The organism is Clostridium algidicarnis DSM 15099, from assembly GCF_002934235.1.
Classification (GTDB): domain Bacteria; phylum Bacillota; class Clostridia; order Clostridiales; family Clostridiaceae; genus Clostridium_L; species Clostridium_L algidicarnis.
Window position 1 is genome coordinate 1 of record NZ_PTIS01000006.1, and the last position, 115,343, is coordinate 115,343.

The 115,343-nt window shown below is 31.5% G+C and carries 127 protein-coding genes, 3 tRNA genes, 1 rRNA gene and 1 other annotated feature (1 of these 132 running past the window's edge); of the genes, 124 read left to right on the forward strand and 7 right to left on the reverse strand.

Annotation, left to right across the window (positions count from 1 at the left end; all coding sequences use genetic code 11):
- Window positions 1-182 precede the first annotated feature (182 nt).
- From rrf to BD821_RS05595, 3 genes are all read left to right on the forward strand, one after another.
- A 5S ribosomal RNA gene (gene rrf / locus BD821_RS05585) occupies window positions 183-299 on the forward strand.
- A gap of 9 nt (window positions 300-308) precedes the next feature.
- A tRNA-Phe gene (locus BD821_RS05590) sits at window positions 309-384 on the forward strand.
- Between the two features lie 6 nt (window positions 385-390).
- Window positions 391-465: transfer RNA gene (locus BD821_RS05595), tRNA-Cys, on the forward strand.
- Between the two features lie 73 nt (window positions 466-538).
- On the opposite strand, the gene BD821_RS05600 is transcribed toward BD821_RS05595, so the two are convergent.
- A complete protein-coding gene (locus tag BD821_RS05600; RefSeq protein WP_104409682.1) occupies window positions 539-1,453 on the reverse strand; it encodes a S66 peptidase family protein in 915 nt (304 codons plus the stop codon).
- A 320-nt stretch (window positions 1,454-1,773) separates the two neighbouring features.
- On the opposite strand from BD821_RS05600, the gene BD821_RS05605 reads away from it, so the two are divergent.
- The 9 genes from BD821_RS05605 to BD821_RS05645 all read left to right on the forward strand — a co-directional run bounded on the left by BD821_RS05605 (window position 1,774) and on the right by BD821_RS05645 (window position 7,863).
- Complete coding sequence (locus tag BD821_RS05605) at window positions 1,774-2,280, forward strand: hypothetical protein (protein WP_029451469.1); 507 nt, start codon at window positions 1,774-1,776, stop codon at window positions 2,278-2,280.
- Between the two features lie 402 nt (window positions 2,281-2,682).
- Complete coding sequence (locus tag BD821_RS05610) at window positions 2,683-2,895, forward strand: sigma factor G inhibitor Gin (protein ID WP_029451468.1); 213 nt, start codon at window positions 2,683-2,685, stop codon at window positions 2,893-2,895.
- Window positions 2,896-2,931: 36 nt separating this feature from the next.
- Window positions 2,932-4,362: an aminotransferase class I/II-fold pyridoxal phosphate-dependent enzyme gene (locus tag BD821_RS05615; protein WP_104409683.1), complete on the forward strand. Its 1,431-nt coding sequence runs from the start codon at window positions 2,932-2,934 to the stop codon at window positions 4,360-4,362.
- A gap of 60 nt (window positions 4,363-4,422) precedes the next feature.
- The gene (locus tag BD821_RS05620) at window positions 4,423-5,031 is read left to right on the forward strand and encodes a nucleoside/nucleotide kinase family protein (protein ID WP_104409684.1); all 609 of its coding nucleotides are present in this window, start codon (window positions 4,423-4,425) and stop codon (window positions 5,029-5,031) included.
- Between the two features lie 100 nt (window positions 5,032-5,131).
- On the forward strand, window positions 5,132-5,461 hold the full coding sequence (locus BD821_RS05625) for a cyclic-di-AMP receptor (protein WP_029451465.1): 330 nt from the start codon (window positions 5,132-5,134) through the stop codon (window positions 5,459-5,461).
- A gap of 16 nt (window positions 5,462-5,477) precedes the next feature.
- Window positions 5,478-6,410, forward strand: a complete 933-nt coding sequence (locus tag BD821_RS05630; protein ID WP_029451464.1) for a DNA polymerase III subunit delta' — start codon at window positions 5,478-5,480, stop codon at window positions 6,408-6,410.
- 1 nt (window position 6,411) lies between these two features.
- Window positions 6,412-7,317 (forward strand): PSP1 domain-containing protein, encoded by a 906-nt coding sequence (locus BD821_RS05635; protein WP_029451462.1) that lies wholly within the window; start codon window positions 6,412-6,414, stop codon window positions 7,315-7,317.
- A gap of 16 nt (window positions 7,318-7,333) precedes the next feature.
- Complete coding sequence (locus BD821_RS05640; RefSeq protein ID WP_029451460.1) at window positions 7,334-7,540, forward strand: heavy-metal-associated domain-containing protein; 207 nt, start codon at window positions 7,334-7,336, stop codon at window positions 7,538-7,540.
- Window positions 7,541-7,692: 152 nt separating this feature from the next.
- On the forward strand, window positions 7,693-7,863 hold the full coding sequence (locus BD821_RS05645; protein WP_029451459.1) for a DUF362 domain-containing protein: 171 nt from the start codon (window positions 7,693-7,695) through the stop codon (window positions 7,861-7,863).
- Window positions 7,864-7,916: 53 nt separating this feature from the next.
- Here the strand turns inward: BD821_RS05645 and BD821_RS05650 are convergent, their stop codons facing one another.
- Window positions 7,917-8,564 (reverse strand): MBL fold metallo-hydrolase, encoded by a 648-nt coding sequence (locus BD821_RS05650; RefSeq protein ID WP_104409685.1) that lies wholly within the window; start codon window positions 8,562-8,564, stop codon window positions 7,917-7,919.
- A gap of 257 nt (window positions 8,565-8,821) precedes the next feature.
- Between BD821_RS05650 and BD821_RS05655 the strand changes: the two genes are divergently transcribed.
- From BD821_RS05655 to disA, 9 genes are all read left to right on the forward strand, one after another.
- Entirely contained in the window at window positions 8,822-9,280 is a 459-nt protein-coding gene (locus BD821_RS05655) for a CtsR family transcriptional regulator (RefSeq protein WP_029451457.1), read from the forward strand.
- Window positions 9,281-9,334: 54 nt separating this feature from the next.
- On the forward strand, window positions 9,335-9,850 hold the full coding sequence (locus BD821_RS05660; RefSeq protein WP_029451455.1) for a UvrB/UvrC motif-containing protein: 516 nt from the start codon (window positions 9,335-9,337) through the stop codon (window positions 9,848-9,850).
- Window positions 9,851-9,860: 10 nt separating this feature from the next.
- Complete coding sequence (locus BD821_RS05665; RefSeq protein WP_104409686.1) at window positions 9,861-10,889, forward strand: protein arginine kinase; 1,029 nt, start codon at window positions 9,861-9,863, stop codon at window positions 10,887-10,889.
- A 41-nt stretch (window positions 10,890-10,930) separates the two neighbouring features.
- Entirely contained in the window at window positions 10,931-13,366 is a 2,436-nt protein-coding gene (locus BD821_RS05670) for an ATP-dependent Clp protease ATP-binding subunit (protein ID WP_104409687.1), read from the forward strand.
- A gap of 183 nt (window positions 13,367-13,549) precedes the next feature.
- Window positions 13,550-16,474: an insulinase family protein gene (locus BD821_RS05675; protein WP_104409688.1), complete on the forward strand. Its 2,925-nt coding sequence runs from the start codon at window positions 13,550-13,552 to the stop codon at window positions 16,472-16,474.
- A 140-nt stretch (window positions 16,475-16,614) separates the two neighbouring features.
- Window positions 16,615-17,340: a GntR family transcriptional regulator gene (locus BD821_RS05680; RefSeq protein WP_029451450.1), complete on the forward strand. Its 726-nt coding sequence runs from the start codon at window positions 16,615-16,617 to the stop codon at window positions 17,338-17,340.
- Window positions 17,337-18,068, forward strand: a complete 732-nt coding sequence (gene nagB / locus BD821_RS05685) for a glucosamine-6-phosphate deaminase (protein ID WP_104409689.1) — start codon at window positions 17,337-17,339, stop codon at window positions 18,066-18,068. Before BD821_RS05680 ends, nagB begins: the two co-directional genes overlap by 4 nt.
- A gap of 275 nt (window positions 18,069-18,343) precedes the next feature.
- A complete protein-coding gene (radA, locus tag BD821_RS05690; protein ID WP_029451447.1) occupies window positions 18,344-19,708 on the forward strand; it encodes a DNA repair protein RadA in 1,365 nt (454 codons plus the stop codon).
- A 54-nt stretch (window positions 19,709-19,762) separates the two neighbouring features.
- Window positions 19,763-20,827 carry a DNA integrity scanning diadenylate cyclase DisA gene (gene disA, locus BD821_RS05695; RefSeq protein WP_029451444.1) on the forward strand — a complete coding sequence of 355 codons (1,065 nt, stop codon included), beginning with the start codon at window positions 19,763-19,765 and terminating at the stop codon, window positions 20,825-20,827.
- Window positions 20,828-20,858: 31 nt separating this feature from the next.
- Here disA and BD821_RS05700 read toward each other — a convergent pair whose 3' ends face one another.
- Window positions 20,859-21,257, reverse strand: coding sequence for a nucleoside triphosphate pyrophosphohydrolase family protein (locus BD821_RS05700; RefSeq protein ID WP_104409690.1), 399 nt, complete (start codon window positions 21,255-21,257; stop codon window positions 20,859-20,861).
- 337 nt (window positions 21,258-21,594) lie between these two features.
- Between BD821_RS05700 and BD821_RS05705 the strand changes: the two genes are divergently transcribed.
- From BD821_RS05705 to cwlD, 65 genes are all read left to right on the forward strand, one after another.
- The gene (locus BD821_RS05705) at window positions 21,595-22,701 is read left to right on the forward strand and encodes a PIN/TRAM domain-containing protein (protein ID WP_029451442.1); all 1,107 of its coding nucleotides are present in this window, start codon (window positions 21,595-21,597) and stop codon (window positions 22,699-22,701) included.
- A 126-nt stretch (window positions 22,702-22,827) separates the two neighbouring features.
- Window positions 22,828-23,514 (forward strand): 2-C-methyl-D-erythritol 4-phosphate cytidylyltransferase, encoded by a 687-nt coding sequence (gene ispD, locus BD821_RS05710; RefSeq protein ID WP_029451441.1) that lies wholly within the window; start codon window positions 22,828-22,830, stop codon window positions 23,512-23,514.
- A gap of 238 nt (window positions 23,515-23,752) precedes the next feature.
- On the forward strand, window positions 23,753-25,153 hold the full coding sequence (gene cysS / locus BD821_RS05715) for a cysteine--tRNA ligase (RefSeq protein WP_104409691.1): 1,401 nt from the start codon (window positions 23,753-23,755) through the stop codon (window positions 25,151-25,153).
- Window positions 25,154-25,225: 72 nt separating this feature from the next.
- Entirely contained in the window at window positions 25,226-27,010 is a 1,785-nt protein-coding gene (locus BD821_RS05720) for a penicillin-binding transpeptidase domain-containing protein (protein WP_104409692.1), read from the forward strand.
- A 192-nt stretch (window positions 27,011-27,202) separates the two neighbouring features.
- Window positions 27,203-27,796, forward strand: a complete 594-nt coding sequence (rpsD, locus tag BD821_RS05725) for a 30S ribosomal protein S4 (protein WP_104409693.1) — start codon at window positions 27,203-27,205, stop codon at window positions 27,794-27,796.
- Between the two features lie 246 nt (window positions 27,797-28,042).
- Entirely contained in the window at window positions 28,043-28,459 is a 417-nt protein-coding gene (locus tag BD821_RS05730) for a Mini-ribonuclease 3 (protein ID WP_104409694.1), read from the forward strand.
- Window positions 28,460-28,479: 20 nt separating this feature from the next.
- Window positions 28,480-29,268, forward strand: a complete 789-nt coding sequence (rlmB, locus tag BD821_RS05735; protein ID WP_104409695.1) for a 23S rRNA (guanosine(2251)-2'-O)-methyltransferase RlmB — start codon at window positions 28,480-28,482, stop codon at window positions 29,266-29,268.
- Between the two features lie 2 nt (window positions 29,269-29,270).
- The gene (locus BD821_RS05740) at window positions 29,271-29,780 is read left to right on the forward strand and encodes an NYN domain-containing protein (protein WP_029451435.1); all 510 of its coding nucleotides are present in this window, start codon (window positions 29,271-29,273) and stop codon (window positions 29,778-29,780) included.
- Between the two features lie 71 nt (window positions 29,781-29,851).
- Entirely contained in the window at window positions 29,852-30,493 is a 642-nt protein-coding gene (gene sigH / locus BD821_RS05745) for an RNA polymerase sporulation sigma factor SigH (protein ID WP_029451434.1), read from the forward strand.
- A 150-nt stretch (window positions 30,494-30,643) separates the two neighbouring features.
- Window positions 30,644-30,719, forward strand: a tRNA-Thr gene (locus tag BD821_RS05750).
- Window positions 30,720-30,790: 71 nt separating this feature from the next.
- Window positions 30,791-31,984 (forward strand): elongation factor Tu, encoded by a 1,194-nt coding sequence (gene tuf, locus BD821_RS05755; protein WP_104409696.1) that lies wholly within the window; start codon window positions 30,791-30,793, stop codon window positions 31,982-31,984.
- A gap of 176 nt (window positions 31,985-32,160) precedes the next feature.
- A complete protein-coding gene (rpmG, locus tag BD821_RS05760; RefSeq protein ID WP_084170488.1) occupies window positions 32,161-32,310 on the forward strand; it encodes a 50S ribosomal protein L33 in 150 nt (49 codons plus the stop codon).
- Between the two features lie 29 nt (window positions 32,311-32,339).
- Window positions 32,340-32,576 carry a preprotein translocase subunit SecE gene (gene secE / locus BD821_RS05765; RefSeq protein WP_104409697.1) on the forward strand — a complete coding sequence of 79 codons (237 nt, stop codon included), beginning with the start codon at window positions 32,340-32,342 and terminating at the stop codon, window positions 32,574-32,576.
- 38 nt (window positions 32,577-32,614) lie between these two features.
- Window positions 32,615-33,136 (forward strand): transcription termination/antitermination protein NusG, encoded by a 522-nt coding sequence (gene nusG, locus BD821_RS05770; RefSeq protein ID WP_029451432.1) that lies wholly within the window; start codon window positions 32,615-32,617, stop codon window positions 33,134-33,136.
- A gap of 73 nt (window positions 33,137-33,209) precedes the next feature.
- A complete protein-coding gene (rplK, locus tag BD821_RS05775; RefSeq protein WP_104409698.1) occupies window positions 33,210-33,635 on the forward strand; it encodes a 50S ribosomal protein L11 in 426 nt (141 codons plus the stop codon).
- A gap of 64 nt (window positions 33,636-33,699) precedes the next feature.
- Complete coding sequence (gene rplA / locus BD821_RS05780) at window positions 33,700-34,389, forward strand: 50S ribosomal protein L1 (RefSeq protein ID WP_084170591.1); 690 nt, start codon at window positions 33,700-33,702, stop codon at window positions 34,387-34,389.
- 42 nt (window positions 34,390-34,431) lie between these two features.
- Window positions 34,432-34,562: a sequence feature (ribosomal protein L10 leader region), on the forward strand.
- Between the two features lie 33 nt (window positions 34,563-34,595).
- Complete coding sequence (gene rplJ, locus BD821_RS05785) at window positions 34,596-35,099, forward strand: 50S ribosomal protein L10 (RefSeq protein WP_104409699.1); 504 nt, start codon at window positions 34,596-34,598, stop codon at window positions 35,097-35,099.
- Between the two features lie 55 nt (window positions 35,100-35,154).
- Window positions 35,155-35,517 carry a 50S ribosomal protein L7/L12 gene (rplL, locus tag BD821_RS05790; RefSeq protein ID WP_029451425.1) on the forward strand — a complete coding sequence of 121 codons (363 nt, stop codon included), beginning with the start codon at window positions 35,155-35,157 and terminating at the stop codon, window positions 35,515-35,517.
- Window positions 35,518-35,824: 307 nt separating this feature from the next.
- Window positions 35,825-39,583, forward strand: coding sequence for a DNA-directed RNA polymerase subunit beta (gene rpoB / locus BD821_RS05795; RefSeq protein WP_104409700.1), 3,759 nt, complete (start codon window positions 35,825-35,827; stop codon window positions 39,581-39,583).
- A gap of 20 nt (window positions 39,584-39,603) precedes the next feature.
- Window positions 39,604-43,140, forward strand: a complete 3,537-nt coding sequence (gene rpoC / locus BD821_RS05800) for a DNA-directed RNA polymerase subunit beta' (protein ID WP_104409701.1) — start codon at window positions 39,604-39,606, stop codon at window positions 43,138-43,140.
- A 164-nt stretch (window positions 43,141-43,304) separates the two neighbouring features.
- Entirely contained in the window at window positions 43,305-43,547 is a 243-nt protein-coding gene (locus BD821_RS05805) for a ribosomal L7Ae/L30e/S12e/Gadd45 family protein (RefSeq protein ID WP_104409702.1), read from the forward strand.
- 68 nt (window positions 43,548-43,615) lie between these two features.
- Window positions 43,616-43,993 (forward strand): 30S ribosomal protein S12, encoded by a 378-nt coding sequence (gene rpsL, locus BD821_RS05810; protein ID WP_104409703.1) that lies wholly within the window; start codon window positions 43,616-43,618, stop codon window positions 43,991-43,993.
- 143 nt (window positions 43,994-44,136) lie between these two features.
- Window positions 44,137-44,607, forward strand: a complete 471-nt coding sequence (gene rpsG / locus BD821_RS05815) for a 30S ribosomal protein S7 (protein ID WP_029451419.1) — start codon at window positions 44,137-44,139, stop codon at window positions 44,605-44,607.
- Window positions 44,608-44,696: 89 nt separating this feature from the next.
- Window positions 44,697-46,760, forward strand: a complete 2,064-nt coding sequence (gene fusA, locus BD821_RS05820) for an elongation factor G (protein WP_104409704.1) — start codon at window positions 44,697-44,699, stop codon at window positions 46,758-46,760.
- Window positions 46,761-46,801: 41 nt separating this feature from the next.
- On the forward strand, window positions 46,802-47,995 hold the full coding sequence (gene tuf / locus BD821_RS05825; protein ID WP_104409705.1) for an elongation factor Tu: 1,194 nt from the start codon (window positions 46,802-46,804) through the stop codon (window positions 47,993-47,995).
- A 492-nt stretch (window positions 47,996-48,487) separates the two neighbouring features.
- Complete coding sequence (gene rpsJ, locus BD821_RS05830) at window positions 48,488-48,796, forward strand: 30S ribosomal protein S10 (protein WP_029451415.1); 309 nt, start codon at window positions 48,488-48,490, stop codon at window positions 48,794-48,796.
- Window positions 48,797-48,893: 97 nt separating this feature from the next.
- A complete protein-coding gene (rplC, locus tag BD821_RS05835) occupies window positions 48,894-49,523 on the forward strand; it encodes a 50S ribosomal protein L3 (protein WP_029451414.1) in 630 nt (209 codons plus the stop codon).
- Window positions 49,524-49,549: 26 nt separating this feature from the next.
- On the forward strand, window positions 49,550-50,170 hold the full coding sequence (rplD, locus tag BD821_RS05840; RefSeq protein ID WP_029451413.1) for a 50S ribosomal protein L4: 621 nt from the start codon (window positions 49,550-49,552) through the stop codon (window positions 50,168-50,170).
- Window positions 50,170-50,466 carry a 50S ribosomal protein L23 gene (gene rplW / locus BD821_RS05845; protein WP_029451412.1) on the forward strand — a complete coding sequence of 99 codons (297 nt, stop codon included), beginning with the start codon at window positions 50,170-50,172 and terminating at the stop codon, window positions 50,464-50,466. Before rplD ends, rplW begins: the two co-directional genes overlap by 1 nt.
- A gap of 55 nt (window positions 50,467-50,521) precedes the next feature.
- Window positions 50,522-51,355, forward strand: a complete 834-nt coding sequence (gene rplB / locus BD821_RS05850) for a 50S ribosomal protein L2 (RefSeq protein WP_104409706.1) — start codon at window positions 50,522-50,524, stop codon at window positions 51,353-51,355.
- A gap of 62 nt (window positions 51,356-51,417) precedes the next feature.
- A complete protein-coding gene (gene rpsS, locus BD821_RS05855; RefSeq protein WP_029451409.1) occupies window positions 51,418-51,699 on the forward strand; it encodes a 30S ribosomal protein S19 in 282 nt (93 codons plus the stop codon).
- Between the two features lie 24 nt (window positions 51,700-51,723).
- The gene (rplV, locus tag BD821_RS05860; protein ID WP_029451408.1) at window positions 51,724-52,059 is read left to right on the forward strand and encodes a 50S ribosomal protein L22; all 336 of its coding nucleotides are present in this window, start codon (window positions 51,724-51,726) and stop codon (window positions 52,057-52,059) included.
- Window positions 52,060-52,076: 17 nt separating this feature from the next.
- Window positions 52,077-52,733 (forward strand): 30S ribosomal protein S3, encoded by a 657-nt coding sequence (rpsC, locus tag BD821_RS05865; RefSeq protein WP_029451407.1) that lies wholly within the window; start codon window positions 52,077-52,079, stop codon window positions 52,731-52,733.
- A 17-nt stretch (window positions 52,734-52,750) separates the two neighbouring features.
- Window positions 52,751-53,194: a 50S ribosomal protein L16 gene (gene rplP, locus BD821_RS05870; protein WP_104409707.1), complete on the forward strand. Its 444-nt coding sequence runs from the start codon at window positions 52,751-52,753 to the stop codon at window positions 53,192-53,194.
- Window positions 53,184-53,396: a 50S ribosomal protein L29 gene (gene rpmC / locus BD821_RS05875; protein WP_029451405.1), complete on the forward strand. Its 213-nt coding sequence runs from the start codon at window positions 53,184-53,186 to the stop codon at window positions 53,394-53,396. Before rplP ends, rpmC begins: the two co-directional genes overlap by 11 nt.
- A gap of 21 nt (window positions 53,397-53,417) precedes the next feature.
- Complete coding sequence (rpsQ, locus tag BD821_RS05880; RefSeq protein ID WP_029451404.1) at window positions 53,418-53,672, forward strand: 30S ribosomal protein S17; 255 nt, start codon at window positions 53,418-53,420, stop codon at window positions 53,670-53,672.
- Between the two features lie 27 nt (window positions 53,673-53,699).
- Window positions 53,700-54,068 (forward strand): 50S ribosomal protein L14, encoded by a 369-nt coding sequence (rplN, locus tag BD821_RS05885; RefSeq protein WP_029451402.1) that lies wholly within the window; start codon window positions 53,700-53,702, stop codon window positions 54,066-54,068.
- Between the two features lie 20 nt (window positions 54,069-54,088).
- A complete protein-coding gene (gene rplX / locus BD821_RS05890; RefSeq protein ID WP_104409708.1) occupies window positions 54,089-54,403 on the forward strand; it encodes a 50S ribosomal protein L24 in 315 nt (104 codons plus the stop codon).
- Between the two features lie 22 nt (window positions 54,404-54,425).
- Window positions 54,426-54,968, forward strand: a complete 543-nt coding sequence (gene rplE, locus BD821_RS05895; RefSeq protein ID WP_029451400.1) for a 50S ribosomal protein L5 — start codon at window positions 54,426-54,428, stop codon at window positions 54,966-54,968.
- Between the two features lie 16 nt (window positions 54,969-54,984).
- Entirely contained in the window at window positions 54,985-55,170 is a 186-nt protein-coding gene (locus BD821_RS05900) for a type Z 30S ribosomal protein S14 (RefSeq protein ID WP_029451399.1), read from the forward strand.
- Window positions 55,171-55,200: 30 nt separating this feature from the next.
- Window positions 55,201-55,602 (forward strand): 30S ribosomal protein S8, encoded by a 402-nt coding sequence (gene rpsH / locus BD821_RS05905; RefSeq protein WP_084170487.1) that lies wholly within the window; start codon window positions 55,201-55,203, stop codon window positions 55,600-55,602.
- A gap of 69 nt (window positions 55,603-55,671) precedes the next feature.
- The gene (rplF, locus tag BD821_RS05910) at window positions 55,672-56,214 is read left to right on the forward strand and encodes a 50S ribosomal protein L6 (RefSeq protein ID WP_029451397.1); all 543 of its coding nucleotides are present in this window, start codon (window positions 55,672-55,674) and stop codon (window positions 56,212-56,214) included.
- Between the two features lie 19 nt (window positions 56,215-56,233).
- Window positions 56,234-56,596: a 50S ribosomal protein L18 gene (gene rplR, locus BD821_RS05915; RefSeq protein ID WP_029451396.1), complete on the forward strand. Its 363-nt coding sequence runs from the start codon at window positions 56,234-56,236 to the stop codon at window positions 56,594-56,596.
- Between the two features lie 17 nt (window positions 56,597-56,613).
- Window positions 56,614-57,111, forward strand: a complete 498-nt coding sequence (rpsE, locus tag BD821_RS05920; protein WP_029451394.1) for a 30S ribosomal protein S5 — start codon at window positions 56,614-56,616, stop codon at window positions 57,109-57,111.
- A gap of 11 nt (window positions 57,112-57,122) precedes the next feature.
- Complete coding sequence (rpmD, locus tag BD821_RS05925; protein WP_029451393.1) at window positions 57,123-57,302, forward strand: 50S ribosomal protein L30; 180 nt, start codon at window positions 57,123-57,125, stop codon at window positions 57,300-57,302.
- Window positions 57,303-57,326: 24 nt separating this feature from the next.
- Window positions 57,327-57,767 carry a 50S ribosomal protein L15 gene (gene rplO / locus BD821_RS05930; RefSeq protein ID WP_029451392.1) on the forward strand — a complete coding sequence of 147 codons (441 nt, stop codon included), beginning with the start codon at window positions 57,327-57,329 and terminating at the stop codon, window positions 57,765-57,767.
- Window positions 57,768-57,769: 2 nt separating this feature from the next.
- Window positions 57,770-59,050, forward strand: coding sequence for a preprotein translocase subunit SecY (secY, locus tag BD821_RS05935; RefSeq protein ID WP_029451391.1), 1,281 nt, complete (start codon window positions 57,770-57,772; stop codon window positions 59,048-59,050).
- A 20-nt stretch (window positions 59,051-59,070) separates the two neighbouring features.
- Window positions 59,071-59,733, forward strand: coding sequence for an adenylate kinase (locus tag BD821_RS05940; protein WP_029451390.1), 663 nt, complete (start codon window positions 59,071-59,073; stop codon window positions 59,731-59,733).
- Entirely contained in the window at window positions 59,720-60,469 is a 750-nt protein-coding gene (map, locus tag BD821_RS05945; protein WP_104409709.1) for a type I methionyl aminopeptidase, read from the forward strand. Before BD821_RS05940 ends, map begins: the two co-directional genes overlap by 14 nt.
- A 77-nt stretch (window positions 60,470-60,546) precedes the next feature.
- A complete protein-coding gene (locus tag BD821_RS05950) occupies window positions 60,547-60,837 on the forward strand; it encodes a KOW domain-containing RNA-binding protein (protein ID WP_226104648.1) in 291 nt (96 codons plus the stop codon).
- Window positions 60,838-60,844: 7 nt separating this feature from the next.
- A complete protein-coding gene (infA, locus tag BD821_RS05955) occupies window positions 60,845-61,063 on the forward strand; it encodes a translation initiation factor IF-1 (protein ID WP_029451387.1) in 219 nt (72 codons plus the stop codon).
- Window positions 61,064-61,078: 15 nt separating this feature from the next.
- A complete protein-coding gene (gene rpmJ, locus BD821_RS05960; protein WP_025434559.1) occupies window positions 61,079-61,192 on the forward strand; it encodes a 50S ribosomal protein L36 in 114 nt (37 codons plus the stop codon).
- Between the two features lie 177 nt (window positions 61,193-61,369).
- A complete protein-coding gene (gene rpsM / locus BD821_RS05965) occupies window positions 61,370-61,738 on the forward strand; it encodes a 30S ribosomal protein S13 (RefSeq protein WP_029451386.1) in 369 nt (122 codons plus the stop codon).
- Window positions 61,739-61,753: 15 nt separating this feature from the next.
- Entirely contained in the window at window positions 61,754-62,149 is a 396-nt protein-coding gene (gene rpsK / locus BD821_RS05970) for a 30S ribosomal protein S11 (RefSeq protein ID WP_029451385.1), read from the forward strand.
- A gap of 24 nt (window positions 62,150-62,173) precedes the next feature.
- Complete coding sequence (gene rpsD / locus BD821_RS05975) at window positions 62,174-62,794, forward strand: 30S ribosomal protein S4 (protein ID WP_029451384.1); 621 nt, start codon at window positions 62,174-62,176, stop codon at window positions 62,792-62,794.
- 109 nt (window positions 62,795-62,903) lie between these two features.
- Window positions 62,904-63,851: a DNA-directed RNA polymerase subunit alpha gene (locus BD821_RS05980; protein WP_029451383.1), complete on the forward strand. Its 948-nt coding sequence runs from the start codon at window positions 62,904-62,906 to the stop codon at window positions 63,849-63,851.
- 12 nt (window positions 63,852-63,863) lie between these two features.
- The gene (gene rplQ, locus BD821_RS05985; RefSeq protein WP_029451381.1) at window positions 63,864-64,205 is read left to right on the forward strand and encodes a 50S ribosomal protein L17; all 342 of its coding nucleotides are present in this window, start codon (window positions 63,864-63,866) and stop codon (window positions 64,203-64,205) included.
- A 182-nt stretch (window positions 64,206-64,387) separates the two neighbouring features.
- Window positions 64,388-65,233 carry an energy-coupling factor transporter ATPase gene (locus BD821_RS05990; protein WP_029451380.1) on the forward strand — a complete coding sequence of 282 codons (846 nt, stop codon included), beginning with the start codon at window positions 64,388-64,390 and terminating at the stop codon, window positions 65,231-65,233.
- Window positions 65,218-66,087, forward strand: coding sequence for an energy-coupling factor transporter ATPase (locus BD821_RS05995; RefSeq protein WP_104409710.1), 870 nt, complete (start codon window positions 65,218-65,220; stop codon window positions 66,085-66,087). The genes BD821_RS05990 and BD821_RS05995 overlap by 16 nt, the downstream gene beginning before the upstream one ends.
- Window positions 66,088-66,099: 12 nt before the next feature.
- Window positions 66,100-66,900, forward strand: a complete 801-nt coding sequence (locus BD821_RS06000) for an energy-coupling factor transporter transmembrane component T family protein (protein ID WP_029451378.1) — start codon at window positions 66,100-66,102, stop codon at window positions 66,898-66,900.
- 12 nt (window positions 66,901-66,912) lie between these two features.
- A complete protein-coding gene (gene truA / locus BD821_RS06005) occupies window positions 66,913-67,647 on the forward strand; it encodes a tRNA pseudouridine(38-40) synthase TruA (protein ID WP_104409711.1) in 735 nt (244 codons plus the stop codon).
- Between the two features lie 158 nt (window positions 67,648-67,805).
- Entirely contained in the window at window positions 67,806-68,240 is a 435-nt protein-coding gene (rplM, locus tag BD821_RS06010; RefSeq protein WP_029451374.1) for a 50S ribosomal protein L13, read from the forward strand.
- Between the two features lie 26 nt (window positions 68,241-68,266).
- Complete coding sequence (gene rpsI, locus BD821_RS06015) at window positions 68,267-68,659, forward strand: 30S ribosomal protein S9 (protein WP_029451373.1); 393 nt, start codon at window positions 68,267-68,269, stop codon at window positions 68,657-68,659.
- Window positions 68,660-69,069: 410 nt separating this feature from the next.
- Entirely contained in the window at window positions 69,070-70,677 is a 1,608-nt protein-coding gene (locus BD821_RS06020; protein ID WP_423236757.1) for a Na/Pi cotransporter family protein, read from the forward strand.
- 205 nt (window positions 70,678-70,882) lie between these two features.
- Complete coding sequence (gene cwlD / locus BD821_RS06025) at window positions 70,883-71,536, forward strand: N-acetylmuramoyl-L-alanine amidase CwlD (protein WP_104409752.1); 654 nt, start codon at window positions 70,883-70,885, stop codon at window positions 71,534-71,536.
- A 204-nt stretch (window positions 71,537-71,740) separates the two neighbouring features.
- Here cwlD and BD821_RS06030 read toward each other — a convergent pair whose 3' ends face one another.
- Window positions 71,741-72,520: a DUF3048 C-terminal domain-containing protein gene (locus BD821_RS06030; RefSeq protein ID WP_104409713.1), complete on the reverse strand. Its 780-nt coding sequence runs from the start codon at window positions 72,518-72,520 to the stop codon at window positions 71,741-71,743.
- A 350-nt stretch (window positions 72,521-72,870) separates the two neighbouring features.
- Between BD821_RS06030 and BD821_RS06035 the strand changes: the two genes are divergently transcribed.
- The 14 genes from BD821_RS06035 to BD821_RS06100 all read left to right on the forward strand — a co-directional run bounded on the left by BD821_RS06035 (window position 72,871) and on the right by BD821_RS06100 (window position 86,644).
- Window positions 72,871-73,830, forward strand: a complete 960-nt coding sequence (locus BD821_RS06035) for a GntR family transcriptional regulator (protein ID WP_319001041.1) — start codon at window positions 72,871-72,873, stop codon at window positions 73,828-73,830.
- A gap of 111 nt (window positions 73,831-73,941) precedes the next feature.
- The gene (gene glmS / locus BD821_RS06040; RefSeq protein WP_029451367.1) at window positions 73,942-74,361 is read left to right on the forward strand and encodes a methylaspartate mutase subunit S; all 420 of its coding nucleotides are present in this window, start codon (window positions 73,942-73,944) and stop codon (window positions 74,359-74,361) included.
- A gap of 22 nt (window positions 74,362-74,383) precedes the next feature.
- Window positions 74,384-75,883 (forward strand): methylaspartate mutase accessory protein GlmL, encoded by a 1,500-nt coding sequence (glmL, locus tag BD821_RS06045; RefSeq protein ID WP_104409714.1) that lies wholly within the window; start codon window positions 74,384-74,386, stop codon window positions 75,881-75,883.
- A gap of 47 nt (window positions 75,884-75,930) precedes the next feature.
- Window positions 75,931-77,388: a methylaspartate mutase subunit E gene (locus tag BD821_RS06050; RefSeq protein WP_104409715.1), complete on the forward strand. Its 1,458-nt coding sequence runs from the start codon at window positions 75,931-75,933 to the stop codon at window positions 77,386-77,388.
- A gap of 103 nt (window positions 77,389-77,491) precedes the next feature.
- Window positions 77,492-78,736: a methylaspartate ammonia-lyase gene (locus BD821_RS06055; protein WP_029451364.1), complete on the forward strand. Its 1,245-nt coding sequence runs from the start codon at window positions 77,492-77,494 to the stop codon at window positions 78,734-78,736.
- Between the two features lie 264 nt (window positions 78,737-79,000).
- On the forward strand, window positions 79,001-79,843 hold the full coding sequence (locus BD821_RS06060; protein WP_104409716.1) for a fumarate hydratase: 843 nt from the start codon (window positions 79,001-79,003) through the stop codon (window positions 79,841-79,843).
- A gap of 12 nt (window positions 79,844-79,855) precedes the next feature.
- A complete protein-coding gene (locus tag BD821_RS06065; protein ID WP_029451362.1) occupies window positions 79,856-80,413 on the forward strand; it encodes a Fe-S-containing hydro-lyase in 558 nt (185 codons plus the stop codon).
- Between the two features lie 175 nt (window positions 80,414-80,588).
- The gene (gene citD / locus BD821_RS06070) at window positions 80,589-80,858 is read left to right on the forward strand and encodes a citrate lyase acyl carrier protein (RefSeq protein ID WP_104409717.1); all 270 of its coding nucleotides are present in this window, start codon (window positions 80,589-80,591) and stop codon (window positions 80,856-80,858) included.
- Between the two features lie 41 nt (window positions 80,859-80,899).
- Complete coding sequence (locus tag BD821_RS06075) at window positions 80,900-81,772, forward strand: HpcH/HpaI aldolase/citrate lyase family protein (protein WP_104409718.1); 873 nt, start codon at window positions 80,900-80,902, stop codon at window positions 81,770-81,772.
- A gap of 41 nt (window positions 81,773-81,813) precedes the next feature.
- A complete protein-coding gene (citF, locus tag BD821_RS06080) occupies window positions 81,814-83,355 on the forward strand; it encodes a citrate lyase subunit alpha (protein ID WP_104409719.1) in 1,542 nt (513 codons plus the stop codon).
- A 171-nt stretch (window positions 83,356-83,526) separates the two neighbouring features.
- Entirely contained in the window at window positions 83,527-84,552 is a 1,026-nt protein-coding gene (citC, locus tag BD821_RS06085) for a [citrate (pro-3S)-lyase] ligase (RefSeq protein WP_104409720.1), read from the forward strand.
- A gap of 20 nt (window positions 84,553-84,572) precedes the next feature.
- On the forward strand, window positions 84,573-85,091 hold the full coding sequence (gene citX, locus BD821_RS06090) for a citrate lyase holo-[acyl-carrier protein] synthase (protein ID WP_029451355.1): 519 nt from the start codon (window positions 84,573-84,575) through the stop codon (window positions 85,089-85,091).
- Window positions 85,081-85,977: a triphosphoribosyl-dephospho-CoA synthase CitG gene (citG, locus tag BD821_RS06095; RefSeq protein WP_104409721.1), complete on the forward strand. Its 897-nt coding sequence runs from the start codon at window positions 85,081-85,083 to the stop codon at window positions 85,975-85,977. Before citX ends, citG begins: the two co-directional genes overlap by 11 nt.
- Window positions 85,970-86,644 (forward strand): tetratricopeptide repeat protein, encoded by a 675-nt coding sequence (locus BD821_RS06100; protein WP_242971466.1) that lies wholly within the window; start codon window positions 85,970-85,972, stop codon window positions 86,642-86,644. Before citG ends, BD821_RS06100 begins: the two co-directional genes overlap by 8 nt.
- A 224-nt stretch (window positions 86,645-86,868) precedes the next feature.
- Here BD821_RS06100 and BD821_RS06105 read toward each other — a convergent pair whose 3' ends face one another.
- Window positions 86,869-88,857, reverse strand: coding sequence for a sigma 54-interacting transcriptional regulator (locus BD821_RS06105; protein WP_104409723.1), 1,989 nt, complete (start codon window positions 88,855-88,857; stop codon window positions 86,869-86,871).
- A 735-nt stretch (window positions 88,858-89,592) separates the two neighbouring features.
- Here BD821_RS06105 and ptsP point away from each other — a divergent pair.
- The 7 genes from ptsP (at window position 89,593) to BD821_RS06140 (ending at window position 97,789) form a co-directional block, all read left to right on the forward strand.
- Window positions 89,593-91,209: a phosphoenolpyruvate--protein phosphotransferase gene (gene ptsP, locus BD821_RS06110; protein ID WP_104409724.1), complete on the forward strand. Its 1,617-nt coding sequence runs from the start codon at window positions 89,593-89,595 to the stop codon at window positions 91,207-91,209.
- Window positions 91,210-91,361: 152 nt separating this feature from the next.
- Window positions 91,362-91,919, forward strand: a complete 558-nt coding sequence (locus BD821_RS06115) for an RNA polymerase sigma factor (RefSeq protein WP_104409725.1) — start codon at window positions 91,362-91,364, stop codon at window positions 91,917-91,919.
- Window positions 91,920-91,926: 7 nt separating this feature from the next.
- Complete coding sequence (locus BD821_RS06120) at window positions 91,927-93,360, forward strand: DUF4652 domain-containing protein (RefSeq protein ID WP_104409726.1); 1,434 nt, start codon at window positions 91,927-91,929, stop codon at window positions 93,358-93,360.
- A 363-nt stretch (window positions 93,361-93,723) separates the two neighbouring features.
- On the forward strand, window positions 93,724-95,049 hold the full coding sequence (locus BD821_RS06125; RefSeq protein ID WP_104409727.1) for a tetratricopeptide repeat protein: 1,326 nt from the start codon (window positions 93,724-93,726) through the stop codon (window positions 95,047-95,049).
- A 59-nt stretch (window positions 95,050-95,108) separates the two neighbouring features.
- Window positions 95,109-96,281, forward strand: a complete 1,173-nt coding sequence (iadA, locus tag BD821_RS06130) for a beta-aspartyl-peptidase (protein ID WP_104409728.1) — start codon at window positions 95,109-95,111, stop codon at window positions 96,279-96,281.
- A gap of 133 nt (window positions 96,282-96,414) precedes the next feature.
- The gene (gene trxA / locus BD821_RS06135) at window positions 96,415-96,729 is read left to right on the forward strand and encodes a thioredoxin (protein ID WP_104409729.1); all 315 of its coding nucleotides are present in this window, start codon (window positions 96,415-96,417) and stop codon (window positions 96,727-96,729) included.
- A gap of 199 nt (window positions 96,730-96,928) precedes the next feature.
- A complete protein-coding gene (locus BD821_RS06140) occupies window positions 96,929-97,789 on the forward strand; it encodes an NAD(P)/FAD-dependent oxidoreductase (RefSeq protein WP_207719917.1) in 861 nt (286 codons plus the stop codon).
- A gap of 60 nt (window positions 97,790-97,849) precedes the next feature.
- Here BD821_RS06140 and BD821_RS06145 read toward each other — a convergent pair whose 3' ends face one another.
- Both BD821_RS06145 and BD821_RS06150 read right to left on the reverse strand, forming a co-directional pair.
- Complete coding sequence (locus tag BD821_RS06145; RefSeq protein WP_226104654.1) at window positions 97,850-98,476, reverse strand: cell wall hydrolase; 627 nt, start codon at window positions 98,474-98,476, stop codon at window positions 97,850-97,852.
- A 59-nt stretch (window positions 98,477-98,535) separates the two neighbouring features.
- Complete coding sequence (locus tag BD821_RS06150; protein WP_104409731.1) at window positions 98,536-99,618, reverse strand: hypothetical protein; 1,083 nt, start codon at window positions 99,616-99,618, stop codon at window positions 98,536-98,538.
- Window positions 99,619-99,895: 277 nt separating this feature from the next.
- On the opposite strand from BD821_RS06150, the gene cdaA reads away from it, so the two are divergent.
- The 17 genes from cdaA to glmM form a co-directional block, all read left to right on the forward strand.
- Window positions 99,896-100,747, forward strand: coding sequence for a diadenylate cyclase CdaA (gene cdaA, locus BD821_RS06155; protein WP_029451337.1), 852 nt, complete (start codon window positions 99,896-99,898; stop codon window positions 100,745-100,747).
- On the forward strand, window positions 100,714-101,940 hold the full coding sequence (locus BD821_RS06160; protein WP_104409732.1) for a CdaR family protein: 1,227 nt from the start codon (window positions 100,714-100,716) through the stop codon (window positions 101,938-101,940). Before cdaA ends, BD821_RS06160 begins: the two co-directional genes overlap by 34 nt.
- Window positions 101,941-102,103: 163 nt before the next feature.
- Entirely contained in the window at window positions 102,104-103,705 is a 1,602-nt protein-coding gene (locus BD821_RS06165) for an NAD(P)/FAD-dependent oxidoreductase (protein ID WP_104409733.1), read from the forward strand.
- Between the two features lie 145 nt (window positions 103,706-103,850).
- Window positions 103,851-104,942, forward strand: coding sequence for a butyrate kinase (buk, locus tag BD821_RS06170; RefSeq protein WP_104409734.1), 1,092 nt, complete (start codon window positions 103,851-103,853; stop codon window positions 104,940-104,942).
- Window positions 104,935-105,840 carry a phosphate butyryltransferase gene (ptb, locus tag BD821_RS06175; RefSeq protein WP_104409735.1) on the forward strand — a complete coding sequence of 302 codons (906 nt, stop codon included), beginning with the start codon at window positions 104,935-104,937 and terminating at the stop codon, window positions 105,838-105,840. The genes buk (BD821_RS06170) and ptb overlap by 8 nt, the downstream gene beginning before the upstream one ends.
- A 151-nt stretch (window positions 105,841-105,991) precedes the next feature.
- On the forward strand, window positions 105,992-107,065 hold the full coding sequence (gene buk, locus BD821_RS06180; RefSeq protein ID WP_104409736.1) for a butyrate kinase: 1,074 nt from the start codon (window positions 105,992-105,994) through the stop codon (window positions 107,063-107,065).
- A 228-nt stretch (window positions 107,066-107,293) separates the two neighbouring features.
- Window positions 107,294-107,956 (forward strand): P-loop NTPase, encoded by a 663-nt coding sequence (locus BD821_RS06185; RefSeq protein ID WP_104409737.1) that lies wholly within the window; start codon window positions 107,294-107,296, stop codon window positions 107,954-107,956.
- Between the two features lie 48 nt (window positions 107,957-108,004).
- Window positions 108,005-108,214 carry a 4Fe-4S dicluster domain-containing protein gene (locus BD821_RS06190; RefSeq protein ID WP_029451329.1) on the forward strand — a complete coding sequence of 70 codons (210 nt, stop codon included), beginning with the start codon at window positions 108,005-108,007 and terminating at the stop codon, window positions 108,212-108,214.
- Between the two features lie 17 nt (window positions 108,215-108,231).
- Window positions 108,232-109,302 carry a 3-methyl-2-oxobutanoate dehydrogenase subunit VorB gene (locus BD821_RS06195; RefSeq protein WP_104409738.1) on the forward strand — a complete coding sequence of 357 codons (1,071 nt, stop codon included), beginning with the start codon at window positions 108,232-108,234 and terminating at the stop codon, window positions 109,300-109,302.
- A complete protein-coding gene (locus BD821_RS06200; protein WP_104409739.1) occupies window positions 109,302-110,054 on the forward strand; it encodes a thiamine pyrophosphate-dependent enzyme in 753 nt (250 codons plus the stop codon). Before BD821_RS06195 ends, BD821_RS06200 begins: the two co-directional genes overlap by 1 nt.
- 1 nt (window position 110,055) lies before the next feature.
- Window positions 110,056-110,586 carry a 2-oxoacid:acceptor oxidoreductase family protein gene (locus tag BD821_RS06205; RefSeq protein WP_029451325.1) on the forward strand — a complete coding sequence of 177 codons (531 nt, stop codon included), beginning with the start codon at window positions 110,056-110,058 and terminating at the stop codon, window positions 110,584-110,586.
- A 168-nt stretch (window positions 110,587-110,754) separates the two neighbouring features.
- The gene (locus tag BD821_RS06210; RefSeq protein ID WP_104409740.1) at window positions 110,755-111,390 is read left to right on the forward strand and encodes a YhbD family protein; all 636 of its coding nucleotides are present in this window, start codon (window positions 110,755-110,757) and stop codon (window positions 111,388-111,390) included.
- Window positions 111,391-111,432: 42 nt separating this feature from the next.
- On the forward strand, window positions 111,433-112,248 hold the full coding sequence (locus tag BD821_RS06215) for a polymer-forming cytoskeletal protein (RefSeq protein ID WP_104409741.1): 816 nt from the start codon (window positions 111,433-111,435) through the stop codon (window positions 112,246-112,248).
- Between the two features lie 51 nt (window positions 112,249-112,299).
- Entirely contained in the window at window positions 112,300-113,298 is a 999-nt protein-coding gene (locus tag BD821_RS06220) for an ABC transporter ATP-binding protein (RefSeq protein ID WP_104409742.1), read from the forward strand.
- A 10-nt stretch (window positions 113,299-113,308) separates the two neighbouring features.
- Window positions 113,309-114,133, forward strand: coding sequence for an ABC transporter permease (locus tag BD821_RS06225; RefSeq protein ID WP_104409743.1), 825 nt, complete (start codon window positions 113,309-113,311; stop codon window positions 114,131-114,133).
- A gap of 12 nt (window positions 114,134-114,145) precedes the next feature.
- A complete protein-coding gene (locus BD821_RS06230) occupies window positions 114,146-114,973 on the forward strand; it encodes an ABC transporter permease (RefSeq protein ID WP_104409744.1) in 828 nt (275 codons plus the stop codon).
- A gap of 189 nt (window positions 114,974-115,162) precedes the next feature.
- A protein-coding gene (gene glmM, locus BD821_RS06235; RefSeq protein ID WP_104409745.1) for a phosphoglucosamine mutase crosses the window boundary here: on the forward strand, window positions 115,163-115,343 show its start. Its footprint extends 1,166 nt past the window's final position; the window shows 181 of its 1,347 coding nt (coding positions 1-181); the start codon lies at window positions 115,163-115,165; its stop codon lies beyond the right edge, outside the window.

The following is a 115,343-nucleotide window of genomic DNA, read 5'->3' on the forward strand; positions in this document are numbered from 1 at the left end:
CAGAGGTGTAAGTGCAGTAATGTATTAAGCTGACTGATACTAATAGGTCGAGGGCTTGACCAAATTATTTTAAACCATATGCAGTTTTGAAAGAACAAGTTCTTTCAGATAAAGGAAACTCGCTCAGTGAACTGAGGAGTACGATTCTGTAAGCTAAATCAAAGATTTAGACAGAAATCGCATCCGGTGATTATGGCTTAGTGGTAACACCCCTTCCCATTCCGAACAGGATGGTTAAGCACTAAAGCGCTGATGGTACTACAAGGGAGGCCTTGTGGGAGAGTAAGTCGTCGCCGGGTGAAAACTTTGGCTGGATAGCTCAGTCGGTAGAGCAGAGGACTGAAAATCCTCGTGTCCCTGGTTCGATTCCTGGTCTAGCCACCAGTTTATGGCGCTATAGCCAAGTGGTAAGGCAAAGGTCTGCAAAACCTTTATTCCCCGGTTCAAATCCGGGTGGCGCCTCCAAAAGAAAAAAGCTTTAGAATATATTCTAAAGCTTTTTTTCTATTTTTAAATATACTTAATTTGAGATAGTTAATTAAATTAAGAACTCTTCTATAATTCCTAATTTTTCTTTTTTAACATCAATTTTATATTTTGCACCTATGGGTAATATTAAATTATTATTATCATGGCCACTGCTTATATTAATAACAGTAGGTTTATTAAAAAATAATAAATTATCTTTTAAAACTTGAGTTAAAGAAAATGATCGAGTATTTGAAGTATTACAGTTAGTAAACTTACCTAGAATGAAACCTTTGCAACAATCAAGTTTATTAGAAAGTTTTAATTGAGTTAGCATTCTATCTATTTTATAAGGCTCTTCATTTATTTCTTCAATAAATAGTATTTTATCTTTTGTATCTATTTCATAAGGGGTACCTAGAGTACTACATATAATAGATAAATTTCCACCAACCAAATACCCTTCTATAGAGTTTGAACCGTAAAAATTTAATTTGTCACTTTTAGGATTACTTATATTAAGAATATCATTATTTTTCATAAGAGTATTTACAAAATTTTTTAAATTATATATGTTCATCATATCAGAATTTACCATAGGACCATGATAGGTTATTAGTGAAGACTTTTCATATATGGAATTTAAAAGTACAGTAATATCACTAAATCCCATGAAAATCTTAGGGTTTTCTTTTATTATTTCGAAGTTTAAATAGGGCAATATTCTAGATGATCCATAGCCTCCTCTAAAACAAATGATAGCTTTAATGGAGGGGTCTTTGAAAGCATCCATTAGATCTCTAGACCTATCTATGTCCTTTCCAGCTAAATACCCATACTTATCATACAAGTGAACTGACTTTTTTATATTAAAACCTAAAGAACTAATAATATTAATTTTTTCATCTATAATAGAATTTTCTTCGAAACCTGCAGGTGCTATCACTGAAATAGTATCCCCAAACTCTAATTTATTAGATAACATATTAAACCTCCAAAGATATTGACTTATTATATAAGTATGCAACAAGTAAGCTAAATTAGTATTATTTATTGATTATAGTAGAATAAATTAAAAGATTTTTAGTTATAAGTAAAAGGAAAGTATTTATTAAAAAATAAACGTAATATGACGATTAACGAAGATATAATGAGGTTATCAAAGTAAAATAACTTTATATCAGTAAAATAGATTAAATTGAACTTTAAAGCGGTAATTATAGGCTTAATCGGCATAGCTTAAAGCTTAAAACACTAGTATAATCTCTATGTTGTGAGAAATAATAAATCAATCGGGGGCTTAACATGAAAATAATGTATAAAGAAGTTGTAACTAGAAGGAAGACACCTTTTATTGCAGCTATGTTATTAGGATTAGTTATAATGATAGTTATATCAAATATTGTAGAACAAATTAAAATTTCTAATTATGAAATTGGATTTATAACAAATCCAGTGCTTTTTGTAATAACAGCCATGGTTATTATTTTAGAATTAATAAAGTGTAGGGTTAAATATAAGTATTCAATAATAGCAAATCAGCTTATTATACATAGACTTAAAAATAACAACCAAAGTGTGGTGGAAAATGTAAAGATTGAAGATATAGTTTTTATAGGTAAAACAAAAGATATAAAAGGTTGCATAAATAAAAATATAAAAAAAACATTGAATTCTATATCAGCAAAAAGATATGTATGTTCAATGTCCATGTTTAATCAATACTGTTGTATATATAAACATGGAGATAAATATAAAAGATTTTATTTTGAACCAAGTATGGAGTTTTTAAATAAGATAAAGGTTAATTAAAGAGTAATATAGATGTTTAACAATTAAAAACTATTTAATATAAATATAGTATAACTTAAAAAGAAGCATAAAGATTAATATTAATCTTTATGCTTCTTTTAATATATAAAGCTATTTGCATAGTAAGGACAATATAACTAATAGCCATGTTTAATAATTTTTTTTATAGTAATTTAAACTTATTTTACAATACGAGTATTATAAGGTTAATAAAAAAGTATAGGATAAAAGCAATGTAATAGTAGAAGAATGATATTATTTGTATACAAATAAATAAAGTGGACAAAATAAAATCTAGTGGTAGTTTGAATACAATGTAGTATATGAGCAATAATTAATTTAACATATATTAATACCTAGAAGGAGGTGGCAATCATTCTAAAAGATTTAGAATGATGTATAATGGCTAGAGGAATATGTATCCTATGTAGAAAATCTATAAATAATGGTATAATGATAAACGGAAAGTATATATGCAAAAGCTGTGAAGAAAAGTTAATAAGCTGCAACGTAGACACTGATTTTTATGAGTACTACAAACAATGTATAAAAAGAAGCTTAGCAAAATATGTGGTAAGAAATAATTATTTTAATATAGAACAATATAGAAATTAATATAGATTACATGTTTGTTTTAAGGAGAGGTTAACTATGAGTGATATCCCTATGATGAGTGCACTTTTAAAGTATAATAAAGAAAGTAATTCTTTATTCTGCATACCCGGTCATAAAGGAGGAAAAGGTTTTAAAAGAAAAGTACAAAAGAAAAATATAGAAAGCTTAATTTTAAGATCAGATTTAACTGAAGTAGAAGGATTGGATAACTTACATAATCCAAAGGGAGCTATAAAGGAAGCAGAAGAACTTCTAGCTCAATATTATAATAGCACAAAGTCATATTTTTTGGTAAATGGCAGTACTAGTGGAAATATGGCTATGATATTTTCTTCATTAGAAGAAGGTGATAAGATATTAGTAGAGAGAAACTGTCATAAATCAATATTTAACGCTATAATTATGAGAAAGTTAAATCCTATATATTTAGTAAATCAGCTAGATAAAGAATTTAATGCTCCATTAGGAATTGATATTAGCAATCTTAAAGAGATTATAAAAGAACATAAGGATATTAAGGCTATAATAGTAACATACCCAAATTACTATGGAGTATGTTGTAATTTAGAATACATAGTAAAAGTCTGTAAAGAGAATGATATAAAAGTTTTAGTTGATGCGGCTCATGGAGCACACTTTGGATCACACCCAATGTTACCTGAAAATCCTCTTAAATTAGGAGTTGATATGGCTGTAATGAGTGCACATAAAACACTACCTAGTTTAACACAATCTGCATATTTGCATGTTAATGATGAAAGTCTTATAGAAAGAGTAGATTTTTATGTTAGTGCATTTTTAAGTACAAGCCCCTCCTATATGTTAATGCTTAGTATGGATTATGCAAGATGGTACCTTAAAGAGGAAGGTAATAAATCCTATGAAGAATTATTCAGTAGAATAGAATTATTTAAAAAGGATTTAAGTAATCTAAAGTTTTTAAGAGTATTAGATAGAAAACAATTAATAAACTCTAATAGTACAGATATAGATGAAAGTAGAATTGTAATTAATTTAAAAGAGGGATTAAGTACATCTATGGTAGAACAGTATTTAAGAAAAAATAAGATTCAAGTAGAAATGATAGATGCATCTAATTTGATTTTAATACCTTCGCCTTTTAATAGTAAAGAAGATTTCAAGAAACTTTATATAGCACTTAAAGATTTAGATATTAAAACTGTGGAAGGTAAACAACTAAAAATCATAGATTTACCTATACCAAAACAATTTATGATGCCCTTTGAAGCTTTTAAAAAAGCAAAGCATAAGGTTTTATTAAGAGATGCTATTGGTGAAATATCAGCAGTAAATATATGCCCATATCCACCAGGAGTACCGATAATTGTTATGGGTGAACTTATAGAAGAGAATACTGTTGAAATGATAGAATACTATTTATCGAATAATATAGATATAATTGGCGTTAAAGAAGGTAAGATTGATATAATAACAAAAGAGTATTAATAGAATATAAATTAGATTAAGTTTATTCTATCACTATATTTATTGGGAATGAGGAAGTCTATGGGAAAGATATTTTGTTTAATGGGAAAAAGCAGTTCAGGGAAAGATACTATATTTAAAAAATTAAAAGAAGATGATGACTTAAAATTAAAACCTATCATAACCTACACTACAAGACCTAAAAGAGTTAGTGAAACTAATGGTGTAGAGTATTATTTTATTAATGAGGATATATTAGAAAGTTATAAAATAAAAGGTAAAGTAATAGAACAAAGAATGTATAATACAGTTAATGGAGATTGGTGCTATGCTACTTTAGATGATGGACAAATTGACCTAAATAAGGATGATTATATATTAATAGTTACATTAGAAGCCTATAAAGACCTTAAAGCTTATTTCGGTGAGAACCATGTATTTCCACTTTATGTTATGTTAGATGATGGAATAAGATTGGAAAGAGCTTTGAAAAGAGAAAGAGAACAAAAAGATCCTAATTATGATGAGATATGTAGAAGGTTTTTAGCGGACAATATTGATTTTAGTATTGATAAATTAGAAGAGTGTGGGGTTAATAAATATTATAGAAATGATGATTTAAAAGAGTGCATTTGTAAAATTAAGTATGATATACTTAATGTAAAAATTCATACTAATAAACTATTATGAAATGTAAAGTTGTGATAATATATAGGTACAAACTAAAATTAAAATTATAGTGAATTATGCTTAAAGTATGGGCATATTTAAATTTGAAGGAGGTTATATTTTGAAACTTATAATAGCTATAGTACAAGATGATGATGCTGGAGACGTAATTGATGTTTTAATGGAAGGTGGATTTAGAGTTACTAAATTAGCTACTACAGGAGGATTCCTAAAATCAGGTAATACTACATTAATGATTGGTGTAGAAGAACAAAATGTAAATAAAGTTTTAGGATTAATTGAAGAAACTTGTAAGACAAGGCAACAAATAATAACTTCCCCATCTCCAGTAGCAGGTTCTACAGGAATATACGTACCTTATCCGGTTGAGGTTGAAGTTGGTGGAGCTACTATATTTGTAGTAGATGTAGATCAGTTTATTAAAATTTAACTGGAGGAGACTTTAAATGAAAAAAGTTATAGGGCATGAGAAGATTATAGCTAGTTTAGATAATTCTATAAAAAATCAAACGCTTTCTCATGCTTATCTCCTTATAGGGGAAGATGGAATAGGAAAAAGTGTTATTGCGAGTAACCTAGCGATTAAGATTTTAGGAAAAGAAGAAGAAAAAGAGTATGCGGATATAATTCATTATAGGAATATTAAAAAGGGTATGGGTGTAAATGAAATCAGAGAGCTAATAGAAGAGATTAATAAAAAGCCCTTTGAGGGAGAAAAGAAAGTAATTATAATATATAAAACTGAAAAAATGACACAACAAGCCCAAAATGCATTTTTAAAAACTATAGAAGAACCACCTAAGGGTGTTCATATAATATTACTTTGTGAAAATTCAGAAGCTATTTTAGATACAATGAAATCTAGATGCCAAATACATAAGTTAAATATGCTTACAGAAGAAGAAATAAGGCAGTATATAAATGAAAATTATAAAATGCTAAAAGAAGAAGAGATAAAGGTTATAGTATCTTTTAGTGGAGGAATACCTGGAAGAATAGATAAATATTTAAATGATGATAGTTTTAACAATATGCGAGATTTAGGGTTTAATATATTAAAAGATAGTAATTGTAAAGACATGGAATATGTGGTAAAGTATGAATTAGAGATATTAAAGTTTAAAGATAAATATGAAGACTTATTTACTATAATGCTTTCCTTTATAAGAGATATAATGGTTTACAAAGAAACAGGAAATGAAGATATTGTAATAAATAAGGATAAGATAGAAAGCGTAAGCTATATGTCAAGAGAAGTGTCTTTTACAAAGTTAAATAGATTAGTAAATGTAATAAATGATACTAAGTACAGTTTAGATAGGAATGCTAACGCTGCAATGACATTAGATGTTATGCTGCTTAATATATTGGAGGTTTAATATGATAAAGGTAGTGGGAGTGAGATTTAAAAAGGCAGGGAAAATTTATTATTTTGACCCTATGGATATGAAGATAGATAAAGATAAGAATGTAATAGTAGAAACTGCAAGAGGAATAGAATTCGGACAGTGTGTTATAGGGTGTAAAGAAGTAAATGAAGATGAAATTGTAGCTCCCTTAAAGACAGTTCTTAGGATAGCAACACTTGAAGATACAAAAAAACATCTGGAGAACAAAGCTAAAGAGAAGTACGCATTTGAAGTATGTACAAAAAAGATAAGTGACCATAACTTAGTTATGAAACTTATAGATGTAGAATATACCTTTGATAATAATAAGGTTATATTTTATTTTACTGCAGAAGGAAGAGTAGACTTTAGAGAACTAGTAAAAGATCTTGCCACTATTTTTAAAACTAGAATTGAGCTAAGACAGATAGGTGTGCGAGATGAAGCAAAAATGATAGGTGGACTTGGACCTTGTGGAAGACCTATGTGTTGTTCTTCATTTTTAGGAGACTTTGCTTCAGTTTCTATAAAAATGGCAAAGGAACAAAATCTTTCTCTTAATCCCACTAAAATATCGGGCATTTGTGGGAGACTTATGTGTTGCTTAAATTATGAGCAAGAGACTTATGAAAATACAAGGAAGAGATTACCTAAGATTGGGTCCATGGTAAAAACTGAAATAGGGAAGGGGGAAGTAGTAGGAAATAGTGTGGTAAAGGAATTAGTAAAAGTAAAACTTAAATCTAATGATGAGGAATTTTTAAGAGAATTCAATATAAGCGAAGTATCTCTAATATCTGGCTCTTACGAAGGCACTGTAAGCGAAAGTGAAATCAAAATTGAAACTATAGACCATCCTGATAAAAAATTGATTAAAGATTTATTCAAAATTGATTAAAAGGGAGGAAATTTATATGAACATTAGTTTAAAGGTTTCTAACATGAACACAAATTCAGATGTAAGCAAGATTAAAGAGGCTATGGGTGAAAATGATGGTGTAGTAGCTTGTGAAATACTACAAGATAAGGATGAAATACAAATAGTATATGATGAGCAATTAGTAACAGTTGAAAAAATTATATCATCAATTGAAGATAAGGGATATACTGTATCACAATAATAAAATTATTATTAAAACAGGATATATTACTAAAATCAGCAATCGTTAAATTTATATTAAACACAATAAAAAACATCTTTTAAATTTAAATGAAACATGTTAGAATGTAGTTGGACAATAAGCTTGTCTAAAATTCTTAGGAGGTGTTTTATATGGCGTACAAAATTGAAGAATCATGTATAAGTTGTGGAGCTTGTGCTCCAGAGTGCCCAGTAAACGCTATAACTCAAGGAGATACTATATACGTTATAGATGCGGATACTTGTATTGACTGCGGAAGTTGTGCAAGTGTTTGCCCAGTAGGTGCACCAGTTCAACAATAATTTTGAGCGAAAAAAAGATCGTCTTAAGGCGATCTTTTTTTATTTATATAAACTTATTTCAATGGTTTTATAAGCATAACCTGATTTTTAAAACTTAAAATATCTTGATCCAATAAAACACTTATGTGATTTATATTGCTTACATTTTTCATGTTTATTATGAATCTAGATGCATCCTCACTTAAATACAAACATTTTGAAGATTTATAACACATAGGTATAACAATGTTGCTTTGAAGGCTTAAAGCAACAGTACAAGCACTATTACCATTTAAAGTGATATTCCCACCAACAGGAACAAAAAGCACATTTATATTACCTATTTCTTTTATCAAACCTTCGTTAAGAATATGTCCAAGTCCTCCTAAATGGCATAATGAAAAATCTTCAGTAGAAATTTTATAAATAATATTTTCACCGCGTTTAAACCCACAAATGTTATCGTTGTAAGTAGGATATCCAATTATCTTAGTATCTTTAAACAGAAAAGCTTTTGTGTTATCAATTATTATTGATTTTTCTTTAAATGGATCTAGGTAAGAATAGTCAAAAACTTTGTGGCTTATAGTTACTATATCTATATTAGGACAAATATCATAAAGTAAGTTTAAATCTAAACCTTCAAAGGGACTCATTAATATATTTGTGCCTTTAGAAGTTTGCACTAAGAAACAAGAATTACCAATCCAATATATTAACATAAAGTTCACCTCAAGTTTATTATAACCAATAATAAAGTTGTTATAATAAAGTTATTACAATATATATCTAAATACGAACCTTAGAGGAATTAGATGTAAGTAGTAGTAAGTAAAAGAATGTGAAGTTTAACTTCTATATTTTGCGAAATTTAATGAGATTTAATCTAAAAATATGAGATTTATCTCTTGAATAAAATTGAAGATAATAATATGATTGTATTAAGGTCAAAGAAAGGCAAAGTCAAAGAGGTGACGTAGTGGCTACATTATCAGATATAATAGAAACATTTATAAAATCATTGTTAGAAGAGAATGATGGAGAAAAATTGCAAATACAAAGAAATGAACTAGCAAGTCAATTTAGTTGTGCTCCATCACAAATTAATTATGTGTTAACTACAAGATTTACCACAGACAAAGGTTATATAATCGAAAGTCGTAGAGGCGGCGGAGGATATATTGTAATAAGACAAACTAAGGATAGTCATGAACATGTAAAAGATATGATAAATGAAAAAATAGGAGAGAGCATAACTTGTGAGTGTGCTATATCGCTAATTGAGGTTCTAATAGATATTGAAATACTTAAAGATAGAGAAGGGCAAATAGTGAAGATGGCCATAAATGATAGGGCTTTAGCATCTATAAATATTGAAGATAGAAATAAGATAAGAGCTGAGCTTTTAAAATCTATGATAATGGTAGTTTTATCATAATATATTTATAAAAAAATAATAGGTTTAATATTAAAAGAATTGGAGTGATGATGTATGTTGTGTGAGAAATGTAATGTAAATCCAGCGAATGTCCATATAGTAAAAATAGTAAATGGTGTTAAGCAAGAAACTAGCATATGTGAGCAATGCGCAAAGGAACAAGAGGGATTAGGTGTAGGATCAGATTTCAATATGGATTCACCTTTTTCTTTTCAAAGCTTACTTAGTGGGCTTGTAGATTATATAAATCAGTCATCAAAAAATGCTCCTCTTCAAGAGGATACATGTGAAAATTGTGGTATGACCTACAGCGAATTCAAAAGAAAAGGACTTTTGGGATGTAGCAAGTGTTATGAAAACTTTAATGAGACACTTCTACCTATTGTAAAAAGAGTCCAAGGGGATACAGAGCATGTAGGTAAATTTCCACTAAAGTCTGGAAAGGCACTTATGGAAAGAAAAAAGATGTTATCATTAAAAGAAGACCTCCAAAAGTCTATACTAGCTGAGGAATATGAAAAAGCAGCAATGTTAAGGGATGAAATAAAGGCCCTTAAAAAATTAGAATAGGGGTGATACTATGAAAAATTGGATAGATAACATTACAAGTAATGACGATATGGTATTAAGTAGCAGAGTAAGGCTTGCAAGAAATATAACAGGAGTTGCGTTTCCACATAAATTAGAATTAGAGGAAGCAAAGGCTTTAGCTAAAAATATTGAGGATACATTTTATGAAGTAGAAAAAGACAAGGGAAACTTTAAAGAAATAGATCTTTGGAATGTGGATTTAAATCAAGGAAGAAACTATATAGAAAAGCATCTTATTAGTCCTAATTTATTAGCTTCAAAGGATAAATCGGCATTTTTATTAAGTGAAGATGAGACAATAAGCCTTATGATAAATGAAGAAGATCATTTAAGAATTCAATGTATAAGTTCTGGCTTTGATATAAGGGAAGCGTATAAGATAGCAAACAGCATAGATGACGATTTAGAAGAAAAGCTTGATTTTGCATTTGATGATAATTTAGGATATATAACTGCATGCCCTACTAATTTAGGAACAGGCATGAGGGTATCAGCTATGCTCCATCTTCCAGCATTAACAATGAAGGATGAAATTAATGATGCTTTAAAGGCCCTTACACAGTTAGGTATGACTTTAAGAGGGCTTTATGGAGAAGGATCAAAAGCAGAAGGTAATATATATCAAGTTTCAAATCAAATAACTCTTGGTATGAAGGAAGAGGATATTTTAAGTAACTTAGAGGCTGTGGTATCTCAACTTATATCTCAAGAAAATAGAGCTAGAGAACAATTTCTAGGAAGATATAAAAACGAACTGGAAGATAAGATATATAGGTCATTAGGAATTTTGAAAAGTTCAAGAATTTTAAGTTCAAAAGAAGCATTAGATTTACTTTCTAATGTAAGAATGGGAATAGAGATGGAAATATTAAAGGATATAGATAAGGTTAAACTAAATAAACTTTTAGTTGAAACTCAGCCAGCTACATTGCAATTAAGGCTTGGTAGGGATTTAAGTGTTAAAGAAAGAGATATCGAAAGAGCAAATCTTGTAAGAGAATACTTTAATAACAAATAGTTAATAATAAATAATGGATAATAGAAGGGGTGAAGAAAGCTATGATGTTTGAAAAATTTACCGAAAGAGCACAAAATGTTATTTTATATGCAAAAGACGAATCAATAGAGCTTCAACATGGATTTATAGGTACGGAGCATATTTTACTTGGAATATTAAAAGAAGAAGGAATGAGTAAAAACATACTAAATAGTATGGGCGTTTCCTTAGAAAATATAAAAGATCTAATAGAAAAAATGGAAGGTAAGGGAGATTTAAGTATAGCTCAAAATGAGGTGCCACTTACACCTAGAACTAAAAGACTTTTAGACCTTAGCCTACTGGAAGCTAGAAATTTAAATCATAATTATGTAACACCAGAACATATACTGTTAGCGCTTATAAGTGAGTCAGAAGGAGTGGCTTTTAATATATTAAAAAGTGTTCAGGTGAACTTTGATATGTTGAGAAGTGAACTTATAAATAGTTTATCTGGTGAAGGAGAAGTAAATAATAGTAGTAAAGGGAAGGTTAAAGGTAGCGATACACCAACATTAAATCAGTATGGACGAGATTTAACTAAAATGGCTGAGGAAGGGAAGCTTGATCCTGTTGTAGGGAGAAAAGAAGAAACTCAAAGAGTGCTTGAAATCTTATCAAGAAGGACAAAAAATAACCCTTGCTTTATAGGCGATCCTGGAGTAGGTAAGACGGCTGTAGTAGAAGGACTTGCACAAAAAATTGTTCAAGGAAATATTCCAGAGCTTTTAAAAGATAAAAGGGTCGTTACATTAGATTTATCCTCAATGATTGCAGGAGCAAAATATAGAGGTGAATTCGAAGAAAGACTTAAAAACGTCATGGAAGAAATAAGAAAAGCTGGAGATGTAATATTATTTATAGATGAGATTCATACTATAATAGGTGCCGGCGGAGCAGAAGGAGCTATAGATGCATCTAATATATTAAAACCAGCTTTAGCTAGAGGCGAAATACAATGTATAGGGGCTACAACTATAGAAGAATATAGAAAACATATAGAAAAAGATGCAGCACTAGAAAGAAGATTTCAGCCAATAGTGGTTGGAGAACCTACAACTGAAGAGGCATTACAAATACTTAAGGGATTAAGAGATAAATATGAAGCACATCATAGAGTTAAGATAACTGATGGAGCATTAGAAGCAGCTGTTAGGCTATCTGACAGATATATAACTGATAGATATCTTCCAGATAAGGCTATTGATTTAATTGATGAAGCAGGTGCTAAAGTTAGAATAAGCAATCTTACTGCTCCACCAAGTTTAAAGAAGATAGAAGAAGATATAGAAAAGATTGGAAAAGAGAAAGAAGATGCTATAAGACTTCAAGATTTTGAGAAGGCAGCAGCATTAAGAGATAAGGAAAAGAAATATAAGGAAAATTTAGAAACTGTAAAACATCAATGGCATACAGAAAACAATTCAGAAACACAAAAGGTGGATGAAGAAGATATCGCAATAATAGTTTCAAGATGGACAAATGTGCCTGTAGAAAAACTCACAGAAAAAGAGTCTAAGAAACTACTTAATCTAGAACAAATACTTCATAATAGGGTTATTGGACAAGAAGAGGCAGTAAAGTCTGTATCTAGAGCAGTGAGACGTGCAAGAGTAGGACTTAAAGATCCAAATAGACCTATAGGGTCATTTATATTTCTAGGACCTACTGGAGTTGGAAAGACAGAACTTTCAAAAGCATTGGCGGAAGCTATGTTTGGAGATCAGGACAACATGATAAGAATTGATATGTCTGAGTATATGGAAAAGCACACCACATCAAAACTTATAGGATCTCCTCCAGGATACGTAGGATATGATGAAGGTGGACAATTAACAGAAAAGGTTAGAAGACATCCTTATTCCGTAATTTTATTTGATGAAATTGAAAAAGCACATCCAGATGTTTTTAATATATTGCTTCAAATATTAGAAGATGGAAGATTAACTGATGGAAAAGGTAAAACTGTAAGCTTTAAAAACACTATAATTATAATGACATCAAATGCAGGAGCCTCTACTATAAAGAAACAAAAGACTGTGGGTTTCAATATATCAGAAGATACAATGGATAGTGATTATGAAAAGATGAAAGAAAATGTATTAGAAGAGCTTAAAAGAGAATTTAGACCAGAATTTTTAAATAGAATTGATGATATAATAGTGTTTGAAACTTTAAAAGAAGAGGATCTAGTAAAAATAGTAGATCTTATGTTGCACTTAGTAACAGATAGATTAAAACAAATAGAAATAAACGTGGAATTTGATGAAGAAAGTAAAAGATTCTTAGCTAAAAAAGGGTTTGATAAAGTTTATGGCGCAAGGCCACTTAGAAGAGCAATAACTAAAATTGTTGAAGATAAGTTAAGCGAAGAAATATTAAAAGGAAATATATCTAAAGGTAATACTGTTTATGGCTATATGGAAGATGGGAATTTAGTATTTAAAAATGAAAATTAGAATGTTATAAAAATAGGGAAGCTTTAATCATAGTTGATAAGCTTCCCTAAACGTTACAATCAGTATAATTTATTTCTTGATTATCTTAATTAATAGGTTATAGTATAAAATAGAGTATTAAAGTAATAAGAAAAAAACTAGTAGATTCTAAGGACATACTTAAAACAGAAAGGAGAGATTTGATTGCCGTTTAAGATTAACGATATATACCATGGATTTAAACTTATAGAGGAAAGAAAGTTAGAAGAATTAAATTCTATAGGGAGGATATTTAATCACGAAAAAACAGGGGCTAAACTAATAAACATCTCAAATGATGACGATAACAAGGTTTTTACAATAGGTTTTAAAACTCCTCCAGAGAACAGTACTGGTGTGCCACATATAATAGAACACTCAGTTTTAGCAGGTTCAAGGAAATTCAAGACAAAAGAACCTTTTGTAGATTTATTAAAAAGTTCACTTAACACATTTTTAAATGCTATGACGTTTCCAGATAGGACTGTATATCCTCTAGCAAGTAAAAATGAAAAAGATTTTATTAATCTATTAGATGTGTATATGGATGGAGTATTTTATCCATCTATATATGAAAATGAATATACTTTTATGCAAGAAGGCTGGCATTATATATTAGATGAAAATAAGGATGAATTACGATATAATGGGGTAGTTTATAATGAAATGAAAGGTGCCTACTCTTCACCGGATTCTTTAGCTTTTGACGGAGTCATTAGAAATCTTTACAAAGATACTCCTTATGGACACGATTCAGGAGGAGATCCAGATAATATAACAGAATTAACCTACGAAGACTTTTTAAATTTCCATAAGAAATATTATCATCCATCTAATAGTCATATGTTTTTATATGGTGATGTAGATGTTATTAAGATATTACAATTTATAAATGATAACTATCTTAACAACTTTGATAAATTAGATATAGATGTTCAAATACCTATACAAGAAAAGTTTGAACAGTTGGTAGAAAAAGAAGGGGTATACGGAATATCTAAAGATGAAGATGAAAAGGATAAGACTTACCTTGCTCTTGGCTACAGTGCTGGAGACTTTAGTAATCCAGAAGAAATTTTAGCATTGGACATTTTATATGATATGATTTTAAATAATTCAGCAGCGCCAGTTAAAAAAGCTTTAATGGATGCTGGAATAGGAAAATCTGTAGATGGAGGATTCGAAAATAGCATAAAGCAACCTTTATTTTTGATATTAATTAAAGGCGCTAATGAAGATAAAAAAGATAAGTTTAAAAAGGTCTTAAGAGAAAGCCTTCAAGAAATAGTAGATAAAGGCATAGATAAAGATTTAGCACTAGCTTCAATAAACAAAAGAGAATTTGCATTAAGGGAAGCTGATTTTGGAGGATACCCTAAAGGACTTGTATATTACTATCAGGTTGTTGAAAGTTATATGTATAATAGCGACCCATTTTCACAGCTTCAATATAATAACCTTCTAGAAAATATAAAAAATGGAGTAGATAAAAGATATTTTGAGAATTTAATTGAAAAATATCTTCTTAATAACAACCACTGTTTACTTTATACATTAAAACCTGAAAAGGGCTATATTGAAAAGAAAGAGAAACATATTGAAGAAAAATTAAACATTGTAAAGTCGCAGCTAACAGATAATGATAGAGAAAATATAATTTCAAAAGTTCGTAATTTACGAGCTATACAGGAAAAAGATGATACTGAAGAACAATTAAATACAATACCTAATTTATCTATAAGTGATGTAAATCAGGATATAGAAATTATTCCCTTCGAAGAAAGAGATGAAGATGGAATAAAGGTATTATATAGCGATTTGAATACAAATAAGATTGCTTATCTTAAGCTTATATTTGATGCTAAGGTTATTCCACAGGAACTTATACAATATGGAAAGCTTTTATCAGAAGTTCTTGGTAAGATAAGCACTAATAAATACAATTATGATACACTTATAAATGAAATATCTATACACACTGGTGGAATTAGATTTAATTTAAATAATTATATGGATAGCTTAGATAAGGATCAGTATTATCCAAAGTTTATGGTTAGATCTAAAGCTTTAAATACTGATATTGATAAAGCTATGAACCTTATGTTAGAGATATTAACTAGTACTAAATTTGAAGAAAAAGATTTAATACTTCAAATTATTAGAGAAAACAAATCAAACCACGAGGCTATGATACAAAGTGCTGGAAATGCTGTAGCAGCTAGAAGGCTTTTATCATCTATATCTCAAAAGGCAGCTTATGATGAAAAGGTATCTGGGCTTGAATATTACAGGTTCTTATGTGACTTAGAAAGCAATTTCGAAAATAAATGGAATGAATTATCTTTAAACCTAAGCAAGGTATCAAAATTATTATTTAATAAGTCTAATCTAATAGTAAGTTTTGCAGGAGAAGAAGAAGATTATATTACATTTAAAAACAGTATGCCGATTATAGGTAGAAGTCTAAAACCTGAAAGCAATTTATATAAAGATTATGTATTTTTAAATAACAAAATAAACGAAGGATTAACTACTCAAGCTAATATCCAATACGTAGCTAAAGGCGGAAACTTTAAAAATGATGGCTTTTCTTATAGTGGATCTCTTTTAGTACTTCAAACTATCGCAAAGTATGATTACTTATGGAATAGGGTAAGGGTAAAAGGAGGAGCTTATGGTGTGTCCTTAGACTTTGGAATAACAGGAAATCTATTTATATCATCCTATAGAGACCCTAACCTAGTAGATACATTAAAGGCTTATGATGATATGGCAGAGTATCTAAGACAATTTAGTGCATCTAAAAGAGATATGGATAAGTATATAATAGGTGCAGTGAGAGATTTAGATGTACCTTTGACTAGTTCTATGAGGGCAGAAAGAGCTATCGAAATGTACTTTAGCAAGGTAACATATGATATGATAAGAAAAGAGAGGCAGGAAGTTTTATCAACTACCTTAGAAGATATTAAATCACTTTCAAATCTTATGGAATCAGTTATGAAGCAAAATTATATAACTGTACTTGGAAATGAAGGCAATATAACTAAGAATAAAGATTTGTTTGATAGAGTTGTAAGCGCAATGTGATAATATAAAAAACAAATGCATATCAAGGAACTTTTATATCCCTTGATATGCATTTAATATAAATATTCCTATTAAATGTAGCTATACTGGTATAGACATCTATAACTATGTAGATTATAATAATTTCAGGAGGGATTCTTATGATAGACAAAAGTAGTCCTATCCCTGCGTATTATCAACTAAAAGAGGACGTAAAAAAGAAAATATCTAAAGGAACTTGGTCAGTAGGCCAGTGTATAGATAGTGAAAGAGAGCTTTCCAAAAACTATTCTGTTAGCAGAATGACGGTAAGGCAAGCCCTTGGAGAATTAGTTCAAGAAGGTTTGCTCGTTAGACAAAAGGGTGTAGGAACATTTGTATCTGAGCCAAAAGTTAAGCAAAAAGATATGATGAGCTTTTCAGAAATAGTATCTAGAACTGGAATGAAATTAGAAACTAAGGTGCTTCAATTCGAAGAGATTGATGCTAGTAAAGAGTTGAAAGATATTTTTAATAAAGATAAGATATATAAGATAAACAGAATGAGAATTGTAAATGGTTGTAGCATAGCTAATGAGATAGTATATATACCCTGTGATTATTTAGATATAAAAGATAAAGGTGAGTTAAATGGATCACTCTACAAGGTGTTAGAAGAAGAAGGCTATAAGATAGTTAATTCTGAAACTTCGATACAAGCATTAGTAATGGAAGACAGATATAAGGAAATATTTAATACAGAAGAATTAGTTCCTCTTCTTAAAACTTGTAGTAAGAATATGACAGCAGAAGATAAGGTTATTTTCATTGAAGAGGCCATTTATAGATCAGATAAATATTTATTAGAAGTTAATATATCATCAAAAAGTGAGGGGAAATTAAAATGAAACTAATAATTGAAAAAGACTATGAGGGTATAAGCAAAAGAGCAGCAAAGGAAATTTCAAAGGTTATTAATAATAAAGAGCATAGTATTTTGGGGCTTGCTACAGGAAGTTCACCTATAGGACTATATGAGCAACTTATAAAGTTAAATGAAGAGAAAAAGGTTGATTTCTCTAAAGTTACAACTATTAATTTAGATGAATATATAGGAATTTCAAACAACCATCCTCAAAGCTACAGATATTTCATGAATAACACATTATTTAACCATATAAATATAGATAAAAACAATACTTATGTACCAAATGGTAATGCTGAAGATATGAAAGCAGAATGCATAGGTTATGATAAAAACATAAGAGATTTAGGTGGAATTGATGTTCAACTACTAGGTATAGGGGGAAATGGACATATTGCCTTTAATGAACCTGATGAAGAGCTTGTTTTAGGTACTCATGTTACAGGACTTACAGAAAGTACAATTAAGGCCAATTCTAGATTTTTTGATAGTATTGATGAAGTGCCTAAAAAGGCTATAACTATGGGACTTGGCGAAATAATGAAGGCTAAAAGTATAATATTAATAGCTAGTGGTGAAGGGAAAGCAGAAGCTATAGCAAAGCTTTTTTCGGGAAAAATAACCACTAAGTCTCCAGCCACACTTCTTGCAGTGCACAATGATGTTACTGTAATTATAGATGAACAAGCAGCCTCTTTGTTAAATAAGTAAATATATTATCAGAATTTTATTTAGGGGAATTTAGTCATATGACAAAATTCCCCTAAATCATTATAAATTAAAATATTAAGAGGTATAAAAACCTAAAAATATAGAAAAAATGCAAGTGTGAATATGAAATTTTAAAAATCCACACAAAATACAAACAAAATATTGTATAATTAAGTTCTAATAAAAAATGGAAACCATGGTTTAACCTATAAAGTATAGTAAAATACTAATGGGTAAACAGATATAAAATAGATGGAAACTGGAGTTGGTAAGGGTTGGCAAAGACTAAAACAAATTATGTGTGTCAACAATGTGGATATGAAACATTAAGGTGGCTTGGAAAGTGTCCTTCTTGTAATACATGGGCAAGTCTTGTAGAAGAAAAGGTAATACCTTCATCAGTAAATGAGCGTCATAAGATGCCGTTTAGTAAAGAAAGTTTACCTAAAAATATAAACACTATAAAGTCTGGTGAACAAGAACGCTATAACACAGGCATTGTAGAATTAAATAGGGTATTAGGTGGGGGACTAGTTAAAGGTTCACTTACCCTTATCTCAGGAGATCCTGGTATAGGTAAATCTACACTTCTTATTCAAACTGCTAATAATATAGCGGAAAGTTATGGAAAGGTTTTATACGTATCAGGAGAAGAATCTGAAGAACAGATAAAGATAAGAGGTGATAGGTTAAATTTATCATCACAAAACCTTTATATATTATCAGAGACTAACCTTTCTAATATTGAAGTTCAAATAGAAGAATTAGATCCATCTTTTGTAATAATAGATTCTATTCAAACTGTATTTAAAGACTCATTATCTTCTGCTCCAGGCAGTGTTTCACAAGTTAGAGAGTGCTCTAATGAGCTTATGAGAATAGGAAAAATGAAAAACATACCATTTTTTATAGTGGCACATGTTACTAAACAAGGAGAGCTTGCAGGACCTAAAGTATTAGAACATATGGTAGATGCTGTACTATCCTTTGAAGGTGAAAGAACAGAAGAGTTTAGGATATTAAGAACTATGAAAAATAGATTCGGAACAACTAGTGAAATTGGAGTTTTTGAAATGAAAGAAGAAGGTCTTATGGAAGTTTATGACCCTTCTAAAATATTTTTGCAAGATACTTCATTTAATCAAGAAGGATCAATAGTTGTAGGTACGGTGGAAGGTAGTAGACCTATATTAGTTGAAGTTCAAGCATTAGTTAGTGAATCCAATGCAAACTTTCCAAGAAGGACATCTGTAGGGCTTGACACTGCAAGATTGAATCTTATTTTGGCAGTTTTAGAAAAGAAATTCAAGATACCTTTTTATAAAACTGATGTTTATGTTAATGTAGTAGGAGGGTTAAATCTAGAAGGTACATTCGGAGATCTTGGTATAGCTTTAGCTCTTATTTCTAGTGCTAAAGGTAAAAGTTTAAGTTTGGAAAAAGCCTTATGTATTGGAGAAATAGGACTTACAGGAGAAATAAGACCTGTTATGGGATGTGAAAGAATAATAAATGAAGCCTATAAGATGGGTTTTAAAAATGTAATAATACCTTCAAGAAATAAAGAAAATTTAAAATTTAAAGATATAAATTTAATTTCAGCAAATAGTTTAAAAGAAGTGGTGGATAAAGTTTTCTAGCTAAAATAGGTAATCTTAAAATAATTGATTATTTAATAGCATTAAGGTGGTTATATGAGAATAGAAAGAGATAAGGAATTAAAAAACATATTAAAAATAATGGGACCTGGAACAGCTTTAAGAGAAGGATTAGAAAATATCTTAAGAGCTAAAACAGGGGGGCTTTTATTACTAGCCAGTGATGATGAGACTCTCAAAATTGTTGATGGAGGATTTACAATTAACTCAGAATACAATCCTTCTTATGTATATGAACTAGCTAAAATGGATGGTGCAATAGTTATAAGTTCTGATATAAAAAAGATATTATATGCAAATGCACAGCTTGTACCTGAACATTCAATAACAACTTACGAGACTGGAACAAGACATAGAACAGCTCATAGAGTGGCTAAGCAAACAGGATGCATTGTAATTGCTATATCTCAAAGAAGAAATATGATAACAGTATACAAAGGAGATATTAAGTATGTGTTAAAAGATAGTAGCATCATACTAGGAAAGGCAAACCAAGCAATACAAACCTTAGAGAGATATGTAGCAGTTTTAAATAAAGTAATAAGTAACCTGAATCTTTTAGAATTCCAGGATATTGTTACCTTACTTGATGTAGTAACAGTTATTCAAAGAACAGAGATGGTAATGAGAATAGTATCGGAAATTGAAAAGTACATATGTGAATTAGGAAATGAAGGAAGACTCATATCAATGCAATTAGATGAACTTATAAGGTATGTTGAAGAGGATGGAATACTTTTAATAAGAGATTATTGTAAATTAGGGTTAAATGAAAATGAAATATATACCGGTATACAAATGTTAAGTTCAGTAGAAATACTAGACTTAGATTTAATAGCTAAACTTATAGGATACAGTGGAGTAACATTAGTAGAAACGCTTATATCATCTAGAGGATATAGAATATTAAATAAGATTCCAAGAATACCTAGTAGTATTATAGAAAATTTAGTTAAAAACTTTAATGAACTACAGGCTGTAGTAGAAGCATCCTACGAAGAACTAGATAAAGTAGAAGGTATAGGAGAAGCAAGGGCAAGGGCAATAAAAAATGGGCTTAGAAGAATAAAAGAACAAGTAGCTTTAGATAAGCAATTATAATATTACCCCTGCTTTTATAGCAGGGGAGTCATTATCTAAGATGATACTTACCTAAAGTATTCATCCTATCATATTCTTTTAAAATTATATCATAAATATTTAAATCTAAAAGATTGCACAGAGAACTCAGGTAAAATATATTATTACCTAATTCAGTTTCTATAACTTCCCTACAGTCGTTACAAAGATTTCCGTCTAGATGAGTTTTAAAGCAGTCATTTGGGTTATCCATTGAATTTTCATCAGAGGGCAAACATTGCTTTTTAGCATTTATAGTTATACAGCCACAGCTTGTAACAGATTTAGCTATTGATCTATTGACTCTAGCTTCTGATTCTTGAAGCTTAGTAAGTACGTCTAAAATGCTCTTATGCCTTATAAGATATTCATCGACGGAGTTTTGGAAATCATCAAAAATTATATCTTTCATGTAAGACTCAACTCCTTATTTTTTTAACTAGCCTAGGTTCTTTAAGTTAATTATAGGTTTTTTCAGACAATTTTGTCAATTGGTGAATGGACGATGTGAATAGTTAAATCTGTTTATGCTTATATATTAACTTAGATACTAGCTTTTTCATAGGGGGGCTTAATAGAAGTATTTATCAAGGCTGAATATGAACATATAAGTAAAAGCTTAAAAAGTAATGAATATTCTATTAAATAAGCAGGCTTTTATTGCAATGGAAAAAGTATTAATATATATTAATACTTAAGGGTTAGAATTACAACTTTTTGGCAACAATTTAGAAAGGGAGGTGAATGACTTGTTAAAAAAGGTTTTAAGATCGTTATTTACAATAATAGGATTAGTGATTGGCTACTTCGTTGGTGTTTTATTACTTAAAACTGAGTATGTAAAAAGCAAGGGATATTTCAGCGGATTTAATATTAATACAATATTATTTTTAATTCTTATTACTTTATTATTTGGATTTATATTATTTTTAATTTCACCATGGATTAATAATTTGATTTCTAAAGTAGTAGAATATATCGAAAGAAGTATGCAAAAATTAACATCGATAGAAATTTTATTTGGAGCAGTAGGAGCCATAATTGCACTTATTATATCTTCGCTTTTAGCTAGTGTTTTGAATGCAACATTAATTGGAAAGATAATTTATGCGGTTATAAATATAGTGGCAGCTGTATTTGGAGCAGACATTGCTATTAAAAGAAGAGAAGATGTGATGTCCTTTTTTGGCAACTTCAAAAAGGTAACATCAGGAAGAGATAAAAAGAACAAATTTAATAATAAAGCTACACCTAAAGTTCTAGATACCTCTGTTATAATTGATGGGAGAATATTTGATATATGTCAAACAGGGTTTATAGAAGGAACCCTAATAATTCCGACATTTGTTTTAGAAGAATTAAGGCATATAGCAGATTCATCTGACTCATTAAAAAGAAATCGCGGAAGAAGAGGTCTTGATATATTAAATAAGATTCAAAAAGAATTAAATATTGAAGTTCAAATATCAGAAAAGGACTTTCCAGAAATAGCAGAAGTAGATAGTAAATTATTAAAACTTGCTCAATTTTTAGACGGTAAGGTTATAACAAACGATTATAACTTAAATAAGGTGGCTGAATTTCAAGGGGTAGATGTTCTTAATATTAACGAACTTGCGAATGCAATAAAACCGGTAGTTCTTCCAGGAGAAGAAATGACTATACAGGTTATAAAAGATGGTAAAGAGTCTGGTCAAGGAATAGCATATTTAGATGATGGAACTATGATAGTTGTTGAAGGTGGCAGAAAATATATAGGTGAGGTTATAGACGTAGTTGTTACATCTGTACTTCAAACTGCTGCAGGAAGAATGATATTTGCTAAAGAAAAAGATGCATTTGAAAAGCAAGGTTAATATAAGGATTAAATTAATAAAGTTTATAATTACAATAATACCCCTATTTTTATGTAGGGGTATTATTGTAATATAAAGTTATATATATTAATAGAAACTAAGTTTATTCATTAAAGGGGGATAGGCATGGGTAAGGTAAATGCTCTCATAGTAGCTGGGGGAAAAGGTAAAAGGATGAATAGTGATAAAAGCAAACAATTTTTAAATATTCACGGGAAACCTTTAATACATCGTACTTTAGAGAAGTTTTCAATGTGCTGTGATATAGATGAAATATATTTAGTATTGCCAGAGGATGAAGTTACATATTTTGAGGAAAATATACTGAAAAAATATAAGTTTGATAAACCTATCATTATTGTTAAGGGTGGGAAAGAAAGGCAGGACTCAGTTTACAATGGACTAATTTCAATGGAAGATTGTGAAGTTGTGCTTATTCATGATGGCGCAAGACCTTTGGTTAGTGATGATATAATAAAAGATGGAATAAGATATGCCTATTTGTATGGTGGTGCGGCACCTGGGGTTAAGGTTAAAGATACTATAAAAGTTATAGATGAAAGTGGCTTTTCAAAGGCTACTTTAAATAGGAAAGAATTAGTAGCAATACAAACACCTCAATGCTTTAAATATTCCATTATATTAGAAGGACATAACTACATTAGAAAGAATAAGATATTAGTAACAGATGATACGGCTGCTTTAGAACTTATAGGTCACAAGGTTTTTATTTATGAGGGAAGCTATGAAAATATAAAAATTACAACTAAAGAAGACCTAAGAATTGCCGAGCTTATCATTAATAGAGTATAGCTATGTGCTAGTAATTATGTAGGGTTAAGTATTTATTAAAATTAAGGTGTAATTACAAAGGCTTTATTTAAAGAAATAATAAAATCAATTAGAAATAAGATGGTTTATAAATTAGCAAAAATAATATAATTAAAAGGTAATATAGAAAAATTAAAAACTTATATATAGTTTTGAATTATGATATAATTTAATTTGGATAGATTAGAAAATTTTATATAGGCTTAAATGGAGGGAAATTATGAAATTATATAATACATTAAATAAAAGAAAAGAAGAATTTGTTCCTTTGACAGAAGGAGAAATAAAGATGTATGTTTGTGGACCTACTGTATATAATCTTTTTCATATAGGTAATGCAAGAACATTTATTGTTTTCGATGCTTTAAGGAGATATCTTGAATATAGTGGATATAAAGTTAGTTATGTTCAAAACTTTACGGATATAGATGATAAAATGATAAAAAAAGCTAATGAAGAAAAAACTACAGTAAAGTCTCTAGGAGATAAATATATAAATGAGTACTATAAGGATGCTGATGCATTAAATATAGAAAGGGCTACCTTTAATCCTAGAGCTACAGAGCACATAGATCAAATAGTAAGTTTTATATCAGATCTTGTGGATAAAGGATATGCATATGAGGCAGATGGAGATGTTTACTTTAGCACAAAGAAATTTAATGGCTATGGCAAACTATCAGGACAAAACATAGATGATTTGCAGGCAGGAGCTAGGATAGAAGTAGGAGATAAGAAACAGGATCCTATGGATTTTGCTCTATGGAAAAATAAAAAAGAAGGGGAACCAGCTTGGGAGAGCCCATGGGGAATGGGAAGACCAGGATGGCATATTGAATGCTCTTGCATGGCGCATAATATATTAGGTGAAACCATTGATATCCATGCTGGAGGATCTGATCTTGTATTCCCACATCATGAAAATGAAATAGCACAAAGCGAATCGAGAAGTGGAAAACCATTTGCAAATTATTGGGTGCATTCAGCCTTTGTAAATATAAATAATCAAAAAATGTCAAAATCATTGAATAACTTTTTCACAACTCGTGATATATTAGAGAGTTATGATTCAGATGTAGTAAGATTTTTCATGTTATCTGGACATTATAGAACACAACTAAACTTTAGTATGGAGCTTTTAGATTCTGCTAAGGCATCTGTAGAAAGGCTTTATAATGCTATAGGTAATTTAGAAAGCCTTTTAGAAGAAGTGAAGCAAGATAGCATTAAGGAAGAAGAGAAGGTATATATAGATCACATAAAGGAATACAAAGAGAAATTTATGATAAAGATGGATGATGATTTTAATACTGCAGATGGAATATCTGTTATATTTGATTTGATTCGAGATTTAAATAGTAATATAGATATAAATTCATCTAAGGATATGATTAATTATGCTTTAAACCTTATAAGAGATTTAGGGTCACCACTTGGAATTCTTCAAAAATCCACTAAGATGAATTTAAAAGAAGAGGTGGAAAAGTTAATTGAACAAAGAGAACAAGCAAGAAAAGATAAAGATTGGGCGTTATCAGATAAAATACGAGATAAACTTAAAGATATGGGGATAGTTTTAGAAGACACACCTCAGGGAGTAAGGTGGAAAAAGTGCAATTAGACTTAGTAAATAACCATATACTTACTATAGAAATTTTTAGTGTTCTAAGGATTATATAGGAGGAATAAACAAATGAAAAATAAGAAGATTAAAATAAAGCCCATTCGTGTAAAATCAACCTTTATAATATTTTCACTTGTATTTCTCCTTTTATCAATACAACTTTTTAGAAGAATGGTTCTACAAGGTGAGTTTTTGGGTAATAAGGCAGAACAACAATTTTTAAACGAGGCTAAAATATCGCCTAAAAGAGGAAGTATATTAGATAGAAACGGAAGAGAACTTGCTGTAAGTGGTGATGTATATAAAGTTAACTTAGATTTATTGGCCATGCAAGAATATTGTGTAAGATACAATGAAACTAAAGAGCAAGTATCAGAAGAAATCTCAGGAGCTCTAGGCATGGATAATGACAAGGTGCTATCTATGCTTGATAAAACAGATAATAATGGTAGATTATTAAGGGGAATGACTCTAGAGAGAAAAATAGAAAAAGATAAAATAGATAAGCTTAAAGAAGTGAGAAAAACTAAAAAGTATAACTTTATGATAATAGAAAATGATTCTACAAGGCTTTATCCTAATAATAATTTTCTAGCTCACGCACTTGGTATAGTAGATTTGGAGGGTGAGGGTGTTTTTGGATTAGAAAAATATTATGATAAAGAACTTATGGGAGTAGCGGGTATCAGGATAGCAGAGTTAGATAAAAATGCTTCAGAGTTGCCCTATGAGGATGTTGTTTATACAGAAGCTATAAATGGTAAAGATGTAATTTTAAGTGTAGATGAAAGTATACAATATATAGCTCAAACAGTGGCAGATAAGGCTTTGAAAGATACTAAAGCTAAAGGTGTAACTATTATTGTAACTAATCCTAAAAATGGTGAAGTATTAGCAATGGTTAACAAACCAGACTTTAATTTAAATGACCCGAGAATGGGAATAGTGGATAATGAAAAATTGCAACAATTATGGAGAAATAAAGCTGTAAATGATGTTTTCGAACCTGGATCCACGTTTAAGATAACCACAATTTCTGCGGCATTAGAAGAAAAGGTGACATTTCTTAATGATGACTTTTATTGCAAGGGGTTTACTGTGGTAAATGGAACAAAGGTGAACTGTTGGAAGCCTGAAGGGCACGGATCAGAGAAATTAATAGACATCTTGGAGAATTCTTGTAATCCTGGATTTATGGAGCTTGGTAGAAGATTAGGTCAAGAAAGATTAAATAAATATATATATGATTTTGGATTTGGAAAACCTGCAGGTATAGATCTAACAGGAGAGGCAGCAGGGATAATTAAGCCTACAGACCAAATGACTGCTTTAGATCTTGCCACCATATCTTTTGGACAAACTGATGCAGCATCACCTATACAAATATTAGCGGCGCTAAACACTATAATGAATGATGGAGTATATTCAACTCCACATTTAATGAAAGAAGTAGTTGGTGTAGACAAAAATGGAGGTACATCGGTGTCCAAGCCTTATGAAGAAAAAAATCAAAGACAAGTAATAAGTAAGGATACAGCAAATACAGTGGCTAAAATGTTGGAAGAAACCGTATCTAAGGGCTCGGGTAAACAAGCTTATGTAGAGGGACTTGGAATAGCTGGGAAAACAGGAACAGCTCAAAAGGCCAATATAGGCGGAAAAGGTTATGTGGAAGGAAAGTTTATATCTTCGTTTATTGGAGCAGCACCTTATGATAATCCTAAAGTAAGCGTATTTGTAAGTATTGATGAACCAGAAGGAGAACATTTTGGTGGTATTATTGCGTCTCCAGTGGCTAAGGAGTTGTTTCAACAAATATTTAATCAAATGGGTATTAATCCATTAAAAGAATAATTAAACATAATAAATAAATTAAAAAATAAATTAAAAAACTGAGTATTTAGTAGAGATGGTCAGGATGGGAGATTTAAATTTGTCAAAGAGGGAATAAGACGAAGTGATAATCATTTTCAATAAAGAGATAATGTGATATATTATCTAAAGGCAATAATTTACCGCGGCAATTCATTTATATGGAGGTATATTATGGCGAAAATGATGGGACCACGTTTTAAACAATGCAGAAGGCTTGGATTAAATGTAAGTGGTCATCCAAAGGCAATGAAAAGAGAAGCAAGAGGAACTAGTAGGGCGGATAAAAAGTTATCTGATTTTGGAGTTCAATTATTAGAAAAACAAAGGCTTAGAGCTTACTACGGTGTTTTAGAAAAGCAATTTAAAATATATGTAGATAAAGCTTTGAAAAGTAAAGAAATGACTGGAGATGTGTTACTTGTAAGCCTAGAATGTAGGCTAGATAACATAGTATATAGAATGGGCCTAGCTTCATCCATTAGACAAGCAAGGCAGATGGTAAGTCATGGACATATAGAAGTTGATGGTAAAAAGGTAGATATACCATCTTATTCAGTTAATATAGGAGAAGAGGTATCACTTAAGTCATCATCACAAAAGATAAATATATTTAAAGAAAACTTTGAAAATATTTATTCTCTTAATCTATCGTATATAGAAAAAGATGAAGAAAACTTTAAGGCTAAGTTATGTAAATTACCTGAAAGACATGAATTGCCAATAGAAATAAATGAGCAATTAATCGTTGAATATTATTCTAAATAAAAATTAAATATAAAATACAAGTAAAATATATTTAAAACTCTAAATTCATTATCTATATAAATGATGAATTTAGAGTTTTTTTATAAAGCTATAAAAGAGCATAATTATTGGTAAGTTTTTATATACAAAAGTTAAATTAGTTGTTATATTATCTTAAACAGTAGGTTAATAAAGATATTTTAGTTGAGATTATTGAAAATATGAGTAATAATTAGATTATGCTAAAAGAATTCAAGGAGAATTAATATGGAATATTTAAAACACAAAAAATATGATGTTAAGGAAGCCACAGGATTAAGTTCATTAACTTTGGCTTTAATAGGAGATGCAGTATTTGAATTATTTATAAGAAATTATATATTAGAAAAAAATGATGAGCTTTCAGCTCATAAGATACACGTTAAAGCTATAGGGTATGTTAAAGCTTCATCTCAAAGTAAAATAGTTAATTTAATCAAAGAAGAACTAAGTGATGAAGAAGTTTGTGTTTATAAAAGAGGAAGAAATGCAAAGTCGCATACAATGCCTAAAAATGCTGAGGTTATGGATTATAGAAACGCAACAGGATTTGAGGCTCTTTTAGGTTATTTGTATTTAACAGAACAAAATGAAAGATTAAGTTTTATTTTAGAAAGATCTATAAATTTAGATTTAACGGTATAAAGTAGTTAAGGAGAACGGTAATGAGAGAAAATAAGATACATTTAGAAGATAAACATCAAGAAACAAAAGAAAGAGAAGATTTAATAGAAGGAAGAAATGCTGTTATAGAAGTTTTAAAATCTGATAAGACTATAGAACAACTATTGGTTGCAAAGGGAGACAGGGAAGGATCCATAACTTCTATACTAGCTATGGCTAAAGAAAAATCTATAGTAGTTAAAGAAGTGGATAGAAAGAAACTAGATTCAATGTCTGAAACTGGAAGTCACCAAGGGGTTATAGCAATCGTAACGCCTTATATTTACAATACCATAGAGGAAATACTAGAATATGCAAAAGAAAAGGATGAAGATCCGTTTATAATTGTTTTAGATGAAATTGAAGATCCACATAATTTAGGATCTATAATAAGGACAGCAGAGCTATGTGGTGCGCATGGCATAATAATACCTAAAAGAAGAAGCGTTGGAGTAACTACAACAGTATATAAGACCTCAGCTGGAGCTGCTGAGTATATGAAGATAGCTAAGGTTACAAATATTAATTCAGCCATAGATACATTAAAAGAAAAAGGTTTATGGATTTATGGTGCAGATATGAATGGTGATGAGTATAGTCATAAGGTGGACCTAGGTGGAGCTATTGCCATTGTTATAGGCAATGAGGGCAAGGGAATATCTAAACTTACTAGGGATAAATGTGATGTGGTTGTAAGCATACCAATGGCTGGCAAATTAAATTCTCTTAATGCATCGGTAGCAGCAGGGATATTAATGTATGAAGTTTTAAAAAGGAGAATTGAAAAGTAATTGTGAAAATTATTTTTGTTGATGGTTATAATATAATCAATAGCTGGCCGACTCTTCGAGATATAAAAGAGTATAGTTATGAAACAGCAAGACAAAATCTTATAGATTATATGCAAAATTACTCATCATTTAAAGGCTATAAAATATTTTTAGTTTTCGATGCCCATAAAGTAAAGGGGTCTATAGAAAAGACAGAAAAAGTAGGGAACGTTATTGTAGTTTTCACAAAAGAAGGTGAAACTGCTGACAGTTATATAGAAAAGTCAGTAAATAATATAGGACGAAAGACAGAGGTGGAAGTAGTAACATCTGACTCGTTAGAACAACAAGTAATTTTTCAAAGAGGTGCAATAAGGATATCATCCTTGGAATTTTATCATAAGTTAAAAGGGATGGAAGAGGAGGTAGCTTCTAGCTATAAAAAACACAAGCTTTCTAAAAAAAATCCAATTGAAGATAGAATACAAAAAAATGTACTGGAAGAACTTGAGAAAATGCGTAGAAGCCATTGAAATAACTTGACTTAAAGCTAGCCACTGGACTATAATTAAATACATGATGTACAGGATTTGGAGGGGGAACTATGGAAAATACGGGTATTATATACAAGAGCACATCTTTGTATAAGGATATGCTTGATGAAGAAATAGTGGCAGAGACAAAAAAGGGTGATTTAAGAGCTGAAGAATACCTTATAAATAAGTATGAAAATTTTGTGAGGATGAAGGCTAAATCTTATTTCTTGATAGGCGCGGATCGAGAGGATATATATCAAGAAGGTATGATAGGCCTATATAAAGCTATAAGAGACTTTAAACCTGATAAATTGGCATCCTTTAAAGCTTTCGTAGAGCTTTGTGTAACTAGGCAAATAATTACTGCTATAAAGACAGCTACCCGTCAAAAACATATTCCGCTAAATACTTATATATCCCTAAATAAACCTATATATGAAGAAGAATCGGATAGAACATTATTAGATGTTATATCTAGCATGAAAATAACAGATCCTGAAGAACTCTTAATAAGCAAAGAAGAGATGAATCGCATAGAAAAGGAAATAGGGAAGGTTCTTTCTGATTTAGAGATGGAAGTTTTAATGTCGTATTTGGATGGAAAGTCTTACCAAGAAATAGCCTGTGATTTAGACAGACATGCGAAGTCTATAGATAATGCTCTCCAAAGAGTTAAGAGAAAATTGGAGAAGTGTTTAAATAACAGATAATTTGTACAAAAATATTGACATAGAAGAAAAATAGTAGTAAAATCAAAAAAGTGGTTAATCACATATATTTGAATAGAAATAGCTTTAATAGTATATTAAATATAATTCAGTACCAAGATTAACCAATCTGTTTCTAAATTCAGTAATGTTGCCCATGTAGCTCAGTAGGTAGAGCGTCACCTTGGTAAGGTGGAGGTAGTCGGTTCGATCCCGATCGTGGGCTCCAATAAATAGAAATTACAACACACTAGGCAAAGTTTATTGCAAAATCTAATAAAGGATAGGAGGAATTCACAAATGTCAAAAGCAAAATTTGAAAGAAGTAAACCACACGTTAATATTGGAACAATAGGTCACGTAGACCACGGTAAGACAACATTAACAGCAGCTATAACATCAGTATTAGCTAATAGAGGATTTGCAGAAGCGTTTAAGTATGACCAAATAGATAAGGCACCAGAGGAGAAGGAAAGAGGAATAACAATCAATACTTCTCACGTAGAGTATGAAACAGAAAAAAGACATTATGCACACGTAGACTGTCCAGGTCACGCTGACTATGTAAAGAATATGATTACAGGTGCAGCACAAATGGATGGAGCTATCTTAGTTGTATCAGCAGCAGATGGTCCAATGCCACAAACAAGAGAACATATATTATTAGCATCTAGAGTAGGTGTTGGTTATATAGTAGTATTCTTAAACAAATCAGATATGGTAGATGATCCAGAATTATTAGAATTAGTTGAGATGGAAGTTAGAGAACTATTAAGTGAGTATGATTTCCCAGGAGACGATACACCAATAGTAGCAGGATCAGCATTAAAAGCATTAGAAAACCCAACAGATGAAGTAGCAATTAAGCCTATATTAGACTTAATGGATGCAATAGACAGCTATATCCCAACACCAGAAAGAGCAACTGACAAACCGTTCTTAATGCCAGTAGAAGATGTATTTACAATTACAGGTAGAGGAACAGTAGCAACAGGAAGAGTTGAAACTGGAGTTTTAAAAGTTGGAGAAGAAGTAGAATTAGTAGGATTATCTGAAGACAAGAGAAAGGTAGTAGTAACAGGAGTAGAAATGTTTAGAAAGTTACTAGACCAAGCAATGGCAGGGGATAATGTAGGAGTTCTATTAAGAGGAATACAAAGAGCAGAAATAGAAAGAGGTCAAGTACTTGCAAAACCAGGTAGTGTAAATCCACACAACAAGTTTGTAGGTCAAGTATATGTACTTAAAAAAGAAGAAGGCGGAAGACATACACCATTCTTTGATGGATACAGACCACAATTTTATTTCAGAACAACAGATGTAACAGGATCAATCAAATTACCAGATGGAATGGAAATGGTAATGCCTGGAGACCATATAGATATGAATGTTGAACTAATTAATCCAGTAGCTATGGATGAAGGTTTAAGATTTGCTATAAGAGAAGGCGGAAGAACAGTTGGATCAGGAGTTGTTACTACAATAACAAAATAATTATATTGATATATAACTAAATATACTAGGACTGGGGTTAAAACCTAGTCCTTTACATAACTTTAACGTTGACATGAAAGTTTAATTGTGATAAATTATTAAGGTAATGCGTAAAAAGGGGTATAAGAGCACTAAAGTTCTTATGGTTATATACGAAAATACTGGAGGTGCACAAGGTGAGAGTGAAGATAACTTTAGCATGTACAGAGTGCAAGCAGAGAAACTACAACTCAATGAAAAGTAAAAAGAATGACCCAGACAGATTAGAAATGCAAAAGTATTGTAAGTTCTGTAAAAAGCACACACTTCATAAAGAGACAAAATAAGCGCTTAAAAACCTTAAGGATGTGAATTTATGGCTGTGGATGAAAAGAACAAAGTGGTTAAAAGCACAGACAGTAAGGCGAAGCATAAAACTAGTTTCCTAAAAGAAGTTAAGTCGGAATTTAGTAGAATAACTTGGCCATCTAAAGAGGATGTTAAGAAGGCTTTTTTGGCGGTAGTTGGTTTTTGTTTCTTATATATTGTCTTCATAGGCGCAGTGGATCTTTTATTTAAAAACCTCTTTAAGTTAATTTTCAAATTAAAGTAAAAAAAGGAGGTTGGAATGATTAATCATTCCTAAATATTATGAGTGAAAAAGCTAGATGGTATGTAGTACACACATATTCAGGCTATGAAAACAAAGTAAAAGCTAACCTTGAAAAAACTATAGAAAATAGAAACTTACATGATTTGATTCTTGATCTTCAAGTGCCTATGGAAGAAGTTGTAGAAGAAAAAGATGGTAAGAAAAAGGTTACTATGAAAAAGATTTTTCCTGGATATGTATTAGTTAAACTAATAATGACAGATGAATCATGGTACGTTATAAGAAACACAAGAGGCGTTACTGGGTTTGTAGGTCCTGGATCTAAGCCAGTTCCACTTACTGATGAAGAAGTGAATTCTATGGGGATAAATGAAACCCCTGTAACAGTTGACTTTGAGGTGGGGGAAAGTGTTAAAGTTGTTTCGGGGCCATTGAAAGAATTTATGGCTACCTTACAAGAGATTAACATTGAAAAGAAAAAGGTAAAAGCATTGGTTAACATGTTCGGGAGAGAAACATTAGCAGAACTGGACTTTAATCAAGTAGAAAAGTTAGACTAAATTTAAAATAGGTCTTAATTAAGTGGGAGGGCTTTAAAAGTCCGGTATAACCACAGTATAGGAGGAATAACTCATGGCTAAAAAAGTAACAGGAATGATAAAACTTCAGCTTGCAGCAGGAAAGGCAACACCAGCACCACCAGTTGGACCGGCGTTAGGACAACATGGTGTAAACATAATGGGATTCTGTAAAGAATTTAATGCTAAAACAGCTAATCAACCAGGTATGATAATACCAGTTGTAATTACTGTTTATCAAGATAGATCTTTCAGTTTTATACTTAAAACACCTCCAGCAGCTATATTATTAAAGAAAGCAGCTGGACTTGAAAGTGGATCAGGAGTGCCAAACAATACTAAAGTTGGTACAGTGACAAGTGAACAAGTTAAGCAAATAGCAGAAACTAAAATGCCTGATTTAAATGCAGCGTCTTTAGAAACAGCTATAAGCATGATTGAAGGAACTGCAAGAAGTATGGGAATAGTTGTAGAAGGTTAATTATTGTAAATTAGTGGGAGGCTAGGACCGTTAATACCACAAAGGAGGCATAACAATGGGAAAGATAGGAAAAAACTATATAGAGAGTTCAAAACTTATAGATAGAAACGCTTTATACACACCAAAAGAAGCTTTAGATTTAACTTTAAAAACAGCTAAAGCAAAATTTGATGAAACAATAGAATTACATGTAAGACTTGGAGTAGATCCAAGACATGCGGACCAACAAGTAAGAGGTGCAGTAGTACTTCCACACGGAACTGGTAAGCAAGTTAGAGTTTTAGTTTTCGCTAAGGGTGAAAAAGCTAATGAAGCTAAGGCTGCTGGTGCAGAATTTGTAGGAGCAGAAGATTTATTAGAAAAGATCCAAAAAGAAAATTGGTTTGATTATGATGTAGTTGTTGCAACTCCAGATATGATGGGTGTTGTAGGTAGATTAGGTAGAGTGCTTGGACCTAAGGGATTAATGCCAAATCCAAAATCAGGAACAGTTACATTTGATGTTCAAAAAGCAGTCCAAGAAATTAAAGCTGGTAAAGTTGAATATAGAGTAGATAAAACTTCTATAGTTCACGTTCCAGTAGGAAAGAAATCTTTTGGAAATGAAAAGTTAGCTGACAACTTCCGTGTTTTGATGGAAGCTTTAGTAAAAGCAAAACCATCAGCAACAAAAGGACAGTACATTAAGTCAGTATCAGTTTCCAGCACAATGGGACCTGGAGTAAAAGTAAACCCAACAAAAGTATTAGAATAATATTGACAAGTGTCGATATCTTTAGTATAATTTCATTTGTTGAAAATTAAATAAAGTATTCCGTAGACAGTAGGTGCGAGAGCATAATAGTTTAACTACCTACCGAGGGCCCCATAATAAGATATAATTATAGGTCTTCTCACGTCTGCGAGAGGACCTTTGTTATTTTAAAAAAGCAGTGAAAGCTGTGAGGAGGTGGACACACAGTGAATAAGAATAGACAATTAAAAGAAGCTAAGGTTTCTGAAATAAAAGAAAAGTTAGAAAAAGCACAATCAGTTATACTTTCAGACTATCAAGGGCTTACAGTTGAAGAAGACACAGAGCTTAGAAAAAAATTAAGAGACTCTGGAGTAGAATACAAAGTTTACAAAAATAAGTTAGTTACTCTTGCAGCAAAGGAATTGGGATTAGAAGGAATAACAGAATTCTTAGAAGGTCCTGTATCTATAGCTTTTGGATATGAAGATGTAACAGCTCCAGCTAGAATACTTAGTGATTTTGCTAAGACTCATAAAAAGATAGAATTAAAAGCTGGTATTGTTCAAGGTGATATATATGATGTTGAAAAAGTTAAACAACTTGCATCAATACCACCAAAAGAAGTTCTTATTGCAAAACTTCTTGGAAGTTTCAAGGCTCCTTTATCAAATTTAGCATACTTGTTAAATGCAATTAAGGAAAACAAAGAAAACCAAGCAGCAGAGTAATATCATGTTAAAATTAATAAAATATTGTTAATAGAAAATTCGGAGGTGTATTTAAATGACAAGAGAAGAAATAATTCAAGCTATAAAAGATATGAGTGTATTAGAATTAAACGAGTTAGTTAAATCTTGTGAAGAGGAATTTGGAGTTAGCGCAGCAGCTCCAGTAGCAGCAGCAGGTGGAGCACCAGCAGCAGCAGCAGAAGAAAAAACTGAATTTGATGTAATACTAGCAAGTATTGGATCTGAAAAAATCAAAGTTATAAAAGCAGTTAGAGAAATAACAGGACTTGGCTTAAAAGAAGCTAAAGAAGTTGTAGACGGAGCTCCTAAAGCAGTAAAAGAAGGAGTTTCTAAAGAAGAAGCAGAAGAAATCAAGACTAAACTTTCAGAAGTTGGAGCTACAGTAGAAGTTAAGTAGTATCTATACATAAAAGAGACACTTTTTAATTAAAGTGTCTCTTTTTTAGAGTATACCTGTTGACGTGAAATATTTATTGTGATATTATTACTTAATGTACCGTTAATTATGGGATAATATATAGTTAACGATATTCAGGGGGAGAGACACCCCATTAATAATATGTTTCAAAGATTTGACAATATAATGATTTTTTTTGACATAACTGGTTATACTAATATGATAATGTCTGTGCAATCCAGAAGCAAAAGTCCTTAGGGATAGTATGTTTTTGGTTATTTTAGTTTATACAAGGGGTGAAAAGCTAATGGTACATCCTATCCAAGTCGGCAAAAGAACACGAATGAGCTTTGCTAGAGTTAAAGACATAATAGATATGCCTAATTTAATAGAGGTACAGTTAGATTCCTATCAGTGGTTTTTAGATGAGGGACTTCAAGAGGTATTTAATGATATAAGTCCTATATCAAACTATACAGGTAATCTTGTACTTGAATTTATTGGCTATAAACTTGATATGGAGAATATTAAGTATTCTGTTGAAGAATGTAAAGAAAGAGACTCAACTTATGCGGCTCCGTTAAAAGTAAAAGTAAGACTTCAAAACAAAGAGACAGGTGAAATTAAAGAACAAGAAGTATTTATGGGAGATTTTCCTTTAATGACGGAACAAGGTACTTTCATTATAAATGGTTCTGAAAGAGTAATTGTAAGCCAATTGGTAAGATCACCAGGGGTGTATTATAATTATTCCGTAGATAAAAATGGAAAGAAACTATATTCAGCTACTGTAATACCTAATAGAGGTGCGTGGCTAGAATATGAAACAGATTCAAATGATATAATTTATGTAAGAATAGATAAGACTAGAAAGCTTCCAATTAGTGTTCTAGCAAGAGCTATGGGATTCGCAAGTGATCAACAAATAATGGATTACTTTGGTGATGATGAAAGATTAAAGGCTACTATAGAAAAAGATAATACTAAAACAAGAGAAGAAGGCCTATTAGAAATATACAAAAGATTAAGGCCAGGTGAGCCACCTACTGTTGATAGTGCAATGAGTTTAATAGATTCATTGTTTTTTGATGCAAAACGCTATGATTTATCAAAGGTAGGGAGATATAAATTTAATAAAAAGTTAGCACTAAACTTAAGGATTGCAAATCAAATATCAGCATTAGATATAGTTCACCCAGAAACAGGAGAAATCTTTGTTCAAAAAGGTGAAAAAATAGACCGAGAAAATGCTTTAGCAATTCAAGATAGTGGTATAAATCTAGTAGATATAATTGTTGATGATAAAGTAGTAAGAGTTGCAGGTAATAATTTTGTTAATATAAACAAACAATTACCTTTTGATATCACGGATTTAAACATACGCGAATATGTTCATTATCCTACTTTAAGAGAAATATTAAACAATTATACCGAAGAAAGTGCAATTAAAGAAGAAATTAAAAAGAACATACATAGACTTATACCTAAGCATATAATTAAAGATGATATGTATGCTACTATAAGCTATCAAATAGGGCTTTTATATGGTATAGGAAATGTAGATGATATAGACCATCTTGGTAATAGAAGACTAAGATCAGTAGGTGAATTGTTGCAAAATCAATTCAGAATAGGTCTTTCAAGGATGGAAAGAGTAGTAAAAGAGAGAATGACTATACAAGATCCAGAAGGAATAACTCCTCAGGCTCTTATAAATATAAGACCAGTTTCAGCAGCTACAAAAGAATTCTTTGGAAGTTCACAACTGTCTCAGTTCATGGATCAAAATAATCCACTTTCTGAGCTTACTCATAAAAGAAGACTCTCAGCTTTAGGACCTGGTGGATTATCAAGAGAAAGAGCAGGATTTGAAGTAAGAGACGTTCATCACTCTCATTATGGCAGAATGTGTCCTATAGAGACCCCAGAAGGACCAAACATAGGACTTATCAACTCTTTAGCTACTTATGCAAGGGTTAATGAATATGGCTTTATAGAGACGCCGTATAGAGTGGTAGATAAAAAGACTGGTATAGTAACTAGTGAAATTAAATATTTTACAGCAGATGAAGAAGATAATTATTTAGTAGCTCAAGCTAATGAGTTATTAGATGAAAACAATATGTTTATTGATGATAGGGTAACTGTAAGAATAAAAGAAGATATATTACTTGTATCAAGAAATGAAGTTGATCTTATGGACGTTTCACCAAGACAGATAGTATCTGTAGCAACAGCTATGATACCTTTCCTTGAAAATGACGATGCTAGCCGTGCTCTTATGGGTGCTAATATGCAACGTCAAGCGGTGCCGTTATTAATGCCTCAAGCACCATTGGTTGGAACTGGTATTGAATATAAAGCAGCATTAGATTCAGGGGTACTTCCAAAAGCTAGAAATGCCGGAACCGTATCTTATGTAAGTGCTAGTGAAGTTAGGGTTAAAAGAGACTCTGATGGTGGAACTGACGTATATAGATTGCTTAAATTTAAAAGGTCAAATCCAGGGACGTGTATAAATCAAAGACCTATTGTAACTAAGGGAGACCATGTTGAACATGGATCTGTATTAGGAGATGGGCCATCAACAGATCTTGGAGAAATAGCATTAGGTAAAAATATAAGAATGGGCTTCATCACATGGGAAGGATATAACTATGAGGATGCTATGCTTATTTCTGAAGAATTAGTAAGAGAAGATGTATTCACATCTATTCACATAGAGGAATATGAATGCGAAGCGAGAGATACAAAGCTAGGACCAGAAGAAATAACTAGAGATATACCTAATGTAGGTGAGGATGCGCTAAAGGATATAGATGAGCGTGGAATCATAAGAATAGGTGCAGAAGTAAGAGCTGGAGATGTACTTGTAGGTAAAGTTACACCTAAGGGAGAAACCGAACTTACAGCAGAAGAAAGGTTACTAAGAGCTATCTTTGGAGAAAAGGCAAGAGAAGTTAGAGATACATCATTAAGAGTTCCTCATGGTCAATCAGGTATTATCGTAGACGTAAAGGTCTTTACAAGGGAAAATGGTGATGAGTTACCTCCAGGGGTAAACCAACTTGTAAGATGTTATATAGCTCAAAAGAGAAAAATCTCTGTAGGGGATAAGATGGCTGGAAGACATGGTAATAAGGGTGTTATTTCAAGAGTATTACCAGAAGAGGATATGCCATTTTTACCAGACGGACGACCACTACAAATATGTTTAAATCCATTAGGGGTTCCTTCACGTATGAATATAGGTCAGGTGCTAGAAGTCCATCTAGGCCTTGCAGCAAACAAACTAGGTTGGCATATAGCAACTCCAGTATTTGATGGCGCCAATGAGTATGATATAGAAGAACATCTTATAAAAGCAGGGTATGATGGAGATGGTAAAACTGTACTATATGATGGGAGAACCGGAGAAGCATTCGACAATAGAGTAACTGTAGGATATATGTATATATTGAAACTTGCTCACTTAGTTGATGACAAGATTCATGCAAGATCTACAGGGCCATACTCATTAGTTACACAACAACCTTTAGGAGGTAAAGCACAATTCGGAGGACAAAGATTTGGAGAGATGGAAGTTTGGGCTCTTGAAGCCTATGGAGCAGCACACACTCTTCAGGAAATCTTAACTGTAAAGTCGGATGATGTTGTGGGTAGAGTTAAAACTTATGAGTCAATAGTAAAGGGTGAAAACATACCAGAACCAGGTGTACCAGAGTCCTTTAAAGTTCTTATTAAAGAACTTCAAGCTTTGTGCCTAAATGTAAAAGTTCTTAATGATAAAAAAGAAGAAATTAAATTAAGAGAATATACAGAAGAGGAACTCGAAGCTCTAGAGATAAATATAGAAGGAAAAGAAGATGTACCAGTTATAAAATCAACCACTGAACTAGAAGGTAGTAATCTTCAAGAAATAGTAGAAGAAAAAGTAGAAGAAACAGACGAATTAGAAGAATTAGAAGAAGTAGAAGAAGATGAAAAAGAAGACGATGATGATGAGTTACCACTAGATGAGTTTAAAAAAGAATTGCAACTAGATGATTTTGATGATGAACACTAATTTTGAAGGGAGGATTACCCTTGATTGAATTAAATAATTTTGATGCCATGCAAATAAGTTTAGCTTCTCCAGAGCAGATACGAGAATGGTCTAGAGGGGAAGTTAAAAAACCAGAAACAATAAATTATAGAACATTGAAACCTGAAAGAGATGGTCTATTTTGTGAAAGAATATTTGGACCAACAAAAGATTGGGAATGCCATTGTGGAAAATATAAGAGAGTAAGATATAAGGGGATAGTTTGTGATAGATGCGGAGTTGAAGTCACAAAATCTAAAGTAAGACGTGAGAGAATGGGGCATATAGAACTTGCAGCCCCAGTATCCCATATTTGGTATTTTAAAGGAATACCTTCCCGTATGGGCTTAATGCTAGATATGTCTCCTAGATCCCTTGAAAAAGTTTTATACTTTGCATCTTATATTGTTTTAGATCCTAAAGACACACCTCTTTTAAAGAAACAGCTTCTTAATGAAAAAGAATATAGAGAAGCTATAGATAAATATGGTGAGGAAAGCTTCACAGCAGGTATGGGAGCAGAATCTATAAAAGTTTTATTAGAAGAAATTGATTTAGTAAAATCAACTGTGGATTTAAAAGAAGATTTAAAGAATAGTACAGGACAAAAGAAGATAAGAATAATAAGAAGACTTGAAGTTATGGAATCATTTAAAAAGTCAGGAAATAAGCCAGTTTGGATGATTATAGGGGTAATACCTGTAATACCACCAGATCTAAGACCTATGGTTCAATTAGATGGTGGAAGATTTGCAACTTCTGATTTAAATGATTTATACAGAAGGGTTATAAATAGAAATAATAGATTAAAGAAACTATTAGATTTAGGAGCACCTAATATAATAGTTAGAAATGAAAAAAGAATGCTTCAAGAAGCTGTAGATGCATTGATAGATAATGGTAGAAGAGGTAGGCCAGTAACAGGTCCTGGAAACAGGCCACTTAAATCTTTATCTGATATGCTTAAAGGAAAACAGGGTAGATTTAGACAAAACTTACTAGGTAAGCGTGTTGACTATTCTGGAAGATCAGTTATTGTTGTTGGACCTGAACTTAAAATGTATCAATGTGGTTTGCCAAAAGAAATGGCGCTAGAACTTTTCAAACCTTTCGTTATGAAAAAACTAGTTGAAAATTCTTTGGCACACAATATAAAAAGTGCTAAAAGAATGGTAGAAAGAGTAATGCCGCAGGTATGGGATGTACTAGAAGAAGTTATTTCCGATCATCCAGTGTTATTAAACCGTGCGCCTACACTACATAGATTAGGAATTCAAGCTTTCCAACCTGTGCTAGTTGAAGGTAGAGCTATAAAACTTCATCCTTTAGTGTGTACAGCGTATAACGCTGACTTTGATGGAGATCAAATGGCAGTGCATGTACCTCTTTCCGTTGAAGCTCAAGCAGAAGCAAGATTTTTAATGCTTGCTGCTGGTAACATCTTGAAACCATCAGATGGTAAGCCAGTATCAGTTCCTACTCAAGATATGATTTTAGGTTCTTATTATTTAAGTTTAGATAAAGATGGAGAAATAGGTGAAGGAAAGATATTCATATCACCAGAAGAGGCTATTATGGCTTATGAAGTTAAAGATATTTCTTTACATGCTAAGATAAAAGTTAGGATGACTAAAGAAATTAATGGCGAGATTAAGCAAGGAATAATAGATACTTCTGTTGGTAAACTTATATTTAACGAATCCATACCTCAAGATTTAGGCTTTGTAGATAGAACTTTAGAAGAAAACTTGTTTAAACTTGAAGTTGACTTCTTAATAGATAAAAAGGCTCTTGGACGTATAGTTGAAAATTGTTATACAGTTCATGGACCAACCCAAACATCAGTAATGTTAGATGAAATTAAAGCAAAAGGATATCATTATTCTACTATTGGAGCTATTACTGTTTCGGTATCAGATATGGTTGTTCCTGAGAAAAAGGCTGATTTGCTTAAAGAAGCAGAAGAAACTGTTAAAAAAATTGAGAAAATGTATAAAAGAGGATTTATATCTGAAGAAGAAAGATACGAAAGAGTTATAGATAAGTGGACTAAAACTACCGAAGATGTAGCTAATGCTCTAATGGATAATTTGGATAGATTTAATCCAATATTTATGATGGCCGATTCTGGAGCCAGAGGCTCTAAAAGTCAGATAAAGCAGTTAGCGGGTATGAGAGGTCTTATGGCTAACCCATCCGGTAAAATTATAGAACTTCCAATTAAAGCTTCTTTTAGGGAAGGTTTAGATGTATTAGAATATTTCATATCAACTCATGGAGCTAGAAAGGGTAATGCTGATACTGCTCTTAAAACAGCTGACTCAGGATATCTTACAAGGAGACTTGTTGATGTTAGCCAGGATGTAATAGTAAGACATCAAGATTGTGGAACTAAAGATGGAATATACGTATCCGAAATTAAAGTAGGAAACGAACCTATAGAAGAGTTGAAAGAAAGATTAACTGGAAGATATTCAGCAGAAGATATTATAGATCCAAAAACTTCTAAGGTTATAGTTAAAAATCATACTTATATGACTGCTGAAATAGCAGGAAAAGTACAAAAAGCTGGAATTAAGAAGGTAAAGATAAGATCGGTATTTAGTTGTGATTGTAAAGTAGGAGTTTGCGCTACTTGTTATGGTATGAATATGGCGACTGGACAAAAAATAACTATAGGTGAGGCTGTGGGTATAATAGCAGCTCAATCTATTGGTGAGCCAGGTACACAGCTTACAATGAGAACCTTCCATACAGGTGGAGTTGCAGGAGCTGATATAACTCAAGGACTTCCAAGAGTAGAAGAGCTATTTGAAGCCAGAAAACCAAAAGGATTAGCTACAGTATCAGAAGTATCAGGTACAGTTAAAATGGAAGAAACAAAGAAAAAGAGAACAATAATTATAGTTACAGAATCAGGTGAAGAAATTACTTATGAAATTCCATTTGGTTCAAGAATGAAAGTTAGTAATGGAGACTCAATTGAGGCTGGAGATGAAATAACAGAAGGATCAGTAAATCCACATGATGTTATGAGAATTAAAGGACTTGAAGGAGTTAGAGAATATTTATTGTCAGAAGTTCAAAAGGTATATAGATTGCAAGGTGTTGATATAAATGATAAACATCTTGAAGTTGTAGTAAGACAAATGACTAGGAAGGTTAAGGTATTAGAACCAGGTGATACAGACCTTTTACAAGGAACTATGATAGATATATTTGATTTTATAGAAGAAAATGAAAGAGTTAAAAAAGCTAAGTTAGAAGAAGCTAAGGGAGATCAAGTGCTTCTTGGAATTACAAAAGCAGCTTTAGCTACAGACTCTTTCTTATCAGCAGCATCCTTCCAAGAAACTACAAGAGTTTTAACTGATGCAGCTATAAAAGGTAAAATTGATCCGTTACTAGGACTTAAAGAAAATGTAATTATAGGTAAACTTATACCTGCTGGTACAGGCATGAGTAGATATGGATCAATAAGATTAAACACAGAAACTGATGTAGAAGAAAAAGAGCATGTTAATACTTTAGAAGATTAATTAATTTTATTGACATGACATAATGAAAATGATAAAATATAGCTTGTGTGATTTTATAACAAGGATATTTTAAATATTATATTTAATTTGTTTACATGAGTTTTTCGGAGTGAGGTCTAGACTTCACTCCGGGTTTAATTTTAAATTTCAAGGAGGTAAACCTCATGATAGACAGACTTTTAGGAAAAAAGGTCGTAGGCATAAAGCAAGTTACAAAAGCATTAAATAACGACCAAGGGTTAAAGCTATATGTAGCAGAAGATGCAGATTCAAAAATTACGATACCTATAGTTAGCATAGCTGAAGAAAAAAACATAGAAATAGAATATATTGCCACAATGAAATATTTAGGTAAGATGTGTGGTATAGAAGTAGGATCAGCGGCTACTTTAATCCTAAAAGAATAATTAATTAGCTATTATCTTAATTTTAATAGAATACCAAAATTACTTTTTAAAATATAGGAGGTGAAAACATGCCAACAATTAGCCAATTAGTAAGAAAAGGCAGAAAGACAACAGCAACTAAATCTGGATCACCAGCTTTAAAAAACTGTCCACAAAAAAGAGGTGTATGCACAGTAGTTAAAACTACTACACCAAAGAAGCCTAACTCCGCACTTAGAAAAGTTGCAAGAGTTAGATTGACAAATGGTTACGAAGTATCTGCATACATTCCAGGAATAGGACACAATCTACAAGAGCATAGTGTTGTTTTAATCAGAGGTGGAAGAGTAAAAGACCTTCCAGGTGTTAGATATCATATTGTGAGAGGCGCTTTAGACTCAGCAGGTGTAGCTAACAGAATGCAAAGTAGATCAAAGTATGGGGCTAAGAGACCAAAGCAAAAGTAATTTTGCTTGAATCTGGTGCTATGTCTTCGTGTTTACATAGATTTATAAACGTAAGTTTATATAGATTCCGGAGAACAGAGCACTTTGCGGCGTAAAGCCGAGTACCAATGAGCTTAAATATTTATGTTAAGGAGGGAAGAAAAGTGCCAAGAAAAGGACATATAGGAAAAAGAGAAGTTTTACTAGACCCTTTGTACAACAGTGAAGTTGTTACAAAGCTTATAAACAGCATAATGTTAGATGGTAAAAGAGGAGTAGCACAACAAATTTGCTACGATGCATTTGATATAATTGCAGAGAAAACAGAAAAAGATGCTTTGGAAGTTTTTGAAACAGCTATGGCTAATATAATGCCGTTACTAGAAGTTAAAGCTAGAAGAATAGGTGGTGCTACTTACCAAGTACCAATGGAAGTAAGACCAGAGAGAAGACAAACATTGGGAATAAGATGGTTGTTGATCGCTTCTAGAAAAAGAGGAGAAAAATACATGAGGGAAAGATTAGCAAATGAGCTAATCGATGCTTCCAACAATACAGGCGCTGCAGTTAAGAAAAGAGAAGAAACACATAAGATGGCTGAAGCTAATAAAGCATTCGCTCATTACAGATATTAACATAAAACTGTTTTGGCTTTTGCCAAAACAGTTTTATCAGATTTAATTACTAATTTACTCAGATTATATGCTGAGAGGAGGAATATATAGTGCCAAGACAATTTGCGTTAGAAAAGTACCGTAATATAGGAATAATGGCTCATATCGATGCGGGTAAAACTACAACAACTGAGCGTATTTTATTTTACACAGGAAAAACACATAAAATAGGTGAAACTCATGAAGGTGCAGCTACAATGGACTGGATGGTTCAAGAACAAGAAAGAGGTATAACAATTACTTCAGCAGCTACTACCTGCCACTGGAAAGGCTATGAGATAAACATAATTGATACACCAGGCCACGTAGACTTCACAGTTGAGGTTGAAAGATCACTTAGAGTTCTTGATGGAGCTGTAACAGTTCTTGACGCTAAGAGTGGTGTAGAACCACAAACTGAAACTGTTTGGAGACAGGCAGATAAGTATGGTGTACCAAGAATGATATATGTAAATAAGATGGATGCTGTTGGAGCAGACTTCTACACCTGTTTAAACTCTATAAGAGATAGACTTAAAGCAAATGCAGTACCAATTCAAATACCAATAGGTCAAGAATCAGAATTTATGGGAATGGTTGATCTTGTAAAGATGATTGGAATAGTTCACAAGAACGATTTAGGAACTGAAATCGAAGAAGGTGAAATACCAGCAGAATTAAAAGAAAAGGCAGAAGAGTATAGATTAGCTATGCTTGAAGCCATTGCAGAATGCGATGAAGAATTAATGATTAAATATCTAGATGGGGAAGAAATAACTGAAGATGAAATAAATGTAGCTTTAAGAAAAGCTACTATTGACAATCAAATAATCCCAGTTATTTGTGGATCATCATATAAAAACAAAGGTGTTCAAGAAATGATAGACGCTGCTGTTGCATATATGCCATCACCTTTAGATATACCAGCAGTAAAGGGTGTTGAAGTAGATGGTGAAGGTGAAATAGAAAGAAAAGCTGATGAAGCTGAACCACTTTCTGCACTAGCATTTAAAATAGCAACAGACCCATTTGTAGGTAGATTAGCATTTACAAGAATTTACTCTGGAACAATGAAGAGTGGTACATATGTATTAAACTCAACAAAGGGAAAAAGAGAAAGAGTCGGAAGACTTGTTAGAATGCATGCAAATCATAGAGAAGAAGTTGACGAGTTATATGCAGGAGATTTAGGTGCAGTTGTTGGACTTAAAGATACAACTACAGGAGATACTCTATGTAGTGAAAATGATCCTATTATACTTGAAACTATGGACTTCCCAGAACCAGTTATATCTGTAGCTATTGAGCCTAAAACTAAAGCTAGTCAAGAAAAGATGGGATTAGCGCTTTCAAAGCTTGCAGAAGAAGATCCAACATTCAAAACTTTTACTGATCAAGAAACAGGTCAAGTTATTATAGCAGGTATGGGTGAACTTCACCTTGAAATTATAGTAGATAGACTTCAAAGAGAGTTTAAAGTTGAGTGTAATGTTGGTAAGCCACAAGTTGCTTACAAAGAAACTATCAGAAAAGCTGTTAAAGCTGAAGGTAAGTTTGTTAGACAATCTGGTGGACGTGGTCAGTATGGTCATTGTTGGATTGAGATGATACCAAATGAAGGTGAATATGTATTCGAAAATGCTATCGTTGGAGGATCTATTCCAAGAGAATATATACCAGCAATAGATAATGGAATTAAAGAAGCATCGGATAGTGGTGTTTTATCTGGATATCCAGTTATAAACTTTAAAGTAAGACTAGTTGATGGATCATATCATGATGTTGACTCCTCAGAAATGGCATTTAAAATAGCAGGATCTATGGCATTTAAAAATGCTATGGCTAAAGCAGATCCAGTATTACTTGAGCCAGCAATGAAAGTTGAAGTTGTTGTAGCTGAAGAATACATGGGAGATGTTATAGGGGACGTAAACTCTAGAAGAGGAAAAATTGAGAGTATGGAAGCTAGAGCAGGCGCTCAAGTTATCAACGCATTTGTTCCGCTTTCAGAAATGTTTGGATATGCTACAACACTTAGATCAAAGACACAAGGTAGAGGTACTTATAGCATGGAGTTTGATCATTACGAAGAAGTGCCAAAGAGCATACAAGAACAAGTAGTAGGTAAAAAATAATAAAATAAAATATGTCTTTAATAGCAAGGAGGAATTTACAAATGTCAAAAGCAAAGTTTGAAAGAAGTAAACCGCACGTTAATATTGGAACAATAGGTCACGTGGACCACGGTAAGACAACATTAACAGCAGCTATAACATCAGTATTAGCTAATAGAGGATTTGCAGAAGCATTTAAGTATGACCAAATAGATAAGGCACCAGAGGAGAAGGAAAGAGGAATAACAATCAATACTTCTCACGTAGAATATGAAACAGAAAATAGACATTATGCACATGTGGACTGTCCAGGTCACGCTGACTATGTAAAGAATATGATTACAGGTGCAGCACAAATGGATGGAGCTATCTTAGTTGTATCAGCAGCAGATGGCCCAATGCCACAAACAAGAGAACATATATTATTAGCATCTAGAGTAGGTGTTGGTTATATAGTAGTATTCTTAAACAAGGCAGATATGGTAGATGATCCAGAATTATTAGAATTAGTTGAGATGGAAGTTAGAGAACTATTAAGTGAGTATGATTTCCCAGGAGACGATACACCAATAGTAGCAGGATCAGCATTAAAAGCATTAGAAAACCCAACAGATGAAGTAGCAATTAAGCCTATATTAGACTTAATGGATGCAATAGATAGCTATATTCCAACACCAGAAAGAGCAACTGACAAACCGTTCTTAATGCCAGTAGAAGATGTATTTACAATAACAGGTAGAGGAACAGTTGCAACAGGAAGAGTTGAAACTGGAGTTTTAAAAGTTGGAGAAGAAGTAGAATTAGTAGGATTATCTGAAGACAAGAGAAAGGTAGTAGTAACAGGAGTAGAAATGTTTAGAAAGTTACTAGACCAAGCAATGGCAGGGGATAATGTAGGAGTTCTATTAAGAGGAATACAAAGAGCAGAAATAGAAAGAGGTCAAGTACTTGCAAAACCAGGTAGTGTAAACCCACACAACAAGTTTGTAGGTCAAGTATATGTACTTAAAAAAGAAGAAGGCGGAAGACATACACCATTCTTTGATGGATACAGACCACAATTTTATTTCAGAACAACAGATGTAACAGGATCAATCAAATTACCAGATGGAATGGAAATGGTAATGCCTGGAGACCATATAGATATGAATGTTGAACTAATTAATCCAGTAGCTATGGATGAAGGTTTAAGATTTGCTATAAGAGAAGGCGGAAGAACAGTTGGATCAGGAGTTGTTACTACAATAACAAAATAATTATAAAATTAGAAAATCAATCGATTGGTTTTAAGTGGATAAGGTGACGATCTTATCCACTTTTTATTTTATTAAAGATACGTGTATTATTAAAACTAATAATAAAATAAATGAGCTATTTTAATCTTTACTGTTGCAATACTTTGAAATTAAATATATAATACTTTAAGTGCATTAAAAAGTATACTTTAAGTAGCGGATTAAACATCAAAGTATATGTCAATACTACAAAATAAATGAATAAAAATGCTTGTAACTTCAAACTAGATATAGTATAATAAAGTAGTTGTAAAGCTATAACAGCGATGAGACAAGAGGTTGCTGGACTTCCGGGGAATTCTTGTTGAGTATGTTAGGGTCTAAGAACCCAGCGACGGAATTGCTTGAACTGTTAGGTGAAAAGTGTGAAATTAAGAAACACCCGGAGCAGTTTACAGAAGGTCCGCTGTTGTGCGTTAGAAGTAATACGTACATGAAAAGGAGGGAAATAAAATGGCAAAACAAAAAATCAGAATAAGATTGAAGGCTTTTGATCACAAGATATTAGATCAATCAGCAGAGAAGATTGTAGAAACTGCAAAGTCTACAGGAGCTCAAGTAGCAGGCCCAGTGCCACTACCTACAGAAAAAGATATTATAACAGTACTAAGAGCAGTTCATAAGTATAAAGATGCTAGAGAACAGTTCGAAATTAGAACTCACAAAAGATTGATAGACATATTGAATCCATCACCAAAGACTGTAGACGCCTTAATGAGGTTAGATTTACCAGCAGGTGTGGATATAGAAATTAAACTATAACGTACATATGGTGTACGCGTAATAGATAACTATTACGAACTATTATGATTGCTACTTAAATCGGTGATCCGCTAATATGTTTAGGAGGTGTAAGGTAATGAAAAAAGCAATAATGGGTAAAAAAATTGGCATGACACAAATATTTGATGCTAATGGTAAAATAGTTCCAGTAACTGTTGTTGAAGCAACTCCAAATGTAGTACTTCAAAAGAAGACTACAGAAAAAGATGGATATGATGCTATACAAGTAGGTTTTGGAGAAATAAGAGAAAAGTTAGTGAACAAACCAAGAAAAGGACAATTTACTAAAGCGGGTGCTCCATTTAAAAGATTTGTAAGAGAATTTAGATTAGAGGACTGCAGTGGATATGAAATGGGCCAAGAAATCAAAGTTGATACCTTCGAAGAAGGAGACAAAGTTGATATAAGTGGTATTTCTAAAGGTAAGGGGTTCCAAGGAACAATTAAGAGATGGAACGCACATAGAGGACCTATGTCCCATGGTTCTAAGTTCCATAGAGCAGTAGGGTCTATGGGAGCATCATCAGATCCATCAAGAACATTTAAAAACAAAAGATTGCCAGGACATATGGGGAATGTTAATACAACAGTATTAAATCTTCAAGTTGTTAAAATAATGCCAGAGAAAAATGTAATATTGATTAAAGGTGGAATACCAGGACCAAACAAGGGAATGGTTGTAATAAGAAATTCCGTTAAGGCTTAATTCTTTGGAAGAAAGGAGGAAGTAGAATGCCTAAAGTAGGATTATTTAATGTAGAAGGTAAAAAGGTTGGAGATTTCCAATTATCAGATAGCGTATTTGGAGTAGAAGTTAATGAATATGCAATGCACCAAGTAGTTGTTGCGTTACTTGCAAATAAAAGACAAGGAACACAATCAGCTAAGACAAGAGCAGAAGTTTCAGGAGGCGGAATAAAGCCTTGGAGACAAAAAGGAACAGGTAGAGCTAGACAGGGTTCAATAAGAGCACCTCAATGGATACATGGAGGAATCGTATTTGCACCAAAGCCAAGAGATTACAGAGTTTCAGTTCCTAAGACAATGAGAAAAGTTGCTATGAAATCTGCTTTAACAAGCAAGGTTCAAGACAATGAAATGATAGTGTTAGAGAGCTTAAGCCTAGATGCTCCAAAAACAAAAGAAATAGTTAAAATGCTTAATGCGTTTGAGGCTAAGAAAGCATTAATAATTACTTCAGAGTCAAATGAAGTAATATATAAATCTTCAAGAAATATTGAGGGAGTAAGCGTAATCCCAGTAAACAACATTAATGTGTATGATTTATTGAAATACGAAAAAGTTATTATAACTAAGGACGCTTTGTCTAAGATTGAGGAGGTGTACGCATAATGAAGTTAACAAGTCATGATATAATAAGAAAACCTGTTATAACAGAAAAAAGCATGACATCTATGGCAGAAAAAAAATACACCTTCATCGTTCATGTATCAGCTAACAAATCTCAAATAAAGAGAGCTGTTGAAGAAGTTTTTGGCGTTAAAGTTGAAGATGTAAAGACCATTAGAACTATGGGAAAAACAAAAAGAGTAGGCGTACATGTAGGAAAGAGAGCAGACTACAAAAAGGCTATTGTTAAATTAACAGAAGATAGCAAAACAATAGAATTCTTTGACGGAATGCAATAAGAAAAAGCAGGTATTGGCAAAAAGCCAGAAAAGCGTAAGCAAGGAGGGAATTTAGATGGCAGTTAAGAGTTTTAGACCGACTACCCCATCAAGGAGACAAATGACTATGTCAACATTTGAAGAGATAACAACAGATAAACCTGAAAAGTCTCTTTTAGTTGCAAAAAGTAAAAAAGCGGGTAGAAATGCTCATGGTAAGATAACTGTTAGACACCAAGGCGGTGGAGCTAAACAAAAGTATAGAATAATAGATTTCAAAAGAAACAAAGATGGTATACCAGCAAAGGTATCAAGCATTGAGTATGATCCAAATAGATCAGCGTACATAGCACTTATAGTATATGCTGATGGAGAAAAGACATACATAATCGCTCCAGTTGGAATAAAAGTTGGAGATGTTATAGTATCTGGATCAGAATCTGATATTAAACCAGGGAACACCCTTCCAATGAAAAACATACCAGTAGGTACTGTTATTCATAACATAGAACTTCATGCTGGAAGAGGAGCTCAATTAGTTAGATCAGCAGGATCATCTGCTCAACTAATGGCTAAAGAAGGTAACTATGCTACACTAAGACTTCCAAGTGGTGAAGTTAGATATGTAAGAGTTGAGTGTAAGGCTACTATAGGTACAGTTTCAAATGTTGCACATAAAGATGTTAACATAGGTAAGGCAGGAAGAAAAAGACATATGGGATGGAGACCTACAGTAAGAGGATCCGTTATGAACCCATGTGACCATCCACACGGTGGAGGAGAAGGTAAAGCACCAATAGGTAGACCATCACCACTTACACCATGGGGTAAACCTGCACTTGGATATAAGACTAGAAAAACTAAGAAATATTCAGACAGATTAATAATAAGAGGAAGAAACAGTAAGTAGTCAAAGAGAATATGAAATATTCTCTTTGATATACTGTGTCCATTTGAAGGGAGGAATATCTAGTGAGTAGATCAACAAAAAAAGGACCTTTTGTCCACGAAAGTCTTTTAAAGAAGATAATCGAAATGAACAAATCTGGTGAAAAAAAGGTTGTAAAGACTTGGTCAAGAAGTTCAACTATTTTTCCACAAATGATAGGTCATACCATAGCAGTTCATGACGGTAGAAAGCATGTTCCAGTTTTCGTTAGTGAAGACATGGTAGGACATAAACTAGGTGAGTTCGCATTAACAAGAACTTACAGAGGTCACGTTAATAGTGAAAAATCATCAAAGGTAAGATAAGCCTTGAGAAAGGAGGAATTAGAAATGGAAGCTAAAGCTATAGCTAAATATGTGAGAATGTCTCCAATGAAAGTTGGGATTGTTTTAAACTTAATAAAAGGTAAAAATGTAAATGAAGCTTTTGCTATACTAAAATACACCCAAAAGGATGCTGCGGTAGTTATAGACAAAGTTCTAAAGTCAGCTGTAGCAAACGCTGAAAATAATCTTAATTTAGATGTTTCTAGATTGATAGTTTCAGAAGCGTATGCGGGACCTGGACCAACATTAAAAAGATTTCAACCACATGCTCAAGGAAGAGCATTTAGAATAAATAAAAGATCAAGTCATATAACAGTAATTGTTAAAGAAATAGCTTAAAAAAGGAGGGAAATATAGTGGGACAAAAAGTAAATCCTAATGGTTTTAGAGTTGGCGTAATTAAAGATTGGAATGCGAAATGGTTTGCTGATAAGAGAAATTTTGCTGATTACCTTATAGAAGATAATCAAATCAGAAATTACGTTAAAACAAAGTCCTATGCAGCAGGTATTTCAAAGATAGAAATTGAAAGAGCTGCTAAAAGAATTAAATTAAATATTTATACAGCAAAACCTGGAGTAATCATTGGAAAAGGTGGATCAGGAATTGACACACTTAAAAAAGGATTAGAACAGTTTATAACTGGTAAAAATATATTAATTAATATAGTTGAAGTTAGAAATACAGAAATAGATGCTCAGTTAATGTCTGAAAATATAGCAGCACAACTTGAGAAAAGAATTTCTTTTAGAAGAGCAATGAAACAAACAATTCAAAGATCAATGAGAGCTGGAGCTAAGGGTGTTAAGATAAATTGTGCAGGAAGACTTGCTGGTGCAGAAATAGCTAGAACAGAACATTATCATGATGGAACAATTCCACTACAAACATTAAGAGCAGACATTGATTATGGATTTGCAGAAGCAAATACAACATATGGTAAAATTGGAGTAAAAGTATGGGTTTATAAGGGAGAAGTTCTTCCAGTGAAAAAGGAAGAGGCTAACGCATAAGAAAGGAGGAATTCGAGATGTTAATGCCTAAAAGAGTAAAACATCGTAAAGTTCAGAAAGGTAGAATGCGTGGTAAAGCTACAAGAGGTAATTTTATAGCTTACGGAGATTACGCAATTCAAGCAACTGAATGCGGTTGGATTACTAGCAATCAAATAGAAGCAGCTAGAATAGCTATCACTAGATATATTAAAAGAGGTGGGAAGCTTTGGATAAAGATTTTCCCAGATAAGCCAATAACTGAAAAGCCTGCTGAAACTCGTATGGGATCCGGTAAAGGTTCACCAGAATATTGGGTAGCAGTTGTTAAGCCAGGTAGAGTTTTATTTGAATTATCAGGTGTTTCAGAAGAAGTAGCAAGAGAAGCAATGAGACTTGCTCAACATAAGCTTCCTATATCAACTAAGTTTGTTACAAGGAGCGATTTTGAGGAAATGGGTGGTGAAAGTAATGAAGGCTAGAGAGTTACAAGATTTAAGAACAAACTCACCCCAAGAACTAGAAGGTAAGCTAGATAACCTTAAAGGGGAGCTTTTTAATTTAAGGTTTCAATTAGCTACAGGCCAATTAGAAAATCCAATGAGAATTAAAGAAGTTAAAAAGTCTATAGCCCAAGTAAAGACCATCTTAAGAGAAGAAGAGTTAAGGTCTATTCAACAATAACCTTGAAAGGAGGTCAATTCAGTGGAAAGAGCAAATAGAAAGACAAGAGTCGGAAGAGTTGTTTCTGATAAAATGGATAAAACTATAGTTGTAGCTGTTGAGACTAAAGTACGTCACCCGTTATACGGAAAAACAGTTAACAAAACTACAAAGTTTAAAACTCATGATGAAAATAATGAAGCAAATTTAAATGATAGAGTACAGATAATGGAAACAAGACCTTTATCAAAAGATAAAAGATGGAGACTTGTTGAAATAGTTGAAAAGGCAAAGTAGTCTTTAAACTGAAAGGAGGATATTTGAATGATACAGCAACAAAGCAGGCTTAAGGTAGCAGATAATTCTGGTGCTAAAGAAATAATGTGTATTAGAGTTTTAGGTGGTTCCGGAAGAAAATACGGAAACATTGGAGATATAATAGTTGCTAGCGTTAAAAGTGCAACACCAGGTGGAGTTGTTAAAAAAGGTGAAGTAGTTAAAGCAGTAATTGTAAGGTCAGTTAAGGGCTTAAGAAGAGCTGATGGTTCTTATATTAGATTTGATGAAAATGCAGCTGTTGTAATTAAAGAAGATAAACAGCCAAAAGGAACACGTATCTTCGGACCAGTTGCTAGGGAGCTAAGAGAAAAAGATTTCACAAAAATATTATCATTAGCACCTGAAGTTCTATAAGATAGGGAGGTGGCAACACAATGAAGGTTCATGTAAGAAAAAGTGATACGGTAATGGTTATATCCGGAAAAGATAAAGGTAAAACGGGTGAAGTAATAGCTGTTACACCTAAAAAGAGTAAAGTCCTAGTTAGAGGAGTTAACATAGTATCTAAGCATAAGAAACCTAGCAAAGAAAATATGCAAGGTGGAATAGTTAGAGAAGAAATAGCAATACATAGCTCAAAGGTTATGTTATATTGTAAAAAATGCAAATCTGTAACAAGGATAAGCAATAAGCTATTAGAAGATGGAACAAAGGTAAGAGTTTGCAAGAAATGTGAAGAAACATTTTAGGATCTGAAAGGAGGTAAAATTGATGATTCCAAGACTAAAAGAAAAATATGATAACGAAGTAGTCCCAGCTTTGATGGAAAAGTTTGGATATAAGAATATTATGGAAGTTCCAAAGTTAGAGAAAATAGTTATTAACATGGGAGTCGGAGAGGCAAAAGATAATTCTAAAGTTTTAGATTCAGCTATGGCTGATATTCAATTAATAACTGGTCAAAAGCCTATACTAACTAAAGCAAAGAAATCTGTAGCTAACTTTAAATTAAGAGAGAACATGCCAATAGGTTGTAAAGTAACGTTAAGAAAAGGCCAAATGTTCGAATTTGCTGATAAACTAATAAGTATAGCTTTACCAAGAGTTAGAGACTTTAGAGGAATATCAGATAAATCTTTTGATGGTAGAGGAAACTATGCATTAGGAATAAAAGAACAATTAATATTCCCAGAAGTGGAATATGATAAAATTGATAAAGTAAGAGGAATGGATATAATATTTGTAACTAGTGCAAAGACAGACGAGGAAGCAAGAGAGTTATTAAGATTCCTTGGTATGCCATTTGCTCAGTAATTAAGGAGGGGAAAACGTGGCACGTAAAGCAATAATAGAAAAATGGAAAAAAACACCTAAGTATTCTACTAGAGCTTATACAAGATGTAGATTATGTGGAAGACCCCATGCGGTTTTAAGTAAGTATGGAATTTGCCGTATTTGCTTTAGAGAACTTGCACATAAGGGAGAAATACCTGGATGCAGAAAAGCAAGCTGGTAAAGGTTAATGTAACGAAAGGAGGCAATGAATATGGGAGTTATCACGGATCCAATTGCAGATTTGCTGACTCGTATAAGAAACGCAAATGCTGTTAGACATGAAATAGTCGAGGTTCCTTCTTCAACAGTTAAGAAGGCTATAACTAATATATTACTTCAAGAAGGTTATATAAAGGATATAGAGGAATACTCTGATGGAGTAGTTCCAATGATGAGAATCACTTTGAAATATGTTTCAAACAATCAAAAAGTAATAACTGGATTAAAGAGAATCTCTAAACCAGGACTAAGAGTATATTCTAGAAAAGAAGAAATCCCTAGAGTATTAAATGGCTTAGGAATAGCAATAATATCAACTTCCCAAGGAATAATGGTTGATAGAGAAGCTAGAAAAGCAGGACTTGGTGGAGAAGTACTCTGCTACGTTTGGTAGTATAAAGAGTTTATATAAATATTAATAAAATGCATGGATATGCGTAATCGGAGTGTAGGAGGTGCGAATATGTCAAGAATAGGTAAGATGCCCATCGCTATACCAAGCGGCGTAAATGTTACTATAACACCAGACAATGTTGTTACAGTAAAAGGCCCTAAAGGTGAACTTACAAGAGCTATGAGAAAAGAAATGACTATAGCTGTTGAAGATAACACAATAGTAGTTACTAGATCAGGCGATGAAAAACAACTTAGAGCGTTTCACGGATTGACAAGATCTTTAATAAATAACATGGTTATCGGAGTAACAGAAGGTTACCAAAAGACATTAGAATTAATTGGAGTTGGATACAAAGCACAACTTCAAGGAAAAAAATTAGTGTTAAACTTAGGTTTTTCACATCCAGTTGAAATAGAGCCAGTAGGCGGAGTAACTTTTGAAATCCTTGCAGCAAATAAAGTTGCAATAAAAGGAATAGATAAAGAAGCTGTTGGAGATGCAGCTGCTGATATAAGAGTTTGGAGAAAGCCAGAGCCATATAAAGGCAAAGGTATAAAATATGAGGGCGAAATCATAAGACGTAAAGAAGGTAAAACTGGTAAAAAGTAATAGAAAGGAGTGAACCTTTATGTTAAAGAAGGATGACAGACAAAAAAGCAGAGAAAGGCGCCATCTTAGAGTACGTAAAAAAATAGCTGGTACAGCTGAGAGACCAAGACTTTCTGTTTATAGAAGTGAAAGACATATATATGCTCAAATTATAGATGATGTTTCACAAAGCACACTTGTAGCTGCCTCTACTTTAGATAAAGACTTAGAGATAAGCTTAGGAAGCAATAAAGAAGCTGCTCAAAAAGTAGGAGAAATGATTGCTAAAAAAGCATTAGATAAAGGAATTAAGCAAGTTGTATTTGATAGAGGTGGATACATATATCACGGAAGAATTGAAGAACTTGCAAAAGCAGCAAGAGAAGCTGGCTTAGAATTCTAATTTAGGGAGGGAAATAAATGAGAATCGATCCTAGCACACTAGACCTTAAGGAAAAAGTTGTTTTTATAAACAGAGTAACTAAGGTTGTTAAGGGTGGTAGAAACTTCAGATTCAGCGCTCTTGTTGTTGTCGGAGACGAGAACGGACATGTAGGCGTTGGTATGGGAAAATCTGCTGAAATACCTGAAGCAATAAGAAAAGGCATCGAAGATGCAAAGAAAAATTTAATAGAAGTTCCTATGGTTGGAACTACAATTCCTCATGGAATTGATGGTATGTTTGGAACTGGTAGAGTACTTATAATGCCAGCAACAGAAGGTACTGGAGTTATAGCTGGTGGTGCAGCTAGAGCTGTACTTGAACTAGCAGGTTTAAAAGACGTAAGAGCAAAATCTTTAGGTTCTAAAAACCCAAGAAACATGGTTAATGCTACAATCAACGGATTAAGTCGTCTAAGAACAGCTGAGCAAATTGCGAAGCTTAGAGGCAAAAACGTTGAAGAGATTTTAGGTTAGGAGGGATTGCCTTGGCTAAACTAAAAGTAACTTTAGTTAAGAGTTTAATTGGTAGAAAAAAAGATCACATAGCAACTACAAATGCTCTTGGACTTAAAAAGATAGGAAAAACTATTGAGCATGAGGATACTCCTCAAATAATGGGTATGATAAATAAAGTTAGTTATCTTTTGAAAGTTGAAGAAGTTTAAGAGAGCAAGGAGGTGTAAAGATAGATGAGACTTCATGAATTAAAACCAGCAGAAGGAAGCAGAAAAGCTCCTAAAAGAGTAGGTAGAGGTACAGGATCAGGACTTGGAAGAAATGCCGGAAAAGGTGAAAACGGACAAAATTCAAGAAGTGGTGGTGGAGTTAGACCAGGATTCGAAGGAGGTCAAATGCCACTATACAGAAGACTACCTAAAAGAGGATTTACCAATATATTTGCTAAAGAATATGTTGAAGTAAATATTAACAGATTGAATATATTTGAAGATGGTACAGTTGTGACACCAGAATTATTGCTTGAAAGAAGAGTAGTAAGCAAGATTAAAGACGGAGTTAAGGTTTTAGGAAATGGAAATTTAGAAAAGAACTTAACAGTAAAAGCTACTAAGTTCTCTAAAACTGCAGCTGAAAAAATTGAAGCGGCTGGGGGAAAAGTTGAGGTGGTATAAAAATGCTATCAACCCTACGTAATGCTTGGAAGGTTCCAGAATTGCGCAAAAGACTGATATACACTTTGTTTTTAATTGCAATTTTCAGGATGGGAAATCATATTCCTGTTCCTGGAATTGATACAAGTCGTTTAGCAGATTTTGCAGGTCAATCTGGAAACCTAATTAACTTTTATGATTTAATATCTGGAGGTGCATTTAGTACATTTAGTATATTTGCATTAGGTGTTGTTCCTTATATTAATGCATCAATTATTATGCAATTATTAACTATTGCAATCCCTCAACTAGAACAACTATCAAAAGAGGGAGAAGATGGAAGAAGGAAGATACAAAATATTACTAGGTATGCAGCTATACCTATAGGAGTTCTACAAGCTTATGGATCTTTTTTATTAATACAAAGTCAAAATGCAATAAAAGATGCTTCCATGATGAATGTAGTCATGATAATATTAACTTTATTAGCAGCATCAACATTTTTGATGTGGCTTGGAGATATGATCACTGTTAAAGGACTTGGTAATGGAGTTTCACTTATTATATTTGTAAATATAATATCTAGATTCCCAAATACCATTTTTAAAATATCATCTCTTAAAAAAGGTCAGTATATCGGACCTGTAGAAATTGCTGTATTTGTAATAGTAGCATTAGCTTTATTATTATCAGTAATAGGTATGTCACTTGCAGAAAGAAGAATACCTGTTCAATATGCTGGAAAGTCAGTTGGTAATAAAGTGTTTAAAGGACAGTCTTCACATATTCCAATAAGCATAACTAGTTCAGCTGTAATAGCTATAATATTTGCTATGTCTGTTATGCAATTTCCTTTTACAATAGGACAATTTTGGCCCTTATCTTGGTTTAATAAAGTGATAGTAAATGGACGTTTCAGTCCATTTAAGAATAACTCTATAATGTATATAATCTTTTATGCTGTGTTAACAATATTCTTTACTTGGTTCTATACACAGGTTACAATGAAACCTGAAGAAATGGCAGAGAATATGAGTAAATCAGCTGGATTTATACCAGGTATAAGACCAGGAAATGCAACAGCGAGATACCTAGAAAGAATCCTAGATAGAATTTCCATTATAGGAGGTATCTTTGCAGCGGTAATTGCTTTATTCCCTATAATACTTGAAAATTACACTTCTTTTAAGGGAATTTCATTTGGTGGTACAATGTTGCTCATAATGGTAGGAGTATCCTTGGATACATTAAGACAAATGGAATCTCAATTAGTAATGCGTCATTATCAAGGATTTCTTAAATAAGGATGATGGAGATGATGCCAGTGAAAATAGTATTATTAGGTCCACCGGGTGCCGGCAAGGGCACACAAGCAAAATCAATAAGCAACAGATATTCTATACCACATATATCCACAGGAGATATATTTAGAAAAAATATTTCAGAAAATACCCCTTTAGGCATTGAAGCTAAAAAACATATTGATAAAGGTCATTTGGTTCCAGATGACTTAACTATAGATATAGTTAAAGATCGATTAAGAGAAGAAGATTGTGATAAAGGGTACTTATTAGATGGTTTTCCTAGAACAGTTACGCAGGCAGAAGCTCTAGAATGCTTTTTGAATTCTAGAGATGAAAAGCTTAATACAGCTCTTTTAATAGATGTCCCAAGAGACTTCATATTAGAAAGAATGACAGGCAGAAGGGTTTGCCCAGCTTGTGGTGCTAGTTATCATATAAAATTTAATCCACCAACCATTGATGGTAGATGTGATATTTGCGGTACTGATATAATTCAAAGAAAAGATGATGTTGAAAGTACTGTAAGTGAAAGGTTAGATGTCTATGATGAACAAACACAGCCTTTGATAAATTATTATAAGAGCGAAGGTTTACTATCTATTGTAGATGGTACTAAAGCTATTAATGTGGTTTTCGAGGAAATATGTAACATTCTAGGGAGCAATAAAAATGATAATTATTAAAACCCACGAAGAAATTGAATACATGAGGCAGGCAGGAAAAGTGGTGGGAGATACTCTTTTAAAATTAGAAGAGATAGTAAGACCAGGAATTACTACTGCAAAGATAGATGAATTTGCGGAAGAATTTATAACTAAGCAAGGTGCAAAACCTTCTTTTAAAGGATATGGTGGATTTCCAGCTTCCATATGTACCTCTATTAATGAAGAAGTAGTTCATGGTATACCAACCAACAGGGTTTTAAATGAAGGTGATATCATAAGTATTGACTGTGGAGCTATTTTAAATGGATACCAAGGAGATGCTGCTAGAACTATCCCTGTTGGAAAAGTTTCTAGTGAGATTATGAAACTTATAGAGGTTACAAAAGAAAGTTTTTTCAAAGGTGTAGAAAAAGCCGTAGTAGGTAATAGGCTTACAGATATATCTTACGCTGTTCAACAGCACATTGAAAACAATAAGTTTTCAGTAGTGAGAGATTATGTAGGTCATGGAATAGGAAGGGATATGCATGAAGACCCCCAAATTCCTAACTTCGGAAAACCTGGGAAAGGACCCAAATTAGTTAGTGGAATGGTTTTGGCTATTGAGCCTATGGTAAACATAGGTGGTTTCAAAGTAATTACGAAACCAAATGGATGGACTGTTGTTACTGTAGATGGAAGCTTGTCCGCACACTATGAAAATACAGTAGCTATATTAAATGAAGGTCCAGAGATACTTACGCTAACAAAATAAGGTTACAACTGCTTAGTTATAAATTCACATTGAATCTTATATCTCAATGTAGATTTATTGCTAAGGTAATCATAGAGGTGAATATTTTGCAAGACAATGACTTAATTGGTAAAATTGCATATTCTAAAGCTGGCAGGGATAAGGATAAAGGATATATAATTATTGAAAGAATAGATGATAATTATGTGTTAGTTGCTGACGGAAAGAAGAAAACTATAAGTAAACCTAAAAGAAAAAAGCTTAAGCATCTTAATTTAACTTGTGAGGTTGCAAATGAGATTAAAGATAGTTTGTTAAGTGATGAGCGAGATATAGATATTAAGATTAAAAGCTTTTTAATATTAAAAGCCATTGTTAAGGAGGTTTGATTACCTTATGTCAAAAGATGATATAATAGAAATGCAGGGTACAGTAATTGATGCTTTACCAAACGCTATGTTTCAGGTAGAATTAGAAAGTGGGCATGTAATACTTGCTCATATATCAGGAAAATTAAGAATGAATTTCATACGAATTTTGCCAGGTGATAAAGTAACATTAGAACTTTCACCTTACGATTTAACTCGTGGAAGAATTACCTGGAGAGCAAAGTAATAAGGAGGATTAGCTATGAAAGTAAGACCGTCAGTTAAGCCTATTTGTGAAAAATGTAAGATCATAAAAAGAAAAGGAAGAGTAATGGTAATCTGTGAAAATCCAAAGCATAAGCAAAAGCAAGGCTAATTTCATAAATAGTAATTAATAAAAAAACAATCTGCTATTAAGTTTTAGGTAAGGCTGACAATAGAGGGACCGACATACTCTATTGACCTAGGATTTTAAATATATAAATTAAAAATATAGAAGATAAATTATTTTCTATATAAAAGCAAGTTTAAATACCAGGAGGTGTAAATTTTAATGGCAAGAATATCAGGTATTGACCTACCAAAAGAGAAAAGAATAGAAATAGGTCTAACTTATATATATGGAATAGGAAATTCCAGCGCTAAAAAACTGTTAGAAGAAACTGGCATTAATGCTGATACTAGGGTAAAAGATCTTAGTGAGGAAGAAGTTAATGTTATAAGAGAATATATAAATAAAAACTTAAAGGTTGAGGGAGATCTTAGAAGAGAAGTTGCCCTTAACATAAAAAGATTAGTTGAAATTGGATGTTATAGAGGAATAAGGCATAGAAAAGGTCTTCCAGTAAGAGGACAAAAAACAAAAACTAATGCTAGAACAAGAAAAGGTCCAAAGAGAACTATAGCTAATAGAAAGAAATAGTAAGGAGGTAGAGTAATGGCAGCACAAAAGGTTAAGAAAACAAGAAGAAGAAAAGAAAGAAAAAATATTGAACATGGCGCAGCACATATAAAGTCAACGTTCAATAACTCAATAGTAACTTTAACTGATACAGCTGGAAATGCTTTATCATGGTCTAGTGCAGGTGCTTTAGGATTCAGAGGATCAAGAAAGAGTACACCATATGCAGCACAAATGGCAGCAGAAACAGCTGCAAAAGTTGCAATGGAGCATGGCTTAAAGAGTGTTGAAGTTTATGTTAAAGGACCAGGATCAGGAAGAGAAGCAGCCATAAGATCATTACAAGCAGCTGGAATTGAAGTTACATTAATTAAAGATGTTACTCCAATACCACACAATGGTTGTAGACCACCAAAAAGAAGAAGAGTTTAGTATAAGTAACAGGAGGTGTAATTAATGGCAAGATATACTGAAGCTACCTGCAGATTATGCAGAAGAGAAGGTATGAAACTATTTCTTAAGGGAGATAGATGCTATACAGATAAATGTGCGTTTGCAAGAAGAGCATATGCTCCAGGGCAACACGGACAAAGTAGAAAGAAAGTATCCAACTACGGATTACAATTAAGAGAAAAGCAAAAAGCTAAGAGAATCTACGGTGTGTTAGAAAAACAATTTAGAACATATTATGAAAAAGCAGATAAGCAAAGAGGAATAACAGGTGAAAATCTATTAAGACTACTAGAAATGAGATTAGACAATGTAGCTTTTAGATTTGGATACGGGGCTTCAAGAACAGAAGCTAGACAATTAGTTACTCACGGACATTTCCTAGTAAACGGAAGTAAGGTAGATATTCCATCTTACCAAGTTTCAGTAAATGATGTTGTATCTATCTGTGATAAGAGCAAGGCTACTGAGAAATTCAAAACATTTGCTGAAAATCCAAAAACTTTACCAAAGTGGTTAACATCAAATCCAGAAAATTTTGAAGGAACAGTTATTGCTGAACCAGCAAGAGATGATATAGACGCTCCTATAAATGAAACATTAATAGTTGAGTTATATAGTAAGTAATAGTCTAATAATCTAATAGTCTGCTAAATATAGAAAAATCAATTTAGTAGATATAGAATCAGTTGCCCTCATATAAGGTTGCCATTTAAAAAACAAGGAGGGTTTGCCAATGTTAGAAATCGAGAAGCCTAAAATTGAGTGTATAGAAATTAGCGAAGATGAAAGTTATGGTAAGTTTGTTGTAGAACCTCTAGAGAGAGGATACGGTATAACTCTTGGGAATGCTTTAAGAAGAATATTAATATCTTCACTACCTGGCGTTGCAGCTAGGTATGTAAAGATAGATGGTGTACTTCATGAATTCTCAACAGTTCCAGGTGTTAAAGAAGACGTAACAGAATTAATATTAAACATTAAATCTCTTGCTCTTAAAATGACAGGTGAGGGGCCTAAGACTATATATATAGATGCAAAGGGACCTTGCGAAGTAACCGCTGGAGATATAAAAACTGATAGCGATATAGAGGTTGTTAATAAAGATCTACATATAGCAACCCTGGATGATAATGCAAGATTATACATGGAGATTATAGTTGGAAGAGGAAGAGGTTATGTTTCACAAAACAAAAACAAAATCGAAGAACTTCCTATATCATCTATACCTATAGACTCCATATATACTCCAGTTAAAAGAGTTAACTTTACCGTAGATAACACAAGGGTTGGTCAAATCACAGATTATGATAAGCTAACCTTAGAGATCTGGACAAATGGAACCATAAAAACAGAAGAGGCTTTAAGCTTATCAGCTAAAATTCTAATAGAACACTTTAAGTTATTCATGACTCTTACTGATCATGCAAATGATGTAGAGATTATGATAGAAAAAGAAGAAGATAAGAAGGAAAAAGTTCTTGAAATGACTATTGAGGAGCTTGATTTATCAGTTAGAAGCTACAACTGCTTAAAGAGAGCTGGAATAAATACAGTTCAAGAACTTGCCCAAAGATCTATTGAAGATATGATGAAGGTAAGAAACCTTGGAAGAAAGTCCCTAGAAGAAGTAGAACGAAAACTTAAAGATTTAGGTTTGGGATTAAGATTAAACGACGAGTAAGGAGGTAAAGTTATGGCAGTGTACCGTAAATTAGGTCGTCCAACCGACCAAAGAAGAGCAATGTTAAGAAATCTTGTTACTAGTTTCTTAAAATATGGTAAGATAGAAACTACAGAAGCAAGAGCAAAAGAAACAAAGCGATTAGCTGAAAAAATGATCACTCTTGGAAAAAAGGGAGATCTTAATGCAAGAAGGCAAGCGCTTGCTTTCGTAACTGAAGAAGAAGTAGTAAGAAATTTATTTGATAATATAGCTCCTAAGTACAGTGAAAGAAATGGTGGATATACTAGAATTTATAAAGTAGGTCCACGTAGAGGAGATGCAGCAGAAGTAGTTATATTAGAATTAGTATAACAATTAAGGGGATTAAGTGGCATTAGCTTAGTCCCCATTTTAATATATCTATTTATTTTTATTGCTCAGTATGTTATTTTATTAGTATATTAATATTATTAATATGTAAGTAATGGAAAATAGATTTATAAAGTCTACTTTTCATTACTTATATGCACATTTTTATTTTGGAGGACTATTAAATGAAAAATACTATGATTAAATGCGAAAACCTTACATACAAATATATTAATTCAGAAGATAATTCAGAGAAGTATGCTGTTAATGGTGTTAACCTAGAGGTTGAAAAGGGAGAGTTTTTAGTAGTATTAGGACATAATGGTTCGGGAAAATCTACCCTTGCAAAACATTTAAATGCACTATTAATACCATCAGAAGGCAAAGTTTATGTTGATAACATGGATACATCTGATGAGAATAATACATGGAATATTAGAAGCAAAGCAGGTATGGTTTTTCAAAATCCTGATAATCAAATAGTTGCAACAATTGTGGAAGAAGATGTGGCCTTTGGCCCAGAAAATCTTGGAGTAGAACCTAGTGAGATAAGAAAAAGAGTAGAAGAAAGTTTAAAAACAGTAGGTATGTACGAGTATAGGAAACATGCACCACATCTCTTGTCAGGTGGTCAAAAACAAAGAGTAGCTATAGCGGGCATACTAGCAATGATGCCTAAATGCATAGTATTTGATGAACCTACAGCTATGCTAGACCCTTCAGGGAGAAAAGAAGTAATAAACACTATAAAGAAACTTAATAAAGAGTTTGGAATAACTATAATACTTATTACCCACTATATGGAAGAAGCGGTAGAAGCAGATCGTATAGCTGTTATGGATGAAGGAAAGATAATAATAGAGGGTACACCAAGAGATGTTTTCAAAAATGTAGAATTAATGAAAAAGATAGGACTAGATGTTCCACAGGTTACTGAACTTGCCTATGAATTAAAAAAGAGTGGAATTGATATTAATACAGAAATATTAACTATAGATGAGATGGTGAATAAATTATGTCAATTAAGATAGAAAATTTAACCCATATTTATATGAAAAATACGCCTTTTGAAAAGAAGGCATTAGATGATATAAATTTAGAGATAAATGATGGTGAATTTGTTGCCCTTATTGGGCATACAGGATCAGGGAAATCAACACTTATTCAACACCTAAATGGTTTATTAAAACCAACCAGTGGAAAGATAATAATTGATGGGCAAGATATACTTAAAAGAGGAGTAAAGCTTAGTGATGTAAGAAAAAAGGTAGGCTTAGTATTTCAATATCCTGAATATCAATTGTTTGAAGAAACCATAGAAAAGGACATAGCTTTTGGACCTAAAAATTTAGGCCTAAAAGATGAAGAAATACTTAAGAGGGTTAAAAAGGCCATGGAAATGGTAGGAATAGATTACGAAGAATATAAAGATAAATCACCATTTGATTTAAGTGGAGGTCAAAAGAGACGTGTAGCAATTGCAGGGGTGGTAGCTATGGAGCCTAAGACACTTATATTAGATGAGCCCACAGCAGGACTTGATCCAAAAGGAAGAGATGATATATTGTCTCAAATTAAAACCTTACACAAGGATTATAATATGACTATAATATTAGTTTCACATAGCATGGAAGATGTTGCCAAGGTAGCAGATAGAATTATAGTAATGAATAAGGCAACCTGCATTTTAGATGGAAAGCCAAAAGAAATATTTCAAAATATCGATAGGTTAGAAGAGGTTGGACTTGCAGCTCCACAAATTACTTATTTAGTTAGAGAATTAAGAGCTAAAGGCTTTGAGATAGAAAAAGATATATTTACAGTTGATCAAGCTAAAAAAGCGGTTTTAAAATATTTAGATAATACCAAAAAAGCTAGCTTATAGGGGGAAGAACTTATGATAAAAGATATTACAATAGGACAATATGTACCGGGGGAATCTTTTGTTCATAAATTAGACCCCAGGACTAAAATATTAATATCATTATTATTTATAATCCAATTGTTTCTAATCAAAAGTTTTAGTGGATACATATTTGTAGTGGCATTTATATTAGCTACGGTTTCAGTTGCAAAACTATCACCCACATATTTATACAAAGGTCTAAAACCTGTTTTTATACTTATAGTTGTGACAGCTATTTTAAATTTATTTATGGTAGAGGGTACTGAACTTGTATTTCAATGGAAATTTATAAAGATATATAAAGAAGGACTAAGTACAGCAGGCTTTATGGTACTAAGATTAATATTTTTGATAATTGGAACATCGTTACTTACATTAACAACATCACCTATTGAACTTACAGATGGAATTGAAAGGCTTTTAAGCCCTTTTAAAAAGATAGGTTTACCTGCTCATGAACTAGCAATGATGATGACTATAGCATTAAGATTTATACCTACACTAATGGATGAAACTGATAAAATAATGAAGGCTCAGATGGCTAGGGGTGCTGATTTTGATAGTGGAAATATAATAAACAAAGCAAAAGGATTAATTCCATTACTTGTGCCACTATTTATAAGTTCATTTAGAAGAGCAGATGAGCTTGCTATGGCTATGGAGTCAAGATGTTATAGGGGGGGAGAAGGTAGAACTAGAATGAAACAACTTAAAATGCAAGGTATTGATTTGGTTGCTGCTATAATATATTTTTCTTTAGCAACATTATCCATAGCAATATATTATATATAGTTGGATATTATAATGAAAAATATAAAATTAATAGTAGAGTACGATGGAACAAATTATAGTGGGTGGCAAAGGCAAAACAATGCTATGACTATTCAACAAAAAATTGAAGAGGCTATATTTAAATCAACTGGTGAAAGCTTAGATGTAATAGGATGTAGTAGAACAGATGCTGGAGTACATGCAAAAGCTTTTGTACTAAACTTTCATACTAAATCCACAATACCATCAGATAAAATTAAGAATGTTATAAATCTAAATTTACCAGAAGACATAATTATATTAAGTTCAGAAGAGGTAGAAAAAGAATTCCATGCTAGATATAGTTGTGTAGCAAAGACGTACTCCTACACTATATTTAATAGGGAAAGCGTTCCAGCATTATATAGAAATTATGTATATCATGTAAGGAAACCCCTAAATGTGGATATAATGATAGAAGCCAGTAAATATTTTCTAGGGAAACAAGACTTTTCTGCATTTAAAAATATGGGAAGCTCCGTTAAAACTAGCACTAGAACTATTAAAGATATAGAAATATATAAACAAAATGATTATATAAAGATCTATATAACCGCAGATGGATTTTTATATAATATGGTTAAAATAATAGTAGGTACTTTAGTTCAAGTGGGAAAAGGTAAAATGCCACCAAAGCAGATAAGAGATATAATAGAATCAAAGGATAGATCTAAAGCGGGGAAAGCAGTTTTATCATCAGGGCTTTGTTTAGAAAAAGTATTTTATTAATTTAATAAAATACATTGACACACCAGGAAGATTGTATTACAATGATAATGTTTGAAAAAACTATATTTGCTAAGTGTATAAGATCCACGAAGGTTGGATCTTCACATAGAAATAGAAGAACGAAAAAGTTTATATAAGAAGTTCAGGGAGGGAAAAAGATGAAATCATACATAGCTAAAACAGGAGAAGTTGATAGAAAATGGTATGTAGTTGATGCAGCAGGAAAACCATTGGGTAGAGTTGCCAGCCAAGTAGCATCTATATTAAGAGGAAAACACAAACCAATATTCACACCAAATGTTGATACAGGTGATTATGTAATAGTAATCAATGCTGAAAAGGTAGTTTTAACTGGAAAGAAATTAGATCAAAAGATGTTGAGACATCACTCATTTTATCCAGGTGGATTAAAAGAAACACCTTACAGAGAGGTATTAAAAAAGAAGCCAGAATATGCATTTGAAGAGGCTGTAAGAAGAATGCTTCCAACAGGAGTACTTGGAAGACAAACATTAAGAAAACTTAAAGTATACAGAGGTTCTGAGCATGATCAACAAGCACAGAAGCCAGAAGTTTTAGAACTTAAATACTAATAGGACGCGAGAGGAGGAAATTTTAAATGGCTAAAGTTCAATATATGGCAACTGGTAGAAGAAAGAAAGCTGTAGCAAGAGTAAGACTTATACCAGGTGAAGGAAAAGTAACTATAAATAACAGAGACATAGAAGAATTTTTTGGATTAGAAACTTTAAGGGTTATAGCTAACCAACCATTGGTTTTAACTGAAACTAAAGGTAAATTTGATGTTTTAGTAAATGTACACGGTGGGGGATATACAGGTCAAGCCGGAGCTATAAGACACGGTATTACAAGAGCATTAGTTAAAGCTGATGAAAATTTAAGACCTGAACTTAAGAAGGCAGGATTCTTAACAAGAGACCCAAGAATGAAAGAAAGAAAGAAATACGGTCTTAAGAAAGCTAGAAGATCACCACAATTTTCAAAGAGATAGTATTTATAAAATCACGAAACCCGCAAACATTAATGTTTGGGGGTTTTATTTTTTTAGTCCTAAGTTATTTAAGTTTACAGGACTTACATCATATTAAGACTTAAACCTTTTTAATGGCTAACCTTATTACTTGCTGATATAAAGCTTTTTAAAAGAATTAGTTATGACTATCTGAGCTTTATTAAGTAAATATTTATAAATACTTGATAAAATAGTGGAATATAGTCAAAACTAATAATGTATAATTAAAAGGATGTTATTTTATTAAACAGATAACTGAATTACAAAAAATGTATGCTTATATTAAGATTAGGTTAAAAGTTATGAGATTCTCTTAACATACATAAAAATATACTGTATTATTTCTAAGATAAAAGTAATTTATAATGGGGGAATATGGTTTGAATACAATGGCAATTATAATTGGATTAATAGGTGGTCTAGGTTTATTTTTGTATGGTATGAAACTTATGGGAGATGGATTAGAAAACGCAGCTGGTGAAGGGCTAAAAAGTATATTAGAAAAAGCTACTTCTAATAAGTTTATGGGTGTACTAGTAGGTGCAGTAGTAACAGCTGTAGTTCAAAGTAGTAGTGCTACTACAGTAATGGTAGTAGGATTTGTTAATGCTGGACTTATGAACTTATCCCAAGCAGTAGGAGTTATAATGGGAGCTAATATAGGTACTACTGTAACTGCACAGTTAGTAGCATTTAAGTTAGATACAATAGCCCCGATATTTGTAGGTATAGGTGTAGCCATAGTAATGTTTTCGAAGTCTACAAAAAGAAGAGAGTTTGGTAACATAATATTAGGATTCGGAATATTATTTATGGGTATGGGAATAATGGGAGATGCAATGAAACCAATCGCACAGTCTCAGCAGTTTAAAGATTTAATTATTGCCATAGGCGATAATTGGGCAATTGGTATTGTAGCAGGATTAGCTATGACAGCTGTAGTGCAAAGCTCTTCGGCGACAACAGGTATACTTATAGCTTTAGCAGGTACAGGTAGTATTGATATGTCTATAGCCATTCCTGTAATCTTAGGATGTAATATAGGTACTTGTGTTACAGCACTATTAGCCAGTATAGGAACTTCTAAAACAGCCAGAAAAGCCGCTATTATACATTTGTGTTTTAATGTTATAGGTACATTAATATTCATTCCACTAAGAGGACCTTTAGCACAACTAGTTCAATACATTAGTCCACTAAACACACAAAGACAAATAGCAAATGCGCATGCAGTTTTTAATATAACAAATACTATAATATTACTTCCTTTGAGTAAATATTTAATACTTATAGCAAACAAGGTTATAAAAGGAGAAGATGAAATAGAAAGGGTTGGAGCTAAATTTATAGATGACAGGCTTTTAGAAACACCAGTAATAGCACTAGGCCAAGTTATAAAAGAAGTTTTAAGAATGGCAAATAAGGCTAAGGAAAATGTTGAAATTGCTATCAAAGCCTTTGAAAGTAATGATGAAAAACTAGTCGAAAAAGTTTATAAAAATGAAAAAGTAATAAATATTTTAGAACAAGAAATAACTACATATTTAGTGAAACTTTCAAAAACTGAAGTTTCAGATAAGCAAAAAGGAATTATTGCGTCTACCTTTCATGTTGTAAATGATATAGAACGTATAGGGGATCATGCAGAAAATATTGCAGATTTAACAAGCGAAAAGATAATAAAGAAATTAGAATATACGGATGAAGCATTAGAAGAGCTTAAACAGATGTATGATTATACTATCCATTCATTACAACTTGCAATAGAGAGTTATGAAAATAATGATCCAAACAAAGTTGAAGAATTATTAAATGTGGAAAAAAGAATAGATACATTAGAAAGAGAATTTAGATCATCTCATATAAGAAGATTAAATGAGGGTACATGTACAGCAACTGCTGGAGCTGTATATTTAGATATAATTAGTAATCTTGAAAGAATAGGCGATCATTCTACAAACATAGGTGAAAATATAAATTCAAGTATACTTAGATAATATATAGGTATAAAATCAGTTGCTTTTTATTTAAAAGACAGCTGATTTTTTTTTATTTAAAAGATAGTTGATTTTTAATTAAAATATATTATTATGGGAACAATATATAGGATGATGTATTTAATAATAATTTTAAAATAGATGGAGGTGAATATCTTTGAAATATATAAAATTAAAAAGTATTTACAAATTAACTTTTAGGTTAATGTTTATTCTTACATTAATTTTAGCTATAACACCTTTTACCTACAAAACAGAAGCTCTAGAAAACAAAAATAAAATTATACTTATAGATCCAGGTCATGGAGGAATAGATGGTGGAGCTGTGTCAAAAAGTGGAACTTTAGAAAAAGACATTAATTTAAGCATAAGTAAGATGTTAAAAGAAAGTTTAGAAAAGGAAGGATACCAGGTTTACATTACAAGAGAGGAAGATAAAGGATTATATGAGGATAAAGGTACAGTAAGAGAGAAAAAGAATCAAGATCTTAATAATAGATGCGTAATGAAGGATAAGACAAAATGCGATATGTTCCTAAGCATACATTTAAATATGTTCCCTCAAATAAAGTATTCAGGTGCACAGGTATGGTATTCAGATTACAAAGAAAGTAAAGATTTTGCAAAGATACTTCAAGATACATTAAAAGAAGAATTAAATCCTAATAACAATAGAAATGAAAAAGCTGCAGGAGATACTTACAAAATATTAAGAGATGGGTATAAAGCGCCCTGTGTAATAATTGAATGTGGATTTTTATCAAATATAGAAGAAGAGGCTAAGCTTAAAACATCAGAATATCAAGAGAGTATTGCTAAAGCTATAACAAAAGCTGTAAATAAGTATTATAACAATTAAAAATAGAGTTAAAATTTTAAGGGGTAAAATAGAATTAAACACTTAAGCTATAAAATATAGTTAAAGATTCAAGTTATAAAATGTAGTTTTAAATTTAATAATTTAAAATTTAAATATATATAAATAAAGGTTCATTCTTAATATTTTAAGAATGAACCTTATATCCATGTCTTTAATATTTTTAGTATTATAGAATATGTTAAATTATTTATAAATTAAAGAATTACTTTTATCTATAATCACCCACCAAGTATTACCTCTAACTATAGAAAGTGGTACCTCATTAGAATCATATATAGAAGTTTTATTATTATCTTTAACCCATTTCATATTTAATGCTTTTCCACTTGAAAATAACATTCCATGGCCTGAATCATTTTTGCTAGAACTTTGAAAGGATATGGGATCATCTACAAATTGAACTACCACATTGGTGGCTTTTATGATTTCTTTATCTAAGCTATCTACATGAGGAAGACTTCCTAAAAAGTGTTCATATACCCCATCTTTATATATAAAATTAGAAGTATAAAGATTATTAAGGTTTATAAATAAATATTTAGCATTTATTAAATTAGAGTCAACTTCAACCGCATTTTTAAAATTAAAACTTGGAATTGAATCTAATTTGCTGGTGCGAATTGATGATATTGGGTAATTATTATTGGGTATGTTGCTATAAAATATAGCATTATAATTAAGTTTTTGATTTTCATCTATAAACTCATAAATAATGTCAGCTTTACCTAGACCACAAATCGAATCATTTTCATAAATATCAGTATAATTAACTGAAATGGGTAGTGTATCCTCATTATAAACATTAGTAATTATTTGACCAGTTATTGGAGATACATTTATACTATTATTAGGAACATATTTCTTTTTATAATTAATATATGTATATATATTAAATAAAATGATGATTATTAAGACGGCAATTAAAATTTTTATAATATAATCAAATAATTTATCTGCATTCATTTAACTCTCCTACATAAAGTGAACTTACTTATATTATTAAAATATATTATTAAAACTTATAAAGTATGTTAAATAATTTTCAGTATTTAAATTAATAATAATAAGTGGTTAAATAATGGATAAACTTAAAATCAAGTGTTTATTTTATTAATAGAAGATTTATGAAGGCATATATTATTAATATAATAATATTAAGAAAGCTTTAATAAAAGATACATATTATAAAGGTTACTAAAGTATTAAATAAGTTATGAAAACGTATTGATTGGACTCGTGCATTGTGATATTATTTAATCGGTGGTTCAATCCATTAGTCCAATAGATCTTGGAGGCGAATTAAAATAAACATAGTGATAACTAAAAAAAGTGGCATTCCACTGTATTTGCAAGTAAAAAAGCAAATAATGTATCATATTAGAAGTGGCTCTCTCAAGGTTGGAACAAAGATGCCAACAGAAAGAGAATTATCGGAAAATCTAAAGGTAAGTAGAAATACAATAAGTACTGCCTATAAAGAATTAGAAAAGGAAGGCGTTTTAAAATCTTATCAAGGGAAAGGAACATTTGTAGCAGAAGAAGCCAAGCCTTGGAAGGAACAAAACGTTAGAGATAAAATAGTTAGATTTGTAGATATAGGAATAGAAGAAGCTTTAGAAGCTGGCATGAATATTGACGAGTTTTTGGAAATAGTAAGTACAAGAGTTAAAGAAAAATCAGATTTTATGAAAGAACTTAAAGGTATTTATGTAGAATGCAATACAGAGCAATCTAGAATGTTTAGTAAAGAATTAAGTGAAGCTATGAATATGAATGTTGTACCATTAACTATAGGAGAACTTAAAAAGATGGATGAAGAAACATTAACATTATTAAAAGAGGCTCAAGTGGTTATATCAACATTTAATCATGTTAATGAAGTAAATAAGCTTATAGAAGGATTTCACAAGGAAATATTTGGAGTGGCCATTAACGCAGATTTAGAGACCATCGTAAAAATAGCAAGGTATAAAGAAGGAACAAAGTTCGGGTTTTTGTGTATATCTGAAGAATTTATGTTTAAGATAAAAGGCGCTTTAGAAAGCGCGGGACTCGGAGGTATAAATATAAAATACACAAATACACATAATTTAGAAGAAATAAAAGAGCTTATAGAGGAATCAGAAGTAATAATTGTTTCACCAGGAAGATTTAAAGAAACAAAAAGATTAAATAATGATGATAAAGATATAATTAAATTCATATATAATTTAGACGAAGGATCTGTAAAAGCATTAAGGTCTAAAATACTAGAAATAAATTATAAAAGTTAATAGTTGTAAATTATTTCATAAATATTAATAATAAAAAGATTTAACTTACAATTAAAATAAAAATAAAAAGAAATCATTTAATTTCATTATTATTTTTAGGAGGCTTATAAAATGGAAGAAAAAAGATTAGTTCTTGGAGTAATCGGTTCAGACTGTCATGCAGTAGGAAATAAGATTTTAGACTATGCTTTGTCTGAAGCTGGTTTTAAGGTCGAAAACATAGGGGTATTATCACCACAAGAAGATTTTATAAATGCAGCTGTAGAAACAAATGCTGACGTTATAGTAGTATCTTCTCTCTATGGACATGGTGAGATGGATTGTAGAGGAATGAGAGAAAAATGCGAAGAGTCTGGACTTAAAAATATAATCTTATATGTAGGTGGAAATATAGTAGTTGGAAAACAAAATTGGCCAGAGGTTGAAAAAAGATTCAAAGATATGGGATTTAACAGGGTATTTCCTCCAGGAACATCTGTAGATACTACAATAAAGTGCTTGAGAGAAGACTTAAACTTAGAAGAAAACTAAAAAATAAATGGATGTGATGTTAATGGATGCATATTTATTAATAGACTTTGGGAGCACATATACAAAGCTTACAGCCATAGATATTAAAAATGAAGAGATATTGGCTACATCTAAGGATATAACTACAATAGAAGATGATATAATGATAGGCTTTAATAAGGCCTATGATAAATTATTAAAAGATTTACAAGGTAAAGAAGTTAATTTTGTAAGAAGACTTGCTTGCTCATCAGCAGCAGGTGGGCTAAAGATGATAGCTATAGGGCTTGTGCCGGAACTTACAGCTGAAGCTGCTAAAAGGGCAGCATTAGGTGCAGGAGCAAGGGTATTAAAAACTTATAGCTATGAACTCACAAATATAGAGATGAAAGAAATTAAAAAATCTGACATTGACATTATTCTACTTGCAGGAGGCACGGATGGTGGAAACAAAGAATGTATAATACATAACGCTAAAATGATTGTAAAACATGGAATTAATATTCCGGTTGTAGTAGCTGGGAATAAAGGTGCTAACGATGATATAAGTGAATTATTTGATGAGGCTAAAACACCTTATTTTATTACTGAAAATGTTATGCCTAAATTAAATTCATTAAATGTAGAACCAGCAAGAGAAGAGATAAGAAAGATATTCATGAATAGAATAGTAGATGCAAAGGGCCTTTCTAATGCAGAAGAGTATGTAAATGGAATACTTATGCCAACCCCTGCTGCTGTACTTAAAGCGGCAAGGGTATTAAGCGAGGGCAGTGATAAAGAAGAGGGAATAGGGGAAATTGTTGTTATAGATATTGGTGGTGCAACTACAGATGTACACTCTATAGCAGATGGTGAACCAACAAAAGCCGGAGTTACACTTAGAGGACTTGAAGAACCCTTTGCAAAAAGAACTGTTGAGGGTGATCTTGGCATGAGGTACTCTGCATTATCCTTATGGGAGGCAGCAGGAACTAGAAAAATCAAAAAAAGTCTTAAAAATAAGGATTTGGATGTAGAAGAAAACTGTAGACTAAGATCTAAAGATATAATGATGATACCTAAAACTGAAGATGAGGTAGATTTTGATGAGTCCATGGCGCGTATAGCAACAGAGCTTGCCATGGAAAGACACTGTGGATATGTAGAACCAGTTTACTCACCTTTAGGGGTTGTATACACTCAATATGGAAAAGATCTTATGGAAGTGAAATATATGATAGGAACAGGTGGAGTTTTAGTTCACAGTAAAGATCCAGGCAATATATTACAAGCAGGGACATTTTCTAAAGAAAATTTAAATTCCTTAAGACCTCAAAGATCAAAGTTATTATTAGATAAAACTTATATACTTTCATCTATGGGATTACTTGCAGAAGAATTGCCAGATTTAGCTGTAAGAATAATGAAAAAGTATTTAGTAGAAATAGATTATAAAAAAGATGAAGAAAATGATTATATTGATGAAAAAAAGATAGAATTATTTAAACAACAGTTTAAGGATGCACAAAGCTTTGATAACCACTGTAACGGTGAATTTTAGTTAAATTTTTATTGTAGGTATAAATTTAAGAAGGGCAGGTACAAAAAGTGGGATTAAAAAATAAAAAGTGGACAGAGGAAGAGTTTTTTAAAGAAAGAGAACAGGTTTTAAATCAATGGCCAACCGGCAAAGAAGTAGATCTTCAAGAGGCAGTAGATTTTTTGAAAAAGGTTCCAGATCATAAAAGCTTTCCTAAAAAGCTTATGAAAGCTAAAGAAGAGGGAGTAACATTAGCACAACCAAGAGCAGGTGTTGCACTTATAGATGCTCATATAAAACTTTTAACTTATCTTCAAGATGAAGGTGGGGCTGACTTACTACCTTCAACAATAGATAGTTATACAAGACAAAATAGATATGATGAATGTGAAATTGGAATAAAAGAAAGTAAGCTTGCAAATAGATCACTATTAAATGGATTTCCAGGAGTAAATCATGGTGTTCATGGTTGTAGGGAAGTTTTTGAAGCAATTAACCTACCTATAGAATCAAGACATGGTACTCCAGATGGCAGGCTCCTTGCTGAGATTACTCATGCATCTGGTTGGACTTCTAATGAAGGTGGAGGAATATCTTATAATATACCTTATGCAAAAAGTGTAAGTATAGAAAGAACTTTATTAGATTGGCAATATTGCGATAGGCTTGCAGGATTTTATGAAGAACAAGGCATATCCATTAACAGAGAACCCTTTGGACCACTTACAGGAACTTTGGTACCACCAAGTACTTCTAATGCAGTAGCTATAGTTGAAGCTTTACTTGCAGCAGAACAAGGCGTTAAAAATATAACTGTGGGATATGGACAGTGTGGAAATCTTATTCAAGATGTAGCAGCTATAAGAGCTTTAGAAGAACAAACTGATGAATATTTAAAGCGTAATGGATATAATGATGTATATATAACTACAGTTTTTCATCAATGGATGGGCGGATTCCCAGCAGATGAATCTAAAGCTTTTGGAGTAATATCTACAGGAGCTGCAGCAGCCGCTCTTGCAGGAGCTACAAAGGTAATAGTTAAAACTCCTCATGAAGCTATAGGAGTTCCAACTAAAGAAGCTAATGCAGCGGGCATAAAGGCTACAAAGGTAACTCTTAATTTACTAAGAGGACAAAAGATGCCTATGTCAAAAGAGTTACAAACTGAAATTAATATAATAAAAGCAGAGACTAAATGTATGGTAGATAAATTGTTTGAACTAGGTAATGGCGATCTTGCAATAGGTACTGTAAAAGGATTCCAGGCAGGAATTGTAGATATACCTTTTGCACCTAGTAAATATAATAATGGTAAAATGATGCCAGCTAGAGATAATAACGGAGCTGTAAGGTATCTTAAATTTGGAAATGTTCCTTTCACTCAGGATATTATGAACTTTAATATGAAGAAGTTAGAAGAAAGAGCCAAATATGAGAATAGAGAAATTGGATTCCAAATGACCATAGATGATATATTTGCAGTAGGCAAAGGAGTTCTAATAGGTAGACCAGACAAAAAATAGAGATAGTTTATCCAAAATAAAAGGATGAATATAAAGTATTAATGTAAAGACAAATAAAAAATATCTTTTTAAAAGATAAAAATAATTGAAAAGAGGGCGTAAAATGAAAATTGTTGATGTTGTTTGCTCAGCTGGAAGAACAGGATTTTATTTTGATGACCAAAGAGCTATAAAAAATGGAGTAGAACATGATGGATTTACTTATATAGGAGAACCTGTTACAGAAGGTTTTGACGCTATAAGACAAGCAGGTGAGTCTATATCAGTTATGTTTATATTAGAAGACGGACAGGTGGCTCATGGAGATTGTGCAGCAGTACAATATTCGGGTGCAGGTGGAAGAGATCCTTTATTTTTAGCAGAAGAATTCATACCTTTAATAGAAAAAGAAATTGCACCAAAATTAATAGGTAGGGATTTAAATAGTTTTAAAGACTTAGCAGAAGAATTTGATAAGATGAATGTTAATGGTAAAAGACTACATACAGCAATAAGATATGGAGTAACTCAAGCTATATTAGATGCAGTAGCAAAATCTAAAAAGATCACTATGGCTGAGGTAGTTAAAGAAGAATACAATACAGGAGTTAATATAAAAAGAATTCCTATATTTACTCAATCAGGAGACGATAGATATACAAATGCTGATAAAATGATAATCAAAGGTGCAGATGTTTTGCCACATGCTCTTTTCAATAATGTAAAAGAAAAGCTTGGAGAAAGTGGAGAAAAACTTATTGCATATGTTGAATGGTTAAGAGATAGAGTTTTAAAGGTAAGAAGCTCAGAAGATTATAACCCAATATTTCATATAGATGTTTATGGAACTATAGGTGTAGCTTTTAACAATGATATGGGAAAAATGGTTGAGTACTTTAAAGTATTAGAAGAAACCGCAAAACCATTCCATTTAAGAATAGAAGGACCTATGGATGTAGATGATAGAATAAAGCAAATGGAAGCTCTTAGAGATTTAAGAATTGAGCTTGATAAGAAAAATATTAATGTAGAAATAGTTGCAGATGAATGGTGTAATACTTATGATGATGTAGTTTTATTTGCTGATAACAACTCAGGACATATGCTTCAAATAAAGACTCCAGATCTTGGAGGAGTTAATAACATAATAGAAGCTATATTATACTGCAAGAAAAAAGGAATTGGGGCTTATTCAGGAGGAACTTGTAACGAAACTAATAGATCCTCCGAGGTTTGCACTAACATTGCTATGGCTTGTGGAGCAGACCAATGCTTAGCTAAACCAGGAATGGGTGTAGATGAAGGATATATGATAGTAAACAATGAGATGAATAGAGTAGTTGCCCTTGTTAATAGAAGAAATAAATAAGTGATTTAAATTTCACATAAGGCAGTTTAATTATTAAACTGCCTTTATCCAATTAATGATAAATTATAGAGCCTTTAATACTTGTAATAACTTATTATATATTAAAAACGTTAATACTATATAAAATTCAATGTATTTTCAATATTTAAGGCTAATAAAAGGGTATAATATAGGCAGAAGATAGATTTAAAAAAATATATATAAAAATCAGTTGTTACAAGTAAGGTTTAAACTTGTACAAGGATATTTAAAGGAGTGTTTAATATGAAAGAAATTCATGTGTCAGATATAACTAATGCAGTAAGAAATCTATGTATAGATTCTAACTATTATTTATCAGAGGATGTTAGAAATAGATTAAAAGAAGCCTATGAAAAAGAAACCTGGGCTATTGCAAAAGATATTTTAGATAAAATATTAATAAATGCAGACATAGCTAAAAATCAAAGAATGCCTATGTGTCAAGATACAGGAATGACTTGTGTGTTTGTAGATATGGGTCAAGATGTTCATGTAGTTGGAGGAAACTTAGAAGAGGCTATTAATGAAGGTATAAGGCAAGGGTATGCAGAAGGGTACTTAAGAAAATCTGTGGTTAGCGATCCGCTAAATAGAGTAAATACAAAGGATAATACTCCAGGAATCTTATATTATAATATAGTTCCAGGAGATAAACTTAAGATAACTGTGGCTCCTAAAGGATTTGGGTCAGAAAACATGAGTCAATTAAAGATGCTAAGGCCTGCAGATGGAGTACAAGGAGTTAAAGACTTCGTAATAAAGGTTGTTAAAGAGGCAGGTCCTAATCCATGTCCACCTATAATAGTAGGTGTAGGTATAGGTGGTACTTTTGATAAGTCAGCTAATTTGGCTAAGAAGGCATTAATTAGACTTACATCAGAAAGAAATCCAAATCCTTATTATGCAGATTTAGAAAAAGAATTAATGGAGAGTATAAATGCATTAGGTATAGGACCACAAGGTTTTGGAGGAAGAAGCACAGCTTTAGCTGTAAATATTGAAACTTATGCAACTCATATAGCAGGGCTTCCGGTAGCTGTTAATATAAATTGCCATGCTACAAGACATGCTGAAATAGAATTATAGGAGGAAATAAGTATGGAAAAGAAGATAACAACCCCACTTACAAAAGAAAAGGTTAAAGGTCTTAAGGCTGGAGATAGTGTGCTTATAAGTGGAACTATCTATACAGCTAGAGATGCTGCTCATAAAAGATTAGTAGATCTTTTAGATGAAGGAAAAGAACTTCCATTAGATTTAAAAGACGCAATAATATACTATGTAGGACCAAGTCCTGCAAAGCCAGGAATGGCGCTAGGATCAGCAGGGCCTACTACTAGTTATAGAATGGATCCTTATGCACCAAGACTTTTAGATAAAGGTCTTAAAGGGATGATAGGTAAAGGACTTAGAAGTAAAGACGTAGTAGACTCATTAATAAAAAACAATGCAGTTTACTTTGCAGCTATAGGTGGAGCAGCTGCCCTAATAGGAAAATCTGTAGAAGAAGCTGAAATGGTTGCCTACGAAGATTTAGGAGCAGAGGCTATAAGAAAGCTCACAGTGAAGGATCTACCTGTAGTGGTAGTTATAGATAGCGAAGGTAATAACCTATATAAGATAGGACAACAAGCTTATTTAGATAGTTTAAAGTAACTTTAAGGTAGATATTATATTTAATTATAAAAAAATATTATCTTACTATTAGAACACCTTACCCATAGCTAGACGAATTTATTAATATCTTTTAGTTATGGGTAAATAAAACAAACAAAGAGGTTAAAATAAGTATTTAAATTAATGAACCTTTTTTATAAGAGGAGTGATTTTTATGAAAATTTCTAAGGTGGCAAAGGCAGGAACTTTAGAATCTAATGATGTATTTATAATGGTATCCCCAAATGAAGCGGATACTGTAGATATTAAGTTAGAAAGTATAGTAATGAAGCAATTTGGAGACCAAATATTAAAAGTTATAGAGGAAACATTACAAGATTTAAAGATTGAATCTGTAAGCTTAAAGGCACAGGACAAAGGTGCATTAGATTATACCATAAAGGCAAGAGTAGAAACTGCAATAAAAAGAGCTATGGAAAAGTAGTAAAATAATTATAAGAAACAATATTGTGAGGTGTATTTCAAATGAAAAAATTAAGAAGAACTATGCTTTTTATGCCTGGAAATAATCCAGGGATGCTTCAAAATGCAGCTATACTAGGTGCTGATTCTATAATTTTAGACTTAGAAGATGCAGTAAGCATAACAGAAAAAGATAGTGCTAGAGTATTGGTTAGAGAAGCTATAAAAAATGTGGATTACTCCTCTGTAGAGGTGGTAGTTAGAATTAATCCACTAGATACAGAGTTTGGCCATTTAGATTTAGACGTTATAGCAAGAACTAAGCCTGACAGCATAATGGTACCAAAGGCTGATGAAAATGAAATAAGAGAAGCTCATGAAATATTGAATAAAATAGAAGAAGAAGAAGGGTTTAAAAAAGGGTCTATAAAGATAATACCACTTATAGAAACAGCTTTTGGACTTGAAACTGTATATAATGTAATAAATGCTTCAAAGAGAGTAGTTGCTATTTTATTAGGTGGAGAAGACTTGACCTCTGATTTAGGTATAAAGAGAACAAAAGATGGGGAAGAAATATTTTATGCGAGAAATAGGGTAGCTACAGTATGTAGAGCCTTTAAAATAGATTCTATAGATACTCCTTTTACAGACACTAATGACTTTGAAGGATTAGAAAAAGATACATTAAAAGCAAAAGGTCTTGGACTTACTGGAAAGTCTGCAATAAACCCAAGACAAATAGACAGTATACATAGTGTTTTTGCACCTACAAAAGAAGAGGTAAATCACGCATTAAGAGTGCTAAAGGCTATGGAACAAGCTGAAAGAGAAGGAAAAGGTGTATTTTCTTTAGATGGAAAGATGATAGATGCACCTATAATAAATAGAGCAACAACAACTGTAGAACTAGCTAAATTATTAAATCTTATATAATTTAAAAGTAATAAAACAATCAAAAAAGGTGGGATAGACTTATGAATAACTATATAGAAAGAGATATTCCAGAATATATAGAAGGTTATGGAAGTGTGGTTCCATTTAATGGAGCATATCAAAATTCAATAGTAAAAAGAAAGACCTCAGTTAAAGAAAGTTCTGTAGGACCAGAGGATAAAAAGATTTTAGAGTCTATAGATGAAGCTTTAGACAAGGTAGATATAAAAGATGGTATGACAATATCCTTTCATCATCATTTAAGAAATGGTGATAAGGTATTTAATATGGTTTTAGAGAAAATAGCTGAAAGAGGAGTAAAAGATTTAACTGTGGCTGCAAGTGCTATATTTCCAGTACATGCACCCTTAGTAGAATATATAAAAAAAGGCATAGTAACAAACATAATAGCAAGTTACATATCAGGACCTGTGGCTAAGTGCATTTCAGAAGGTGGTTTAAAAAATCCAGCTATAATGCAAACACATGGAGGTAGGGGAAGAGCTATTGAAAGTGGTGATGTAAAAATAGATGTGGCATTTATTGCAGCACCAACATCTGATGATTATGGAAATATAAATGGACTAAATGGGAAATCTGCTTGTGGAGCTTTAGGTTACGCTATAGCAGATGCAGAGTATGCAGATAAGGTTATAGCTATTACAGATACTATAGTTCCTTATCCAAACTGTCCTATTGAAATAAGTCAAATCTATGTAGATTATGTTGTAGTTGTAGATTCTATAGGTGATCCTGAAGGCATAGTTTCAGGAACAACAAAGATAACTAAAGATCCTGTGGGACTTAAAATAGCTAAAATGGCTGCAGGGGTTATGGAAGCTTCCGGATTAATTAAGGATGGAATGTCCTTTCAAACAGGCGCTGGGGGTATATCACTTGCTGTAGCACAGGAATTAAAAGATATAATGATAAGAGATAATATAAAAGGCAGCTTTGCTTCAGGTGGAATAACAGGATATATTGTAGATATGTTCAAAGAAGGGTTATTTCAATACTTATTTGATGTGCAATGTTTTGATTTAAAGGCAGTGGAGTCTTATTCTACAAGCCATAAACATCAAAGAATGTCAGCATCTATGTATGGGAATCCTCATAATAAAGGAGCTGTAGTAAATAAGCTAGATATTGTTATTTTAGGAGCTACAGAAATAGACACAAATTTCAATGTAAATGTTACAACAGCATCAGATGGAACTATAATGGGAGGATCAGGAGGACACAGCGATACAGCAGCAGGAGCTAAACTTACAATAATAGTTTCTAATCTTATGAAGGCAAGACTACCTTTAATTAGAGATAAGATTACAACAGTTAATACTCCAGGAGAAACCATAGATGTTTTAGTAACAGAAAGAGGTATTGCAATAAACCCAAGAAGGCAGGATTTAATAGAAAAATTAAAAGGAACAAATCTTCCTATAATGACTATAGAAAAGCTAAAAAATATATGTGAAGAGTTAACAGGAAAACCAAAAGATATAGAATTAAAAGAAGATATAGTAGCAGTAGTTGAATACAGAGATGGAACTGTGATAGATGTTATTAGAAAAACGAAAGAATAGATAGAAAAATAAGTTTTAGATGGAGTTTAAGTCTCCTTCTAAAACTAAAATAGTTATATTACTTAAACTAAAAAAGTCTAAATGATTAAATAAACTGTTATATTTATTCATCTGCTTTTTTGAAATATATAGCTAAAATTAAATTATTAAAAATAGGAATAGGTGATTCAAATGGATGGATTGCAAATAGAAATTATTGATATTAACAATGAAGAAGAAAGAAATGAAGTTAAAAGATTTTTAAATACCTTTAACTTAAATTACGAAAAAGATATAGATTATACAGTAGTTTTAAGGGAAAAAGGTGATATAGTAGCTACAGCATCTAAGGGTAAAAATATCTTAAAAGGTTTTGCTATAAATCATAAGTTACAAGGTGAAGGAATTACTGCAATGCTCGTAAACTCACTTTTAGATAGGTTATTTTATGAAGAAATATATCATAGCTTTATATTTACAAAACCTGAAAATATAGATATATTCTCATCTTTAGGATTTAAGCTTTTATATAAAGCACAAAAGGCAGCCTTGCTTGAAAGTGGTATATATGATATTCATGATCATATTAAAAAGCTTATTAAAAAGCATAATATAGATATTACTAAATCAAGATCTGCTTTGGTTATGAATTGCAATCCTTTCACCAAAGGTCACCGATACTTAATTGAAAAGGCTTCAAAGGTTTCAAACGAGGTTTTGGTATTTGTAGTAGAAGAGGATAAGTCAGTTTTTCCATTTGAAAGCCGATATAATATGGTTAAAGATGGAACTTTTGATTTGAATAATGTTAAGGTTATTAGGGGCGGGGAGTATATTATATCTTTGGCTACATTTCCTACATATTTCTTAAAAAAAGAGGATGATATATTAAAAACATATACAGATATAGATGCAGGTATATTTGCAAAGTATTTTTGTAAAGAATTAAATATAGATAGAAGATTTGTAGGCGAAGAGCCCTATTGTAACGTAACAAGTGCCTATAATGATTCCTTACTTAAACAATTAGAAAAGTTTAATATTGATTTAACTGTAATACCTAGAATGTCTATAGATGGTGAAGCAATAAGTGCCTCTAAAGTTAGAACATTAATAAAGAATGGGGATATTAATAAGTTAGAAGCCCTTCTTCCAAGTGTGACTTTAGAGTTTTTACAAACTGAAATTGGAAAGGAGATAGCAGGAGATATAACATAAGTTAAGTCTTCGAAAAAAATATGAATTACACTAAAGAGGATATTTTAGTAGAGAGGGAAAAAAGGGTAAGTTTCCAAGAAGAACTTTTGGATAGATTTGATAAAACATTAGTCTTTATAAGGGTAAACTATCCAGGGATAATGAAAGATAATAGTACATCACAAGGAATAATAATGGTTATGGACAAACTTTTAGATGCTATGTTTGGCAGTGTAAATGTATTTAAGCTTATCACAATAACAGCAGAGGGACCTAATATTACTATGATTTTAGATAAAGAATCTTTAGAGGTTAAAAAGATGTGTGTTGAAATTGAAGACAATCATCCTTTAGGTAGATGTGTTGATATAGATGTATATTCTAGTGATGATAAAAAGAGTATATCTCGAAAAATATTAGGTAAAGCTCCAAGACGATGTTTTATATGTGATGAAAATGCTATGATTTGTGTAAGATCAGAAAACCATGAATTTAAAGATGTAGTAGATTACATAGAGAAAAGTTATAAATGGTTCAAGGGGGCTGTAAATGAAGGGTAAAGATGAAATAGGGCTCATATCCTTTAGTATAGGAGAGCTTGCAGTGCAAGCAATGTTATATGAGGTTTTAACCTACCCTAAACCAGGGCTTGTATCCCCAATTAATTCAGGGTCACATAGTGATATGGATTATTATAAATTCATAGATAGTACAACTGCACTTATAAGGTTCATGTTACTTTTTTCTAAGGAAGGTTATTCTAATAAAAGCCATGAAGAAATATTTAAAAATATAAGGGACATAGGCATAGAGGCAGAAAAGGAAATGTTTTTAAAAACTTCAGGAATAAATACTCATAAGGGTATGTTATTTGTTATGGGTATAACTGTAGCTGCAGTATCCAAAACTCTTTATGAAAATCAAGATTTTAAATCAATTCAAGGTAATATTAAAGCTATGACAAAAGGAATTACAAAGAAAGATTTTAAAGATATTAACTTAAAAAAGGATCTATCTCATGGTGAAAAATTATATTTAAAATATGGAATAAAGGGAGTTCGCAAGGAAGTTGAAAAAGGCCTTCCATTAGTTTTTAATTATTCACTTCCCTTTTATGAAGAAAATAAGTTATTAGTACATAAAGATAGAATAGTAAATACACTTATTGGAATAATGCAATATTGTGATGATACAACTATACTATATAGACATTCAATAGATACACTAAATGAAGTAAAGGAAAGATCAAGGTATATATTAGATCTTGGAGGAATGTGCAAAGAAGAAGGAATAAAAGAAATAATGTCGCTAGAAGAAGACTTTATTAAAAGGAAAATTAGTCCTGGTGGAAGTGCAGACATTTTAGCCGTTACAATATTTTTAGAAGAAATAAAAAAGAAATTTTTTATCAATGAATTAGAAGGGGTAAAAAATGCATATGAATAAAGATGTAAAAATAAAGATTAGGCTATTTACAGTATTAACTTTTTTAGCTGTGTTTGTAATATCTTATACAAGGTATGAAGAAGGGATTAAGTTAGAGAAAATAGAAGAAAAGCAAGAGATTATTTTAAAAGAAAAGAAAGATGAAAATGCTAAAATTATTGCAACTAATGAGAAAAATAAAGAATTAGATAGCAAAAACGAAGAAGCCTTGGCTAAGTTTTATGATGGAAAATATGATGAAGCCATACAAAAGTGTGATGAAGTTATAGATTTAGATGAAAATAATTATAAAGCCTATAATATAAAAGGTATAGCTACAGGCTACAAAGGTAATTTTGAAAAAGGCTTAGAGTATATAGATAAATCTTTAGAGATAAATCCAGAGTTTGGTTACTCAAGATTTAATAAAGCTTTAATTTATGAACTATTTGGAAAGTATGAGGAATCTCTAAAATTATATGATGAGGCCTTAGAGATTGAAGACTATGTATGGAGCTATTATGGAAAGGCTAGTATATATGGTAGGTATGGAGACTTAGAAAACACTTTAAGATCTATGGAAAAGGCAATAGAATTAGATCCTAAAGTAAAAGAGGCAGCAAAGGAAGAAACAGATTTTAATAATGTTAGAAAGTACAAAGAATTTAATGATTTAATTAACTTTTAAAATTTCAAAGTACTGAGCCTATACTTAAAGTATTCTTTAAGTATAGGCTCAGTACTTATAATTTAAAGTAATAAGTTACGTCATCATAATTTAAAGTGCTTTTAAAGTATAAGTTAAGTCCTTTTAATTTAAAATACTCTTTAAGTATGAGTTAAGTCACTTTAAGTAACATAAAATAATCTTTTAAACATAGCTTATAATTCATTAAAAGTTTAAATTAACAATTAATCCACAGAAATATCATATTTTTTGCACTTTAAAGATACAGTTCTGTGGGTAAGTCCTAGCGCTTTTCCTGCCTTATTAAAACTTTTATATTTTTTCATAGCAAGTTTTATTATTTCTTTTTCATATTCCTGAAAGTTTAAGATTTCCCCATTTGGAGTATTAATTAAAGCCGTTTCTTTTTCCATGTCTTTTTGAATATATATAGGGAAGTCTTCTTGTGTAATTATAACTCCTTCGCAAAGGTTTATAGCTCTTTCAATTATATTTTCAAGTTCGCGAATATTGCCAGGCCAGTGATACTCTTGAAGCAAAGAAAGACCCTTTTTATTTACTTCAAGAACATTTTTATCTAATTTCTTGTTGAGTTTTATGATAAAATGCTCAACTAAAGGTTCTATATCTTCTTTTCTTTCCCTAAGGGGAGGTAAGGTAATAGGAATAACATTAAGTCTATAAAATAAATCCTCTCTAAAGGTTTTATCTTTTATCATAGAAGATAGATCCTTATTAGTTGCAGCTATAACTCTAACATCAATTTTTTGTGGTGAAGTACCACCAAGGCTTTCGATTTCCATTTCTTGAAGAACTCTTAACAGTTTTGCTTGCATAGATAATAACATATCTCCTATTTCATCTAAAAATATAGTGCCCCCATCTGCAATAGCAAACTTACCAGGTTTATTTTTAATGGCACCTGTGAAGGCTCCTTTTTCATAACCAAAAAGTTCGCTTTCTAATAAATTTTCAGGAATGGCAGCACAGTTAACTTTAACAAAGGGTTTATTCTTTCTTTTGCTATTATTATGTATTGCTTTAGCTATAAGTTCTTTTCCTGTGCCACTTTCACCAGTAATAAGTACAGTAGAAGTGCCCTGGGAAGCTTTTTCACAAACATCTAAAACCTTTGTGAAGTTTCTATTATATCCTATTATGTCGTCAAATGTAGATTTTAAGCTAGTATGACGTGTTAGTTCCTCTTTATAATAGTCTAATTCTTTTTGAGACTGTTTAAGCTTATTCATTAAATCTTTTATATCTTCTACCCTTTTAGAGGTAGAGATGATGCCTTTAAATTCACCATCAATAAATATAGGTTCTACTGTAGATATTAAATTAATGCCTTCCTTTTTGTATATTATATCTTCTATCTTTTCTTTTGAAGTAAGTACTTTCATCCTAATACCTTTAGGTGAGATATCCTTAATGTTTTTACCCAAAATAGAATTACTATTTAAGTTATAATTTTTAGCGTAAGATGGATTTACATAGCTTATATAACCATCTGCATCTACAAAACAAATCATATCATGAGAAGAGGCTAAAATCTTTTTAAACTTTTCATTAACTTCTTTCATGCTAGCAATTTCTGAAATGTCTTGAAAGACACCTATAGCACCAATAACCTTATTGTTAGAGAATATAGGACTTCTATTAACCATGGTTATATGATTATTTATATGCTGGATTTTACCTAAATGTTTAATCTTTGATATAATGAGATTAGGAAGATCGGAGTTTGGAATTATATCTTTTACATCTTTACCTAAGACATCTTTGGAAGTTTTATCTATAATCTTTAAGGCATAGTCATTTATAGTTGTTATATTTGAATTTATATCTATTACTATTATACCTATTGGTATGTTCTCTATTATTTGTTCATTAGCTATATTAGTTTCTTCTAAAATTGCGTCTATGGCCTTCATATGTGGTGAAGTTCCTGGAAGTATATTAGTTATGAAAGCACTAAGTTCATCCACAGCCTTTTTATTTTCAGAAGAAATAGTTATAGTTTCACCTTCTCTAATTTTTAAAGACAAAAGAGCAAGCATGCTTATAGCAATTGGATCCTTTGCATAGTTAGTGCTTATATAAATTTTGCTTAAATGTTTTAAAATAAGCTCATCACATTTATTTATTAGCATAGCAGCCACTCTAGTATGAAGACCGTTATGAATTTTTATAACAATATCTTTTGAAAACATCTTTAACCTCCTAAAATAGTATTAATATAAATAAGCATTGATAAAAAGTATCAACAAATTTAACAAAACTGATACTTTTTATCAACACTATCATACTACACAGATAAATATAAATCTATATAAATAGAAGTATCTTACAAAAACAAAGATGTAAAGGTTTTAAAATCCATAAATATAAAAATATATTATGTATACATGTTTTCCCACACTTATATAAGGGTAATTTAGGGTAAAATATTATTAATAAATAAGGGTTGATAAAATTTATCAGCTTATTGTGATACCATGATGTATATAAGTTAAAAATTTTACTATAATAAATATTTACATGGATAATATGCAAATAAAAACAAAAGATTTAATAGTTCTATTTTATATAATATAAATGTAGTTAGTAAAAGTATAACTGCAGTAATGTGTATAAAGTTTGATGGAGATAAGCTTAGATATGTTAAGTAATATAAATAGTAGAATTTAAATTGGCTTAATTTTGAGACTTTCTTTTACACTACTTTAAAACGTATAAATATATAAAATTAGTAGGACACTTGGCATGAATATTGCTTTATGTATTATAAGGTAGAATTGTGATAAAAGCTAATAAAATAGGATTCTGACAAAAGTTAATAACATGAAGAACTTTTTAAAATAAAGATAATACTATTATTTAGATAACTTATACAAATGAAAGGTGGGTGAAAATCCTGACTTTAATTATTTAAGTCAGGAAGAATTATGAAAAAAGGTATAGCCGCTTCAAAAGGATACGCTATTGGATATGTGTCAATAAAAGAAAATGAAGAGATAATAATAATTAATGATAAGGTAAAGGATACTAAAGGTGAAATAGAAAGATTGGTAAAAGCTTTAGATCTGTCTAGAACCCAAATAGAAGAAGTTAAACAAAAGGCTTTTGAAAATATGGGAGAAGAAAAGGCTGCTGTTTTTGAAAGTCACATTATGCTTTTAGAAGACCCTGAATTTGTAGGAGCTATTAAATTAGAAATTGAAGATAATAAAACTAATGCAGAAAAAGCTGTAAGTGTGGTATCAGGATCATTCTTAAGTATATTCGAAAAAATGGAAGATGAATATATGAAAGAAAGAGCTGCCGATATAAAAGATGTTTCTAATAGAATAATATTGAATCTTTTAGGAAAAGTTAAAGGCCTTGAAATTCAAGAAGAAAACACCATACTAGTTGCAGATGATTTAACACCATCAGATACAGCGCAATTAGACAAAGAAAAGGTAATTGCATTTTTAACTAATATTGGAGGAAGAACTTCTCATAGTGCTATAATGGCAAGAACTCTTGAAATTCCAGCGGTGGTTGGCATGAAGGATATAACTTCATTAGTTAAAAATAAGGACCTTGTAATAGTGGATGGTATTGAAGGAAATGTAATAATAAATCCAGATAAAGAAACTATTAAAATATATGAAGAAAAAGCTAAAAGTTATAATAAAGAAGTAGAAGAATTAAAGAGACTTATAGAAGTTAAGACCTCTACAAAATCTGGTAAAAGAATAGATGTATCAGGAAACATAGGACAGCCAGAAGATGTAAATAAGGTTATAGAAAATGGAGCTGATGGAGTTGGGCTCTTTAGAACAGAATTTTTATATATGGATAAAGATAAATTCCCAACAGAAGAGGAACAATTTGAATCTTATAAATATGTTCTAGAAAAGATGGAGGATAAACCTGTAGTTATAAGGACTCTAGACATTGGAGGAGATAAAAAGTTATCCTACCTTCCGTTACCAGAGGAAATGAATCCTTTCTTAGGATATAGGGCTATAAGATTATGTCTTGATAGAGTGGACATATTTAAAGTACAACTAAGGGCACTACTTAGAGCTTCTGTATTTGGAAACTTAAAAGTAATGTTTCCTATGATATCTTCTTTAAATGAATTTTTAAAGGCTAAAGAAATAGTAGAAGAATGTAAGAAAGAATTAAAATCAGAGGATATAAAATATAGTGATAATATAGAGTGGGGCATTATGGTGGAAATACCAGCAGCCGCAATCTGTGCAAAGGAACTTGCAAAACATGTTGATTTTTTCTCTATAGGTACAAATGATCTTATTCAATATACCCTAGCAGCAGATAGAATGAGTGAAAAAGTATCATACCTTTACGATCCAATGCATCCAGCTGTATTAAGTCTAATAAAGATGACTATAGAAGGAGCTCATAGTGAGGGCAAATGGTGCGGGATGTGTGGGGAAATGGCAGGAGATATAGAAGCTATACCTACATTAATAGAATATGGATTAGATGAATTTTCTATGAGTGCATCTTCAATATTAGGAGCTAAACAAATAATATTAGATCAGGAATAAAAAATGAATATATATTTTTCAAAAATCACAGGATTAACCTGTGATTTTTTGATATAATTTAAATTAGATGTAACTACACCTTAAAGCTTACGTATATATTATGAATAGGAATAGATGCATCCATTATTACATGGATTAGGAGCGTGTTATTTTTGGATGAAGATTTAAAACTTGTAAAAGAAATTTTAGCAGGTAATATTGATAGTTTTAATATAATGGTTAATAAATACCAATCAAACATAATTAAATTTGTATATGGAATGATAAAGGATAAAGAAGCAGCAGAAGATATAACTCAAGAAGTGTTTATAACAATTTATAATAAGTTATATATGTATAATCCTCAATATAAATTTTCTAATTGGATTCTGCAAATAGCTAGGAATAAGTGTATAGACTATATAAGAAAATATAAAAGAGTTTATGAAGCTAATATTGAAGATATTATAAGTGTTTCTTCAAAAGAGCCTTCACCAGAGGAAATATTAGAATTTAAAGAAGTAAAGGTTGTTGTAGAAAAATTTATTAATGGACTTTCAGATATAGATAGACAAATAATAATTTTAAGATATACTGAAAGCTTAACTTTTTTGGATATTTCCGAAATTATGAATATGAGTGAATCAGCAGTAAAAAGGAGATACTATAAATGTAGAGATAAATTTAGAGCCTTTTTTATTGATAAGAGAGAAAACATAAAAGGGGTGTAGTATTTATATGAAGTGTGATGTTTTCAGAAAAAAGATTTATGATTATATAGAAGATAATTTACAAAATGATATGAAAATTTCTATGGAAGAACATATAAATAAATGCCCTAATTGCAGGGATATCTATGAAAAGGAAATGGGAATAGAAAACACATTAAAAGATTCATTAGACATAAATACCACCATGTTTACTAATCTTAGAGGAGACATAGTTGCATCCATAGATAAAAGCAGATATTCTAAAAGCATTCCTAAAAAAATAAAATTCCACTTTTTTAGGAATTCTAAAAGATATATTACCTTGGCAGTGTTTGCCTTTGTGTTTTTAATGTCTGCACCTTATTTAAATAGGAATATATTCAATAAAGATGAAAGCTTGAAGATGGCAATAGTAGATCCTAAAGAAGACTTGAATAAGGATTTGAAATTAAAAAGTGAGAACTTAGGTAATAAAGGTATGGATATAAGTAACGAAGAAAATAGAAGTTCCAAAGAAGATAGAAACACTGTAGTATTAGAGATAAATAAAGATGAATATAAGGCTATATCTAAAAGGTTGGCAGATGAAACTTATGATAAAAGTGAAATTATACCTTTGTTTACAAAGGAAACTATAAGTTATGATTATAAGCCACAAGATTCAACACCTTGGATTTCTTCTTTTAATATGGACACTTCCATTTGTATTGAAGGGAAAGGAAGTTACTATTTAAAAGATAAAAGTGGAAGCATAATAGTAAGAGATAATGCTAAAAATGAGGCGTGGAAGATATCTTTAGAAGGTAAAGAAAAAGATAAGAATTACCCAATGTATTTAGAATGGGCAGATGATAAAAATATATTTGTAATAGTAGGTATAGAAAATCATGATATATCTCCTGGGGGTAACCTGTATTCAATAAATTTAGATACTATGAAAGCTAGTTTAGTTTACAATCCAACAGCTAATAAAGAAAAGATTACTAGTGTAGAAAATAACAAAGATAGCTTAGAATTAAAAACAATTTCCTTCAATGATGATTTAAAACAAGAATATCATGAAGAAAAAAGAACTATAAATTATAAAGAAGTAACAAACTCTAAAGAAAATTCTGTAACCTTATTATATGATTTTTCAAGGAATATAAATGAAGGAAATAAGGATGCAGCTTTAAACCTATTTGAAAAAAATTTCAAACAGGAATATAAAAATTATATTGGTGATATTAAGGACATAAATAAATTAAATATAAATAGAATAGTAGATGTAACAGATGCATCACTAGGTAAAAATAATAAATATGATTTTAAAGTCTATGGTGTAATGTCAGATTATGAAATAAATACTAGTGCAGATACAAAACTTAAAAGTTCAACTTACTACAATTATTTTGTCTTAATCAAACAAAAGACAGATAAAAACTGGAGTATCCTGCAAATACTAACACCACCACAAAACTAGGATATAAAATTATAATACTACATTGTAGGTGAAAATTAGTTACAAATATATTAAAGTTTTAACAAGCATAGTTTAGTTAATAGAATAAGGATATAGCTACCTTTTAGCTTAAGGTAGCTTTTTTATTTTAAATTAACATTAATATATGATAGAAATCATTGGTATAATTATATTTAATAGGACAAAGATTTTTATTTTATCTAAAAAAGTAGTTTTAAAACATTTACATAGTAATTATAATGAATTAAGGAAAACATATATATATAACAATTATAATGAATTAAAGAAAGCATATATACGGAAACTATAATGAATTAAGAAAAGATTAATAATTATTATAAGCATAGGGAAAAGGAGAACTACATGGATAACACGTCAAAAAGAATATACTCAAAGGCAATGAAATTATACCAAGAGGGGAACATAGATAAGGCTTTAAAGCTTTGTGAAAAAGGAATATCTGAGGATTTAAAAAATGCACCTATAATAAATCTTAAGGGATTATTATTTTACATAAAGGGTGATCTTAAGGGGGCTACTTCTCTTTGGAAGATAAATAAAGATGTAAGTAATGATTCTGTAGCTAAAAAATATCTAGAAGATTCTAATGGTGATAAAGAAAAAGAAAATTTATATAAGCAAGCTGTAAAGTATTTGAAAGAATTAAAATTACCAGAGGCTATGGAAATTTTAAATGTGTGTGAACAAAGTTCATTTAATAGCATAAATGTATATAATGCACTAGCTTTATTGTATATTAAAAAAGGTGAATATGAGAAAGCTAAGGAATATGTAGAGAAGGTCTTATTAATAGATAAAAAAAATAAGGTGGCTTTAGAAAATAAAAGAATGCTTAAAAAATTTGGAGTTTTAAAGTATAAATTTCCTTATGAAAAAGTTGCAGTTTTCACATTTTCTATAATTATTTTATTTGGGTTAGTATGGAGTATAAAAACTTATATTTATCCTTTTGGAAAGATTAAAATAGGACAAGCATATTCCAGCTATCATAATAAAAAAGAAGCTAAAAAGCAAGAGAAAATTAAAGAGAATAAAAAAGATGATGAAAAAGAGAATGAAGCCTTAGAAATAGATAAAGAAATAGAAGCGGATAACATTGAAGATAAAGGTGAAGATACAAATGACACCAAGGAGGATGAAAAAACAGATGAAAATAAAAGTTTCCCTTATGAACAGTTTAAAACATCTTTAGATAACAAAGATTTTAATGAAATTTATAGCTTTGTGAAAGCGTGGAACAATAAACCTTTAACTTTAAATGAAAAAAGTTTATTTGTAAAAGGAGAAGCCTTACTTATAGACCAGGGCGGAAAGTATTTTTATGAATTAGGAACTACATATTTGGGAGAAGATAATAAAGAAGCCATAAATAACTTTTTAAAAGCTTATGATTATTCTAAAGAAAGTTATTTAAACCCTCACATAATATATTATTTAGGAACTCTATATGAAAAAGAAGGAAATGTAGAAGAAGCGGTAAAATATTATGATGAATATATAAATTTATATGAAGGACAGGGCTATGAAGATATAGTGTTATATAATATGGCAATAATATATAAAGATACAGATAACAAAAAATCAAAAGAGTATGCTAAAAAGATAGAGGATATGTTCCAAAATTCTATATACAATAATTCGAAGATCCAAGAAATACTTAAAAATTAAGGAAATGATTGGAAGTTAGGGAAGCGCTTAAAAATTAAAGAAAGGGTGTGTGATTTAATATGATTACTATAATAAAAAATGTTGAAGTTTATGCCCCAGATTATTTAGGGAAGAAAGATATAGCTATCGCAGGAGGAAAAATAGAAGAGATAAAAGATTGCATAGAAGTACCAAAGGACTTTTTAGATATTAAAGTTATAGATGGTAGCGGAAAATTATTATTTCCAGGATTTATAGATGCACATGTTCACTTAATAGGTGGAGGTGGAGAAGGAGGCTTTAAAACAAGGACTCCAGAAATACAGCTGTCTGATTTAATAGAGGCTGGTATAACCACTGTAGTTGGATGTCTTGGAACGGATGGGGTTTGTAGAAATATGAATGCTTTATTTGCTAAGGCTAAAGGGCTTGAGGAAGAAGGTATGACTACTTATTTATATACCGGTTCTTATGAAGTTCCGGTGAAGACAATAACAGGAAATATAAAAGAAGATATCATGTTAATAGATAAGATTATAGGTGTTGGCGAAATTGCTCTTTCGGATCATAGATCATCTCAACCTACCTATGAAGAGTTTGTAAGACTTAGCTCCCATGCAAGAGTTGCTGGAATACTTTCAGGCAAGGCTGGTATAGTACACATACATTTAGGTGACGGCAAAAGAAAGATGGATTATTTAAATAAAATAATAGAAGACACTGAGATACCTATAACTCAATTTGTACCAACTCATATAAATAGGAGCATTGAATTATTTAATGAAGCTATTAATTTTGGGAAAAAAGGAGGATACTTAGATCTTACAACTAGTTCTGATCCGGACTTTTTAGAAAAAGATGAGGTTAAAGCAAGTAAGGGATTGAAATTATTATTAGATGAAGGTATATCAATATATCAAATAACATTTTCTTCAGATGGTGAGGGGAGTCTTCCTATATTTGATGAAAAAAGACAGATTATAGGCCTTGGAATAGGTTCTGTTAAATCTCTTTATAGAGAAGTAAAAGACGCTATTTTGAAAGACAAAGTCCCAGTAGAGGATGCTATAAGGACTATAACTTCAAATGTAGCAAAAGTATTAAAGCTTAATGATAAGGGATCAATTGTTAAGTCCAAAGATGCAGATTTAGTTATGGTAGACTCTGATTTAAATATAACAAATGTATTTTATAATGGAAAAGAAGTTTTTAATCAAGGAACATTGCTATCAAAAGGAACCTTTGAGAAGTAGAAGGGGTATAATTAATCTTAGTGGTAAATATATTGGGTTGATGGATATATAAAAGTTGACTATTATTGTTATATGTAATAAAATATAAACAAGGCATACCCGATAGGGGTATAATTTTAGGAGGTATAATATTATGATGAAAGAAGTATTGGATTCAAATTTTAAAGAAGAGGTTCAAAATCAAAGTGGAGTTGTAGTGGTGGACTTTTGGGCATCATGGTGCGGTCCTTGTAAGATGTTATCACCAGTAATAGAGGAGTTATCCAATGAAGTTACTACTGCGAAATTTGCAAAGGTGAATGTAGATGAAAATCCACAAAGTTCTCAAAACTTTAATATAGCAAGTATACCAACACTACTTGTATTTAAGGATGGTAAAGTGGTAGATACTATGGTAGGTTTTAGACCAAAAGCTGAATTAGAACAATTAGTTAAAAAGCATATTTAATTAATTAAAAGATAAGAGTGTTTTATATACTTTTAGTTAATGTATAGTATCTATAAAACATTGACTGGTATAATACATTTATGGAAATTTATTTATATAGGTGATTCTAAGGTTCAAGCAAAGTGAGTAATTACTCAAAGTGGGTATCTAGCTTAATCTTAGAATTATTTAATTTCCTCTAATTTAAGGAGGCATAATTATGCAAAGGTATGATATAGCTATTATAGGCAGTGGACCTGCGGGATTATCCGCTGCGATAAATGCAAAGATAAGAAATAAAAATATAATTATATTTGGATATGAAGATTTTAGTAGCAAACTTATAAAGGCCCCAAAGATAAATAATTATTTGGGATTTCATGATATAAGTGGTTTAGAACTTAAAGAAAAATTCAAGGAACATATAGAATCAATGAATATAGAGATTACCTATGAAAGAGTTAATAATATATATGCTATGGGAGAGTATTTTTCTATTATGGTAAATGAAACAATTTACGAGGCTAAATCAGTAATTGTTGCAACAGGCATAGAATATACAAAGCCTTTAAAAGGAGAAGAAGAATTTCTTGGTAAAGGCGTAGGTTATTGTGCTACCTGCGATGCACCTTTATATAGAAATAAGGTAGTTACTGTAATTGGATATAATAAAGAGGCAGAAGAGGAAGCAAATTATGTTAGTGAACTTGCATCTAAACTTTATTATATACCAATGTATAAGTCTAATTATGAGTTAAGAGATGGTATAGAGATAGTAGAAGATAGACCTATAGATATAATAGGTAAAGATAGGGTAGAAAAGCTTATCCTAAGTTCTAGACAGTTAGAAACGGATGGCTTATTTATTTTAAAGGACAGCATATCTCCAGCACAATTAGTACCAGGACTTCTTATGGAAGAAGGCCACATTAAAGTGGATAGAACTATGAAAACTAATATAGAAGGGTGTTTTGCAGCAGGAGACTGTATTGGTAGACCTTATCAGTACATTAAAGCATCTGGAGAAGGATTAATAGCAGCTTTAAGTGCTGTAAGCTATGTAGACTACAAAAGAATATAATAAGGCTTCCCAAAGTTATTTCTTTGGGAAGCTATTTTTATAATTTATATTGTTTTTATTTTAATTTACATCGAAAAACACATGATTTCCTATGGTTTTTATATTAGATTTATTTATATTTTTCATCCACTTAGAAGTTGCAGTATTTGGGTTGTAAAAAAACACAGCTTTATTTGTTGGATCATTACCTTTTATTGCATCCATAACAGCACTATAGCAGCTATCGTCAGGATTTTCATATACAGTATTATCTTTTACACAAGAAAATGCATTTTTTTGAATTATAACATCCCTTATTGTTTTAGGAAAGCTTGGATGAGACGCTCGATTTAATATTACAGAAGCAACTGCAACTTTTCCCTCATAGGGCTCTCCTTTGCTTTCTGCAGATACAGTTTTAGACATAAGGTCTATATCCTCCTTTGATACAAGTACCTTATTGTTACCAAAACTTATAACCTCCACTACGTTATTAGTTTCTTTATAAAGGTCTATAGAATTTATATTATTATTTTCAGAAACCTCTTGACTCAGGGGAACATATACGCCTTCAAAGTCCATAGCCTTAGTCTTAGTTTTATTTAAGGATATTTCAGGTATACTTTCGCTTGCATATACTTTTGGTATAGAGCTTCCAATAAGCATAAAGATCATAAGGAAAGTTAAACCTACGTAATATCTTTTCATAAAGAACCTCCTTTGGTTAACTGTGTTATTGGTATTGTTCCCCACTATAAAATTTTAATTCATTTATTTGCCTTTATTTCATCAGAAAAGGTAGTAAAAGTTGTGTTAAATTTTTGTAAACTCATTTCTATATCTTCATATTTACCTCTAATATCCTCATCTATTATCTCTAGAACACTTTTATCAGTAGTTGAATTAAAAACTGACTTTTCATTATTAATACTACGTTTAAGTTCTTTTAGGTAGATATTATAACTATTTAAAACCTCACCAAAAGCTTGATAGGTATCAATGGCATTAGGTGGGATTCTCATAGAATTAAATTCCCTTTTTATATCTTCAAAACTTTTAAAATCCTTTTCTATATCATTTTCTAATATTTCATAAGTGTATTTACCCTCTCTACATTTTTCAATGAGACTGAACTTATCCACTTTTAGAGATAAAAAGCTTTCTAACATGGAAGATAAAGAGGATTTAAATTTTAAATTGTCATTAGTTTTAATATCAATATCTCTTTTTTCTTTTATGGTTTTGTTAAAGGACATATAAGCCTCATTTATATATTTTATGCTTTCAGATGGGAAAATGTCTTTTGAGTGTTCAAAGTTACAATTTGAATATTCTTCAATGGCAATTTTTTTATAGTTTTCTACTAATTTTAAGGTTTCATTAAAATCTAAGGAATTAGAATTATCTAATAATACTTTTATTTGCTGGTAAAAAAGGATGTTATTATGTATACCATTTAAAAAGTTAGGACTTATATTAGGATTATCTTTAAAAATAACTTCAGTATCTTCTTTTAGAAGGATTAATTTATCTAAAGAAACATTTATTTTATTCAAATTTATTGAATTATCTTTCGTATAAATAGAGGTAGATAAATCTTTGTTTATTGAATTTAATTTAAGTATGGTATTATCTACAGATGTAGCTTTGTTTTTAGTAGCTTTAGGATTTAGATAATTAAATATACAAAAGGACACAATTATAATAAGGATAAGTGTCAATATTCCTATGATCCAATTTAAAAGTGTATTTTTAGTATTTTTAAAATTCTTAGTGTCTTTAGAGATGTCAGCATCTTTAATATCTTTAGTGGTGTTAGTATCTTTAACATTTTTAACCTCTTCATTCATATGTATCACCCCACATTTAAATTTTATTTATATTATAGAGGTTATTTTGCATATACTGTAAATGTAAGCCACATACTTTTATACAAAAAATATATTATCAAAAAATTTAGGACGAATTATATATCATCCTAAATTAAATATATTAGTATATAAGATACTTAATTACTAAAATAAGGTGCTTATTAAAATTAAAATAAAAAAACTTTTTGACAGGTACTATAAATATATATATTAGTGTATAATTATAGTTAAGATTTTGATTTAGAGGTGAGAGGCAGTGGATTTAGCAAGTATAATAAATACGGTAAAAAATATATCATTTTTTTCAATATTAGACATATTAGTAGTCTCTTATATTTTCTATAAGGGTTATATGCTTATTAAAGAAACAAGAGCAGAACAATTGTTAAAAGGAATATTGTTAATATTAGTTTTGATTCCTATAAGTTATTTTCTGAGACTTACAATGGTTTATACTATACTTAGTAAAACTATAACTATAGGGGTTTTATCAATCATAATTATTTTTCAACCAGAGATAAGAAGAGCATTAGAGCACCTCGGAAGAACTGCCTTTAATGAAAGACATATATTGCTAGAAGATGAAACACTAATGGAGGAAATAATAACAGAACTTGTAAATGCAGTAGAAAATTTATCTGAAAGTAAAACAGGAGCTTTAATAGCCATTGAGCAAACCACGGGATTAAACGATGTAATAGCCAATGGTACTAAGATAGATGGTATTGTTACAGCAGCATTGCTTGAAAATATATTTGTAGTAAATACTCCTTTGCATGATGGTGCTACAGTAATTCGAAACACTAGAATTGTGGCTTCGGGATGTGTATTACCACTTACAGGAAATACGGATATAAATAAAAAACTAGGAACTAGACATAGAGCAGCTATAGGGCTGTCAGAAGTATCAGATGCATTGATTGTAGTAGTTTCTGAAGAAACTGGGACAATATCTCTTGCTATAAACGGAAGACTTACAAGAAATTACGATAAGGATAAATTAAAAGATATATTAATTAAAATAATGAAAACTAGGCAAGTTAAGGCATCCACCTTAGGAGAGAGGGTGAAGACATGGATAAAAATAAAATTCAAAAAAACTTCTTAATTAAAATATTGTGTTTTATTACAGCTTTTGGAGTTTGGCTCTATATTTATAATGTAGAAAATCCAACTAGAAGCTATAAGCTAACTGGGGTTCCTGTAGAGATAGTAAATACTGATACTATTGAAAGCTCTAAACTTACGGTGCTACCAAATCAAGATCTTACTGTTACATTAACATTAGAAGGGCCAGCCTCTGAAGTTTATAGAGCTAAGGCAGAACAGTTTAAAATTGTAGTAGATCTTAGCACTTATGCAGTAAAAAAAGGGAGTAATCTTATACCTGTAGAGATAACTCAGTATCCTACAAATATAAACATTAAGAAAAATGAGTCTTTAAGGGTAAATGTAGAAATTGATGAATATATAGAAAAGAGTGTACCTGTAAAGCTTGAAGTAGATGTCACTACAAAGGACTCATATTATCCATTTGAGCAAGTAGTTAAGCCTGACAATGTATTGGTTAGCGGTGCTGCTACTTATGTTAATTCTGTGCAGTGGGTTTTAGCTAAGGGCTCAGCAACCAATGCAGATGCAGATGTAAGTTTAAATCTGCCACTAAAGGCTGTAGATGAGACTATGAAAGAAGTAAAAGATGTAAAAATAAACCCAACCACAGTAGATGTACTTATCCCAGTTAGGAAGTCTAAAAATGTAACTATAAAAGTTCCTACAAAGGGAGAAAATAATAAAAATATAATAATAAAAACTATAGAGCCAGCTCCGTCTTCAATAGATTTGGTTGGAGAAACTCAAGATATTGGTAATATAGAGTATATAGAAACAGAAGCATTAGATTTATCTACCATAACAGGTAATAACACTGTGACATTAAAACTAGCATTACCAAAGGATGCAAAGCCCGTTAATGGGAAGGATACTGTATCTGTAAAAGTTACAGTAGAAACAATAAACCAAAACAGTGTGTCAGTTCCTGTAACCATAACAGGTCTTTCAGCAGGCCTTAATGCGGAACCTGGATCTAAAAATATATCTGTAGCTTTAAAAGGAACAGATAGTTTATTAAGTAATATAAAAGATGGAGACATTACAGCTACCATAGATTTAACTAACCTTGCTGAAGGAGAACATTCAATTGCACCAAAGGTAAAGGTTAAAGAAGGAATGACTATTGAAAGCATAAGCCCAGAAAAGCTAAAGATTACAATAACCAAAGTGGTAAAACCAGAAGAATAAATGACAAAATAAATAACTAACAAATGCTTCTCAAAGGATTTCCTTGAGAAGCATTTTAAAAGTGAAAATGTAAATAATTGTCTTCACCTCTGGGGTGCTTCCAACTTATTGGAAGCACCCCAGAGGTGAAGACATAAAATGGAATAAGATTAAGGAGAATAATATGACTATAAGAATAAATAATATAAATTTAAAAATAGATGAAGATATGGATATGTTAAAAGGAAAGGTAGCTAAAAAGTTAGGGATAAATGAAGAAGAATTTATGGAGTTTAAAATAATAAAGGAATCTATAGATGCTAGAAAAAAGAATGATATAAGGTTTAATTATTCAATAGAGGTTAATTTAGAAAATGAAGGTATATTAATTAATAATATAAAAGATAAAGATGTCTTTATAGAAAAGGCATATGAGGAGTTAAATATAGAACTTGGTGATAAAAAACTAAGTCATAGACCTGTCATTGTTGGTATGGGGCCATCAGGCTTATTTAGCGCATTAATGCTAGCAAGATCTGGGTATAATCCAATTATAATTGAAAGAGGCCAAGATGTAGATAGAAGGACCAAAACTGTAGAAGACTTTTGGACCAAGGGAATATTGAATAAGGAATCAAATGTTCAATTTGGTGAAGGTGGGGCTGGTACATTTTCTGATGGAAAGCTTACCACTAGAATAAAGGATAAAAGATGTGATTATATATTAAGAGAACTTGTAAAAGGCGGTGCCCCAGAGGAAATAATATATAAGGGTAAGCCTCATATAGGTACAGATATATTAAAGGGAGTAGTTAAGAATATACGAAAAGAGATAATAGCTTTAGGGGGAGAGGTACTATTTGATCATAAATTAGAAGCTATTAATTCTAAAGAGGGAGTATTAACTTCAATTATGGTTAATGGAAGTGAGATACCTTGTGATTGCTTAATATTATCTATAGGTCATAGTTCAAGAGATACCTATGAGATGCTAAGCAAATCTTCTGTTTTAATGGAACCTAAGGCCTTTGCTATAGGGGTCAGGGTTGAACATAAACAAGAAGTTATTAATTATAGCCAGTACGGTAAAAATGCAAATCATCCAAGACTTAAGGCAGCGGATTATAGATTAGCATATAGAAGTGAAAAGTTACAAAGATCTGTTTATTCATTTTGTATGTGTCCTGGAGGAGAGGTTGTTGGTGCAAGCTCAGAGGAAAATTTACTTGTGGTAAATGGGATGAGTTATTATAAAAGAGATTTAGAAAATGCAAACTCAGCCATAGTAGTTAGTGTTTCAAAAGAGGACTTTGAAGGAAGTGATATACTAGCGGGAGTTAACTTTCAAAGGCATTATGAAAGATTAGCTTATAATTTAGGTGGGGGAGGATATGTAGCCCCAGTACAACTTGTAGAAGACTTTATACAGGATAAAAATAGTACTAAGCTATCAGGGGTAAATCCAAGTTATAGACCAGGATATGAATTTAAAGAGTTAAATAGATGCTTACCATCCTATGTTGTAGGTAGTTTAAAAGAAGGTATGGTGGATTTTGAAAGAAAGATAAAAGGATTTTCTAAAGAAGGGGCCATAATGACAGGAATTGAAACAAGGACCTCTGCTCCAGTTAGAATAATGAGAAATGAAAAGCTTCAAAGTCCCTCTGTGAATGGATTATATCCAGCGGGAGAAGGCGCAGGATTTGCAGGAGGAATAATATCAGCAGCTGTAGATGGCATTAAGGTAGCTGAAAGTTTAATGAAAGAATATTCACCATTATATTAATTTTTCTAAAAGTTATGGTTTTTATATAAAAATTTGTTACAATATATGAGTAAGCTCAGTTTTGTTCACGGCTTTTTTATAATTTTTAAAATATAAAAAGCCGTGAACAGAATAAATAAATTTAATATAATAGGGGGATTTTTATATGTGTGAAGATTACATATTAGCAATTAATCCTGGTTCAACATCCACTAAGATATCATTATACAATGGTGATATTTGTGTAGAAACTGAAAATATACTTCATACACCTTTAGAAATATCAAAATATGAGGATATCTATTTACAAAAGGATATGCGAACAGAATGTATATTAAATTGGCTGAAAAGAAAAGGTTTAGATTTAAATAAAATTAAAGCTGTAGTTGGTAGAGGTGGACTATTAAGGCCTATGCCAGGGGGAACTTATAAGGTAACAGAAAAGATGATTGAAGATCTTAAAATTGGATATCAAGGTCAGCACGCCTCTAATCTTGGAGGGATTATTGCATACGATATAGGAAAAGATATTAATGCACCAGCATTTATTGTAGATCCTGTAGCTGTAGATGAAATGGATGATGTGGCAAGGATATCAGGAATGCCAGAGATAGAAAGAAAATCATTAGTTCATGCTTTAAATATAAAGGCTGTTACAAGAAGGGTTTGTCAAAGAGTTAACCTAGACTTTAATAATAGCTCCTTTGTAGTAGCACACCTAGGTGGAGGAATTTCAATATCACCACTTAAAAATGGCAGGATACTAGATGCAAATAATGCCAATGAGGACGGTCCATTTTCACCAGAAAGATCAGGAGGACTTCCAGCTGGAGATTTAGTTTCCATTGCATTTAGTGGTAAGTATACTCAAAAAGAATTAAAAAAGATTATAATAGGTAACTCCGGGCTTGTAGGATATTTGGGAACCAATGATGGAAGAGAAGTTACAGAAAGAATAGCTAAAAAAGATGAAAGAGCAGAATTTATATTATATGCTATGTCCTATCAGATAGCAAAAGAAATAGGCTCTATGGCTACAGTTCTAAATGGAAAAGTTGATGCCATAATTTTAACCGGAGGTCTTGCATATAATAAGCAATTAGTTAATTGGGTTAGAGAAATGGTAGAATTTATCGCTCCTTTAGAGGTAGTAGAAGGAGAAGATGAGATGATGGCTTTATCTAAGGGTGCCCTTAGAGTTATAAAAGGTAAAGAAAAAGCAAAAATTTATGAAGAAGAGGTGCAAATAAATGGCTAAGACATTTGATGAAGTACTAAGTAAAGTAAAAAAAGGAAAGATGAGAACAGTAGCTGTAGCAGTTGCCCAAGATGAACCAGTGCTTGAAGCTGTAAAAGCTGCAAAGGAACAAGGAATAGCAAACGCTATATTAGTTGGAGACGAAAAAGCTATAAAAGAAATAGCAAAACAAATAAATATGGACTTAGAGGGTTTTGAAATAGTTAATGAAGAAAATATTGTCAAGGCAGCATTAAAGGCAGTAGAACTTGTATCTACAGGAAAAGCAGACATGGTTATGAAGGGCTTAATAGATACTGCAAACTTCTTAAGAGCAGTTTTAAATAAAGAGATAGGACTTAGAACAGGAAAACTTATGTCACATGTAGCTGTATTTGAAATACCAAAATATGATAGACTTATATTTATGACAGATGCTGCATTTAATATGTATCCAGATATTAAGGCTAAAATAGATATAATAAATAATTCAGTATATGTGGCAAAAGCTATAGGAGTAGATATGCCAAAGGTTGCTCCAATTTGTGCTGTTGAAGTGGTAAACCCAGATATGCCAGCAACTGTAGATGCATCTATACTTTCAAAGATGAATGATAGAGGACAAATAAAAGACTGTATTGTAGACGGACCTTTTGCTCTAGATATTGCACTTTCTATGGAAGCTGCTAATCATAAAAAAGTAGGAGGACAAGTAGCAGGACAAGCAGATATAATGTTATTACCAAATATAGAGGCAGCTAATGTAATGTACAAAACATTAACTTACACTACAGAATCAAAAAATGGCGGTCTTCTTGTTGGAACTTCAGCTCCAGTAATAGTTACATCAAGAGCAGATAGCTTTGAAACAAAATTAAACTCTATAGCCCTTGCAGCATTAGTAGTAGCTGCAAAATAAGTTAAATAAGTTTTTAAATATCTACAAAAAGATTCTATAAATAAATATTTGTAAGAAATATTTATTTATAGAAGTATAAGAATGAAAATAAAGATTAAATAATAAAAACAATAAAAAAGTAAAATAAAATATAAAAATAGGGGGAATACATATGTCATATAAATTACTTATAATAAATCCAGGGTCAACTTCAACCAAAATAGCAGTATATGAGGATGAAAAGGCTTTGTTAACTGAAACATTAAGACATACCTCAGAAGAAATTGAAAGTTACAATAGCATATTTGAACAATTTAAATTTAGAAAAGATGTAATTTTAAATGTATTAAAAGAAAAGAATTTCGATATAAAGGAATTAGATGGGGTAATTGGAAGAGGAGGCTTATTAAAACCTATAATAAGTGGAACCTATGAAGTAAACGAAGCTATGATAAAAGATCTTAAAGTTGGAGTCCAAGGCCAACATGCCTCAAATCTTGGTGGAATAATAGCAAATGAAATAGGAAAAGAATTAAATGTACCAGCTTTTATAGTAGATCCAGTAGTTGTAGATGAGATGGATGAGGTAGCAAGAATATCTGGAATGCCAGAAATAGAAAGAAAAAGTATATTTCATGCACTAAATCAAAAAGCTGTAGCAAAAAGATATGCAAAAGAAAGCAAAAAAAGCTATGAAGAATTAAACCTAATAGTTGCACACCTAGGTGGTGGAATTTCTGTTGGGGCTCACAAAGGTGGAAGAGTAGTAGATGTAAACAATGCCTTAGATGGAGAAGGACCATTTTCACCAGAAAGAAGTGGTGGACTTCCAGTAGCAGATCTTGTTAAACTTTGTTATAGTGGCAAGTATACTCAAGACGAAGTGAAGAAAAAGATAAACGGAAAAGGTGGATTTGTAGCTTATCTTCAAAGCAATGATGCAAGAGAAGTTATTGAAAGAGCTTTTGAAAAGGGAGATGAAAAAGCTAAGCTTTTATTTGAAGCTATGGCATATCAAGTGGCAAAGGAAATAGGCAAGAGTGCTGCAGTTTTATGTGGAAAGGTTGATGCTATAATATTAACAGGTGGAATAGCATATTCAGAAAAGATGACAAAGGCTATATCAGATAGAGTAAGCTTTATATCTAAAGTAGTTATCTATCCAGGAGAAGATGAAATGTTAGCATTAGCAGAGGGTGGACTTAGAGTTTTAAATGGAGAAGAAGAGGCTAAAAACTATAAATAAAGTCTCTTTTATGCTAAATTAAGCATTGAAAATTAAAGTGCAATTAACGAATTGTAAGAATATATAGGCATATTCAATATAAATGAATACTTAAAGCAGCTAAAAAATATGAGTTTTTAACAGATAAATCATAGTAAAAGACTAGTGTACTTCACATATATATACTATAATAAGAATGTAAGAAAAAATAATATAAAAAATTGAAGTAGCTTGGAGGAAAAAAATAGTATGAGTAGAATCAGAATTTTCACAGGTCACTTCGGCAGTGGCAAGTCCGAGATAGCTATAAACTATGCTTTAAATCTTGCAAAAAGTGGCAAGAAGGTTTCATTAGTAGATATAGATATTGTTAATCCTTATTTTTGTATAAGGGACTTAAAAGCGCCACTAGAATCTAAAGGAGTAAGAGTTATATCAGCAGATCCTAGCTTTTCAAATGCGGAACTTATGGTTGTACCACCAGAAGTCTCATCAGCATTTAATGATAAGTCTTCTGAAGTTGTAATGGACATAGGTGGAGACAATACAGGGGCTACAGTTTTAGGACAATACAATGCTTATTTGAAAGAAGAGGATTATGACTTATATTTTGTAATAAATAACAATAGACCTCTTACTTTAGACTCAGAAGCTGTAGAAGAACAAATAAAAGCTATAGAGTCATCTAGTAGACTTAAAATAACATATTTGATATCTAATACTAATTTATCTTATGAAACTACTACAGAACATATATTAAAAGGGGACAAAGATACCTATGAAACATCTAAAAGGTTAAATATTCCTTATAAATACGTGGTTTGCAGAAGAGATATGGTAGATAGTATAAAGGATAAAGTACATGCACAAATTTTGCCAATAGATATTTACATGAAGCCACCATGGCGTTAAAATCTAACAATAATATGTAATCGTTTTAAAATTAAGGAGGTATAGTTCATGCCAAGAGTTACATTTAGAGAAGAAAGATGCAAAGGATGTGGACAATGTATAATTGCCTGTCCCAAAAAGATAATAAGCTTTTCTGAAAAGCTTAATGAAAAGGGTTACCACCCAGCAACTATAACAGAAGAAAATATGGCATCTTGCATAGGATGTGCGTCCTGTGGAAGAATGTGTCCAGATTTAGTTATAACTGTGGAAAAATAATTTAAGGGGGATTTGAAATGGGACAAAAAGTTTTAATGAAGGGTAACGAAGCAATAGGCGAAGCAGCTATTCAAGCTGATTGTAAATGTTTCTTCGGATATCCTATAACACCTCAAACAGAAGTAGCAGCATATATGGCAAAAAAGATGCCTAAAATAGGAAGAGTATTTATGCAAGCAGAAAGTGAAATTGCAGCTATAAATATGATTTATGGATCAGCAGGAACTGGAACTCGTTGTATGACATCATCTTCTAGCCCTGGAATAAGCTTAAAAGCTGAAGGAATATCATATATAGCGGGAGCAGAACTTCCTTGCGTTATTATAAATATAGTAAGAGGAGGCCCTGGTCTTGGAAGTATACAACCTGCTCAATCAGACTACTTCCAAGCAACTAAAGGACTAGGTCATGGAGATTATAACATGCCTGTTTATGCACCAGCATCTATTCAAGAAATGGTAGACCTAATCCAAGGAGCTTTTGATGTAGCTGACATATATAGAACTCCTGTAATGATTATGGGAGACGGTATGCTTGGACAAATGATGGAGCCAGTAGAGTTTAAAGAAAGAAAGAAAAGAGAACTTCCAGAAAAGACTTGGGCAGCAAATGGCCTAAAAGGAAGAAAGACACATAACGTAATAAACTCACTATATCTTCAATCAGAGGATTTAGAAAAACATAATATAAAATTACAAGCTAAGTTTGCTAAAATAAAGCAAGAAGAAGTTAAATATGAATTATATAACTGTGAAGAAGAATGCGACGTAATAATGGTTGCATACGGAACCACATCAAGAATATGCAAAAATGTTGTAAAACTTGCAGAAGAAAAAGGGATAAAGCTAGGACTTGTTAGACCTATAACTTTATGGCCATTCCCAGTAGAAGCTTTTGAAAAAGTTATTGATAAGGCTAGACTTGGATTTATATCTGTAGAAATGAGTGCAGGTCAAATGGTAGAAGATGTTAGACTTGCTGTAAATGGAAGAAAGCCAGTAGACTTTTACGGAAGAACTGGTGGAATAGTTCCAACTCCAGATGAGATACTAAATAAAATTATGCAAATGGTAGGGGGTGCAAAATAATGGCAGTAGTATTTGAACCAACAAAAGGCTTATTAGACAAACCTACTCACTATTGTCCAGGATGTACGCACGGAATTATCCACAGATTAGTGGGAGAGGTATTAGTAGAATTAGATGTTTTAGATAAGACTATCGGAGTTGCTCCTGTTGGATGCTCTGTATTAGCTTATGATTATTTTGCCTGTGACATGTTTGAAGCAGCTCATGGTAGAGCACCAGCAGTTGCTACAGGAATAAAAAGATCAGTACCAGACTCAGTGGTATTTACTTATCAAGGAGACGGAGACCTTGCAGCTATAGGAACAGCAGAAATAGTACATGCTGCAGCTAGAGGAGAAAATATAGTAACAATCTTCGTAAACAACTGTATATATGGAATGACAGGGGGACAAATGGCGCCTACTACATTACCAGGACAAATTACAGAGACATCACCTTATGGAAGAGATGTTGCAACTCAAGGACATCCAATAAGAGTTTCAGAAATGATATCAACTCTTGATGGAGCTTGCTATGTAGAAAGAGTATCTGTAGACAGTGTTCCAAATGTTATAAAAGCTAAAAAAGCTATAAAGAAAGCTTTTGAAAATGCTATAGCAGGGAAAGGATTCTCTATGGTTGAGGTATTATCAATATGCCCAACTAACTGGGGACTATCAACTAAGGAATCACTACAATGGTTAAGAGATAATATGATGACACATTACACACTTGGCGTTAAAAAAGATACAACAGTACCGGAGGTGAAGTAAAATGGCATCACAAGAAATTATATTTGCAGGATTTGGTGGACAAGGAATATTGTCCATGGGTAAGTTTATAGCTTATGCAGGAATGGATGCTAATATGAATGTATCTTGGTTACCATCCTATGGCCCTGAAATGAGGGGAGGAACTGCAAACTGTTCAGTAATACTTGCAGACGAACCAGTAGGATCTCCAATAGTAACTATGCCAGATAGCGTAGTTGTTATGAATAGACCATCTTTAGATAAGTTTGAAAAAACTATAAAAAAAGGTGGACTTGTAATATTAGACTCAGACCTAATCGCAAGAGAAGTAGAAAGAGATGATATACAAGTTATAAGAGTACCAGCTCAAACAATAGCAGCAGAATTAGGATCAACTAAGATTGCTAATATGGTTCTTTTAGGAGCTTTAGTTGCAAAGACAGGTATAGTATCCATGGAAGTACTTCTAGGATCACTAAAAGATCATGGTAAAGAAAAGTTTTTTGAAGTTAATAAAAAAGCTTTAGAAAAAGGTGCAGAATACGCTAAATAAATAAATTTATAGCTGAAAAGCTCATAAAAATATAAACAAAAAAAGACTTTAGAGGTAAAACTTTAAAGCCTTTTTTTATTTCACGCAATGAAAATAAATATTTACAACGTAACAATGTTATGCTACACTGAGAATATAGTAAAAGAAAGTAAGAAAGGAGGGGTATTTTTGGATGAGGAACTTATTTCAAAAAAGGACTTACTTGATTTAACAGGAATATCTTACGGCCAATTATACAGATGGAAGAGAAAGAATGTAATACCAGAGGAATGGTTTATTAAAAAGTCTACATTTACAGGACAAGAAACCTTTTTCCCAAAAGAAAGGATTTTAGATAGAATAGATAAGATAATAAATCTAAAGGATGGATTGTCTCTAGACGATTTGGCAGATAAGTTCTCTAATAATCCTTCAGATATAATCCTTAAAAAAGAAGAAATAATAAAATATAATTTAGCATCAAAGTGGACTTTTGATGTATACGAAGAAGTCTTTAATGTTTCCTTACAATATTCTTTTGATGAAGTTCTATATATATATATTTTAGATAGGTTACTACAAAGTGGAGATATAAGCGTAGATGAAGGAAAGTCCATAGTAAATTTATTAAATAAAAACTATAATAAATTGAAGGACAAAGAATATGAGATAACATTGTTACGAAGACTTGGAGTAGGGTTATGGATAATAAACGAGTACACAAATGATATATATTATGACGAAAATTCTAAGGTTGTTATAAGACATTCAATAAGTAAATACGTAGAAGAATTAAAGCTAGAATTAGAAAGCCATAACAACTAAGATTAGGATATTATAATAATTTATAGATTAGGAGGATTTAATATGAATGAATCATTTGATAAAGAAAAAAAGGGTGATATTAAAATATCAGGTTCTGGAAGCGCTGGAGGAGGATCTTATGATGAAGTAAAGATAAGCGGTTCTGGAAAGATAACAGGAGACTTAGATTGTAATTTACTTAAGGCTAGTGGTTCTGTAAAGATAGATGGAAACATAAAGGCTAAAGATATTTATATCAGTGGTAGCTTTAAATCTATGGGTAATGTAAAATGCAATGAGTTTAAAGGTAGTGGAAGTTCAAAAGTAATGGGGGATATGGAAGCGGATGAATTTAGTTGCAGTGGATCAATGAAGGTGGATGGAAATTTAAATGGTATCAACATGTCTATATCAGGATCTATTGGTATATCCAAAAGATTAAGTGGAACAAACCTTAAGTGCACGGGAGTTTTAGATGTAGAGGAAAACTGTGAAGTAGAAGAATTTAAATCCTTTGGAGCATTTAATATAAAAGGATTACTTACAGCGGATAATATAGTTATAAATATAGGGGGTTACTGCAAAGCAAAGGAAATTGGTGGAGAAAACATAGAAATAAAAATAGGACCTCAAAAGGTATTCAACTTCTTTGGGCTTGAAAATATCCTAGGATCTTTGTTTAATAATTATTCAGGAAATGTACTAGAATCTGAAATTATTGAAGGTGATGAAATATATTTAGAATGCACTAGGGCAAAGGTAGTAAGAGGAAATAATATATTTATAGGTAAAGATTGTGAGATTGAAAGAGTAGAATATAAGGGTGAATTAACAATAGAAGATAGTAAAGCTGTAAAGGAATCTATTAAGATAGTATAGAAATTAAAAGTGTTAATATATTATAGTATGAATTTTATGGGGGGGATTTATATGGGGAGTGCTGTGGAAGTTAAAAATCTAAAGAAGTGTTTTATAACGAAGAAAAAGAAATTTTTTAAAACCATAGATAAGAAAGAATTTAAGGCTGTGGATGATATAAGTTTTGATATTTATAAAGGAGAAATTTTTGGATTCTTAGGACCAAATGGAGCAGGTAAAACCACTACTATAAAGATGATAACAGGGCTTTTAAGACCAACATCAGGTCAGGTTAAGGTTATGGGAAACGATGTAGATAAAAACCAAATGGAGGCTTTAAGAAATTTAGGGACAGTGCTTGCAGGGGATAGGAGCGTGTATTGGAAGCTAACAGGAAGAGAAAACCTAGAGTATTTTGCTTCGCTTTATGGCTGCAGTAGTAAAGAGGCTAAAGAAAGAGCATCCAGGATGCTAAAGAAGTTAGAACTTCAAGAAAAGGCAGATGTATTAGTAGAGAAGTATTCTACTGGTATGAAACAAAAGGTAGCCTTAGGTAAGGCCCTGATTTCTGAGGCACCTGTACTGCTTTTAGACGAGCCTACCTTAGGACTAGATCCACAATCAGCACTAAACCTTAGAGAAATCATTTTGAATCTTAAAAGTGAAGGTAAAACCATATTGCTTACTACTCATTATATGGAGGAAGCAGATTTTCTTTGCGATAGAATAGCAATAATAGATGGTGGTAAGATAATAGCTTTAGATACCCCAAAAAATTTAAAGAAGGGTATAAATAAGTTAAAGCTTATAAAAATAGAAGTTAATAAGAGTAATGATGAAATGATAAATGCTATTAGTAAGATAGATAGGTTGGAAAGGGTTTCAAGCAAGTATGATGATGAAAAAAGAAATTATATATTAACCATACACCATAATAATGGGGATGAAATAATCCAACCAATATTAGACATTCTATCTCATAATGAATGTAGCATACAAAATATAAAGGTAGCAGAGCCTTCACTAGAAGATGTATTCATAAATCTTACTGGAAAAAGTTTAAGGGAGTAGGGGGATATTAATGCAAAGATTAAGAAATATAAGAGCAATAGCAAAAAAAGATCTAACTCAATTAATACGATACCCTACGTGGATGATTAGCTTAACTATATGGCCTTTAATATTCCCTATGATATATATATTAACTGGAGTTGTTATGGCAGGATCAAATGGAGGAGGATTTAAAGACTTTGACAAAGTAGCAGGTACAGACAACTTTAGTGCTTTTATAGTGGTAGGGGTAATGGTATGGATGTGGGTAAATTCTGTTATGTGGAGCTTTGGAACATCACTTAGAGATGAGCAAACCAGAGGTACGCTAGAATCTAATTGGCTTTGTCCTATAAATAGATTTGATATGTTAATAGGTGGGGCTATGGTTTCTATAGTAATGGGATTTTTCGTTGTTTTTGTAAGCTTTATTGAGTATAGACTTTTATATGGTATTAAATTTACGGGAAATGTATTAGAGTGGATTATTGTATTTTTGAGCTTAATACCTGGAGTTTATGGATTTGGCAGTATGTTTGCAAGTCTTGTGCTTTGGGCTAAGGAAACTGGAGCAGCAGTTCAGCTAGTTAGAGGTATAATAACGATATTTTGTGGTATAAGCTTTCCTATAATGATAATGCCACAGTGGATGCAAAATGTTGCTAATATTTTACCTTTCACTTTTGGTATATCAGCAGCTAGGAAGATAATGATACAAAACTTAGGAATAGTTGGGGCTAGAGATGATATATTAATGTGTTTATTAATAGGCTGTATATATTTAGCAATTGGTAGAGTATGCTTTATGGCCGTAGAGAAAAAGGTTAGAGACTCAGGATCTCTAGAAAGGTTTTAAGGGTGAGTATTTATGAGTATTAGAGAAAATTTTAATATTTTAAGAGCAAGATTTATAATTTCTGCTAAAATATATTTTAGATATCCTTTAAATATTATATTAAGTTTGTTCAGCCCCATAATATGGCTTAGCCCTTTTTATTTTATGGCAAAAGCTTTTCAGGTTGAAGGTAAAATTTCAGGATTTGAAAGCTATACTGGTAATTCAGATTTTATAGGATTTATGGTTATAGGATACATGATGGCATCTTATATGGGTGTAGCCATGTGGTCTATGGGATTTTCGCTAAAAGAAGAAATGAGACAAGGAGTATTAGAATCTAATTGGAGTACCCCTGCAAATAAGATTCTTTTAATGGTAAGCCAAAGTATGTTTAAGTTTTGTATTGCAACTTTAGAAATAATAATTACAGGAGTTATCTGCCACTTTATCTTTGATTTCAATATAACACCAGATATATTGAAAATAATAGTTATATTAATACCAGGAATAATATCATTAATAGGAATAGGAGTTGCAATTTCTGCTATGGTTCTTATAACTAAAGAGGCAAACACTATTATAGATATATCTAGTGGGTTTTTATCAGCATTTTCAGGTTCGTATTTCCCTATTAATGTTTTACCTAAATCACTTATGATAATAAGTTTTGCAATCCCATTAACTTATTTAAATGATAGTATGAGAGGAATACTTTTAGGCCAAAAAACATTTTTACCATTTAAATATGAGCTAATTATAATAATTATGTTTACATTTTTAAGTGCATTTTTAGGAGTATTTATATTTAATAAAACTGAAAGAAAATGTAGGGAACTTGGAATTGTTTCAGGCCATTAACCTATTAAACATATAGATTTAAATATATATTAATTAGGGACTAATATATTAAAGGCTGTATCATAAAAGATATGGCTTTTAATTTTACATAAATATACAGGTAACAATTTAAAGATTGTTTAAATATCTACCCTATTATATAATAAGAGTGTTAATTAAAAAAATTAAGGATTAAAGTGAGGTAAACCTATGAGTAGAATATTTGGAACCGATGGAGTAAGAGGCATAGCTAATAAAGAGCTTACCGCTGAAATAGCATATAACTTAGGTAGAGCAGGAGCATATGTACTTACGGAAGGAACTCATAAACCAAAGATATTAGTAGGAAAAGACACTAGAATATCTGGGGATATGTTAGAAGCTGCACTTG

Coding starts and splice junctions, on each gene's coding strand:
- BD821_RS05600 (WP_104409682.1), bottom strand. CDS start 1,453: ATGTTATCTAATAAATTAGAGTTTGGGGATACTATTTCAGTGATAGCA.
- BD821_RS05605 (WP_029451469.1), top strand. CDS start 1,774: ATGAAAATAATGTATAAAGAAGTTGTAACTAGAAGGAAGACACCTTTT.
- BD821_RS05610 (WP_029451468.1), top strand. CDS start 2,683: ATGGCTAGAGGAATATGTATCCTATGTAGAAAATCTATAAATAATGGT.
- BD821_RS05615 (WP_104409683.1), top strand. CDS start 2,932: ATGAGTGATATCCCTATGATGAGTGCACTTTTAAAGTATAATAAAGAA.
- BD821_RS05620 (WP_104409684.1), top strand. CDS start 4,423: ATGGGAAAGATATTTTGTTTAATGGGAAAAAGCAGTTCAGGGAAAGAT.
- BD821_RS05630 (WP_029451464.1), top strand. CDS start 5,478: ATGAAAAAAGTTATAGGGCATGAGAAGATTATAGCTAGTTTAGATAAT.
- BD821_RS05635 (WP_029451462.1), top strand. CDS start 6,412: ATGATAAAGGTAGTGGGAGTGAGATTTAAAAAGGCAGGGAAAATTTAT.
- BD821_RS05640 (WP_029451460.1), top strand. CDS start 7,334: ATGAACATTAGTTTAAAGGTTTCTAACATGAACACAAATTCAGATGTA.
- BD821_RS05645 (WP_029451459.1), top strand. CDS start 7,693: ATGGCGTACAAAATTGAAGAATCATGTATAAGTTGTGGAGCTTGTGCT.
- BD821_RS05650 (WP_104409685.1), bottom strand. CDS start 8,564: ATGTTAATATATTGGATTGGTAATTCTTGTTTCTTAGTGCAAACTTCT.
- BD821_RS05660 (WP_029451455.1), top strand. CDS start 9,335: ATGTTGTGTGAGAAATGTAATGTAAATCCAGCGAATGTCCATATAGTA.
- BD821_RS05665 (WP_104409686.1), top strand. CDS start 9,861: ATGAAAAATTGGATAGATAACATTACAAGTAATGACGATATGGTATTA.
- BD821_RS05670 (WP_104409687.1), top strand. CDS start 10,931: ATGATGTTTGAAAAATTTACCGAAAGAGCACAAAATGTTATTTTATAT.
- BD821_RS05680 (WP_029451450.1), top strand. CDS start 16,615: ATGATAGACAAAAGTAGTCCTATCCCTGCGTATTATCAACTAAAAGAG.
- nagB (WP_104409689.1), top strand. CDS start 17,337: ATGAAACTAATAATTGAAAAAGACTATGAGGGTATAAGCAAAAGAGCA.
- disA (WP_029451444.1), top strand. CDS start 19,763: ATGAGAATAGAAAGAGATAAGGAATTAAAAAACATATTAAAAATAATG.
- BD821_RS05700 (WP_104409690.1), bottom strand. CDS start 21,257: ATGAAAGATATAATTTTTGATGATTTCCAAAACTCCGTCGATGAATAT.
- ispD (WP_029451441.1), top strand. CDS start 22,828: ATGGGTAAGGTAAATGCTCTCATAGTAGCTGGGGGAAAAGGTAAAAGG.
- cysS (WP_104409691.1), top strand. CDS start 23,753: ATGAAATTATATAATACATTAAATAAAAGAAAAGAAGAATTTGTTCCT.
- BD821_RS05720 (WP_104409692.1), top strand. CDS start 25,226: ATGAAAAATAAGAAGATTAAAATAAAGCCCATTCGTGTAAAATCAACC.
- rpsD (WP_104409693.1), top strand. CDS start 27,203: ATGGCGAAAATGATGGGACCACGTTTTAAACAATGCAGAAGGCTTGGA.
- BD821_RS05730 (WP_104409694.1), top strand. CDS start 28,043: ATGGAATATTTAAAACACAAAAAATATGATGTTAAGGAAGCCACAGGA.
- rlmB (WP_104409695.1), top strand. CDS start 28,480: ATGAGAGAAAATAAGATACATTTAGAAGATAAACATCAAGAAACAAAA.
- sigH (WP_029451434.1), top strand. CDS start 29,852: ATGGAAAATACGGGTATTATATACAAGAGCACATCTTTGTATAAGGAT.
- tuf (WP_104409696.1), top strand. CDS start 30,791: ATGTCAAAAGCAAAATTTGAAAGAAGTAAACCACACGTTAATATTGGA.
- secE (WP_104409697.1), top strand. CDS start 32,340: ATGGCTGTGGATGAAAAGAACAAAGTGGTTAAAAGCACAGACAGTAAG.
- nusG (WP_029451432.1), top strand. CDS start 32,615: ATGAGTGAAAAAGCTAGATGGTATGTAGTACACACATATTCAGGCTAT.
- rplK (WP_104409698.1), top strand. CDS start 33,210: ATGGCTAAAAAAGTAACAGGAATGATAAAACTTCAGCTTGCAGCAGGA.
- rplL (WP_029451425.1), top strand. CDS start 35,155: ATGACAAGAGAAGAAATAATTCAAGCTATAAAAGATATGAGTGTATTA.
- rpoB (WP_104409700.1), top strand. CDS start 35,825: ATGGTACATCCTATCCAAGTCGGCAAAAGAACACGAATGAGCTTTGCT.
- BD821_RS05805 (WP_104409702.1), top strand. CDS start 43,305: ATGATAGACAGACTTTTAGGAAAAAAGGTCGTAGGCATAAAGCAAGTT.
- rpsL (WP_104409703.1), top strand. CDS start 43,616: ATGCCAACAATTAGCCAATTAGTAAGAAAAGGCAGAAAGACAACAGCA.
- tuf (WP_104409705.1), top strand. CDS start 46,802: ATGTCAAAAGCAAAGTTTGAAAGAAGTAAACCGCACGTTAATATTGGA.
- rpsJ (WP_029451415.1), top strand. CDS start 48,488: ATGGCAAAACAAAAAATCAGAATAAGATTGAAGGCTTTTGATCACAAG.
- rplC (WP_029451414.1), top strand. CDS start 48,894: ATGAAAAAAGCAATAATGGGTAAAAAAATTGGCATGACACAAATATTT.
- rplD (WP_029451413.1), top strand. CDS start 49,550: ATGCCTAAAGTAGGATTATTTAATGTAGAAGGTAAAAAGGTTGGAGAT.
- rplW (WP_029451412.1), top strand. CDS start 50,170: ATGAAGTTAACAAGTCATGATATAATAAGAAAACCTGTTATAACAGAA.
- rplB (WP_104409706.1), top strand. CDS start 50,522: ATGGCAGTTAAGAGTTTTAGACCGACTACCCCATCAAGGAGACAAATG.
- rplV (WP_029451408.1), top strand. CDS start 51,724: ATGGAAGCTAAAGCTATAGCTAAATATGTGAGAATGTCTCCAATGAAA.
- rplP (WP_104409707.1), top strand. CDS start 52,751: ATGTTAATGCCTAAAAGAGTAAAACATCGTAAAGTTCAGAAAGGTAGA.
- rpmC (WP_029451405.1), top strand. CDS start 53,184: ATGAAGGCTAGAGAGTTACAAGATTTAAGAACAAACTCACCCCAAGAA.
- rplN (WP_029451402.1), top strand. CDS start 53,700: ATGATACAGCAACAAAGCAGGCTTAAGGTAGCAGATAATTCTGGTGCT.
- rplX (WP_104409708.1), top strand. CDS start 54,089: ATGAAGGTTCATGTAAGAAAAAGTGATACGGTAATGGTTATATCCGGA.
- rplE (WP_029451400.1), top strand. CDS start 54,426: ATGATTCCAAGACTAAAAGAAAAATATGATAACGAAGTAGTCCCAGCT.
- rpsH (WP_084170487.1), top strand. CDS start 55,201: ATGGGAGTTATCACGGATCCAATTGCAGATTTGCTGACTCGTATAAGA.
- rplF (WP_029451397.1), top strand. CDS start 55,672: ATGTCAAGAATAGGTAAGATGCCCATCGCTATACCAAGCGGCGTAAAT.
- rplR (WP_029451396.1), top strand. CDS start 56,234: ATGTTAAAGAAGGATGACAGACAAAAAAGCAGAGAAAGGCGCCATCTT.
- rpsE (WP_029451394.1), top strand. CDS start 56,614: ATGAGAATCGATCCTAGCACACTAGACCTTAAGGAAAAAGTTGTTTTT.
- rplO (WP_029451392.1), top strand. CDS start 57,327: ATGAGACTTCATGAATTAAAACCAGCAGAAGGAAGCAGAAAAGCTCCT.
- secY (WP_029451391.1), top strand. CDS start 57,770: ATGCTATCAACCCTACGTAATGCTTGGAAGGTTCCAGAATTGCGCAAA.
- map (WP_104409709.1), top strand. CDS start 59,720: ATGATAATTATTAAAACCCACGAAGAAATTGAATACATGAGGCAGGCA.
- infA (WP_029451387.1), top strand. CDS start 60,845: ATGTCAAAAGATGATATAATAGAAATGCAGGGTACAGTAATTGATGCT.
- rpmJ (WP_025434559.1), top strand. CDS start 61,079: ATGAAAGTAAGACCGTCAGTTAAGCCTATTTGTGAAAAATGTAAGATC.
- rpsM (WP_029451386.1), top strand. CDS start 61,370: ATGGCAAGAATATCAGGTATTGACCTACCAAAAGAGAAAAGAATAGAA.
- rpsK (WP_029451385.1), top strand. CDS start 61,754: ATGGCAGCACAAAAGGTTAAGAAAACAAGAAGAAGAAAAGAAAGAAAA.
- rpsD (WP_029451384.1), top strand. CDS start 62,174: ATGGCAAGATATACTGAAGCTACCTGCAGATTATGCAGAAGAGAAGGT.
- BD821_RS05980 (WP_029451383.1), top strand. CDS start 62,904: ATGTTAGAAATCGAGAAGCCTAAAATTGAGTGTATAGAAATTAGCGAA.
- rplQ (WP_029451381.1), top strand. CDS start 63,864: ATGGCAGTGTACCGTAAATTAGGTCGTCCAACCGACCAAAGAAGAGCA.
- BD821_RS05990 (WP_029451380.1), top strand. CDS start 64,388: ATGAAAAATACTATGATTAAATGCGAAAACCTTACATACAAATATATT.
- BD821_RS05995 (WP_104409710.1), top strand. CDS start 65,218: ATGTCAATTAAGATAGAAAATTTAACCCATATTTATATGAAAAATACG.
- BD821_RS06000 (WP_029451378.1), top strand. CDS start 66,100: ATGATAAAAGATATTACAATAGGACAATATGTACCGGGGGAATCTTTT.
- truA (WP_104409711.1), top strand. CDS start 66,913: ATGAAAAATATAAAATTAATAGTAGAGTACGATGGAACAAATTATAGT.
- rplM (WP_029451374.1), top strand. CDS start 67,806: ATGAAATCATACATAGCTAAAACAGGAGAAGTTGATAGAAAATGGTAT.
- rpsI (WP_029451373.1), top strand. CDS start 68,267: ATGGCTAAAGTTCAATATATGGCAACTGGTAGAAGAAAGAAAGCTGTA.
- BD821_RS06020 (WP_423236757.1), top strand. CDS start 69,070: ATGGCAATTATAATTGGATTAATAGGTGGTCTAGGTTTATTTTTGTAT.
- cwlD (WP_104409752.1), top strand. CDS start 70,883: ATGTTTATTCTTACATTAATTTTAGCTATAACACCTTTTACCTACAAA.
- BD821_RS06030 (WP_104409713.1), bottom strand. CDS start 72,520: ATGAATGCAGATAAATTATTTGATTATATTATAAAAATTTTAATTGCC.
- glmS (WP_029451367.1), top strand. CDS start 73,942: ATGGAAGAAAAAAGATTAGTTCTTGGAGTAATCGGTTCAGACTGTCAT.
- glmL (WP_104409714.1), top strand. CDS start 74,384: ATGGATGCATATTTATTAATAGACTTTGGGAGCACATATACAAAGCTT.
- BD821_RS06055 (WP_029451364.1), top strand. CDS start 77,492: ATGAAAATTGTTGATGTTGTTTGCTCAGCTGGAAGAACAGGATTTTAT.
- BD821_RS06060 (WP_104409716.1), top strand. CDS start 79,001: ATGAAAGAAATTCATGTGTCAGATATAACTAATGCAGTAAGAAATCTA.
- BD821_RS06065 (WP_029451362.1), top strand. CDS start 79,856: ATGGAAAAGAAGATAACAACCCCACTTACAAAAGAAAAGGTTAAAGGT.
- citD (WP_104409717.1), top strand. CDS start 80,589: ATGAAAATTTCTAAGGTGGCAAAGGCAGGAACTTTAGAATCTAATGAT.
- BD821_RS06075 (WP_104409718.1), top strand. CDS start 80,900: ATGAAAAAATTAAGAAGAACTATGCTTTTTATGCCTGGAAATAATCCA.
- citF (WP_104409719.1), top strand. CDS start 81,814: ATGAATAACTATATAGAAAGAGATATTCCAGAATATATAGAAGGTTAT.
- citC (WP_104409720.1), top strand. CDS start 83,527: ATGGATGGATTGCAAATAGAAATTATTGATATTAACAATGAAGAAGAA.
- citX (WP_029451355.1), top strand. CDS start 84,573: ATGAATTACACTAAAGAGGATATTTTAGTAGAGAGGGAAAAAAGGGTA.
- citG (WP_104409721.1), top strand. CDS start 85,081: ATGAAGGGTAAAGATGAAATAGGGCTCATATCCTTTAGTATAGGAGAG.
- BD821_RS06100 (WP_242971466.1), top strand. CDS start 85,970: ATGAATAAAGATGTAAAAATAAAGATTAGGCTATTTACAGTATTAACT.
- BD821_RS06105 (WP_104409723.1), bottom strand. CDS start 88,857: ATGTTTTCAAAAGATATTGTTATAAAAATTCATAACGGTCTTCATACT.
- ptsP (WP_104409724.1), top strand. CDS start 89,593: ATGAAAAAAGGTATAGCCGCTTCAAAAGGATACGCTATTGGATATGTG.
- BD821_RS06120 (WP_104409726.1), top strand. CDS start 91,927: ATGAAGTGTGATGTTTTCAGAAAAAAGATTTATGATTATATAGAAGAT.
- BD821_RS06125 (WP_104409727.1), top strand. CDS start 93,724: ATGGATAACACGTCAAAAAGAATATACTCAAAGGCAATGAAATTATAC.
- iadA (WP_104409728.1), top strand. CDS start 95,109: ATGATTACTATAATAAAAAATGTTGAAGTTTATGCCCCAGATTATTTA.
- trxA (WP_104409729.1), top strand. CDS start 96,415: ATGATGAAAGAAGTATTGGATTCAAATTTTAAAGAAGAGGTTCAAAAT.
- BD821_RS06140 (WP_207719917.1), top strand. CDS start 96,929: ATGCAAAGGTATGATATAGCTATTATAGGCAGTGGACCTGCGGGATTA.
- BD821_RS06145 (WP_226104654.1), bottom strand. CDS start 98,476: ATGAAAAGATATTACGTAGGTTTAACTTTCCTTATGATCTTTATGCTT.
- BD821_RS06150 (WP_104409731.1), bottom strand. CDS start 99,618: ATGAATGAAGAGGTTAAAAATGTTAAAGATACTAACACCACTAAAGAT.
- BD821_RS06160 (WP_104409732.1), top strand. CDS start 100,714: ATGGATAAAAATAAAATTCAAAAAAACTTCTTAATTAAAATATTGTGT.
- BD821_RS06165 (WP_104409733.1), top strand. CDS start 102,104: ATGACTATAAGAATAAATAATATAAATTTAAAAATAGATGAAGATATG.
- buk (WP_104409734.1), top strand. CDS start 103,851: ATGTGTGAAGATTACATATTAGCAATTAATCCTGGTTCAACATCCACT.
- ptb (WP_104409735.1), top strand. CDS start 104,935: ATGGCTAAGACATTTGATGAAGTACTAAGTAAAGTAAAAAAAGGAAAG.
- buk (WP_104409736.1), top strand. CDS start 105,992: ATGTCATATAAATTACTTATAATAAATCCAGGGTCAACTTCAACCAAA.
- BD821_RS06185 (WP_104409737.1), top strand. CDS start 107,294: ATGAGTAGAATCAGAATTTTCACAGGTCACTTCGGCAGTGGCAAGTCC.
- BD821_RS06190 (WP_029451329.1), top strand. CDS start 108,005: ATGCCAAGAGTTACATTTAGAGAAGAAAGATGCAAAGGATGTGGACAA.
- BD821_RS06195 (WP_104409738.1), top strand. CDS start 108,232: ATGGGACAAAAAGTTTTAATGAAGGGTAACGAAGCAATAGGCGAAGCA.
- BD821_RS06200 (WP_104409739.1), top strand. CDS start 109,302: ATGGCAGTAGTATTTGAACCAACAAAAGGCTTATTAGACAAACCTACT.
- BD821_RS06205 (WP_029451325.1), top strand. CDS start 110,056: ATGGCATCACAAGAAATTATATTTGCAGGATTTGGTGGACAAGGAATA.
- BD821_RS06215 (WP_104409741.1), top strand. CDS start 111,433: ATGAATGAATCATTTGATAAAGAAAAAAAGGGTGATATTAAAATATCA.
- BD821_RS06220 (WP_104409742.1), top strand. CDS start 112,300: ATGGGGAGTGCTGTGGAAGTTAAAAATCTAAAGAAGTGTTTTATAACG.
- BD821_RS06225 (WP_104409743.1), top strand. CDS start 113,309: ATGCAAAGATTAAGAAATATAAGAGCAATAGCAAAAAAAGATCTAACT.
- BD821_RS06230 (WP_104409744.1), top strand. CDS start 114,146: ATGAGTATTAGAGAAAATTTTAATATTTTAAGAGCAAGATTTATAATT.